This window comes from Pseudomonas sp. TKO26, assembly GCF_003225665.1.
Lineage (GTDB): Bacteria > Pseudomonadota > Gammaproteobacteria > Pseudomonadales > Pseudomonadaceae > Aquipseudomonas > Aquipseudomonas saponiphila.
Genome location: NZ_QKLN01000010.1, coordinates 109,630 through 213,442 on the forward strand (window position 1 = coordinate 109,630; position 103,813 = coordinate 213,442).

Sequence of the window (103,813 nt, forward strand, 5' to 3'; positions counted from 1 at the left end):
TTAAGGAGCCCCATCATGCAAGACGTCGTTATCGTTGCCGCCACCCGTACCGCCGTGGGCAGTTTCCAGGGCTCGCTGGCGGGCATTCCCGCCGTCGACCTGGGCGCCGCGGTGATCCGCCAACTGTTGGCCCAGACCGGCATCGACCCGGCCCAGGTCGACGAAGTGATCATGGGCCAGGTGCTCACCGCCGGCGCCGGGCAGAACCCCGCCCGCCAAGCGGCAATCAAGGCCGGCCTGCCCCACGCGGTGCCGGCCATGACCCTGAACAAGGTCTGCGGCTCGGGCCTCAAGGCCTTGCACCTGGGCGCCCAGGCCATCCGCTGCGGCGATGCCGAGGTGATCATCGCCGGCGGCCAGGAAAACATGAGCCTGTCCAACTACGTGCTGCCCGGGGCCCGCACCGGCCTGCGCATGGGCCACAGCCAGATGATCGACACCATGATCAGCGACGGCCTGTGGGACGCCTTCAACGACTACCACATGGGCATCACCGCCGAGAACCTGGTGGACAAGTACGGCATCAGCCGTGAAGCCCAGGACGCCTTCGCCGCCGCCTCCCAGCAGAAGGCCGTGGCGGCGATCGAGGCCGGGCGTTTTGTCGACGAGATCACCCCGATCCAGATTCCCCAGCGCAAGGGCGAGCCACTGAGCTTTGCCACCGACGAGCAACCGCGCCACGGCACCACTGCCGAAGCCCTGGCCAAGCTCAAGCCGGCGTTCAAGAAAGACGGCAGCGTGACCGCCGGCAACGCCTCGTCGCTGAACGATGGCGCCGCCGCAGTGATACTGATGAGCGCCAGCAAGGCCCGGGCCCTGGGCCTGCCAGTGCTGGCCAGGATCGCCGCCTCCGCCAACGCCGGGGCCGCCCCGGCGATCATGGGCATCGGCCCGGTGTCGGCCCCCCGCCGCTGCCTGGACAAGGCCGGCTGGACCCTGGACCAACTGGACCTGATCGAAGCCAACGAGGCCTTCGCCGCGCAATCGCTGTCGGTGGGCAAGGAGCTTGGCTGGGATGCGAGCAAGGTCAACGTCAACGGCGGCGCGATTGCCATCGGCCACCCGATCGGCGCTTCGGGCTGCCGGGTGCTGGTGACCCTGCTGCATGAAATGCTCAAGCGCGATGCCAAGAAAGGCCTGGCGACCCTGTGCATCGGCGGCGGCCAGGGCGTGGCACTGGCCATCGAACGCTAAGGTTGCGGCCCGTGACCTGCACGGGCCCTCCCACCAACATCCCTCCTACAACCCCAAGGCGTTCGCCAGAACGCTTTAGCAGGCAAGCTGGCGCCCGGGGTGAAGGGAGCGGCGTGTCGCCCAGCGCCGGATCAAGGTTCTGCGCCGTCCAGCAAGTTGCAGAAGCAACTCGCCAGCTGCGGGTCGAAAGCAATGCCCATCTGCTCGCGGATATAGCCCAGGACATGCTGCCGACTCCGGGCTGCTCGACCAGGGCCCGGGGTGGTCAAGGTGTGATAGGCATCGCAAATGGCCACGATTCGGGCACTGAGGGCAATCTCCTCGCGCTTCAAGCCCGCCGGATAACCACTGCCATCCCAGCATTCGTGATGGGCCAGGGCTATCTCCGCGGCCATGTCGGTCAGTGGCGAGCCGTTGTGATCAAGCAGAATCTCGTACCCCCGCCTGGTGTGCGCCTGCACCTGTCGATGCTCCTCGGGCGTCAAGGGACGAGTCGCATGCAGCAAGGCATCGTCAATGCCAATCTTGCCGAGATCGCGCAAGGGCGCCGCCAGGCGTATCCGCTCACACCATCCTCCCGGCATACCGATCGCCTCGGCCAGCCTGGCCGACGACTCACCAATACGCTCGACCAGCTCCCGGGAATGCCATTCCCGATACCCGGCCACCCGGCTCAGGCAGTTGACCAGCGACTTGCGGCTGGCCTCCAGTTGCACGGTGCGCAGTTCAACCTTGTGCTCCAAGTCGGCATTGGCCTGGCGCAACAGGCGGGCCGCTTGCGACGACTCCAGGCAGTTGCGCACCCGAAGCAGGACCTCGGGCAAGTCGATGGGTTTGGAAATAAAATCATTGGCGCCTTTTTCTAGGCATTTTCGCCGATTTTGCGCGTCTTTCGACCCCGTCACCATGACCACCTGGGACTCGCTGCGGTTGCGCGACTGCAAGCTGTCGAGAATCTCGAAGCCATCGGGAGGCGGCATCTGCAAGTCCAGTAGCAGCAATTCCCAGGGATGTTCCAACAACCACTCCAGCCCCTGGGCCGAATCGATAAAGGTGTGAATGTTGCTTAAACCGAGCGCGCGTAGACAGGAGTCCAGCAAATACAGGTTGGCGGGAACATCGTCGATGATGACGATCGCGCTTTCGGCCCTGAGTTTGGAGAACATCGGCCAACACTCCCTATGCAACGGCTTCGTCCACTCGCCTTTGCGCCCTGCGGAAACCGGGCACTTGCGCAAGCGCAAGGTTCAGGCTGCCGCGACGTAACAGAAGGCCCTGAAACTATAGTCAGGAACGCCCGGCAGTCGATAACTCTTGCGCTATGCTGCTGCCATGGAGCCAGGAGCGGACCGGAATGGACCCAGCCTTAGCCAATGTCACGCCACAGCCCGCCGCCAATCCCGCGACGGGCATCGTGGTACTGGACCCCAGCGGCCTTGTTCTGACCCTGGACGCTGCAGCCTGCGCACTGCTCGACTCCGATAGCCCCAGAAACAGCTCGGACCTGGCGGCCTGCCTGCAGATGCCCCTGCAGATTCTGGACGACCACCTGCTCCAGGCCCGCCAGACGGGACAGTGCAGCTGGCGCTGCCAGGGTCGGATTGGCGGCCCATTGCACGTCGAACTGGAGAGTTCGGCCAGGCACCCGGTGGTGCTGCTCAAGCTGCGCGCTCTCGCCAGTGGCGCCCCCCTGCCCCTGGAGGAAGACTTTCGCCTGGCCTTCCACTGCGCCGGGACCGGCCTGGCGCTGTTGCGCATCAGCGGCGAGTGGATCGCGGCCAACCCGATGATCTGCCAGATGCTTGGCTATTCGGAAGCAGAATTGTGCCAGACCTCTTTCCAGTCCCTGACCCACCCCGATGACGTCCTGGCCGGTCGAGAGGGACTGCCGGAACTGCTGCACGGCCAAACCTCCAGGCTAACCCTGGAAAAGCGCTACATCCGCAAGAACGGCAGCGTGCTCTGGGCCCGGTTGACGCTTGGTGTAGTCCGCCGCGATGACGGCCGGCCGCTCTATTACGTCTCCCAGCTGGAAGACATCAGCGAGAACCACTCCCTGCGCCAGGCGCTGCTGAACACCGAACAGAAGTACCGGACCCTGGCGCAGAGCACGCAGAACATCATCGTGCGCTACAACCGGGACGGTCAGCAGATCTACGCCAACCACGAGTTCGAACAGACCCGAGGGTTTCCCGCCCCGGACAGCAAGCACCACCCGGACTACGTCGCCCAACTGCAACAGGTCATGGCCAGCGGCCAGGCCACGACGCTGCTGCAGACCTGCCGAGATCCGCTCTCCGGGCGCAGCATCGACTTCATGTGCAATCTGGTTCCCGAATACGACCAGGCCGCAAACGTCTGCGGGATCCTGGTCAGCGCGCAGGACATCAGCCAGCGCAAGCGCCTCGAGCAGGCGGAGCAGGCCCGCTCGGTGGTGTTCCAGAACATGGCGACCGGCGGCTCCCTCGCCGACATCGTGCCCCCTCTGGGCGCCTACCTGGACGCCCTGGTGCCCGAGCACCGCAATGTGATATCGCTCACCCCCGGCACCGGCGCCGAAGAGCACGAAATACCGCCCCCGGACCTGACATCGCTGCAGGACTGCCTGGCTCTGGATGTCCACCAATACCCCGAGTATTTCAACCAGCGCCGAATGCTCAACGACCTGCGCAGCGACGCTAGCATGCTACACATCCAGCCACCCGCCCTGCTCTGCGGTTACCACAGTTGTTGGCTGGAACCGGTGGTCAACAGCGCCGGTGCCGTGGTGGGCGCGATTGCCCTGTTCAGCAACGTCGCGTCTAGCATGAGCGAGCAGGACATCCAGCAGGCGCAGGTCGTCAGCCATATCGCGGCGGTAGCCTGGCAACGCAACTCGGCCCTGGAGAGCCTGGCCCAGAGCGAGCGTCGCTATCGCGAAGTGTTCGACTACTCCCAGGACATGATGTGCCTGCTGTCCATCGGTGCGAGCTCGCAGCTGCATTGCCTGGAAGCCAACCCGATGCTCTGCAAGCGGCTCGGCAAGCCCCATATGGAACTGATCGGCCAGCCTCTGGAACAGATGATCGCAACCCCGGCTGCACAGGTGGTCGAGGCTATCTGCCAACACTGCATCGCCGTGGCCGCGCCCATCGAACTGGACGCACACCTGCCCTGTGACGATCGTTCGCTGTTCATCCACCTCAACCTGATCCCGATCGGCAATGCCAGTGGTCAGATGCATCGCCTGGTGTGCATTGCCAGGGACATCACCGACCTGCGAGAGGTGCAACGCAAGGAGCGCGAACGCCAGCATGAGATTGGCGCCCTGGTGGAGAACTCCCCCGACGGTATCGCCCGCCTCAGTCCCAAGGCCGAACTGCTGTTCATCAACCCGGCCCTGGAGAAATGGCTGAACCAGTCCAAGGCCGATGTCCTGCACAAGGAACTCAAGCAGGTACTGCCCGCAGGCCTGCAATCGGAGCTGTTTCAGGCCGCCGTCATCCTGGCCGCGGAAACCGGCCAGCCACAAGAACACGAATACCTGTTCAGCGACACGCAGCGCCTGCCTCGGGCCTACCACATCAGCCTGGTCCCGGAGACCGACGCGCAGAAGCGGATCGTCACCGTGCTGGCCATGGTCCGCGACATCTCCCAGTTGCGGGTGGCGCAGCAGCGCCTGGCATCGCTGAACAACCAGTTGCGCAACCTGATGTCCAGCCGTGAAAGCGCTCGTGAAGAAGAACGCAAACTGATTGCCCAGGAAATCCATGACGAACTGGGCCAGCACCTGTCGGCCATTCGCATGGGCACGTCACTGCTGCGGTTCAAGTATGGGGAACAACTGCCAGAGCTTGCGCAACAGATCGGGCCGCTGCTGCAACTGATCGACCAGACCGTTCAGGTGGTACGCAACGTCGCCACCAGCCTGCGCCCGTCGATCCTCAACATGGGGCTGGCGGCGGCCCTGGAATGGCTTGCCGATGAGTTCCGCCGGCAATGGTCGATCGCCTGCGAACTGCAGATCCCCAGCCACCCCCTCAGACTCGATGACGCCAGCGCCACAGCGGCGTTTCGCATCGCCCAGGAATCGCTGACCAATATCGCCCGGCATGCTCAGGCCAGCCGGGTGAAAATCCGCTTCGAGCAGACTCAGGAGCATTGGACTTTGGAAATTACCGACAACGGCAAGGGCTTCGATCAACGTCAGCAATCCGGCAAGACCCTGGGCCTGCTGGGCATGCGCGAACGCGGCCTGACGCTGGGCGGCGTCACCACCATAACCAGCCTGGCCGGGAACGGCACCCAGGTACATCTGCGGGTTCCCACCCCGAACAAGGAGGCACCATGATTCGACTGCTGGTGGCGGACGACCACAGGATCATGCGCGAAGGGCTCAAGCAGCTGTTCGCACTGGTCAAGGATTTCGAAGTCGTGGCCGAGGCGGAAAACGGCGCCCAGGTACTGGAGCTGTTGCGTCAGACCACCGTGGACCTGCTGTTGCTGGACATGACCATGCCAGGCAGCAGCGGCGAAGACCTGATCGGCCGGGTTCACGCCCATTACCCCAAGCTGCCGATGCTGATCCTGAGCATGCACAACGAAGCGCACATCGCCCAGCGGGCGCTACGCGCCGGCGCCTCAGGCTACATGACCAAGGACCGCGACCCGGAAACCCTGCTGGCGGCGATTCGCAAGGTCAGCGCCGGTGGCCGCTATCTGGACCCGGTCCTGGCCGAGCAGATTGCCCTGCAGAACAGTGGGCTGGCCCCCGACAGCCCGTCGCAGACCCTGTCTGCCCGGGAGTTCCAGATCCTGCGGATGCTCGCCCAGGGGCTGAGCGTCAATCAGATCGCCGAACAATTGGTGATCAGCAACAAGACCGTGAGTACCCACAAGACCCACCTGATGGAAAAGATGAGCTTCAGCAGCAGCACCGACCTGGTGCGCTACGCCCTCAGCCAGGGGCTGGTCTGACGCCCTGGCTCCGCGCGACCCGGGCCTTCAGCGGTGCAGGCCCGGCGTGCCGAGGATCGCCGCCGCAAGCTGTTCCAGCGGCAGCTCACGCTCCACCGCCCCGAGTTTGACGGCTTCCCGGGGCATGCCATAGACCACGCAGGAAAACTCGTCCTGACCCAGCGTCCGGGCCCCGGCATCGCGCATCTCCTTCAAGCCGCGGGCGCCGTCGTCGCCCATACCGGTCATGATGATGCCCAGGGCGTTAGCGCCGGCGACCCGGGCCACCGAGCGCAACAGCACGTCCACCGAGGGCCGGTGCCGGTTGACCGGAGGGCCCTCGACGATGTCCACCTGATACTGCGCGCCATTGCGCTTGAGCAGCATATGCCGTCCCCCCGGGGCAATCAGCGCCCGCCCGGGCATGACCCGGTCGCCGTGCCGGGCCTCGCGCACCTCGATCGCACAGATCTGGTTGAGGCGCTCGGCAAAGGCCGCGGTGAACTTCTCCGGCATGTGCTGGACGATGACGATTCCCGGACACACCCGCGGCAGGTCCCTGAGCACCAGTTCCAGGGCCTGGGTGCCGCCGGTGGAAGTGCCGATGGCGACGATGCTCTCGGTGGTCCGGGCCATGGCGCTGCCGCCGGGCAGCACCTGGACCTCAACCCGCGGCGCCGGGGCCTCGCGGGACGCCGACAGGTTCATCACACGCTTCAGGTTGGCGCGGGCCGCGGCCCGCACGGCCTGGATCAACTCATCGGCGCTGTCGCAGAGAAACTGCCGCAGATTGGACTGGGGCTTGGTCACGATGCTCACAGCCCCGGCCGTCAGGGCCTGCAGGGTGGTCTTGGCGCCCTTTTCGGTGAGGGTCGAGCAGATCACCACCGGCGTTGGCCGCTCGGCCATGAGTTTCTTCAGAAAGGTGATGCCATCCATGCGTGGCATTTCCACGTCCAGCACGATCACATCCGGCCACTGCTTGTTCATTTTCTCCATGGCAAACACCGGATCGGCCGCCGCCCCCATGACCTGGATGTCACTGGCCTGGCCCAGGGTCGCCGACAGCACCTGACGCACGACAGCCGAGTCGTCGACGATCAGTACATTGATAGTGGTCATAGTCCGTTACTCTCGGGAAGCTGGCCTGGACTCTGCAGCGAGTCCATGTGGTTGAGTTGCAAACGCCCGTTGCCGACCTCGAACACCAGGTTGCGATAGCCCCAGCCGCCCACATGGCGGACATCGCAACGCAGGCCGTTGAGCTGAATCAGCCGCTGCGCCGCGCTGAGATTCTGCAAGCCGACATGGGCCTGGTGACCGCTCTGCGCCTCGGGAAACATGTTGCCACCGCCGAACATGCCCACCCTGAACTGTTGCGGCGACACCCCGGCCCGGTACATGGCGGCAAACATCAACTCCAACGCCTCGACCGCGTAGCGGCCATCCAGAACAGCCGCCGGCCGCCGTCGGCGCTGCGGCAACATGAAATGGCACATCCCACCCAGCAGCCGCTTCGGGTCCCAGAACACCAGCGCCACGCAGGACCCCAGCAGGGTGTGCAAGCGCAACTTGCGCCCGCCGAAGACCACCTCACCCGGGAGCAGGAACTGTGGGAGCGGCTCCTCAGGCAGCGGGCTTGCGGTAGATGGAGGGGCGGACCAACTGAAGCTCGTCGGTGATTCCATTGAGGCTCTCCGAATGGCTGATGACAAAGTACCCTCCCGGCCTGAGGTGGCCGAGGAGCCGCTGCACCACTTGAGTCTTGGTCTGGTTGTCGAAATAGATCATCACATTGCGCAGGAAGATCACGTCGAACAGCCCCACCGCCGGCAATGGATTGTTGAGGTTGATCGGCATGAAACTGATCCGCGAGGCCAGACTCGGCTCGATGATGAAGATTCCGTGATTGCTGCCCACCCCCTTGAGACAGAAGCGATTGAGCAGCGCCTGCGGAATACCCTTGATCGCGTCCAGCGGGTAGCGCCCGCTGCGCGCTTTGTCGAGTACCCGGCTGCTGATGTCCGACGCCAGGATCTCCCAGGGACGCGCGCCCAGACTGCTGCCCAGGATCATCGCCAGGGTGTAGGGCTCCTCTCCGGTCGAACAGGCGCCGCTCCAGATCCGCACCGGGCCGTTGCCCCGCAGTTCAGGCAGCACTTCCTGCTGCAGGAAGTCGAAATGCTTGGGTTCACGGAAAAAGTAGGTCTCGTTGGTGGTGAGCAGATCCACCGCCACCTGCAGCTCCGTCTTGTCCTTCATCAGCAGCCGGTAATAACCGCCATAGCTGCTCAGCTTGAAGAACTGCAGGCGCTTGGCCAGGCGACCGCTGACCAGCTGCTTCTTGGCGTCGGACATGCTGATGCCGGCCACGTCGCGGATCATGGCGCGAAACTGCTGGAACTCGCCGTCGGAAAGAATGACGTTCATGACGCCACCCCCGCCAGCGGCTCGGTCAAGGTCGACAGATCGTCGGCGGTGAGTACCTGCGCGATGTCCAGCAACATCACGAAGCCACCATTGACCTTGCCGATCCCCAGCATGAACGCCGGGCTCAGCCGGCCATGGAGGGTCGGGGCCGGCTCGATCTGCTGCGCCGAGATCTCCAGCACCTCACTGACCGCATCGACGATGATGCCCACCAGCCCGGTCTCGGTGGCCCCCGCCACCTCCAGCATGATGATGCAGGTGCGCGGCGTCTCCAGCGTCGCGCTGCCACCGAAGCGCAAGCCCAGGTCCAGCACCGGGATGGCCGCCCCGCGCAGGTTGGTCACCCCGCGAATGCACCGTGGCGCCAGCGGCAGCGCGGTGATCGCGCCGTATTCGATGATCTCGCGCACGCACAGCGTGCCGACGGCGAACATTTCCTGGCCCAGGCTGAACGTCAGGTACTGACTGGGCAAAGAACCGCTGGACGCTCGCAATAGCGCAGTTGACTCGGACATGTCTGACACCTCGAGAAGATCGGTGAAACGGGTGGCACGGCGCGCCACCCTCCTCAATACCCCATGTTCCAGGCCCCTGGCCGGCCGCCTCAGTGGACCAGCGCGACTATCTCGCTGACGCACAGGACCCGGTCCATTTGCAGCAGTGTCAGGAACTGACCGCGAACCTTGACCATGCCGCGAATGAAGTCCGCGCGAATCCGATTGCCGATCACCGGAGCCGGCTTGATGTCCGCCGACTCGATCTCGATCACCTCATTGACCGAGTCCACAACAAGGCCCAGCACCTGGGACTCCTGCTCGCCGGCCACCTCCAGAATCACGATGCAGGTTCGCTGGCCCAGGCTGGCCCGGCCCTTGCCGAAACGCGCCTGCAGGTCGATCACCGGCACCACGGCGCCACGCAGGTTGATCACCCCACAGATAAAGTCCGGCATCATCGGCACCCGGGTCACCTGGCTGTACTCGATGATCTCCCGGACACACTGGGTGTCGATGGCGAAGATCTCCGCAGCTGCGGCCAGGGTCAGGCACTGCGCCGGCTCCAGTTCCAGGGCGGCTTGTGCCGGCCCTCGCAGGAGGTCGTCGATGGCGGCGTCCATGGCTCAACTCCCGAAACGGACAAAGCCGCCGTGGACCAGGTCATTGTCTTGCGCCGCCTGGCTGGCCGAACTGCGCGGCACCAGGGCCATCGCTGCACCACCTTGCAGAGTGAAGAAGCCCATGAGTTCCTGCAGTTGCTCGGCCTGGCTGCTCATCTCCTCGGCGGTGGCCGCCAGTTCCTCGGAGGCCGAGGCGTTCTGCTGGGTGATCTGGCTCATCTGCGACATGGCGCTGTTGATCTGCTCGGAGCCGATGGACTGTTCCTCGGAAGCCGCGGCGATTTCCTGGACCAGGTCCGAGGTTTTGGTGATCGACGGCACGATTTCATCCAGCAGGCTGCCGGCCCGTTCGGCCAGGGCCACGCTGCTCTTGGCCACTTGGCCGATCTCCTGCGCCGCTATCTGGCTGCGCTCGGCCAGCTTGCGCACTTCCGCCGCCACCACGGCGAAGCCCTTGCCGTGCTCGCCGGCGCGGGCCGCCTCGATCGCTGCGTTGAGCGCCAGCAGGTTGGTCTGGTAAGCGATCGAATCGACGATGCCAATCTTCTCGGCGATGGTCTTCATTGCCGCCACGGTGTCCTTCACCGCCTGCCCACCCTCGCTGGCTTCCTGAGTGGCCTTGCCGGCCATGCCGTCGGTGACTTTGGCGTTTTCCGTGTTCTGCGCGATCGAAGCCGACATCTGTTCCATGGACGCCGAGGTTTCCTCCACCGACGCCGCCTGAACCGAAGCCGACTGGCTAATGCTCTGGGCCGTGGCGGAAATCTCTTCCGAGGCACTGGACAGCGAATCGGCGGAGCTGCGGACCTCGCCGATAATCCGCGAGAGCTTGTCCACCGTGTCGTTGACCGCGTTTTTCAGGGCCAGCAGGCTGCCCTGGTAGTCGCCCTTGACGCTGCGGGTCAGGTCACCGTTGGACAGCGCCACCATCACCTCCATCGCCTCGGTAAGAGGGGCGACGATCAGGTCCAGGGTGTTGTTGATCCCGGCCACGATGCTGCGGAAATCCCCCTGATGGCGAGTGCTGTCGGCCCGAGCCTCAAGCTGGCCGATCAGCGCGTTGTCACTGAGCATCCGGGTGTCTTGCACCAGGGCCTGGATGTTGCTGCGCAGTTGCTCGATGTGCTCGTTGATGAAGGCTTTCTTGCCCGGAAAGCGCGCCAGCGGCGCCGAAAGATCACCTTCACCGAACGCCCGGATGCACGCCATGGCCTGTTTTTTCACGCTGATGTGGCCGTTGACCATGTCGTTGATGCCCTGGGCGATCTGGCGGTAGGCGCCCTGGAATCGCGGGGCATCGATCTGCACATCGATGTCGCCTTTTTCATGCTCGCTGGCCATCCGGCCCATTTCATCGATCAGCGCCAGGAGGGTGCTGCGCAGTTGCTCCACGGTCTGGTTGATAAAGGCTTTCTTGCCGGGGAAGGCTTGCAGCGGCGCGCTCAGGTCGCCCTCGCTGATCGACTTGATGCAGGCCATGGCCTGTTTCTTCACGCTGATGTGACCGTTGACCATGCCGTTGATGCCTTGCGCCATCACCCCGTACTGCCCGGCAAACTGGCTAGTGTCGATCTGCACATCGATATCCCCCTTGTCGTGTTCGGCGGACATGTGGTTCATGGCGCCGAGCAACTGCTGCAGGGTGGCGTTCAATTGCTGCATTTTCCCCAGCACGCCTTCCTGCGACGGGCTGCCCTCGGCGACCTCCAACTGGCCGGCGAGCATGCGCTCCACCAGCACCCGCACCGCATCCGGTTCCCCGCCCAGGGTCCGCAGCAGGCCACGCGCCAGCAGTCCGCCAAGGACCACCGTCAGCAGCAGGGTCACGCACGCCACCAGCACAATGGTGTACAGCGCGGATTGCTCGGTACTGGCGGCAACCAGCGCCCCCTTGCTGCCCAGTTCGAGGTTGTACTGGCGCATCTCGTCCAGGATCGCGACCACCTTGGCCCGCAAGGCTTCACTGTCGAGCAGCAGGGTACGCGCCGCCGTCTGGTCGCCAGCCTGGAGCAGGCCATCGATGCGTTCCTGGCTGCGGCTGTAGTCGTCGATACGGCTGCGCAGGCTGTTGAGCAAGCCAGCGTCGTGATCATCGGACAGCAGCTCTTTCTGATAGCGGTCCAGGGCCTGGACCACCGTGGCCTGGGCCCGTCCCACTTCCAGCGAGGCGCCACCGCTGGCCCCGGCCAGCCGCTGCCATTGCTGAGCGCGAAGATTGCTAAGGGAATCGGCCACCTGGTCCAGCACAACGATGCTGGGCAAGGTGTTGACCTGGGCATAGCTGGCGGTGGTCCGCACATGCCCGATCAGATTGAGACTGACCACCGCCAGGATCAGGATGCCTGCCAGAGCGGAAGCGACCAACAACGAGATGTTCTTTTTGACGGTCATGACACAGTACTCCAGGGAGTTAACTTATTGAGTCAGTTCAAGGCCAGCTCGGCGCCCAGCTTCTGCTGGCCAGCCACCTGCCCGAGTAGTTTGGGAATGTCCAGGATCAGCGCGACGGCGCCGCTTCCCAGAATGGTGAAGCCACCCAATCCATGGGCCGTACCGAACAACTTGTTCAAGGGTTTGATCACGGTCTGGAATTCGCCCAGCAACTGGTCGACCACCAACCCAACGCGAACCCCGGCGTAATGCACCACGACAATGTTTTCACGGCCGCTGGGCGGTTCATCGACATCAAACACCTGCCGCAGGCGCAGCAACGGCAGCACCGTTCCGCGCATGTCCAGATGGCCCTGGCTGACGCATTCGGCCGACGGCAGCTCGATGCACTCCTCGACCATGTCCAGCGGCACGACATACGACGCCTTGCCCACGCCGATCAGGAAGCCATCGATGATCGCCAGGGTCAGCGGCAGGCGGATACGCACCGTGGTACCCATCGTCTCGACGCTCTCCAGGCTGACGCTGCCGCGCAGGGCGACGATATTTCTCTTCACCACGTCCATGCCCACGCCACGCCCGGACAGGTTGCTGACCTGCTCGGCGGTGGAGAAGCCGGGCTCGAAGATCAGGTTCAGCACTTCCTGCTCCGAGAGTTCCTGCCCTGGCGCCACCAGGCCACGCTCGCGGGCCTTGGCCAGGATGCGTTGTGGATTCAGGCCACCGCCGTCATCACACACTTCGATAACGATGCTGCTGGCTTCGTGGTAGGCGTTGAGCCTGACCGTGCCCTGCACCGGCTTGCCTCGCTCGCGGCGCAGTTTGGCGTTCTCGATGCCATGGTCCATGGCATTGCGCACCAGGTGCGTGAGGGGGTCGCCAATGCGTTCGACCACCGTCTTGTCCAGCTCGGTTTCACCACCGTTGACCTGCAGCACGATGTCCTTGTCCAGCTCCTTGGACACATCGCGCACCACCCGCTGGAAACGATTGAAGGTGCCACCGATCTGCACCATGCGCAGGGTCAGCGCCGAATCGCGAACCTCCTCCACCAGGCGTCCAAGTGAACTGGTGGCCTCGATCATCTCGCCAATGCCGCTGCGCACGGCCACCAGGCTGGCCCCGGCCCCGGCGATGATCAGTTCGCCCACCAGGTTGATCAGCTGGTCGAGCTTGCCGGCATCGACCCGGATCAGGTTGGCCTCGGCGGCCCGCGACTCCTTGGCGGGCTTGGCGCCGTGGCGCGGCGCCTCGACGGCAGCAGGCAGGTCGTCATCGGCGAGCGCCGGGTGTTGTGCTGGCGCCGGGGCCTGCTCCTGGCAGGCCTTGGCCGCCAGCAGCGCGGCCCAGGCTTCGCAGGTCAGCGAGCCACAGTCGATGAACCGCTGCGCCAGGCCCGCAGGATCCTCGCCCAGGCGCTCGCTGAGCGCGAGCAACGCCTGCGGCACGGATTCCACGGCCAATACGTTGATCTGACTGTCTTCACGGACAAAATCGAATGCCTCCTCAATGGTCGAGCGTTCCACGTCGCTAAGGAATGCCAGCTCGAACCCCAGGTAACAGGTTTCAGGGTCCATCTCCGCCACCTCCGGCAGCCGCTCGCAGACGCAAGAGACTCCGGTGATCTGTCCAAAACTGTTGAGGTAGCGCAGGACGGATAGCGGATCCATGCCATTGCGCAGCACATCGGCAGCAAAGCGCAGAGACAGGTGCCAGCGCCGCTGGCCGGTCGCTTGCAGCACGCCAGGCACGGCACCGTGCAGGTCAGCCACGGCGCCATCGTCGGCGCCCGAAGCACCCGACAGGTAAGCATTGAGCCGGGCCACCAGCTCGCCGCCACGGTGTTCCTGGTCGGCCGTCAGGGCCTGCAGGTTGCCTTGGCCAGCGAGCATCTCGATCAACTCATTGAGGTGATCACGCACGTCGAGAAACAGCGCGCTCATGCCGGCGTCCATCCGCAGTTCCAGGCTGCGCACCCGGTCCAGCACGCTCTCGGCGACATGGGTAAAGGCTACGATCGGGGTCAGCCCAAACAGGCCGGCGGAACCCTTGATGGTGTGTGCGACACGAAACAGCGCGTTGATCGTATCGATGTCATCGGGGGCCTGTTCGATCTGCAGCAGCGCGTCTTCCATCAGCAGCAACAGCTCCTGGCTTTCCGCGACAAAGGTCTGCAGCACTTCATCCAGATTGATCTGCGGAGTCATGGCTCATGCCCTCTCTGCCGGGGTGCCCTGGGGCGCCTCGAAGTAAGCGTGCAAGCCGCTCAGGTCCAGGGCCTGGATCACCGCGCTGCTGGGGTTGCGCAGGATCAGGCTGCAGCCCTGGCGCAGCGACTCTTGCTTGGCCAGTACCAGCAGCTGCAGGCCGGCGGTGTCCAGCTCATCGACGCTCGCCAGGTCCATCTCCACTTCCCGGGCCAATGGAAAAAGCTCCAGGAGCAGGTCCTTGCGTTCGGCTGCGGTGTAGATGGTCAAGGGGCCTTCGAGGACCAGGATCCGCCGCAGACTGGGTGTTGTGTGATGCATGGCAACCTCCGTGGCCAAAGGCCAGGTTGGACTCAAGGCATGATTAACTTGGCAACCGCGCTGAGCATCTGTGCCGGCTGGAAGGGCTTGACCATCCAGGCCTTGGCGCCGACCGCCTGGCCCTGCTGTTTCATTGCATCACCGGCTTCGGTGGTGAGCATGATCACCGGGGTGAACTTGTAGGCTGGCAGCGCCTTGGCCGCCTTGACGAAGCTCAGGCCGTCCATGTTGGGCATGTTCACATCGCTGACGATGAGGTGGATCTTGCGGCCGTCGAGCTTGCTCAGGCCGTCCTTGCCGTCGCAGCCTTCGATCACTTCGTAGCCCGCGCCTTTCAAGGTAATGCTCACGACCTGGCGGATCGAAGCGGAGTCATCGACGATCAGAATGATTTTGCTCATGGCGGCTTCTCCCTAGAAGAAAGTGATCTCGGATGCATCGGACCGGGCCACCGACCTGCCCTGATGGATCGCGTGCTGTTCAGGCGTGGTGTAGGTCCTGGCCAACTGGTCCAGCCACGCCTGGGCATCGACCGGTTGCACCGGCTGCCCGGCGGCAGACTGTTGCCGCTGGTGCTCCATGTGCTCGTGCAACTTGTCCAGGTCGCGATTGACCAGACTCAGGATCTGGCTGACGCGGTCCTGAAACTGCAGGGCCACCAGCACATCGGCGATTTCCCTGGCGACCTTTTCGTTCTGTTGCTGCAGCCCGTTGCTGGCATCGACTATGGCCTGCGCGCTGCTCTGAAAGTGCTTGATGACCTGGGCCACGACCCGCTCGGACTGTTCCAGGGTCTGGGAGTCCTGCTGGGCCTGATAGCGCGACAGATCCACCGTCCGCGAGATCGCCGCATTCACCGTATTCACGGTTTCACTGATCTTCATGCCGGTCTCGCCCGACAGGCTGGAGAGCTTGCGCACCTCGTCGGCCACCACCGCGAACCCTCGTCCGGCGTCCCCGGCACGCGCCGCCTCGATGGCCGCGTTGAGAGCCAGCAGATTGGTCTGACGGGCGATGTCGCCGACGAACTTGGCCATTTCCTGCAACTGCGAGGTGAACTCGGCCAGCAACAGGACCTCCTTGAGTTCCGACTCCTTGCGTGACAAGGCACCACGCAGGGCAATCATGATCGAGTCGAGGTCGTGCTGGCCGACTTCAAGGATCTCCAGCAAGCGGGTGCCGGACTGCTGCCCGGCACTGTTGCAAGCGGACATCGAGATATCGCCGGAAAGGCTGGCGAAGCGCTGGCTAAGCTGGCAGATCGAGGTTTCGCTGAGGCTGCGGGCGGTTTCGATCTGGTTGCCCCAGATCGGCAGCACCTTGTCGCAGACCTCACCCAGGCCCGCTTCGGCGCTGACCACCACGGGTGCCTGCCACTGCTCAAGCGCCAGGCCATGAGCTGCGCGCTCGGCCTGCAGGGTACGCCAGGCCTGGGCCCCCATCAGCAGCGCCAGCAGCAACACGGCGCCGGCGACCAGCCACCAGGACAGGCTGTCGAACCGATCACCGGCGACAATCGCCATGGCGCCGAAGAGGCCGCTCACGCCAGCGGGGGCCAGGGTCAAGCACACGGCGCAGGAAGTTTGTTGTCCTTTCACCTTGTCTCTCCAAGTCAGCTCTGTTTCCCCTTCGGTCGGGCATGACCGAAAGACCGGTGTTGCAGGGCAGAACCGCCGGAAACGGATCTTTCCGACGCCTTGGAACAGATAATGGCTTAATGATGTCAACCGCCCCATCGGAGCATCCCTATTTGCAACTAGGGATTTGCGAACCGGGGTAGGAAAAATCTGATGCAGTGCCCGGAGGCACCCGAGAATCGGCCCCGGCGGCGGCAGCCGGGGCCCGGCTCGCCGGCAAGGCTGCCGGCGAGCCGCGTGTCAATGCGCCTGCCCGCCCTCGCCTACGGCCCCGGCGGTCCAGAATTGTTCAAGGTTCTTGAAACCCCAGGTCTTCTCCGACTCAGGCCCCAGAATCGATTCCTCCTGCGCCATCAGTGCCAGATCGACGACCTGCTGATCGATCGGCATCCGCCGGGCAATCGAGTAGAACACCTTGACCTTGGGCATCAGCAACGTCTCGGGATGCTGCTCCAGTACCACCGCCAGACGTCCGCTGCGCAAACGCACCAAGGTGCCGACCGGGTAGATGCCGACGCACCGGATAAAGGCATGCAACACCTTCTGGTCGAACTTGGCGGACGCCAAGACCATCTGGCGAATCGCCTCGGCCGGGTCCCAGAGCGGTTTGCCGGAGCACCTGGACGTCTTCGAATCGTAGACATCGCAGACCGCCGCCATTCGCGCGAACAGGCTGATCTGGCTACCACACAACTTGTGGGGATAACCGCTGCCGTCGGCGCGTTCATGGTGATGCAGGCAGACATCCAGCACCCGCAGGCTGATGTGCCGGGATTCGAGGAGCATTTTGCCGCCAGCCTCGGGGTGCCCGCACCAGATCCGCCTCTCCTGCTCATCGAGGGCAGAGGTCTTGCCCAGGATCTGCGCGGGCAGCCCCATCTTGCCGACGTCATGCAACAACCCGGCAATACCGGCTTCCTGCACCAGATGCGGCGGCAGCTCGAGGCGCCGCGCCAGGCCGATCATCAACGCACACACCGCCACCGAATGCAGGTAGCAGTATTCGTCGGCCGTCTTCAGCCGGGCCAGGCTGATCAGCGCGTCGGGATGGCGCATCAGCGAATCGGAGATCTCCAGCACCATTTCGCCGACCCGTTCCAGGCCGAGCACCTGGCCCATGCGCAACTCGCTGAACATCTGCGCCACCGCCGCCTTGGAGCGTGAGCAGATATCGGCGGCGCGCAGCAATTCATCGTTCATCGCCAGCCTGGGTGGCACGAGCGGACGGCGCAGCGGCTTGCGAGGGGGCTCGGCCGGCTCGACGATGCGCAAGGCCGGCACCGGCTCGCCGGCAACGTTCAGCCCTTTGTCGAGGTCGATCCACAGGCTGTGGATCGGCGAGACGCGGATCGCCTCCAGGTCTTCGGGACGCTCCAGCAGAAAACTACGCTTCCAGAACGGATGATCGACCCAGGAACCGCAGAGTTCATGGATAAACATGCCAACGCACAGTTGGCTGACTTCGATATGTCTGAGCACGATAGATGGCCTTTCCAGGTGGCTGTCGCCCTTCGCTGAAGCATTCCCTGAACCCCACCGGACACGCAGTGATTGTGGTCCTGATGCAAGATCGACAATGGCAATACGACACTACGCCAGCCATCGGAACATCCCGATTTTTCCCTAGGGATACTCGCCATCGGCCTAGGGAAATTCCTAGGTGACGGCTTGCAGCCTTTGTTGCAAGGCCATGGCCAGTTGCCCGGCCTCTTCACGCAACGACTCGCAGAAGCCCTCGACAAAACTCGATGACGGCCGGTAGTCCGGGCGGATCAGCATCACCCGGTACGGCACCGAAAACGCCAGCGACCGGATCGCCAGGCCGCGTCCGACTTCCTCCATGGCGCTCAAGGGATTGATGATCGCCACGCCCAATTGCTGGCGCACCATGGCGCACACCGAGGCGGCGCTGGTGGTTTCCACCACCACCCGGCGATCGACCCCGGCCTGGCGAAAATGCTCGTCCAGGGTCTGCCGGTAGATATCCAGGCCCGAGAGGTTGATGAAGTCCTGGCCGCGAAAATCCTCCAGCCCCAACCGTGGCTTGGCCAGCAACGGATGCTGGTCCGCGAGGATGCAGACCATGTCGGCGCAGAACAGCAACTCGCCCTGGGTGCCCCGGGGCAGGTGCTCGCTTTCGGTCAGGCCCAGGTCATGGCGCTGGGCGCTGAGGGACTCTTCCAGCAGCGGCGACTCCTGAGCGGTGATGCTCAGGCCGATCCCCGGATGCTGCTGCAAGAAGCGCTTGCACACTCGGGGCAGCAGGGTCTGGGAAAACAACGGCAGGCAACTGAGGCTCAACTGGCCGTGTTCGAAACGGCGGATCGACTGGGCCACGCTGTTGATCCGTTCCAGCCCCACATAGGCCCGCTCCACTTCCTCCAGCAACAGCAGGGCCTGGGCGGTGGGCAGCAGGCGCCCGCCTTCGCGGTCGAACAGACGCAGCCCGGAAAGGCTTTCCAACCGCGCCAGTTCGCGGCTGACCGTGGGTTGCGAGGTAAACAGCAGGCGCGCGGCGCCGGTAACGCTGCCGGCCTGCATGATGGCGCGGAAGACTTCGATATGGCGCAGGGAGATGTCCATCAACAGAGGCTCCTTCGATCAATCAATCCATATCAAATCTGAATTGACCAACAAAGAATAGATATTTTATTGAATAGCCAATCCTCGGCATGCTGCAACCACTCTCACTGACCACAGATTGCAATCGCCATGGCCATTCCCTTCGCCCCCGCTCAACTCGCCGCCGCCGCCCGTCAATACGGCACTCCGCTGTGGTGCTACGACGCCGCCACCATCCAGGCGCGCATCGCCCAACTGCAGGCCTTCGACGTGGTGCGCTACGCCCAGAAAGCCTCATCCAACCTGCACCTGCTGCGCCTGATCGGCGAAGCCGGAGTGCGGGTCGACGCGGTGTCCCTGGGGGAAATCGAGCGCGCCCTGCTGGCCGGCTTCAGCCCGGTGGATGCCGGCATCGTCTTCACCTGCGACCTGTTCGACGAAGCCACCCTCAAGCGCGTGGTGGAGCTGCAGGTGGAGGTCAACGCCGGCTCCATCGACATGCTGCGCCAGCTCGGGGAGCAGTCCCCGGGACACCGGGTGTGGCTGCGGATCAACCCGGGCTTCGGCCACGGCCACAGCCGCAAGACCAACACCGGCGGCGAGAACAGCAAGCACGGCATCTGGCACGACCAGGTCGGCGAAGCCCTGGCGGTGATCCGCCAATACCGCCTGCACCTGGTGGGCCTGCACATGCACATCGGTTCCGGGGTCGACTACGACCACCTGGAGCAAGTGGGCGCGGCCATGGTGGCGGCGGTGAAATCCCTGGACCACGACATCGAGGCCTTCTCCATCGGCGGCGGCCTATCCACCCCTTACCGCGACGGCGACACCCCGGTGGACGTGCAGCGCTACGCCAATGCCTGGAAGGTCGCGCGCCAGGAGATCGAGGCCTACCTGGGCCACGGCGTGCGCATGGAGATCGAACCCGGGCGCTTCCTGGTGGCCGAGGCCGGTTGCCTGGTCAGCGAAGTGCGGGTGGTGAAGAGCGCCGGCCAGCACCACTTCGTGCTGGTGGACACCGGTTTCAACGACCTGATGCGCCCGGCCATGTACGGCGCCTACCACGGCATGAGCCTGCTGGATGCCGCCGGCCAGGCGGTGGACCGCCCGCAGCAGTTGACCGTGGTCGGCGGCCCACTGTGTGAGTCCGGTGACATCTTCACCCAGGACGACGAATGCCTGACCCCGCGCCTGCTGCCCCAGGCCCGGGTCGGCGACCTGCTGGTGCTGCACGACACCGGCGCCTACGGCGCCAGCATGTCCTCCAACTACAACAGCAGGCCGCTGCTGCCGGAAGTGCTGTTCGCCAACGGCCAGCCGAAACTGATCCGCCGGCGCCAGCCCCTGGCGGATCTGCTGGCACTGGAACTGGGGCTGTAACGCCCCGTTACCAGGGCTCCAGCCGCAGCCGTTGCGGCTGGTTGTCCACGCTGTCGTCCTGCTTGCGGGTCACCAGTGGCTCACCGTCGGCACCGTAGAACTGCACCACCAGTTGAGCGTCATCGGGCTTCAGGTCCAGGCGGGCAAAGTTGTCCGCCTGGGTGAAGGCCCAGGTCTGGTAGTCCATGGTCTGCGTACCGTCGAAGAGCGCAAAGCTGTCCGGCGTTTGCGGCGCCGTCGAGTCGTGCACGTACCCGGCCGGATCGCCGTCGGCAAAGGGAAAGGGCCAGTAGAACGCCGACGAGGTGACCGCGTAGCACTTGAGCCCCTGCCCCGCGGCGCTGAACTGCAAGCGGGAAATGTTCGAGCAGTGAATGTCCCCGGACAGGAACACCACGTTCTGCACCTGGTGCTCGACCAGGGTTTCCAGCACGGCGCGGCGCGTGGTGGGGAAAGCCGACCAGGAGTCGCTGTCGTTCTTGTGGCGTACCGCGTCAGAGTCGCTGCCCACGGTGTCCACGCCATTGGGCACGAAGACGCTGGAGGTGACCACGAACTTGGGCACATTGCCCCGATCCTCCTGCATGTGCTGCAGCCAGGCACACAGCCGGTCGAGCTGACCCGGCTCGCTGCGGTGCAGTGAGGGGCGGCCCAGCAGGTGGTTGTCGTCCAGGGCGTCCGGCACATCGTCGAGAAAGCGCTGGGTACGGGTGTCGAGGACGAAGAACGGGTAGTGGCCACAGGAAAAGTCATAGAACAGCTGGTTGGTCTGCAACTGCTGCAGGTACTGATCGTCACCGGTCATGGTCCGGCCATGCACATAGCTGTCGGCAAAGCGTGGCCCATGGCTCCACTGGTAGCTCATGTAGGCGCCCATGGCGAGGTTGAACAGCAGGCGCTTGTCACGGTCCTTGCGGATTCGGTCCTGGGTCCAGTTGTCCTCGATCTCGTGGTCATCAAGGATCATGTACGTGGGCATGTGGGCCAGCAGTTGGCGGATGTTCGGTGAGCCGAAGGCGCTGTGGTAGCGCTCCTCGAACTCCTCGAAGGTGTCCGCCAGCCCCACCGGCACCAGGCGGTTGAACAGGTCGGCGTAGATCTGGTCGCCGACCATCAGCACCATCTGCGCGTCGGCGTGTTTGCTGAGCATCGGCCCGAAGATCGTGTCGGAGTTCTTGCGTTTCCACAGCAGCCCCGGGTAGCGGCACGAGCCCAGCAGGAAGCTCAGGTCTGATGCCTCACCCGGCACCGCGCTGGCCCGGGTGGTGAATTCGGCCTCGACGTACATCTTGTCGGCGCCACTGCGGTTCAGGTCATTGGCCCAGGCCCCGGGCTCGGGCAGGCGCTGCACCACCGACTCGCTGGACACCTCGTCATCGTTGTTGCCCGCGTCATCGACGTTGAGCGAGGCCATGCGCACCCGGTAGCGGGTGCCCGGCGTCAGCGCAAAGGGCTTGAGCTGCTTGCGCGCGGCCTCGCTGCCCCACAGGCTGGTATCCACCCCGAGATTGAAGGTGCCGGTCCGGTGGTACTCACGTCGCAAGCGAAAGTAGAAGATGTTTTCCGCGGCGACCCGGCCGTTACTGCTGACCACGCCAATGACGCCGATGGTGCGGATATCCTCCGCCACGCCCTTCTCGTCTAGGGCGTCGGAAGCGGCGATCCATAAACGGCAGGAAGTGTCGGTGGTGTGCCCGACGATCGGGCCTAAGGAAGGCGTGCGAAGGGTGCTCACGATGACCTGCTCCTTGGTGGGGTGTGCAGGCAAAGCCTAGCTCGGCCGCGGCCACCGACAAGCCTCGCCGAGCCACCCTGACAGCCGGTCGGCGCAGGCGGCGCATCGAACCTCAGCAGACTCATGCAGGTAACGCCATGTCAGCGATCACCCTGTGCTAGATTCCGCCCCCTCGGGCTTCGCGCTGATGGCCATGACTCCCGACCGCCAGCACGGTTGATCCCCTGTCGCCTTACCGAGATCCTGCATGCCTTCCCGCACCTTGCGTCTGCTCTCCGCAAATCATCTGCCCGCTGCCGCCGCACTGTTCTGGGGGCTGTCCCTGGCAATCGTCCGGGCCTGGCAACCGATGGATTATTTCTGGGAAAACTTCGCCGCCTATTGGCTACCCCAGGGGCTGATACTCGGACTGCTGCTGGCCACCCGTCCTGCCCCGGCGCTGTTCACCGGCGTGGCCCTGGCCCTGGCGGCGCACCTGCAGTTGTTCTGCCTGTGGATCAACTCATCGGTCGACACCATGGGCTGGCTGTTCTACCTGTTCGATTTTCCGGGTGCGCTGATCGGCGCCGCCATCGCGGTCCTTCTCGCGCCGCACAAGGCCGCGGGCAAACCGCTGGTGCGCGGGCTGCTGGGCTTTGGCTGGGTGGCCTTTGGGCTGTGGCTGAACTTTCAGCTGGTGCGGCTCAGCCTGGGCTGAATCGGGCCGACACCGGCGGCCCGGGGAAGCAGCTGACACCCACCCGGACCGCCGGCGACCCGGGTGGGTGAGCCTTCAGCTGTGGCCTTGGCTCAGGTGCGACAAGCGCCCGGACAGGGCCTGCATGGCCTCGCTGACCTTGTCCAGGGCCTGGGCGTCCCGGGCGTTGTCCTCGCTGATGCCGTGGATGCGCACCGCCAGTTCGTTGATCTCCTGGGTCACATGGCTCTGCTGCTGCGCGGCCACGGCAATCTGCTGCGCACGCTGGGAGATATCGTCGAAGCTGGTGACAGTGCTCGACAGCGCATCCGAGGCACCGGACGCCTCGCCCACCGCTTCACGGGTACGCGATTCACCGGCCTGGATCGCCTGCACCGCCTGGCGCGAGGCCTGCTGCAGGTCGCTGATCATGCCGCTGATCTCGTTGGCCGAGGTCTGGGTGCGGCCGGCCAGGGTCCGCACTTCATCCGCCACCACGGCAAAGCCGCGGCCCTGCTCGCCGGCCCGGGCCGCCTCGATGGCGGCGTTGAGGGCCAGCAGGTTGGTCTGCTCGGAGATGGCCTTGATCACATCCAGCACCGCGCCGACCTGCTGGCTGTCCTGCTCCAGACGCTGGATCACCGCCGCCGCCTCGGCCATTTCCGTGGACAGTTGCTGGATCGACTGACTGTTGGCCGCCACCCGCTGCTGACCGTCCTGCACCACCACCAGGGACTGGCGTGCGGTGTCGGCGCAGTTGTTGGTGTTCTGCGCCACTTCAAGAGCACTGGAGGACATCTGGGTAATGGCCGTGGCCAACTGGGTGTTTTCCTGGCGTTGCTGCTCGGCGCGCTGGGCCAGGGTGCTGCTGAGTTCACCCAGGCGCGCGGCTTCGTTCTGCAGTTGCTGGGCTTCGCTGGCGATCTTCTGCAGCATCTGCCGCAGTTGCCCGGCATAGCGGTTCACCGCGCCACGCAAGGCACCAATCTCATCAGCCCGGGCCACATGCAACTCGGCATTGTCAGTGGCCTGGCCACGGCCCAGCGCATCGATCTGCTGGGTGGTTTCGTCCAGTTGGGCAATCAGCTTGTGCCCGGCCAGCCAGGCAAAGAACAACAGCAGCGCCAGCAACGGCAACAGGAACAGCAGGATCTCGGTGGTCATGGCCCGGGCCAGGCCGGTGACCTTCTGCTCCGGGGTCACCAGGCCGATGGTCCAGCCACTGCCGGGCATGCTGAACAGGCTGACCCGCGCCGCTTCCTGCAAGCGGCCATCCTCCTCCAGATCCAGGCTACGCACCTGCCCGGCGGGTGCCGCCTTGGCCAGGGCTGCGGCGACCGGGAGCAGCCAGGGCTGCTGTTTGCTCAGGGCCTCGAAGCTGAGCATCTGCCCATCGGCGCTGGCCTGGGCCTCGGGGAAATACAGCACATTGCCAGCCTGATCCAGGGCAAAGGCATAACCGCCGGTGACCGCGCCCTGCTCCTTGAGAAAACGCGCCAGGTCATCCAGGCGCAGGTCGATGGTGGCGACCCCGGCGAAGGCGCCATTCTGGCGATACGGCACGCTGCAGGTAGTCATCGGCACCCGGGTCACCGGGTCCTGGTAGGCCTCGGACCACAGGCAACGCCCCGGCGCACTGTTGCGCGCGCCGGTGTACCAGGCTTCGTGGTGATAACCGGCGCTGCCGGCAGCGTTGTAGTCATCGGAGAACGCCAGGGGCCCGGCGTCGCTGCGGGCCCAGAAGAAACTGCGGCGCTCGACCCCGGCAGTGAAGGCATTGGGTTCAGGCCAGATGCCGCCCCCGGCGATCGCCTTGTCGCCTTCGTGGTCGATCAGCTTGGGCAAGGTGGCCATCACCAGCGCCTGCTCCTTGGGCAGCCCTTCCAGCAAATGGGCCATGCTGGCGGTCACGCCCTCGATCCCCGCCAACTGCAAGGCCAGTTGGCGGACGATGGCGCTGCCGGTCTGTTCGATCAATGCCGAGCTCGCCTCCACCACTTTGGGCTGCCCCCGTAACGTCATCACGGCAAATACCGCCAACGCTGTGAACAGCAGCAGCAAAATACTGCCGAGGGTCAAACGATGAGACAGACGAACCGGTAGCAAGGCCATGACGAACTCCATATCAATAGGCATTCAGAGCTTATCGACCAGGAGCAGGGATCACTTGAGCAAAGAGTGACGCAGATCACACAACCCGCCGCTGACTCAGCGACGGCGTTCGACCTTTCAGTCCTGCTTGCCGCTCATGTAGCGCGGGAAATTCTCGATGTAATCGGCGAGGTTCTCTTCGAGCATCAGGCGGAACTCCTCCAGGAAATAGTCCACTGCCTGTTGCTTGGCCGCTTCCAGTTCCTCGGCACTACGGCAGCCACAGGCGCTGACCCAGGCACTGAAGCGCGCGTTGGCATACATCAGCGAGGCGCTGGCCTTGCCCCGGCTGCTGTCGGCGATGTGGGAGTTGGTCAACTCGATGATGGCATCGGCGCGGTTGAAGAAATCCTGATCCGGTTCGTTGGCCACGGGGCGTTCCTCTGGCTGGTAGGGAAAATAAAGCGCCGGAGTATAAGAGTTTTGCGCCCGCATACCGATCACTTTCATCCTCGCCCATTGCCCCGTGGGAGCCGGCTAGCCGGCGACACGGTCCTCAAGCCTTGCACCGGCCTTGCTGTCGTCCTCTCTGGCAAGCCCGCTCCTGCGCCAAGAGCGGCCGGGGAGCCGACACCCCAGGCTAAGGTGCCGGCAGGGCCCGCAGGTGTGCGGCGAGCAGGGTTTCGCTCCTGCCCTGGGACAGCGCCACGCTGTTGTTCGCCGCTTGCAGTGCCTGGCGCAGGCAGTGTTCGCCGCGCTGCCGGTCACCCTCAAGGAAGGCTTGCAAGGCCAGGCACCGTGGCCGCAGCCAGGGCGTGTACCAGTCGATATCGGCACTCGCCGGCAGGTCCTTCAGGACGCGGGCATCGCGCTGCACGAAAGCCCGATTGAACAGCAACTCGCCGCGCAGCAACTGCACCAGGCCGCTCATGCCCGTCAATTCCCCGGCCCGGGCCGCCAGCAACTGATCCAGCTCCTGCTCCATCTGCAGCACCTCGGACCAGTCGCCCCGATCCTGCCTCGCATTGAGCCGATAACCGAAGGCAACCAAGGCTTCTGCCACCGAGCCCCGAGCCAGGCGCTCCAGGTCTGGCGCCGGCAACTGGGCGCTGGGAACGCCGGCAACGGTCAGGGCCAGCAGGCGCGCCTGGGCCAATTCCGGACGCTGGTCGTCGCGATGCAGATACCAGCCCAGCAGGAGCATGCCATCGCTGGGCAGTACCCCATGCACTGGCAGCAGGTTACCCACGCCCAGCACCAGATTGACGATGGCAAAGGCCAGGGCAATGGCACCGGGAATCCCTTGCCAGAGCAACCCGAGGCCAATCGCCGCGCATCCCACCAGCAGGTTCAGCAGCGGCCCACCCAGAGCCATCACCATCCACTGGCCACGCAAGGGCCGTTGCGCATTGCTCGCCACCATCACATAGCCTCCCAGGCGGCTGCGCTTGAGCTGCGGCGACCAGCGCAGGCGCCAGCCACGGCGCAGCGCCTGCAGTTCCACGGCGGCGATCCGCACCTGCAGCACCGGCATCCCGCAACAGCGGGCTCCCAGGTAATGCCCGCCCTCATGCACCAGCACGCCGACGATCACCAGCAGCGAAGCCAGAAACATCGCCAGAAAGGGCTGCCACTCGGATTTGATGGTGAGCCCCAGCATCAGAGCGGCAAGAAACCAGCCACTGAGCAACACCAGCTGTTGCACCAACGTCAGCAGTTTGTTCAAGGCCTTGAGCCAGGCATGGCGATCCATTGCGTACTTCCCTGAAAGTAAAACCAAACATTGTGCAAATCGCAGCAGCCCGCTCGCCGGCGAACAGGCCCCAGCGCTCAGTGATGAGCGCAACGCGCCATCCACATCAAGCCCGCGCGTGACACTCCACTCGCAGCCGTTGCTCATTCAGCAAGCGCGACTCGATCCGCACCGGCAGGAAGGCTTCGATCACCCGGATATTGCTCTCCAGGTGCTCGGTCATGCACGGCGTGGTGAAGCTGCCGCCACCGGCCAGGGCCATGGGCAGCAGCAGTTGATCGGCCAGGTGCTCAGCCACCGCCGCACCGGAATCCAGCCAGTCGCGGGCCTGATCGATGGCAAGGTCGGCGACCGTTTCCGCCCGCAGGCTGTTCTGGCCGAAGCCGCAGAACAGCTCGGTCAGGTGCTCGCAGGCGAACTCCAGCAACAGCACATTGCCCGGACCGTATTGTTCATCCAGCTGCACCGGGGTGAGGTGCTCCCGAGGCAGTTCCAGGCGATTGTGCACTCGACGCAACTCGCGCTCCGCCACATGCTCGGGCAGGCCCGCGCTCAGGGCCCAGGCCCGACTTCCCTGCAGTGCACCACGCTCCTCAAGGTGCAGGGGCTGCAACACCGAAGGCTGGACAAAGGCCTCCAGCTCGCCGCCACCGGCCGGGACAAACCCGTGGCGCAGCAGTTGCAGCTCCACCTGCCCACCCATGCGCTGCAGCAACGGCAGCCAGGCCTGCTGGAGGAAATCCACCGGCGGCGCCAGGGGGTTGTGGGTGCCGCCACTGATGCTCACGCGGCTGGGCTGCGGAGCCCGGAGCAACGCCGGCAGCAGGGTCTGCAGCACCAGGGTGCAGCTGCCGGCGGTGCCAATGGCGAAGCGGTAGTCGCCGCCACGGATCGGCCCCGGCTCGAAGGTCAGGGCCTGGGAGCCGAGCTCGACTCCGGAGGTCTTGGCGCCACACACCTGGGCCGCCGCCTGCACCGCGGTCAGGTGCTGGCGCAGCAGCCCCGGGCGGCTGCGCCGGGCACGAATATTATGGATACGCAGGGTCTTGCCGCTGAGCATCGACAGGCTCAAGGCGCTGCGCAGTACCTGGCCGCCGCCGATGGCGCCGTCCAGTTCGATTACATCCTGTTTCATCACATTCCTCAGGCGTAGTGCCGGACCGTTTCCCGCAGGTAGGCGTCCAGCAACGCGTTGTCTTCATGGGTGCGCGCCAGCTTGGGCACGGGGCGCTCCAGCTCGGCGGCGATAAAAGCATGCAGTGCCGGGCGTCGCGGCCCGTAGGCGGACTCGTCGGCGCTGCGTTTCAAGGCCAGCAACTGCGCCACTTCGTCCAGCAGCGGTTGCTGGTCGACGGTGGTCAGCAGGTCGGCAAAGGTCATCGGCGGTCGGCCACGGCCCTGGTCGATCCAGCGCACCGCGAGCAAGGGCCGCAGCACGTAGAAGTACTTCTTGAAGCGCACGCTGTCGCCTTGCAGGTAGCCGCGAAAGTTCTTTTTGGCCATCGACAGATAATGGTTGCGCGCCGCCGGCGGGCTGTAGAACGCCTCTGCCAGCTCGCGCAGGCCCGCGGCGGCGGCCGGTTCACTGCGATACACCAGGGGCGAGTCCAGCCATTCCAGCAGGGTCGGGTTGGACTTGCGCAACAGCCCGAGGGTCTTGCGCAGTTCCCAGCCGCTGATGTCCAGCTCGTCGTCCAGGGGCCGCTCGATCACGTCGCGCCCGGCATCCACCTGGATGAACCACTCGGGCTTTTCCACGTAGACGAAACGCACGTCGTAGTCACTGTCGGTGGAGGCAAAGCCCCAGGCCCGACTGCCCGACTCGCAGGCATACAGCACCTTGACGTTGCGTTCGCGCTCGATGCGCGCCAATTCTTCCAATACCCGTTCACGCATAGCGCTGCTCAGGGGATGGCGTTCGAGGTGTTCCATGATCCTGTTCCTTGTTCAATCCGTACTGCTGGCAGCCAGCACACTCAGGGTCCGGCGCACGGGGTTCCACACCGTCAGGCACCAGACGCCCCACCACTCCAGGCCTTCGTCGAAATACTCACTCCAGGGCAGTAGGTGCGGCCCCATGGCCGGGGCCTGATAATCCACCTCCAGGTTGCCCACCCAGTTGATCACGTGGGGCTGCTGCTCGGGATCGAGCCCCAGCAGGTCCAGCCATTGGCCGTACGCCTGCCGGGCCTGCTCGGCCCCGCCAGGGAAACGCAGCCCATACGGCGGCTGGCAAAACGCCCGGTACAAGGCCAGGGGCTCCTCCTGCTCCAGGTCTTCGCGGACCATCTGCCGGACCTGCAACGGGCTGAGCGGCTCGGGCACCGCCCGCTCCTGCTCCCAGCGCATAGGCGTTACGCCAACGTCGGCGTAACGCGGGTCCTGGCGCAGTTTTTCCAGGCCCTCGCGGCGTTCGGCCATCAGGTATTGGTAGAGGTGCTGCAAGCCCTGGCGATGCACGGCTTGATCCACTGCCACACCCGGTTCCACCGTCAGCCGCACAAAATCGAACACGCAAAACGCCGCTTGCAACTGTTGGCGCAGCGCCCGGCTGCGCTCATCTTCAAAGGGGCTCAGCATGTCGGTTCTCCTTTCTTCACAACAGCCGTTTGACCGAACCGGCGGGCAGTTCCCCTGCCGCTTCCATGGCCTGCAAGCGCTGCACCATGGCTTCACGCAGGGGCTTGGGAGTGACCGGGTCGAACATCCCGTAGCGGCCATCGCACCAGCGCGCCAGGGTTTCGCGCCAATAGCCGGCCTCGCTGCCGCCCTGCCCCAGGCGCCACAGCAGGTACTCCAGCTGGCGCCAGCCCGGCTTGAGGGCCAGCAGGGCCCAGCGCCGCGCCTTGGGCAGGTCATGCCAGTGCTGATCCAGACGCTGCTCCAGGGCCTCGTCGAAGACTGCCCAGGGTTGCTCGTGCAACAGGCCCAGGGCGCAGTTGAAGACCTTGTCCGAGGGGTCGTCCAGGGCCGCCAGTTGCTCGGCCATGCCACGTTCACCCAGGGTCTGCAGGGCCAGCAGGCGCACACTCGGCGCCGGCGAGGCCAGGGCCTGCCGCACCATGGCGTCGGCCATGGGTTCCTGCAGCTCCTTGACCAGCCCCAGCAGGCCCAGCCAACTGCGCTTGTTGCGTGGTACCGGCTGTTGCAGCCGTTGCCGCAATACCTCACGCGGGTCCAGCCCGTGACGGGGCGCGGCCCAGTGGGCCAGGCAACGCAAGGCCCCCGAAGGGTCCAGCAGGGCCTGACTCAGATACTCGCGAGGATCGTCCAGCAATGGCAGCAACAAGCGCAGAGCCTTGACCCGCACACTGGCGCCGCAACTGTGCATCACCTCCTCCAGCAAAGGCACGGCCTGCTCGGCCGGCAATTCGGCACAGGCATCCACCGCCATCTGCCGCACGCTGACCTCCCGGTGGCGCAGCGCCCGAGCCAGCAACACCGCCCGCTCCGGCGCCTCTTCGAGCAACAGCTCGAAGACAAAGCGCGCGGCCTTGCCCCGGCAACCGGCAAAAGCCTCTTCAACTTCTTCGCGTACCTGGGCCAACTGCAGCACCGAACGCGCCCGCTGCAGGGTCGCGCCGTGGTCGGCGCGCTGCTTGCCGACCAGGGCCAGCAGCGGCGTCAGGCTCTGCAACAGCAGCCCGGCGCGCTCTGGCGCCAGATAGCCCTCCAGCGCCGCGGCGGCCTCCTGGCGCACCTGGGGCACCCAGTCGTTGAGCCGCTCCAGGAACACCGCCAGGGCCTCGGCCGAAGGCTGCGCGGCCAGGTGGCGCACCGCCGCCTGACGCACGAAACCGTTGCCGAAGCGGCTCAGTTCCAGCCAGGCACTGTGCCGGTCCAATTCCTCCAGCACCTCCCGCACGCGGCGGGCTTCGTAGTCGCTCAACTGGTAATGCCAGCCGGGCGGGGCCGCTATCAAGGCGTCCATGTCGTCCATTGTTCTACCCCTTTACGCACACCACCTGACGCAGGGTGTGCAGCACTTCCACCAGCTCGCGCTGGGCGTGCATCACTTGGTCGATGTCCTTGTAGGCCATCGGGATTTCGTCGATCACCGCTTCATCCTTGCGGCACTCCACATGGGCGGTCGCGCGGATCTGGTCGGCCAGGGTGAAGGTGTTCTTGGCCTTGGTGCGGCTCATGGTACGCCCGGCACCGTGGCTGCAGGAGCAGAACGCCTCCTCGTTACCCAGCCCGCGAACGATGAAGCTCTTGGCCCCCATCGACCCCGGGATGATCCCCAGCTCGCCCTTCTTCGCCGACACCGCGCCCTTGCGGGTCACCAGCACCTCTTCACCGAAGTGGCGCTCCTTCTGCACGTAGTTGTGGTGGCAGTTGACTGCCTCCAGCGCCACTTCGAAGGGCTTGCGGATCACCTGGCGCGTGGCCTGGATCACCAGTTGCATCATCAGTTCGCGGTTCTGCCGGGCAAAATCCTGGGCCCAGGCCACGGCTTCCACGTAATCGTCGAAGTGCTGGCTGCCTTCCTCGAAGTAGGCCAGGTCGCGGTCCGGCAGGTTGGCGATATGTTGGCGCATATCGGCCTGGGCCAGGTGAATGAACAGGTTGCCGATGGCGTTACCGACTCCGCGGGAACCGCTGTGCAGCATGAACCAGACCCGGTTGGCCTCATCCAGGCAGACCTCGATGAAGTGGTTACCGCCACCGAGGGTTCCCAGGTGCTTGCGGTTGTTGCTGTTGGCCAGGGCCGGGTACTTATCGGTGATCGCCTTGAAGCGCGGATGCAACGCCGCCCACGCCTGGTCGGCCTGATTCGGTACGTCACCCCAGGCACCCTTATCGCGACCGCTACGGGGCGAGGTACGACCATGAGGCACTGCCGCTTCGATGGCGCTGCGCAATCCGGCCAGGTTATCAGGCAGGTCGGCGGCGGTCAGCGAGGTACGGGCGGCGATCATTCCGCAACCGATATCCACCCCGACCGCGGCCGGAATGATCGCGCCCACCGTGGGGATCACGCTACCGATGGTCGATCCCTTACCCAGGTGCACGTCGGGCATCACCGCCAGGTGCTTGAAGATGAACGGCATCTTCGCGGTGTTCATCAATTGCTGGCGGGCTTCGTTTTCCACCGGCACGCCCTGGGTCCACATCTTGATCGGCTTGCCGTTGGCGACTTCCAGCAGTTGGTAGGTTTTTTGTTCCATGTCGTTGACTCTTTTTCCTGTGGCCGCTGATTCGGCCTTGTTCAATAGGGTGTGCAGGAGCCGGGGCGCAGAAGACGATCTCAGGGGCCTCTTCGCTGGCAAGCCAGCTCCTACGGAGTTGCGGTGTTCGGTGCAGGCCGGGCCTGCGGGCAGCGACAAGGGAACAGGCACATTTGCTCTACCGACTGAGCTACAGCCTTGCGGCTGGCGGGGCTCGAACCCGCGACACCATGTAGTACCCGTGGCATTCGCTGCCATCCCGCCGAGGCGGGGAAAAAGATGCGACGACAAGAGTCGATGGAACAATGCGTTCGTGTTCTGTCCATTGAACCACGGCGCCGTTTTCCAGCACCGGCGGGAATCGAACCCGCATCTCGAACCTGGGATGTAGTTCCACCAGCATTCGTCGCAAAAACTGCAAAAAAGGTGGCACGACAAAAGTAGTGACTGATGGCCGGATTCGAACCGGCTTAACCAGGATGTACAGCCACTGGCATTCGTGCCGTCACCGGCCCTGACAAGAGTTGCTGAGACGCCTTTGGATGTAGTCACAGCGGCATTCAGGGCCAATGAGCAAAAAATCTTCGCTGTGCGCCGGCTGGCCGGCGCACGGTGTACCTCCATGTTCTGTCGATCAGGGCGCCATGGCCTCGATCGCCTTGACCCAGTGCTGCGCACCGTAGTTGCCCGCAGTGAACTGCTCGATCACATCGAACACCGCGTCACTGAAGCCGCCGACGTTGAGGATGTCCTCGCGGTCTGGCGCCTGGGTCGTGGCCCCCGGCTGCATGTCGATGCACACCAGCTTCGCCTGCGGGTTGATGGCCCGGATCCGCTCCCACTGGCGCATGGTTTCCGTGGCCCCGTGACGCCGCGCATCGATCCACGACTCGTTGTCCGAGACCAGGATCAGGGTGTCCACGCGGCTCTTGGCGTTGGCCAGTTGCGCCAGGGGCGCCGAGCAGTTGGTCCCGCCTCCGCCGATGTTGGCCAGCTTCTGCGCATTGCTCATCACGCTGTCCCGCGGGTTCAGGTGAATGTTCACCACACCCCGCTCGAACGGCATGACCCGCGCCGCCGGCTGCTTGCGCAACACCGCCGCTGCCACCAGTGCCGCCACATCGATGCAGCGCACCGCGGTGGTGGCGCCCTGGCGGTAGCCGGTGACCGGGCTGTGCATCGAACCCGAGACATCCGGGCAGACCACCACGTTGCCCGCCAGCGCCGGCACGTTGGCCAGGGACAGTTCCAGAGCATCCTGCAGCGCCTCGCGGACCGCTTGCGGCACCTCCTCGCCGGCCATACGGTAGGCCGCCAGCAACTGGTACGGATAGACCCGGGCCTTGGCCACCTCCCCCGCATCCGCCAACCGCGCCGCCACGTACTCGGTGCAACCCGGCACCTGGAACGCGCCGTGGCGCGCCAGGGTGTTGAGGTTCATGCGCAGCCCCTGCCAGCCCATGTTGCGGGCCTGTGCCGCCCATTGTTCGGCGCTCAGTGTTTCGTTGCCGAGCAACTGGAACGGCACCTGCGGCACTTCCTGTGTCGCCCCGCTGCGAAACGCCAGCAGGTCGCGGGTCAGCCCGGGCAGCGCCTGCACATCCACCGGCTTGCCGATCACCCAGGCAAAGAAGGCTTCGCGCCAGGCCTCGCTGGGCTTGGGGTGAACCATCTTCACCACGTCCGCCAGGGACGGCTGGCTGCCGATCGAAGCCTGCAACAGCTGACGCTCGCTGGCCGTGTTCAACCAGTTCTGCACCAGGCGCTTGGGCTGCGACCCCAGGGATTTGCGCCCGGTCACGCCGCTGCGCAGGATCTGCACGAAGTTGCGCAGCATCTTGCCGTTGTCCACCACCTGGGCGAACAGCTCCGGTACCAGGACCGAGCGTTGCGCGGTCAGCGCCGCCAGCAGCAGCGCCGGCATGTCCTTCATATGGCCTTGCTGGCGAGCGTAACGGGCAGCCTGGGCGACGAAGCGGCTGTCCAGCTCGCTCACCAGTTGCAGCACCGCCTCCAGCTGGCCTTCAGGCGAGGTGTAGAAGGTCGAGTTCAGGCAACCGGTGACCGCCAGCTGGGCCAGGCGATGCTTGGCGTTGTAGGCATAAGCCCCGGCCTTGGAAGCGTTCAGGGTGGTGCTCGCTGGCGCTTTTGCCTGTTGGGTGTTGAACAGCTGGAAGTTGGCCATCTTGGCGTCTCGCTCTGTTGTCTCGTTCGTTGCGAGATACATAGCAGCCGCTGTGCCAGGTTTTGATTTTTCAGCAAATTATTTTTTAACTTATTGATTTATAACGATTTTATTTTTATTAAATTTTACACCGGCCATTCAACAAGACAAACGCCGCGAAAATTTTATATCTTTGCCTATCGCCTTTTATCTTCAGGTATAAACATGTCGAGCAAACCCACGGTCGCCATCGGCTTTATCGGCTCCACCCTCGATCGCGTCGGCAAAGGCGCCAATCGCTGGAGCCATTGGCGGCCCACGGTCGGCCTGTGCCAGCAGCAGGATGTGCTGATCAACCGCCTGGAACTGATCCACGGCCTTGACGCCCGGGATGTCAGCCTGGCCGAGCGGGTGGCCAACGACGTGCGCCAGGTGTCGCCGGAAACCGAAGTGCGCCTGCACCCCATGGGCCTGAACAACCCTTGGGACTTCGAGGAGGTGTACGCCGCCCTGCACGACTTCACCAGCGCCTACCCGTTCGACACCGAGCGCGAGGACTACCTGGTGCACATCACCACCGGCACCCACGTGGCGCAGATCTGCTGGTTCCTGCTGACCGAGGCGCGCTACCTCCCTGCCCGGCTGATCCAGACCTCGCCGGCCCGGCGCCGCGACCCCGGCGAGCAGGCCACCGGCACCCACGCGCTGATCGACCTCGACCTGTCGCGCTACGACCGCATCGCCTCGCGCTTTGCCCACAAGCGTCTGGAAGGCCTGGCCTTCCTCAAGTCCGGGATCGCCACCCGCAACCCGGCGTTCAACCGCTCCATCGAGCAGATCGAGCGCGTGGCCGTGCGCTCCCGGGCACCGATGCTGCTGATCGGCCCCACCGGTGCCGGCAAGTCGTTCCTGGCCCGGCGCATCTATGAGCTCAAGCGCGGCCGGCACCAGGTGCAGGGGCGCTTTGTCGAGGTCAACTGCGCCACCCTGCGCGGCGACGGCGCCATGTCGGCGCTGTTCGGGCATATCAAGGGCGCCTTCACCGGCGCCCAGAATGCCCGCGACGGCCTGCTGCGGGCGGCGGACGGCGGCATGCTGTTTCTCGACGAGATCGGCGAACTGGGGCTGGATGAACAAGCGATGCTGCTCAAGGCCATCGAAGAGAAGCGCTTCTTCCCCATGGGCGCGGACCAGGAGGTGCAGAGCGACTTCCTGATCATCGCCGGCACCCACCGCGACCTGCGCGGCCGGGTGGCCCAGGGCCTGTTCCGCGAAGACCTGTATGCGCGAGTCAACCTCTGGACCTTCAACCTGCCGGGACTGGCGGGACGCCGCGAAGACATCGAGCCGAACATCGATTTCGAGCTGCAGCGCCATGCCCGGGAGCAAGGGCAACTGGTGCGGTTCAACCTGGAGGCGCGGCGCCGTTACCTGGCCTTCGCCAGCTCCAGCGAAGCGGCCTGGCTGGGCAACTTCCGCGAGCTGTCGGCGTCCATCACCCGCATGGCCACCCTGGCCGACAGCGGGCGCATCGACCAGATCCAGGTCGAAGAGGAAATCCAGCGCCTGCGCCATGCCTGGGGCCTGGAGAATGCCGAGGATGAGCTGCAGCAACTGTTGGGCGAGGACGTGGAGATGGACCTGTTCGACCGCCTGCAACTCAAGGCGGTGATTGCCGAATGCCGCCGCGCCGACAGCCTGTCGGATGCCGGGCGCCGGTTGTTTGGGGTGTCGCGCCTGGGCAAGGCCAACCCCAACGACGCCGACCGCCTGCGCAAGTACCTGGCGCGCTTCGGCCTGGACTGGAAGCAGATCAACCCCGGCGACTAATCCCGCGGCGCCGGCACTGCGAATACCCCGCTGGCCCGCGCCACTTCACGCTCGCCGACCCGCAGCAGCACCGTGGCAAAGGCCATCTGCCGGCCGCGCTGGGCATGCTCCAGGCGCACCTCGATCCACTCCCCGACCTGCACCGCCCCCAGGTAGTCGAGGGTCATGCTGGCGGTGATCAGCGGCAACGGCGGCTCGCTGGAAAACGCCATGGCGTAGCCCATGCCAATGTCCGCCAGGGTGGCGATGATGCCGCCATGCACCGTGCCCCGGCCGTTGGCGTGGCGGGTGTCGGCACGCAGGCCGAGGCACAGTTCGCGGCCACTGCCGCGACCATAGACCGGGCCGATCAGCTCCAGCAGCGGGCTGCTGCGGGGCAAGGGACTGAAGCCCGGGGGAATGTCCGATTCGCTCATGAGGTTCTCCTTGAACCGCTGGGTAACGAGGGTTGCACAGGGCGACAGGTGTAGCCCTGATTGACCACGGTGCCTATGAGCATCAGCCAGGCAAATTGGTGAAAATAAGTTGCACCGCGATCGTGGTGATCCTGGGAACAGCGGTAAGATGCGCGCCTGCGCCCTAGCCGCAGTTTCAAGTATTCAAGGAGCCTCCATGCAGCATCAGGACGATCACCCTGCCATCCCCCGTCGACTGGCCTTTGCCCTCTTCGGCGCCCTGGCCCTCAGTGCCTGTTCCCCCAGTGATCACAACAACTCCGCGGTGGCCCTCGGCGGCGCCCAGGGCAAGGCTGGCGCCCTGCTGGCCTACGAACACGAACTGACCCTGTCCCTGCCCGCCGAACAGATCGGCGCGCACCTGGAACAAACCCGCGAATCCTGCGAAAAGGCCCAGTTTGGCGCCTGCAACATCCTGCTTCTGGAACAGAGCAAGTACCGCGCTCGGGTGGTGTTGCGAATCGTCCCGGACGGTGTCGAACCCATCGTCAAGCAGGCGTCCCAAGGGGCCGAACTGGGCGAGCGGGTCACCAGCGCCGAAGACCTGGCCGACGCCGTGGCCGATGTGCAACGCCAGCAACAGCGGCTCAAGGCCCAGCAACAGCGCCTGGATGAACTGGCGGCGCGCAAGGACATCGGCGTCAGCGACCTGATCGCCCTGAGCAAGGAGCAGGCCGGCATCGAGAACGACCTGCAGGCCCTGGCCCAGGCGGCTGCCGGACACCAGCGCCGCCTGGACACCAACCGCCTGACCCTGAACTTCCTGCCCAGTGACAGCACAGAACGCGGCTCAAGCCTCAAGCGCGCCCTGCGCAACCTGCCGGACAACCTGGCCGAGGGCACTGCCGCAGCCCTGGAGAAAGGCAGCCAGGCCCTGCCCTTTGTGATCCTGGCCTTCCCCCTGGCGCTGCTGTGGGTCTGGCTGTGGCGCAAGTTCGTCCGTCGCCGCCCCTGAACCCGCCGTAGGAGCCGGCTTGCCGGCGAACAGGACCGCGAATCCTGCAGCGCCCTGACGGACGCCTTCGCTGGCAAGCCAGCGCCTACGGCTGGGGTTGCAGCGCCAGTTGCAGGCGCTCCAGGCCAATGCCGAAGCCGGCCCCCTGGCGATAGGCACCCGCCCCCACCACTTGCTGCTGCGCGCCCAACTGCGGGCAACGCACCTCGAAGCCTTCGCCATTGAGGTAGTAGGTCAGGCCGCGCTTGACCCCCAGGTTGAGCTCATAGTCCAGGCCCAGTGAATCGAGAAAACCCACGCACAGCGCCCGCGCCTGCTCCAGGGCCTGTTGCGGATCGGGGCCGAGGATCTCCAGGCCCAACTGGGTGAACTCACGGTAGCGCCCGGCTTGCGGGCGCTCGTAGCGATAGCAGCGGGCAACATAGAAAACCGCCGCCTGTTCGCGCCCCGCCAGCAGCTCGCCGGCGGTTTCCTGGAACAGCGCGGTGGCTTCCGGGATCAGGCAGCAGGGCCGTCCGGCCTTGTCGTTGAAGGCCCACATCTGGCCGATGACTTCACTGCCGCCGGCCTTTTCGATAAAGGTGTCCTGGCCCCACAGCGCCGGGACAATGACTTCTTCAGCACCCGCTGCGATGAAGCCAGCTCCGGAAGCGTCCTTCCAGGGTGCGCAGGGCGGCGGCTTGTGTACCGGTGATCATTCGAGTGCCACGGAGCATGGTCATGGGTATTTCCTCTTGGTTTTTGACTGGCAATAAAAAAGGCGCCTTGTCGGGCGCCTTGGTTTTTTCATCGTTGGTCAGTGATCTCAGGGTCTGGATGACTGACCGCTCGACGCGCACACGCGACCACGGCCCCGAAGCTGAGGTCGATGGTGATGCAGGCGGGAGTCGAGGCTGGAAAAATTCATGGCGCATCCTGCCACGCGGCCCAAGTGCCTGGCAAGCCAGGCACTCACCGTAGGAGCCGGCTTGCCGGCGAACAGGGCCGCAAGCCTTGCATCGCCCTGGCGGACGCCTTCGCTGGCAAGCCAGTTCCTACGGCAGGCCCTTGGGTTACAGCGGCCGTTGCAGGCAGCGCTGGTAGCGCTCGTCCACCCGTTTGGCGAACCAGGCGGTGGTCAGCTGGCGGGTGATCTTCGGGCTCTTGAGTTCGATGCCCGGCAACTGCTGGCGTGGCACGGGCCGGCCGGCGCTGCGATCGGCCAGGGCAAACACCTGGCGGTACAGCTCGGTCTGCGGGAAGTCCTCACGGTCACCCTTTTCCAACTGCTCGCGGATCTGCGGGTTGCGCAGGCCCAGCTGTTTGCCCAGGGTGCGCACCGCCAACTCGGTAGTGCCGGGCAAGAGCGAGTCGTAGCGGATCAGGTCGCCATCCAGGGCCAATTTGATTCCGCTGAGGCGGCTGACCGCGGCCTGGAAGGCGGCGTTGCGGCTGGCGTACCAGCCGGCGTTGAAGTCGGCGAAGCGGTACAGCGGTTGCGGGTAGTCCACCGGGTAGCCCAGCAGGTGGGCGATGCCGAAGTACAGGCCGCCACGGCGGCTGAAGACTTCATGGCGAATCGTGCCCTGCACCGGGTAGGGATAACCCTGGGCATGCTGCTGGGCAAACTCGATGCTGACCTGCATCGGCCCGCCGGTGTGCACCGGGTTGAAACGGCCGAACAGGGTCTGGCCCAGGGGCACCATGCCGATGAAGTCATCGAAGATTGCGCTCAGCTCCTTCTCGGTTCGGGCCTTGGCCAGGCGCTGGCTGTAGGACTGGCCGTGCGCGTCGCGCACTTGCAGGGCGGCGCTGACCAGCAGCGCCGGCACATGCACCTTGGCCGCGCGACGGTCGATTTCCTCCCGGGCAATGCGCCCCAGGCCCGGCACTGTCGGGTCGTCCTGGAAGGTCGATTCCTGCTCGGTCACCGCCAGCACCGCGCACAGGTTGCTCTGGCTCGGCTCCAGCCCCTGGGCGCTGAAGGCCACCTGGATGTCCCGGGCCCAGCCCTGGCGGTCGCCGACCTGGGCCGGCAGCAGGCGCAGGATCCGCGCCTGGGTCTGCTCCGGGGTCAGCGTCGGCGCCTGGGGGCCACGCGGGCTGGCGCAACCGGCCAGCAACGACAGGCCCAGGAAACAGCTGAGAAGACGGTGGGAAATCATGGGACTCCGCAAGATGGCTGGACAAGGGCCGTATCAGTAAAGCAGCGGCATGGGGCGTTCGACCAAGGAATACCAACGCTGTTCCCGTCCCCCCCCATGAAGCTGCTGCCGCTGGCTGCGCAAGCTGTGGGCGGTACTCGTCGCAGGGATGCGACGCTCTCAAGGCCGATTGAGGTTCGGCGGGGATTGCCAGGCAAGGCCCTGCGACCCGACCTTTTGCAGCTTCCCAGGCTCAATTGCGGCTCCCGGCTAAAATCCTTCTATTGCCAGCGTGGCCAGGTGTATGTTGATGGCCCCGAGCCTCAACGCGTCGTCCCGGGCACACCTGGCCCGACACACGCCCTCAATGGAGTGACACCCGGATGTTGACCCTGGATTTTCTGCTCACCAGCCTGATCGTCGTGCTGATTCCCGGCAGCGGCGTGATCCTGACCATTTCCACCGCCCTGGTGGCCGGCAAGCGCGCCAGCCTGTTCACCGCCATCGGCTGCACCGCCGGGATCGTCCCGCACCTGCTGGCTTCGGCCCTGGGCCTGTCGGCGATCCTGCACACCAGCGCCCTGGCCTTTCAGGGGCTGAAGTTCGCCGGGGTCGCCTACCTGCTGTACCTGGCCTACGCCACCTGGCGCGACCGTTCGGCGTTCGCCGTAGACAGCCAGTCAGTGAGCCGCGGCGCCGGCGCGCTGATGCTCAAGGCCTGCCTGCTGAACATCCTCAATCCCAAGCTGACGATCTTCTTCCTGGCCTTCCTGCCCCAGTTCATCCGGCACGACGGCGCCGATCCGCTGCTGCAGATGGTCACCCTGAGCGGCGTGTTCATGGCCATGACCTTCCTGGTGTTCGTGCTCTATGGCCTGCTGGCCAACCTGTTCCGCACCGCGGTGATCGAGTCGCCCAAGGTGCAGAACTGGTTGCGCCGCAGCTTTGCCGCAAGCTTCGCCGGGCTCGGCCTGAACCTGGCCTTCGCCCAGCGCTGAGTCCGCGGCAGGCGCCGCCCGCAGCCAGATGCATGACGTTGATCTCCTGACGAGGGCAAACACATGAACTGCAGCGACGTACTGATCATCGGCGCCGGCCCGACCGGCCTGGTGCTGGCGCTCTGGCTGCGCCAGCAGGGGATCAAGGTCCGGATCATCGACAAGACCCAGGGCCCGGGCACCACCTCCCGGGCCCTGGCGGTGCAGGCCCGGACCCTGGAGCTGTACCGCCAGCTGGACCTGACCCGGGCCATCGTCGAACGCGGCCACCACGTGCCGGCGGTCAACCTCTGGGTCCGCGGCGAGCGCGCGGCTCAACTGCCGTTCAACGCCATCGGCGAGGACCTGACCCCCTACCCGTTCCTGCAGATCTTTCCCCAGGACGAACACGAGCAATTGCTGATCGAGCGCCTGGCCCTGCTCGGGGTCAGCGTCGAACGGGGCACCGAACTGCTGGCCTTCACCGACCACGGCCACTTGATCAACGCTCGCCTGCGCGGCCCCGACGGCCGCGAGGAACACTGCCAGGCCTTCTACCTGGCCGGCTGCGACGGCGCCCGCTCCACGGTGCGCAAGACCCTGGGCACAGGCTTTCCCGGTGGCACCTATCAGCAGGTGTTCTATGTCGCCGATGTCGAGGCCAGCGGCCCGAGCATCGACGGCCAGTTGCACGTGGACCTGGACGACGCCGACTTTCTCGCGGTGTTTCCCCTGGCCCACAGCGGCAGCGCGCGGCTGATCGGCACGGTGCGCGACGAGCGCGCCGAGCACCCGGAAAACCTGCGCTTCGAAGACGTCAGCCGGCGCGCCATGCGCCAGCTCAAGGTCGAGGTGAATCAGGTCAACTGGTTCTCCACCTACAAGGTGCATCACCGGGTGGCCGAGCAGTTTCGCTGCGGCCGGGTGTTCCTGCTGGGGGATGCCGCCCACGTGCACAGCCCGGCCGGCGGCCAGGGCATGAACACCGGGATCGGCGACGCCATCAACCTGGCCTGGAAACTGGCGGCGGTGCTCAGCGGCAGCAGCGCCGAAAGCCTGCTGGACAGCTATGAGATCGAACGCATGGAATTCGCCCGGCGCCTGGTGGCCACCACCGACCGGGTGTTCAGCTTCGCCACCGCCGATGGCCCGGTCGCCTACCTGGCACGGACTCGCCTGGCCCCCCTGCTGCTGCCGAAGATCGCCGCCTTCGACCGTGCCCGGGAGTTTCTCTTTCGCACCGTGTCGCAGATCACCCTCAACTACCGGGGCATGCCCCTGAGCGCCGGCGGCGCCGGCCCGGTGCACGGCGGCGATCGCCTGCCCTGGGTCCGCGACGGCGAGCACGACAACTTCGACAGCCTCGATCACCTGGGCTGGCAGGTGCACGTCTACGGCGTCACCAGCAACGCGGTACAGGACTGGTGCGCCGAGCACCGGGTGCCGTTGCGCATCTTCGACTGGCGCTCGGCCCACGCCCACGCGGGGCTGGCGCGCAACGCCCTGTACCTGCTGCGCCCGGACACCTACGTGGCGCTGGCCGAACGCTCCGCCGACCCGCGGGTGCTGGAGCGCTATTTCCGCGAGCGCGAAATCTCCCCGCAGAACAGCCTGGCCAACCACAAACCGCGCTGATCCGCGCTCGGCGCACGCCGCCAGGGGCCTTAGAAGTCGGCCTTGACCGACAGGGTGAAGTTGCGTGGATCACCGTAGAAGTTGCCGAAGCCTTCGGTGCCGATGGTGGTGTAGTAGCGCTTGTCCAGCAGGTTGTTGCCGTTCAGCGCCAGGGACCAGGTGTCGTCGAGCCGATAGCCGATGCGCCCGTTCCAGATCGCGTAGCCGGCCTGGCTGATGTGCTTGCCGCTGGTGGGCGAGACTCGGTAGTTGTCGCTTTGCGCGTTGACCCCGGCCCCCACGGTGAAGCGCTCCAGGGCACCGCCCAGTTGGTAGTCGCCCCACACCCGCAGCAGGTGCCGCGGTACGTAGGAATTGAACGACTGGCCGTTCTTGCTGCTGTCGGCATCCTCCAGGGTCTTGGTCTGGGTGTAGGTGTAGCCGGCCAGCACTTGCAGGCGCTCGATCACCTCACCGCTGAGTTCGGCTTCAAAACCCTGGGCCCACACCTTGCCCGAGTTCAGCGAGCAGGTGCTGTCAGGGCAGGCCGGATCGTCCTGCTGCGCATCCTCCTGGATCGTGCGAAACAGACTCAAGGCGCTGTTCAGGCGACCGTCGAACCACTCGCCCTTGATTCCCGCTTCATAGCTCTTGCCCACCAGCGGCTTGAGGGACGCACCGTCCAGGGTCCGATAGCTGCCCTGGGGAGTGAAGATGCTGGAGTAGCTGGCGTAGGCCGTGAGGTTGTCGGTGAGGTCGTACAGCACCCCGGCGAACGGCGTGACCTCGCCGGTTTCCCTGGAACGGGCACTGCTTGGGGTGCGGGTGTCGCGCCAGTAGGCCACGGCATCGTTCTGCGACTTGTACCAGCTGACCCGGCCGCCCATGACCAGGGTCAGCGGGTCGGCCAGTTTCAGGCGCAGGGTGGAGTACAGCCCTTGCTGCTGGATCCGCAGATCGGATGGACCGCCACGGGAGGCGTTGCCCTCGTAGTAGCTGGCATCGGGCTTGGGCAGGTGGTGATCCGGGTCCAGCACGTTCTGCCGTTGCGGCAACACCGCGACGGCGTAGAAGTCGTCCTTGATCGAGCGACTGGCGTTGGCGCCGAAGGTCAGCTCGTGCTCCTGGCCAAAGGCCTGGAAGCGCCCATCGACATAGGCGTCGAAACCGTAGTCCACCTGGTCGTAGTCATAGATGCTGCCCAGCATCAGGGTGCTGGAGCGGCTGGCAGCGACCGGCACCGAGCCACTGGGGAAGGCGTACTCGATGTCCTGGGTATTGCGGCTGTAGACCCCGGCCACCTTCAGCGCCCAGTCGTCGTTGAGCTGCTGGCGCAGGTCGGCGAAATAGGTCGCGCGCTTGCTGCGCGAATTGTTCCAGGCGGTGTTCAGGCAGGTGGAACGGCCGAGCTTGAGGTCGCTGCCGTCGCTGTAGCGCGGCAGGCCGCCCCAGCACGGGCGCGAGTCGACGTCTTCATAGGCCATGCCCAGGCCCAGGGTGGTGGCGTCGCTGAGGTCGAAGTCCAGGGCGCCGTAGTAGACCTGGTCCTTGCGCTCGCCCAGGTCGTAGAAATACTGCCGGGTCTGCTGGGTCACCACCGCTCGGCCACGAAGGGTGCCGGCGTCGTTCAACGGCCCGCCGGTGTCCACCTGGGCCCGGTAGTTGTCCCAGCTGCCGGCGGACATCGTCAGTTCGGTGTGGGGCGTGGCCTGGCCGCGCTTGCGCACGAAATTCACCGAGCCGGCAGTGCCGCCCGCGCCCTTGAGCATGCCGGCGGCGCCGCGCAGGATTTCCACCCGGTCATAGAAGGCCATGTCGCTGCTGAAGCTGTCGGCCTGTACGTAGCTGCTGCCCATGTCCAGGGGCACGCCGTCGTACTGGTACTGGCCGGTCATGCGAAAGCCCCGGGAGTAGAAATACTTGCCGCCCATGGGCGAGTCGTAAAGGGTGATGCCCGGGGTCTTCTCCATCACCTGGTCGATGGTGTTGAGGTTCTGGTCATCGAGCATCTTGCGGGTGATCACGGTCACCGACTGCGGGGTTTCCTTGAGCGAGTGCTGGCCCTTGCCGATGGTCACCGCACCGGTGGTGTAGGAGCCGGAGTACTCGGTGGTGGCGCCCAGTTCCTGGCCCTGTACCTGGGTGACGCCCAGCTCCAGGGCGCCGCTGCCCTGGGGCAGCGGACGCAGCACGTAGCTGCCGTTGCTCTGCGCTTCGGCCTGCCAGCCACTGCCGGCGAGAATCCGCGCAAAGCCTTCCTGCACCCCGTATTCCCCCTTGAGCCCGGGCGAATGCAGGCCGGCGGTCTGCCGCGCATCGAAGGAAATCGCTGCCCCGGCGGCGCTGGCGTAACGGCTCAGCACCTCGGTGAGATCGCCGGCGGCAATGTCGAAGCGGCGCACGGCGCTCTGTTCGCTGGCCGCCACTGCGCTCAACGGCAGCAGTGCCGCCCCATGGACCACCAGTGCACCACAGAGCCCGAGCTTGATCGCCCGAGCCAACTTCGACTTGTGAACATCAGACATGCTTGGCCTTCCCCGCTAACGAAAATGAATCCACTGGGGGATAAGCCGGATCAGAACGGGCAAAAGTGCAAAGACCGGAATAATTATTTTTTACCGCTTGGTTTCAGCCGACGCGGCGCTGGGACACCCGCACCCAATAGCGCGTGTAGCGCTCGATACGCAGCGAGAAACCGCTCTCAAGCGCTGCCAGGGCGCGGTCGGTGTCATCGATGGGAAAGGCCCCTGAAATCCTCAGCCCGGCGATCTGCGGATCGCACTGCAGGACTCCGCGGCGGTAACGCGACAGGTCGGCCAGCAAGTCCCCCAAGGGGCGGTCGAGGGCGATGATGCTGCCCTGACGCCAGGCGCCCACCGACGCATCGTTGGAGCGCAGCGCAGCAAAGCCTGCAGCGCTGAACGCCAGTTGCTGGCCGGCCTCGACTCGACGCGGCACGCTACCGTTGCCCAGGCTGACCTGCACGCCCTGCTCCAGCACCGCCGCCCGATCCTCACGCTCGTCGCTGCGCAACACGAAACGCGCGCCCTCGGCCTGGACCTCACCGTAGCGCGAGATGACCCGCAATGGCCTGTGCAGCGCATCAACGCCAGCGCTCACCAGCATCTCGCCCCAGAGCAACTGCAACCGGCGCTGTTGACCGTCGAAAGCCACATTCACCGAAGTGTCGGTGTTGAGCAGCAATGCGCTGCCGTCCGCCAGGCGCACTTCGCGGCGCTCGCCGACCTGGGTCCGATAGTCCGCCAGCCATTGCTGGGCGCTGTCGCTGCGCCAGCCCAGCCAGCCCAGGGACCCGGCCGAGGCCAGCACCACCAGGTTGCGCATCAGCTCGCGGCGCGAGCGCCCGGCCCCGCGCAAGGTCGGGCCGGCCAGGCCACCAGGCAGGGCCGACATCTGCTCGCCCAGTTGCTGCATGCGCTCCCAGGCCTGGCGATGCAGGGGGTCGGCGGCCAGCCACTCGCGCCAGGCCGCTTGCTCCTGTTCGCTCGCTGTGCCGGAGCGCAACTGCGCATACCAGCGCGCCGCGCCGCTGATGGCCTGGCGCTCGGCGACGCTCAGTTGCAGGCTGGCAAAACTCATGACAGCTGCATCCGCATCTGCATCAGGCAGCAATGCTCCATGGCCTTGGCCATGTAGTTGCTCACACTGCGTACGGAAATCTGCAGGCGCTCGGCGATCTGCTCGTAGGTCAGGCCATCGCACTGCGACAGCAGGAAGGCTTGCTTGACCTTGGGCCCCAGGCCATCCAGCAGACGGTCGATTTCCATCAACGCCTGGAACAGCACGCTCTGTTCCTCCGGCGACGGGTGCTCGCCCTCGGGCACCCGGGCCAGGGCTTCGAGGTAGGCCTGCTCCAGGGAGCGACGACGAAACAGATCGATCAATAGGCCCCGGGCAATGCGCGACAGGTAGGGCCGCGGCTCGCGGATGTCCTGCGCGTTACGGGCCTTGAGCACCCGCACGAAGGTGTCCTGGGCCAGGTCGGCGGCATCGAAGCCATTGCCCAGGCGCTGGCGCAACCAGCCCTGCAGCCAGCCATGGTGATGGGTATACAGATCGGTGACGGCGCAGCGCAGGGATAAGTCGTCGGCGGGCATGACAGTAGGGATTCATATTTGATAATGAATCGCATTGTCATGTAGAGGCGGAAGTCTTGGCAAGAGCCACGAACGCCAGGCGGCGTTCATGGCGGGACGCTTTGGGCGGGTGCGGGATCAGATCCCGGCCAGGGCCAGGTCCATGGCGAAGTAGGTGAAGATCAGATCGGCGCCGGCGCGCTTGATCGAACCCAAGCTTTCGCGCACCACCCGTTGCTCGTCGATGGCCCCGGCCTGGGCGCCGAACTTGATCATCGCGTACTCACCGCTGACCTGGTACGCCGCCACTGGCAGGCGCGAGGCCTCGCGGATATCGCGAATGATGTCCAGGTAGGCCCCGGCGGGCTTGACCATCAGCGAGTCGGCGCCTTCCTGCTCGTCCAGCAGGGATTCGCGCACCGCCTCGCGGCGGTTCATCGGGTTCATCTGGTAGCTCTTGCGGTCGCCCTTGAGCGCACTGCCACCGGCCTCGCGGAACGGGCCGTAGAGCGCCGAAGCGAACTTGGTGGAATAGGCCATGATCGGCGTCTGGGTGAAACCGGCGGCATCCAGGGCCCGGCGGATGGCCTGGACCTGACCGTCCATGGCCGCCGAGGGCGCGATCACGTCGGCGCCGGCACGGGCCGCGGCCACCGCCTGCTTGCCGAGGTTGACCAGGGTCTGGTCGTTGTCCACTTCATGGCCGTGCATCACGCCGCAGTGGCCGTGTTCGGTGTATTCGCAGAAGCAGGTGTCGGACATCACGATCATCTCCGGCACCGCGTCCTTGGCGATGCGCGACATGCGCGACACCAGGCCGTTTTCCTTCCAGGTATCGCTGCCATCACAGTCCAGGTGGTGAGACACGCCGAAGGTCATCACCGACTTGATCCCGGCGCGGGCATAACGCTCGATCTCCCCGGCCAGCCTGGATTCCGGAATACGCATCACCCCGGGCATGCTCTTGATCGGCACGAAATCGTCGATTTCCTCCTCGACGAAAATCGGCAGCACCAGATCGTTGAGGGTGAATTCGGTTTCCTGGAACAGACTGCGCAGTTGTTCGGAGCGACGCAGGCGACGGGGACGGGCTTCTGGGAACTGGCTGGACATGATTTTTCCTAAGGCTGAGCGCGAAACAACACGAGCGATGGCGAAAAAAGGCTGAAAGCTTATGCCCAGAGCGGCCGAGGTACAAACCCGCCGGACTCAAGAAAGCCTTGCGAAACCGGTAATAATCGCCGCCCAGCCCGCGATTCATGGGGTTGGCCCAGGTCCGCAGTTGACGGCCTGCGACCATCTGACGCAATGCAGAGGAGCAGCGGCAAGCGGCAAGCTCCAAGCTGCAAGCTGCAAGCGCTGGACTTGCAGCTAGCAACTTGCCGCTAGCAGCTTGCCCTCAATACAAGTGACGGCAGCGCCACCAATCCACACCTCGTCGTCCACCTGCTCGACATCGATGACCCCGGCGCGGCCCATGCTCAGCCCCTGGCTGACCCGATAGCGCGACGGCGCCAGCCCGGCGCCCAGCAGCCACTGGGCGATCCCGGCATTGAGGCTGCCGGTGGCCGGGTCCTCGGGCATGCCGTCGCCGGCGATAAAGGCCCGCACCTCGAACTGTGCGTCGGTGTCATCACGCTGCGGATCACAAGGCGCGATCACCCCGACGGCCAGGCCGATCAGCGCCGGATAGTCCGGTTGCAGATCCAGCACCTGCTGGCGCTCGGCGAGCATCACCGCCAGCCAGCCGGCACCATTGTCGACCCACTGCGCCCGCACGATGTCCCCGCCGGTCAGGCCCAGGCCACGGCATACCTGCTCCAGCACCTCAGGCTCCACCGGGCCGGACTTGAGCAGCGGCGGCGCGAGAAAAGCCAGCTGATCGCCCTGACGGCGAATGCGCACCAGGCCGACTTCACACTCCTGAATGATCTCCTCGCCCTGGGGCACACCACCGGCTTCGAGCCAGGCGTGGCAACTGCCCAGGGTCGGGTGACCGGCGAACGGTAGCTCCTGGGTGGTAGTGAAAATGCGCAGACGGTAATCGGCCCGGGGGTCGCGGGGTTTGAGCAGGAAGGTGGTTTCGCTGAGGTTGGTCCAGGTGGCGAACGCGGCCATGCGCTCGGCGCTGAGATCGTCGGCGTCGAACACCACGGCCAGGGGGTTGCCCTTGAGAGGGGTGGCGCTGAAGACGTCGATTTGTTTGAAGTTCAGGGCGGGCATGGAGGGAGCCTGTGGTGGTTGTTTTTTTTGGGGGGTGAAGTGTACATATTCGTTACTGCTGGTGGGGCTGCTGCTGGTTCAGCTCTTACAGCGAGTCACTTTGAAAAGCCCCAAGTCACCAAAGGCTCCTGCCCCTCCACTCGGTGCCTGGCATAGCGGGGCATGCCCGAACTCCGGCATTGATCCGTGGGCCGCCGCACTGCCGGCCTGAGGATGAAATGGGGAGTACCTCCCCCACCTCCCGTAGGAGCTGGCTTGCCAGCGAAGGCGTCCTCCAGGGCGCTGCATGTCTTGCGGGCCCTTCGCCGGCAAGCCGGCTCCTACGAACAGCGCGCAAAACGAGCTTTGCTTTTGCTTTTGCTCTTGATCTTCAGGCCCCTTCCCAGCCGGCCGAACGTAGGCGTTGCGTAGGGGGCAGCTCGGCATGGATGCCGAGCTAGCCGCCACCCGGCCATGGATGGCCGGTTGGCGGCGGGCCCCCGGAGCAATGCCGGAGAGAGGGAACGCCGAGCCCTAGCGAGGGGCCCATGGAGGGGCAAGCGTTTTTGCTTACTTTTTGCTGGGCCGGCACTCCGGCGTTTGAAAAAAGTGAGTCGCCGTAAGGGCGAAGCCGCAAGTGGCTGCACCCGCAGCAACGGATATGTACCCCCCTTCGCGCCCCGCCCCTAAAAAACCACCTCAACCCACCTTGGGAATCTCCAACCCACGAATCACCGCCGGCCGCGCCACAAACTTGGCCAGCACCCGCTGCACCTCTGGGAAGCTATCAATCCCCACCAACCCACCCGCCTCATAAAACCCGAGCAAATTGCGAATCCACGGAAAGGTCGCAATATCGGCAATGGTGTAGCGCTCGCCCATGATCCATTCGCGCCCCACCAGATGCTTGTCCAGCACTCCCAGCAACCGCTTGGCCTCGTTCACGTAACGCTCCAGCGGCCGCTTGTCCTCGTATTCCTTGCCGGCGAATTTGTGGAAGAACCCCACCTGCCCGAACATCGGCCCGATGCCGCCCATCTGGAACATCAGCCACTGCAGGGTTTCATAACGCGCCGCCGACTCCTGGGCCAGCAGTTGCCCGCTCTTGTCCGCCAGGTAGATCAGGATCGCCCCCGACTCGAACAACGCCAGCGGCTGGTCGCCAGGACCATGGGGATCGAGAATCGCCGGGATCTTGTTGTTCGGGCTGACGCTGAGGAACTCCGGGGTCATCTGGTCCTGGGTCTCGAAGCTGACGCGGTGCGCTTCATAAGGCAGGCCGATCTCTTCAAGCATGATCGAGACCTTGACCCCGTTGGGGGTCGGCAGGGAGTACAGCTGAATCCATTCGGGAAATTGCGCAGGCCATTTCTGGGTAACGGCAAAAGCGGAAAGATCGGTCATGACAGGCTTCCAATGACAGTCAAAGGGGGGCGCCACACAAGGCAACGGTCGAGGATTATCCGCCGGGTTTTCTTAAATCGGCAACACACCGTGATTAGTCTGGCGCTGCATCGAACCAAACGCCGTCCAGGGACTCAGAAGCACAGCCTTTACCGGCCGTGATGACAGGGAATACACAGGTTTGTCAGCCTCCACCCTTGCGCTGAAGAAGCTCGCCATGCCCCTGTTACGCCATCTCAAGAACCGCGCCTACCTGCTGCTCCCGGCCCTGTTGCTGGGCAGTGCCTTGTCCCTGGAATCCAGCGCCAGCCGTGCACAACCGGTGGATGGCACCCAGACCCTGGTGTTCCTGCGACATGCCGAAAAACCTGCAGGCGGCCTCGGCCAGCTCAACTGCCAGGGCCTGAACCGGGCCCTCGACCTGGCCACGTTGCTGCCGGAAAAATTCGGCAAGGCACAGTACGTGTTCGCCGCCGACCCGACGCGCAATGTCGAGGAAGGCGAGCAGGACAATTCCTACAGCTATATCCGCCCCTTGATGACCATCAGCCCCAGCGCGATCAAGCTCGGCCTGCCGGTGAACATCGACTTTGCCGCCAACGACACCAGCGACCTGGCGGACGAGCTACTGCACGACCGCTACCACAACGCGACCATCTACACCGCCTGGTCCCACGGCTACCTGCCGGAGCTGATCAACAAGGTCGCCGCACAGGCCGTGGGCCAGAAGCGCCCGATCACCGAGGACTGGGCCTCCAGCGACTTCGACTCGCTGTACGTGCTGACCCTGACCTGGCGCAACGGCAAGGCCAGCCTGCACAGCCAGAGCTACAAGCAAGGCCTGGATGGCGGCGAGCAGGATTGCCCGAGCTGATCAGCCCAGGGCGTCGAGCAACCGGTACCAGGCGATCCCCGCGCCCAGGTAGAGGCGTTGCAGGCCGTGCAGCGGAATCGGCCGCAACGGCGTGACCGGGAACGGAAAGCCCTGCCCCGCCCCCGTCAGCCGCGCCGCCAGGTGCTTGCCCAGCAAAGTCGACAAGGCTATGCCGCGCCCGTTGTAGCCCAAGAGGATCGACAGCCCCGGCGCCGGCTCGTGCAACTGCGGCAGAAAGCTCGGGGTCAGGGCCACGCGCCCGCTCCAGCGGTATTCGATGGGGATGCCCGCCAACTGCGGAAACAGGTTCAGCAACGAGCGCTCCAGGTGATTCCAGTCGGCATCCCGGCGCGGCTCGGAAAACGGCCCGCGTCCGCCCAGCAGCAGGCGCCCCTGGGCATCCTGCTTGAAATACAGCAGCAGGCGCCGGGCATCGGAACACACCTCGCCACCCGGCAGGATGCTCTGGCGCAGCTCGGCGGGCAGCGGTCGGGTGGCGATGATGAAACTGTTGGCGGCGATCAGCGTCTGGCGCAGCCCTGGCCACAGGTCGTCGCTGTAGCCATTGGTCGCCAACACCACCTTCGGCGCGCGCACCCGAGCACCTTGCGCGGTCTCCAGGGTCCATTGGCCGCCGTCGCGCCGCAGCTGACGCACCCGACTCTGGCCGTGAATGCTCACCCCCAACCCCATGGCCACCCGGGCCAGGCCACGGGCGTAGTTCAACGGGTGCAGGCTGCCGGCCCGCGGGTCGACCCAGCCGCCCAGGTACTGCGGGCTGCCGATGCGCTGGCTGACGGCGGCCTTGTCCAGCAACTCCACGGCCACGCCGCGCTGGCGCCACTGCTCGGCGCGCTGTTCCAGGGTGCGCATCGCCGCGCCGGAAAACGCTGGCTGAATCCAGCCCTTGCGCGTGGCGTCGCAGCGAATGCCGTGTTCCTTGATCAGCCCGAACACCTCATCGGCCGCCGAACCCACGGCCTCGATCAGCGCCTCGCCCTGCACCGGGCCGAACTGCGCCAGCAGTTGCTCGGGGTCGAACTTGAGCCCGGGGATCACCTGCCCGCCGTTGCGCCCGGAGGCGCCCCAGCCGGGCTCGCCGGCATCCAGTACACAGACCCTGGCGCCGCTCTGGGCCAGGCGCAGGGCGCTCACCAGCCCGGTGTAGCCGGCGCCGACAATCGCCACATCGACTTCCCGATCCTCGGCCAGCGCCGGGGTGTGCTCGGCCGGCCTGGCCGTGGCCGCCCACAGCGAGGGCGGCATGGACAAGGCTTGCGAGGCGCTCATGCCTGCACCTCCGCGCCCTGGTTCAGCAGGCGCCGCAGGAAGTCCTGGGTGCGCGGGTGGCTCGGGGTGCTGAGCACGGTTCTGGCTGGCCCGGCCTCGACGATGCGCCCGCTGTGAAGGAAGCACACCTGGTCCGCCACGTCCTGGGCAAAGCCCATTTCATGGGTGACCACGATCATGGTCATGCCCTCGTCGGCCAGCTTGCGCATCACCGCCAGCACCTCGCCCACCAGCTCCGGGTCCAGGGCTGAAGTGGGCTCGTCGAAGAGAATCGCCTCCGGGTCCATGGCCAGCGCCCGGGCAATCGCCACCCGTTGCTGCTGACCGCCGGACAGCTCATCCGGGTAAGCGTGCATGCGATGGGCCAGGCCGACCTTTTCCAGAAGCGCCTCGGCCCGCAGCCGGGCCTGCTTCGGGTCCTGCTTCTTGACGTAGATCGGGCCCTCGGTGACGTTCTGCAAGGCCGTGCGATGGGGAAACAGGTTGAAGCGCTGGAACACCATGGCCACCCGGGTGCGCAGTTCGTGGATGCTCTTGGCCTGCCGCTCGACCCGCGCCCCGCTGACCAGGATTTCGCCCTGCTCGTAGCTTTCCAGGCCGTTGATGCAGCGCAGCAGGGTCGACTTGCCGGAACCGGAAGGCCCGATCAGGCACACCACTTCACCGCTGTGCACCTGAAGGTCGATGCCTTCGAGCACCGCCACGTTGCCAAAGCTCTTGTGTACGCCCTTGATCTGGATCATGGCTTTCTCCGGGTGCTGATGCGCGCCTCCAGGCGGCGCAGGGCAAAGGACAGCGGCAGGCTCAGGGCCAGGTAGAGCAAGGCCACCAGGGTGTAGACGGTCATGTTCTCGAAGGTCGAGGAGGCGATCAGCTGCCCGGCCCGGGTCATCTCGGCCACGGTGATGGTGGACACCAGGGACGAGTCCTTGAGCATCATCACCAGGGTGTTGCCGTAGGGCGGCAAGGCAATGCGCAGGGCCTGGGGCAGCACCACCCGGCGCATGATCATCGGCCCGCGCATGCCGATGGATTCGGCGGCCTCGATCTGCCCCTGGTGAATGGCCTGGATGCCGGCGCGGAAGTTCTCCGCCTGGTACGCCGAATAGGCGATGCCCAGGCCGATCACCCCGGCCTGCATGGCACTGAGCTGGATGCCGAAATCCGGCAGCACGAAGTAGATGTAAAACAGCTGGACGATGATCGGCAGCCCGCGAATGACGTTGACCACGCCGATGGCGAACAACGCCACCGAGCGCACCTTGGACACCATCATCAAGGCGAAGACCAGGCCGATCAGCGAACTGAGCACGAAGGAACCAACGGTGACCTGCAGGGTGACCACTGCGCCTTTCAACAGAATGGGCAGGAAGTCCAGAGCGTTCTGGAGAAACATGGAGAGACCCGTTTAATCAGCAGGAAGAAGACCCGGCGCCGAGGCCGGGTCGCGACTGGCTCAGTTGAGCTTCCAGTGCTCGATGATGCGCTCCAGGGTGCCGTCGGCCTTGATCGCAGCGATCCCGCGATTGACCTCGGCCAGGGTCTGCGCATCGCCCTTGCGCACGATCAGGCACACATCGCCCATGACCACCGGCTGGTAGCCCTGAACCAGCCGCACCTTGTTCTGGGTGCCCTGGGCCAGTTGATAGGCGAGGATCGGCCGGTCGGCGAAACCGGCCTTGATCCGCCCCAGGGCCAGGTCGCGCATCAGGTCGGGGATCGAGTCGTAGCCGCGCACTTCCTTGAAGATCCCGCGCTTGTTCAGCTCGTCGATAAACACCGTGCCGACCTGGGCGCCGACGGTTTCCCCGGCCAGGTCCTCCATGCGGCGGTAGTCGCCGGTGTCGTCGGCCTTGACGATCAGGCCCTCGCCGTAGCTGAACACCGGGTCGGAGTACTGCACCACTTTCTCGCGCACCGGGGTGCGCAGCATGGCGGCGGAGATGATGTCGATCTTGTTCGAGGTCAGGGAGGGGATCAGCGCGGCGAAGGTGGTCTGCTGGATGTCCACGGCGAAACCGCCCGCCTTGCCCACCGCCCGGGCGGCATCGATCATCATGCCCTCGATGCTCTGGCTCTTGACGTCAAGAAAGGTGAAGGGAATGCCGGTGGCGGTGGCCCCGACCTTGTACAGCGGCTCGGCCTGGGCCGACAGCGAAAGGCCCAGGGCGCAACAGAGTGCGAATACAGCGGGGGCAAGGACGCGGGTGCGGGTGTGCATGACGAATCTCCCATTGGACGGTTTTATTGTTTGAAGTCCGTGATGGATAGCCTCTGGTGTGGAAGGCAGGAGGCATGAGCCCGACTATAAACAATTTACAAAAATCGTAAAGAGATTTATAAATATCGAATATCGATATTTAAAACACAAAATACTCGGATAGGACTGGTCATGAGCGATAACAACAACTCCCTTTTCAACCAGTCACTGGAGAAAGGCCTGGCGGTGCTGCGGGCCTTCAACGCCGCGCAACGGACCATGAACCTGGCGGAAATCGCCGCGGCTGCCGACATCAACAAAAGCTCGGCGCAGCGCATGATCCACACCCTGGAACAGCTCGGCTACGTGCGTAAGCACCCGCAGACCAAGCGCTTCCAGCTGACCCCACGGGTGATGGAGATCGGCTACAACTACCTGGCCGCCGACACCCTGGTGGACGTGGCCAACCCGTTCCTCGCCGAGCTGGCCCAGGTCACCGGGGAAACCACCAACCTCACCGAACCCGATGGCCTGGACATGGTCTATGTGGCGCGCTTCGTGGCGCCCAAGTTCATCCCCATCCACATGCCCATCGGCAGCCGCATCCCGATGTACTGCACCGGTTCCGGGCGCGCCTACCTCAGCGCCCTGCCCTCCGCCGACGCCACCCAGATTCTCGAAGCCAGCGAGCGCAAGGCCCACACCCGGCACACCCTGACCGAACTGGCGGATATTCAGCGCGAGATCGACGCCACCCAGCGTCGCGGCTACGCCCTGAACCCGGAGGAGCTGTTCCTGGGGGACATGAGCATTGCCGCGCCGATCCTCGGCAGCCAAGGCCTGCCGGTGGCCGCGGTGCACGTGGTAGTGCCCAGCAGCCGCTGGACCCTGGAAGAAGCCGAACGCAAACTCGCGCCCTCGGTGATCGAATGCGCCCGGGCCATCCGTACCTCGATACGAACGCTCTAAGCGGCAAGCGACAAGCACGCGGTGAGGCTTGGAGCTTGCAGCTTGAGACTTGCAGCTTAGGGAAGCGCCAGCGGCTACAATTCGCGCTTATTGTCTTCGTGCGGAATTCCCTTCATGACCAACCTCGCCTCCACCCAGCCCACCCGCGGCTGGGCGTTCTGGTGCAAACCCCTGCTGTTCCTGATCATCGCTGCGGTCGGCCTGTATTACGTGAAGTGGTCGCCCTATTACTTCAAGGCCTTTGTCGCCGCCGACAGCCATAGCATCGGTGCGTCGATCCTCAACGATCAGCCAAGCTCGCCCTGGAGCGCGGCCCTGGCCTATTCCCAGGTGTACTTCCTGGCCATCTGGAAGGCTGCGGTGCTGGCGGTGATCTTGGGTTCCCTGCTGCAGGTGCTGATCCCCCGGGATTGGCTGCTGCGCCTGTTCGGCCGCGCCGGTTTTGGCTCGACCCTGCGCGGCGGGCTGTTCGCCCTGCCGGGCATGATGTGTTCCTGCTGCGCCGCGCCGGTGGCGGCGGGTCTGCGCCGGCAGAAGGTCTCGGTGGGCGCGGCGCTGGCGTTCTGGATTGCCAACCCGGTGCTCAACCCGGCGACCCTGGTGTTCATGGGCTTTGTTTTGGGCTGGGGCTTTTCCGCCTTGCGCCTGGTGGCGGGCATCGTCCTGGTGCTGGGCGTGTCGCTGATCGCACAACGCATCGCCGGCCCGGAAAAGCTGCCGGAAGCTGCGGTGGACGCGGTGGTGGAAGCCAGCACGCTGAACGATCAGCCATTCCTGCTGCGCTGGGGCAAGACCTTGTGGCAGTTGTTCTGGAGCACCATCCCGATCTACATCCTCGCCGTGTTGGCGCTGGGCGCGGCGCGGGTCTGGCTGTTCCCCCATATCGACGGCGCCCTGGGCGACAGCCTGTGGTGGCTGGTGCCGCTGGCGATTGCCGGGACCCTGTTCGTGATCCCCACGGCGGCCGAAATCCCCATCGTCCAGACCATGATGACCCTGGGCCTGGGCACCGGTCCGGCGGTGGCCCTGCTGATGACCCTGCCGAGCATCAGCCTGCCGTCGCTGCTGATGCTGCGCAAAGACTTCGATGCCCGGGTGCTGGTGACCGTGGCCGTGCTGACCATGCTGGTGGGGATTGTCTGCGGGTTGATTGGTGCGGTGTTGTTGTAGAGCCATGTTCGTCGCTGCCGAAATTTCGAGCCGGGCTCGGACAAGGCAGCGACACATCCGCTCCAGGCATTTGCATCGGCTCGGACTCGACGCAATGATCAACCGGCACAAACCGCGCCCCAGCAACGGGCTGAATACCGACATACGCCACCAAGTCATCGAACAATGCAGATCCGGAGGCCTTGATACCGTGAACAACCTGCTGCAACACAAGGGCTTTTACGGCTCTATCGAAGTCGGCACCGAGGACCTCTGCCTCTTTGGCAGGCTCCAGTTCATCAAAGCCCTGGTGAGCTATGAGGGGCAAAACCTGACTGAGCTGGAGGTCGCGTTCAAAGAGGCGGTCGATGACTATTTGAGCACCTGCAAACAATCGGATGCCCCCGCTGAAATCCTTTGAGCACAGGCTCCAATCGAAGCACCATCCCTCCTTCACAGCATCGTCTTGAAACAAATTGATCAGGGAATGCCGCTCCTGAAACCAGAGTTTTCGCTTTGTTTTGTAAGGCTTGTCCGAGAGAATCGCCAACGCCTTTGAGCGGCTTGTGCCCCTGGTTTTCGTCAGGCAGTCTCCCCCGGTCGCTGCGCAATCAGCGACTCGGATGTGGAAGTCCGGAAGGGTCATAGGTACACGCTACAACGCACCTGCCGACGCTTTGCGCCTGCGGATACGTGTTATGGCGGCCATGCGTGGGGCACCTTCGGGTGCGCCGGGTTTTGGGTACCAAAAGACTCCCCGGTCTTCCACACCCACGCACGGCTGCCACCCTCTCGTGTGGAAGCGAGACCGGCGGCTCTACTTAACCTTAGAGTCGTAGGTACCCCAATGAAAAAGCTCGTCCCCGATCCACCCCGCCCACTGCGCGATCCCGAACTGGATCGCGCCAACGCCAACCTGCTCAGCGCGCTGAAACCGACCCAGGCCCGCCCGTTCGGCCTGCGTGATGCCCAGGGCAATGCCCTGTTCAGCGTGCAAGCCGGGGTCAATGCCGAAGAGGCCCTGAGGCATGTGGCCCTGCTGCTCAAGTGCGCCGAGGAGGTGTCCGATGAAATTACCGAGCGCGCCAGCGGCATCGAACGCGGGCTGATCTGGTCCATGGTGCATTCCGTGGAAATGGCTCGGGCCGTGGTCGAGGCCTTGCTCGACCGTCAGCGCCCTGCCGGCTGACGCCTGCAAACACCGCGCGCTCAGGTGCTGCGAGCGCGCGGTTGATTGAGCGCTAGCGCGATGGCGGCTGGCGCTGGCGCTGGCGCAGGTAATCGAGCACGGCGCCGTGGTCGCCCACGAACTCGATCCGCGCGCCCTTGCTCTCGCGCTGGAAGGCGTACATCGGGTCGTAGTATTCGCCCAGCAGGCCTTCGATCCAGGCCCGGTGCAGTTCTACGTCGCCGCTGCGCAGCTGTTCGGCCAGGGCCGCTTCCATCAGCAGTAACAGGCGCTGGTGACGCTCGCCCCCCAGGCGCTTGTGGATCTTGTTCAGGCTTTCCAGCAGGCGTTCGGCGAACAGGGCGAAACCTTCTTCGCCATGCACGGCCACGAACTCGGCGCAGAGGTTGACCACGTAATCGTCGAGGATGCGCTGCACCCGGTTGGCCAGGCTGTCTTCCAGCCAGACCATGGGGAACCCCTGCATGCCCTGGTGCAGCGACAAGGGCAAGGCGCAGCTGCCGATCATGCGGTTCTCGTCTTCGAGGACAAAAGCCTGCACCCCGCGCTCGCGCTTTTTCAGCAGGTCCACCGCCAGGCGGTTTTCAAAGTCGATGTTGCTCGGCTGCCCGGTGGCGCGGCGGCCAAAGCTGGAACCGCGATGGTTGGCGTGGCCTTCCAGGTCCAGGGCGTTGTCCAGTTGCCCCAGAAGTTCGGTCTTGCCGGTGCCGGTCATGCCCCCCAACAGGACGAAATCGCACTGCTGCAGGGCCTGTTCGGTGGTGTCCAGGAGGAAGCTGCGCATGGCCTTGTAGCCGCCGCCGACTCGCGGGTAGTCGATGCCCGCTTCCTTGAGCCACTGCTGGACGATCTGCGAGCGCAGGCCGCCACGGAAGCAGTACAGCAAGCCGTCGGGATGGGCCTTGGCAAACTCGGCCCAGGCCTGGACGCGCTGGGCCTTGATGTCACCGGACACCAGCTGATGCCCGAGCACGATGGCCGCCTGCTGGCCCTGCTGCTTGTAGCAGGTGCCGACCCGCTGGCGTTCCTGGTCGGTCATCAGCGGCAGGTTGAGCACCCCGGGAAAGGCGCCCTTGGTGAATTCGATCGGCGCGCGGGTGTCCATCATCGGCCGGTCGTTGAGGAAAATCTCGCGGTAGTCAGTGCAGTCCAGAGGCATCAGAACACCTCGACCGCGTGACTCTGTCGCTCTACCAGTTCACCGATAGGCGCCAGTTCCAGGCCCAGTTCCGCCGCCAGGGCGAGGAACTCGGCGTTGCCTTCAGGCGTCACCGCCACCAGCAGGCCGCCGCTGGTCTGTGGGTCGCAGAGCACGCGTTTGTGCAGTTCTTGGACCCGGCCGATTTTCTCGGCGTAGCTGCTGTAGTTGCGCAAGGTGCCGCCGGGCACACAGCCCTGATCCAGGTAGTACTCGACCCCCGGCAGGCGCGGTACGCGGTCGTAGTGGATCTGCGCGGTAAGGCCGCTGCCGTCGGCCATTTCCACCAGGTGTCCGAGCAGGCCGAAACCGGTGACATCGGTCATCGCGGTCACCCCTTCGAGCTTGCCAAAACGCGCGCCGGGCTTGTTCAGGGTGCACATCCAGTCGCGGGCCAGGCCGATGTCGGCGTCGCGCAGCTTGCCCTTTTTCTCGGCGGTGGTGAGCACGCCGATCCCCAGGGGCTTGGTCAGGTACAGCAGGCAGCCAGCAGTGGCTGTGTCGTTGCGCTTCATGAAGCGTTTTTCCACCAGCCCGGTCACCGCCAGACCGAAGATCGGCTCCGGCGCGTCGATGGAATGGCCGCCGGCCAGGGGAATGCCCGCCGCATCGCACACCGCGCGACCGCCACGGATCACTTCCCGGGCGATTTCCGGGGCCAGCACGTTCACCGGCCAGCCGAGAATGGCGATGGCCATCAGCGGGTCGCCGCCCATGGCGTAGATATCGCTGATGGCGTTGGTGGCGGCGATGCGGCCGAAGTCGAAGGGGTCGTCGACGATGGGCATGAAAAAGTCGGTGGTGGAGACCACGCCGCGTTCTTCGTCGATGGCGTAGACCGCCGCGTCATCGCGCGAGGCGTTGCCGACCCACAGCTTGGGGTCGAGGTTCTGTGCCCCGCTGCCGGCCAGGATCACCTCCAGTACCTGGGGGGAAATCTTGCAGCCGCAGCCGGCTCCGTGGCTGTACTGGGTCAGGCGAATCGGCTCGCTCATGGGGCACCTCGTCAAGTCTGGGACCGGGATTCTAGCAGAGCCCTCAGGCACTGGGCCGGGGTGTGCCCTGGTGGAACAGCATCTGCCAGCGCCCTTCGCGGCAGCGCCACAGCGAACTGCGCCAGGCGCTGCTGGCCGCGCGTCCGCCAGCTGCGGCGTTATGGCACAGGTAGGTGACCTGGGCCAGATCGGCCGCCAGGCGCTGCAGCGCAAACTCGCTGATGCACCGTTCGATGAAGTCCTGCTGCGGCAGGCTGTGCAGCACCTGGGCCTTGTTCCAGCGCCCGCCGCTGGCGCCGAATTCAAGAAAGTCATCGGCCAGCAAGGCCTCCAGCGCCTGGCGATCGGCGCGCACTTCGGCCTGTTGCAGTTGGCGTTCGAGCATCAACAGGTGGTCGGACAATTCCATGCTCACTCCCGAGGCGGCGGATCAGTGGCGCACTCTAGCATCCGCGCCCGACACCTGAAGAGCGGACATCTGCGGTCGCGCTTGAACCAAGCAAATGCACCGGGCTTTGGTTAGGCTTGCAGCGCCCTGCCCGGGCACGCTTGTCCTCATACCCACAAAAGCGCCACCTCGCCCCTCAACCGAGGCCAGGGCAAGGCGCTGACGGAGCCCGCCATGAAATTCACCACCCAGTCCATCGCCCGCAAGCTCAAGTTCCACCAGTTGGTGGTGTTCGAGCAGGTGCTGCAAAGCGGCTCGCTGGTGCGCGCCTCCCAGGCGCTGAACCTGACCCAGCCGGCGGTGACCAAGATCATTCACGAGCTGGAATCCTACTTCGAGGCGCCGCTGCTGGTACGCAGCAACCGCGGGGTCAGCGCCACCGAGCTGGGCCAGGTGGTGGTGCAACGGGCCAAGTCCTTGCTGGCGGAGCTGCGGGCCCTGACCGACGAGGTCAACGCCTTCCAGGAAGGCACCTCGGGGCATGTCATGGTCGGCACCCTGATCTCGGCCTCGACCTCGCTGCTGCCCCGGGCCATCCAGTTGCTCAAGCAGCGCGCGCCGGGGGTGCTGGTGTCATTGCGGGTCGGGCAGATGGACCAGTTGTTTCCGGCGCTGGCGGTGGGCGATGTCGACCTGGTGGTAGGCCGGGTGCCGGACGACTGGCATCGGCGCAGCGAGGCGCTGGAGGTCGAGGTGCTGTATCGCGAGGACCTGAGCATCGTCGCGGGCGTCCACCACCCGTTGCACCAGCAGGCCCCGGTCAGCCTTGAGGACCTGCACGCCTACCCCTGGGTACTGCCGACCCGCGACTCGCTGTTGAGGCGCACCGCCGACCGCTTGTTCGCCGACAACGGCCTTTCGACCCCGGACAATGTCGCCGAATCCTTGTCGATTCTCACCAACATCAGCCTGATGCAGGACCAGCGCACCGTGGCCCTGATGCCCTTCGAGGCCTCGTTGCAGTTCATCCAGGCCGGCATGCTCCAGGCTTTCGATCTGGGGACGCCGCTGCAGTTCGGCGATATCGGTTGCTTCTACGCTGCCCAGCGCCATCTGGGTCCGGCGGCCAGGCTGTTCCGCGAGTGCCTGGACCTGGCCCGGGCGGGGGCCGACAGCGAACAGGCGCCGATCCAGGCCTCGCCCTGATATTCCAATTGATAATAGTTAGCGGCCGATCTTTGATTATTCACTAATACCAGGCCTTCCTACACTCGCCCCGAAACCCATGTTTCGGAGGTTCAAGTGTCCACTGTCCTGCTGCGTCATTTCATCGACGGCGAGTTCGTCGCCAGCCGCCAGACCTTTGCCAATATCTCCCCGGTCGACGGCCAAGTGCTGGGCCAGGTCTGCGAGGCCGACCGGCCCCTGGTGGACCGCGCCGTGGCGGCGGCCAAGGCGGCGCAGTCCGGCCCATGGGCCGACTACAGCGCCAGCCAGCGCGCCGACCTGCTGTTGCGGATTGCCGAAGGCATCGAGCGCCGCTTCGAGGAATTCGTCGCCGCCGAAGTCGCCGACACCGGCCGCCCGGTGCAACAGGCGCGGACCCTGGACGTGGCCCGTGGCGTACAGAATTTCCGCGCCTTCGCCGAGCTGCTGCGCCAATCCGGCGGCGAAATCTTCGAGATGCGCGGCGCCGACGGCAACGACGTATTCAGCTACAGCGTGCGCAAGCCCCACGGCGTGGTGGCGATCATCTCGCCGTGGAACCTGCCATTACTGCTGCTCACCTGGAAAGTCGCCCCGGCCCTGGCCTGCGGCAACTCGGTGGTGGTCAAGCCGTCCGAAGACACGCCCTCCAGCGCCAACCTGCTGGCCGAAGTAATGCACGACGCTGGGGTGCCAGCGGGGGTGTTCAACCTGGTGCACGGCTTCGGCCCGAACTCGACCGGGGAATTTCTCAGCGCCCACCGCGACGTCGACGCCATCACCTTCACCGGCGAATCCCGTACCGGTGCCACCATCATGAAAGCCGCCGCTGAAGGCGTGCGCGAAGTGTCCTTCGAGCTGGGCGGCAAGAACGCTGCGGTGGTGTTCGCCGACTGCGACTTCGATGCGGCGGTGGCCGGGGTCCTGCGCTCCAGCTTCACCAACTCGGGGCAGGTCTGCCTGTGCTCGGAGCGGGTCTACGTCGAACGGCCGATCTACCAGCGCTTCGTCGCCGCCCTCAAGGCCGGCGCCGAACGGTTGAAGATCGGCTACCCCGATGAAGACGGGGTCAACATGGGTTCGCTGATTTCCCACAAGCACCGGGACAAGGTCCTGGGCTACTTCCAACTGGCCCTGGAAGAAGGCGCGACCCTGGTCACCGGCGGCGGCATTCCGCAGTTCGGCGATGCCCGAGACCAGGGCGCCTACGTCCAGCCGACGATCTGGACCGACCTGCCGGACCACGCCCGCTGCCTGCGCGAAGAGGTGTTCGGCCCGGTCTGCCACATCGCCCCGTTCGACAGCGAGGACGAAGTGCTGCAGCGGGTCAACGACTCGGCCTACGGGCTGGCCACGGCCCTGTGGACCCGCGACCTGAAGCGCGCCCATCAGCTGTCGCGGCGTTTCCACGTGGGTATGGTCTGGGTCAACACCTGGTTCCTGCGCGACCTGCGCACCCCGTTCGGCGGCACACGGCTTTCGGGCCTGGGCCGTGAAGGCGGCCGCCATTCCCTGGATTTCTACTCGGCGATCACCACCATTTGCGTCAACCCTTGAGGGGCACCCCGACATGCATGCAGACCTGATTGAAGCGGCGCACCAACTGCGCCAGGCCCAGTCCAGTGGCCAGCCCTGCGCGCCGGTGCGCGGGCTGATCGCCCAGGCCCAGGCCGAGCACCCCCACAGCACCCTGGCCGACCTGGCCTACCAGGTGCAGCAGTACAACAACCAGGCGGCCATCGATGCCGGGCGCCGCCCGGTGGGCCACAAGATCGGCCTGACCTCGCGCGCCGTGCAACAGCAGCTGGGGGTGGACCAACCGGACTTCGGCCAACTGTTCGCCGACATGGCCCGCGGCGACGACCAGCCCATCGCCTGGCGCGACACCTGCCAGCCCAAGGTCGAAGCCGAGGTGGCCCTGGTGCTGGAACATGACCTGAACCATGAGCGCCACACCCTGGCCGACCTGATCCGTGCCACCGCTTTTGCCCTGCCGGCCATCGAGATTGTCGGCAGCCGCATTGCCCAGTGGGACATCCGCCTGAGCGACACCATCGCCGACAACGCCTCGTCCGGGCTGTTCGTGCTCGGCAGCCAGCCGGTGGCCCTGGAAAAACTCGACCTGGTGCGCTGCGGCATGAGCCTGACGCGGCGTGGCGAGCCGGTGTCGGTGGGCGCCGGCGCGGCCTGCCTGGGCAACCCGCTGAACGCCGCCCTGTGGCTGGCCGACACCCTGGCGCGCCTGGGCACGCCGCTGCGGGCCGGCGACATCCTGCTGACCGGCGCCCTCGGACCGATGGTCGCGGTGCAGCCGGGGGACCGTTTCACCGCGCACATCCAGGGCCTGGGCAGCGTCAGCGCCGCCTTCGCCAGCGCTCAATGACCCGGAGTCGTCCATGAACAGAACCCTCAACGCCGCCATCATCGGCTCCGGCAACATCGGCACCGACCTGATGCTGAAGATCCTTCGCCAGGGGCAGCATCTGAACATCAGTGCCATGGTCGGCATCGACCCGGCTTCCGACGGCCTGGAGCGGGCCAGGCGCCTGGGCGTGGCCACCACCCACGAAGGCGTCGAAGGCCTGCTGCGCATGCCTGAATTTGCCGCCATCGACATCGTTTTCGATGCCACCTCGGCCAGCGCCCACCGCCACAACGAAGCGCTGTTGCGCCAGGCCAAGCCAGGCATCCGCCTGATCGACCTGACCCCGGCGGCCATCGGCCCCTACTGCATTCCGGTGGTCAACCTGGAGCAGCACCTGCACAGCCTCAACCTGAACATGGTCACCTGCGGCGGCCAGGCGACCATTCCCATGGTCGCGGCGGTGTCGCGAGTGGCCCCGGTGCACTACGCGGAAATCGTCGCCTCGATTGCCAGCAAATCCGCCGGCCCCGGCACCCGGGCCAATATCGACGAATTCACCGAAACCACCCGCCATGCCATCGAAACCCTCGGCGGCGCCACCCGGGGCAAGGCGATCATCGTCATGAACCCAGCCGAACCGCCGCTGATCATGCGCGACACGGTGCTGATGCTGTCGGCCGCCGCCGATCAGCGGCAGGTCGAGGCCTCAATCACCGAGATGGCCGCGGCGGTGCAGGCCTATGTGCCCGGCTACCGGCTCAAGCAGCAGGTGCAGTTCGAGCCGATCCCGGCCTCGGCGCCGTTGCTGATCCCGGGCCTGGGGCGTTTCAGCGGGCTCAAGACCTCGGTGTTCCTGGAGGTCGAAGGCGCCGCCCATTACCTGCCCGCCTACGCCGGCAACCTCGACATCATGACCTGCGCCGCGCTGGCCACCGCCGAGCGCATGGCCCAGTCGCTGCTCAACCGCTGAAGGAGCTTCGCCATGACCTCCACCTCCGGCAACAAGCTCTACATTTCCGACGTGACCCTGCGCGACGGCATGCACGCCATCCGCCACCAGTACAGCCTGGATCAGGTCCAGGCCATCGCCCGGGCCCTGGACGCGGCCCGGGTCGACAGCATCGAAGTGGCCCACGGCGATGGCCTGCAGGGTTCCAGCTTCAACTACGGCTTTGGCGCCCACACCGACCTGGAGTGGATCGAAGCCGCCGCCGATGTGCTTGAACACGCGCGCATCGCCACCTTGCTGCTGCCCGGCATCGGCACCGTGCACGACCTCAAGGCCGCCTACCGCGCCGGCGCCCGGGTGGTGCGGGTGGCCACTCACTGCACCGAGGCCGATGTCTCGCGCCAGCACATCGAGTGCGCCCGGGAACTGGGCATGGACACCGTGGGTTTTCTGATGATGAGCCACATGACCAGCCCGGAAAACCTCGCCGTGCAAGCGCAGAAAATGGAAAGCTACGGCGCCACCTGCATCTACGTGGTGGACTCCGGCGGCGCGATGAACATGCAGGACATCCGCCTGCGTTTTCGGGCGCTCAAGGCCGTACTCAAGCCGGACACCGCCACCGGCATGCACGCCCACCACAACCTCGGCCTGGGGGTGGCCAACTCCCTGGTGGCCGTGGAAGAAGGTTGCCAGCGCATCGATGCCAGCCTCGCTGGCATGGGCGCCGGGGCCGGCAACGCGCCGCTGGAAGTGTTCATCGCCGCCGCCGACAAGCTGGGCTGGCACCACGGCACCGACCTCTATCGCCTGATGGACGCCGCCGACGACCTGGTGCGCCCGCTGCAGGACCGTCCGGTGCGGGTCGACCGCGAAACCCTGGCCCTGGGCTACGCCGGGGTCTACTCCAGCTTCCTGCGCCACGCCGAACAAGCCGCCCACACCTACGGCCTGAAAACCGTCGACATCCTGGTCGAGCTCGGCCGCCGGCGCATGGTCGGCGGCCAGGAAGACATGATCGTCGACGTCGCCCTTGACCTGCTCGCTGCCCGGGAGTCCCGCCCATGAACCTCGATCTTGCCCCCATCGCCAGTGCCCTGGATCAGGCCGCGCGCAACGCTCGCGCCCTGCCCCAGTTCAGCCAGCACACGCCCTTCGATCTGGAGCAGGCGTATCAGATCCAGCGCGCCTCCATGGCCCAGCGTTACGCCGACGGCGAACGCATGATCGGGCTCAAGCTGGGCTTCACCAGCCGCGCCAAGATGCAGCAGATGGGCGTCGACAGCCTGATCTGGGGCTGGCTCACCGACGCCATGCTGGAAGAAGACGGCGGCCTGCTGAACCTGGACCGCTACATCCACCCCCGGGCCGAACCGGAGCTGTGTTTTCTGACCCGGCGCGCCATCGACCGGCCCCTGACCCAGCTTGAAGCCGTGGACTACCTGGAGGCCGTGGCCCCGGCCATCGAGATCATCGACTCGCGCTACGAGGCGTTCAAATTCAGCCTGGAAGACGTGGTGGCGGACAACTGCTCCTCCGCCGGGCTGGTGGTCGGCCCCTGGTCCCGGGATTTTTCCACCCTGGCCAACGCCGGGGTGCTGATGCGCCTGGACGGTGCCCTGGTGGAGGCCGGTTCGACCGCGGCGATCCTCGGCCATCCGCTGCGCAGCCTGGTACACGCCTCGCAACTGCTGGCCCGGGCCGACATCAGCCTGCCCGCCGGCAGCCTGATCATGGCCGGCGCCGCCACCGCCGCCGTAGCCCTGACACCCGGCGCGCAGTTGACGGTGGAGATCAATGGCTACGGCGAATGCGCCTTCACCTGCAGCGGCCAGGCCCAGGGAGAACGCTCATGACCGCCAACCGCGCCACCCTGGTCCCGGGCAAGGCCAAGCCCCGCGGCCGCTTCCCCCACATCAAGCGCGCCGGCGACCTGCTGTTCGTCTCCGGCACCAGTTCACGCCGCCCGGACAACAGCTTCGAGGGGGTCGAGGTGGACGAGCTGGGCACCACCCGGCTGGACATCCGCGCCCAGACCCGGGCCGTGATCGAAAACATCCGCGATATCCTCGCCAGCGAAAACGCCGGGCTGCAGGACCTGGTGGAAATCAGCGCCTACCTGGTGGATATGAACGATTTCGGCCCCTACAACCAGGTCTACGCCGAGTACTTCGACGAACAGGGGCCGACCCGCACCACCGTGGCCGTGCATCAGTTGCCACACCCGCACCTGCGCATCGAAATCAAGGCGGTGGCCTACGCCCCGCTCAATCGCCGAGAACAATAACAATGGACAAGCACCACTACAGCGCACCGCTGAACTTCAACCGTTGGCTGGATGAACATGCCCATCTGCTGCTACCGCCGGTGGGCAACCGCCAGGTGTGGCAGGACGCCGACTTCATGGTCACCGTGGTCGGTGGCCCGAACCAGCGCACCGACTTTCACGACGACCCCATGGAAGAGTTCTTCTATCAGTTCAAGGGCAACGCCTACCTGAACATCTGGGACCGCGGCCGCTACGAACGCATCGACCTACGCGAGGGCGACATCTACCTGATGGCGCCCCACGTCATTCATTCCCCGCAACGCCCGGAGCCCGGCAGCCTGTGCCTGGTGCTGGAGCGCCAACGGCCTGCGGGCCTGCTGGACGCCCTGCAATGGTCCTGCGCGCGCTGCGGCACGCTGATCCAGCGCTATGAGATGCAACTGCAGAGCATCGTCAACGACCTGCCGCCGGTCTACGAACAGTTCTACGCCACCAGCGACGAGCAGCGCCGCTGCACCGGCTGCGGCGAAATCCACCCGGGCCGCGACTGGCAGACCTGGCACCACACCCTCAAGGCGGCGACCCCCTTATGAAAATCGACATGCATTCGCACTTCTTCCCCGACATCAGCCAGGCCGAGGCCGCGCGCCTGGACCCGGTGCGCGCGCCCTGGCTGCACAAGGACGGCGCCCGGGGCCAGATCATGGTCGGCGACAAAGCCTTTCGCCCGGTGCACGACGTGCTCTGGGACCCGGCGCGACGTGTCGAGCACCTGGACGAACAAGGCCTGGACCTGCAGATCATGTGCGCCACGCCAGTGATGTTCGCCTACGACGCGCCCATCGAACGCGCCCTGCCCTGGGCCCGGTTGATGAACGACCGGGCCATGGCCATGACCGCCGGCCACGAGCGCCGCCTCAAGGTCCTGGCCCAGGTGCCGCTGCAGGACCTCGACGCCGCCTGCGCCGAAGCCAGCCGGGCCCAGGCCATCGGCCACGTCGGCGTGCAGATCGGCAACCACGTGGGCAATCACGACCTGGACCACGATCATCTGGTGACCTTTCTCGACCATTGCGGACGCAACAACATCCCGGTGCTGGTGCACCCCTGGGACATGATGGGCGGCGAGCGCATGCGCAAATGGATGCTGCCGTGGCTAGTGGCGATGCCGGCGGAAACCCAACTGGGGATTCTGTCGCTGATTCTTTCCGGGGCCTTCGAGCGCCTGCCCGAATCCCTGCGCATCTGCTTCGCCCACGGCGGTGGCGGCTTCGCCTTTCTCCTGGGCCGGGTGGACAACGCCTGGCGTCACCGCGACATCGTCCGCGAAGACTGCCCGCAGTTGCCGTCCAGCTACGTCAAGCGCTTCTTTGTCGACTCGGCGGTGTTCGATCCCGGCGCCCTGAAACTGCTGGTGGAAGTGATGGGCAGTGAACGGGTGATGCTGGGTTCGGACTCACCCTTCCCCCTCGGCGAACAGCGCATCGGCAGCGGCATCGCCGAACACCCGACCCTGGCCGAAGCCGACAAGGCACGCCTGCTTGGCGGCAACGCCCAGGCCTTCTTCAACCTGTACTGAGTGCCCGCACTCAGCCCCCCATCCCCCTCGCTGCACCCGTCACCGTGGTCATCCGGCGGGCACCCCATGCCCGCCTCGAACAAAACCTATAAGGAGCCACCCATGTACGAGCGAACCCAACACCTCGGCGAACTCATCGACCGCAGTCCTCTGTCCGCCCTGCAAATGCGGGTGCTATTGCTGTGTTTCCTGATCGTCCTGCTGGACGGCTTCGACACCGCCGCCATCGGCTACATTGCCCCGGAACTGATCCAGCACTGGAACATCGAGCGGGCACAACTGGCCCCGGCCTTCGGTGCCGGGCTGTTCGGCATGCTCCTGGGCAGTTTCTGTTTCGGCCCCCTGGCCGACCGCCACGGACGCAAGGCCGTGCTGCTGACCTGCGTAGCGATCTTCGGCCTGGGCACCCTGGCCACGGCGCTTTCTCCGAACATCGAAGTACTGAGCATCCTGCGTTTTATCACCGGCATCGGCCTGGGCGGCGTGCTGCCCAACTGCATCACCTTGAGCTCGGAATACTCCCCGGCGCGGCGGCGCATGCTGCTGGTGACCCTGAGCTATTCCGGCTTCACCCTGGGCCTGGCCCTGGGCGGCGCGGTAGCCGGCGCACTGCTGCCCCGGGTGGGCTGGCAGGGCCTGCTGCTGATCGGCGGCCTGGCGCCCCTGCTGCTGTTGCCGGTGCTGTACCTGGCGCTGCCGGAATCGGTGTGCTTCATGGCCAACAGCCCGCGCCACACCGCCACCTTGCGCCGCATCATCACCCGCATCAGCGGCCAGTCCGACTGGGAACGGGTACGACTGGTGGGCGATAGCGGCGAGGCCGGCGCCCGCTCGCCCCTCTGGGCATTATTCAGCCCCGGCCAGCTGGCACGCACCCTGCTGCTGTGGCTGACCTTCTTCTGCTGCCTGTTCGTGTTCTACCTGCTGACCAACTGGCTGCCCACGGTGCTGCGGGCCAGCGGCTACGACACCGGCGGCGCGGCACGGATCAGCGCGATGATTCCCTTTGGCGGCGTACTCGGCGGCATCGCCATGGCCCTGCTGATGGACCGCATCGGCGCCCTGCGCATCCTGCCCTGGCTGTGCCTGATCGCCGCCTGCGCCCTGGCCCTGACCGGCAGCCAACTGCACAGCGCCGCCGGCACCCTGGCGATCGTGTTCCTGGCCGGTTTCAGCCTCACCGGCACCCTGAACAACCTCAGCGTGGTCGCCGCCACCCTCTACCCCACCACGTCCCGGGCCACCGGCGTGGCCTGGGCCCTGGCGGCCGGCCGCGCCGGCTCCATCGTCGGCTCGCTGCTCGGTGGCTGGCTGTTCAACAACGCCGGGGGCCTGGAAAAATTCTTCATGTGGATTGCCATCCCGGTGCTGCTGGCCGCGCTGGCGCTGGGGCTGATGAACCGCGCTCGGCACACAGCGGACACTGAGGCCAATGCAGCGGCTTGAATAAAAAGTACTCGCGCTTTTTGCCCAGCCACGCGCGGATGTGGATGTCCATGGCTGGCGCTCGGCACAAAAATCGCGATACTGCGCGACGGCATGCCAGCTAGTCACTGGCGTGCCGTCCAATCCAATACTGACGGACAAGGCCTGGACCATGAGCAGCCAAAAAACCACCGTTGGCGACATCGTGCTGATCCCCATCACCGAAGGCTTCAGGCCGGCCAAGGTGCTGTACGTTTCACAGCGCTATAAAGACACGATCCTGCTGGGCCTCTATGCAACTTGCGTCAGTGCCCAGCAACTGCCCGAGCCGCTTGCCGACACCTTTGCCCTGCTGCTCTATACCTCCAGGGCACCGGTGCAAAAGCAGCGCTGGCCCCGCGTCGGCCATGAAGCCCTGCGAGAAAGCCAGACCCGACTCGACCTGAGAGTGGTGGCCGGAGAGCTTTGGCAGGGTGATGAACATTTGGGTGTGGCCTCGGCAGAACAGCGCAAAATCCTGCCTGAGATGCTGGTCATGGGGGCTGGCCTGGTAGAGAAAAAAGCTGCAGCACTCAGCTAGGCAGAGACGGCTGCAAGCGCTGCCGGACAGACCATGGCGTTGCCCCTTGCGAGGCAACGCCATGGTCCTTGCAGCCTGCCTTCAAAAAATCTCGATCGGGTAATCGGTAATCAGCCGGAACTCGTCGATATTGCCCTCGCCCTGGGCCACATTGGCCCGGTGCCAGGTCTGACGCAGGCGAAAGCTCAGGTCTTTCAGCGGACCGTTCTGCACCACATAACGCGCTTCGAAGTTGATCTCACGGTGCACACCCTCCTTGCCATACATCCCGGCATAGGCGCTGCCCGCCGGCGTGTGCGTGCCGTCGATGCCGGAGCCGCGCAGGTAGCGGGTCATCAGGTTCCAGCCGGGCATGCCGTAGCCGGCCAGCGACAGGTCGTAGCGCAGTTGCCAGGAACGCTCGTTGGGGCCGTTGAAGTCCGAGTACTGCACCGAGTTGGGCAGGTAGATCGAGGCGCCCTGGTCGCGGCCATTGCGGCCGTTGCGGTCTAGGTCGCCCACCCCCAGGTAGTCGAACGGGGTGTTGCCGTCGACGTTCTGCAGCGCCAGGGTCAGGCGGTGGGCGCCCAAGCCATAGAACACCGAGGCGCCCAGGGTGGTGTTATTGATGGCTCCAGCTCTGGCTTGGCCGGTGTCAAGGGTGCGGTAGAGGTTGAGGTCGAAACCGGCCTGCCGACCCTGCCCCAGGTCGGTACGGCCATTGAGATTGGCGTAGTACTGGTTCCAGATGTCGGCGAAACGCGCCGCATAGAAGCTGGCGCCCAGGTCTTCGGTGAACGCGTACTGGCCGCCCAGGTAGTCCACCGAGGGCGTGGTGACGCCGGCATAGAAGGCCCAGAGGTCGCCATTGCTGTTGGTGGTGACGTGGCCGGTGGCCGAGGTGAAATGCCCGGCCTGCAGCTTGAGTTTGTCCAGTTCCTGGCTGTCCAGGGCAAAGCCGGTGGCGGTTTCCGGGATCAGGCGGTTGTGGCCGACGGCGAACACCGGGGTGTCCACCGACTGCTCGCCGAAACGCAGCACGCTTTCGGAGACTTTCAGTTTCAGCGCGGCACCGGCCTTGGCGTATTCGTTCGCCGGCTTGCCGTTGTCGTGGATCGGCAGGTTGTAGGTGCCGGTCTTGCCCCCGGAGGCATCCAGCTTGAGCCCGAGAGTGGCGAAGGCATCGACGCCGACGCCGACCGTGCCCTGAGTGAATCCGGATTCGAAGCGGCCGATAAAGCCCTGGGTCCAGTCCTTGCGGTCGGCACGGCCGTCCTGGACGCTGCGGTTGAGGTAGTAGTTGCGGGCCAGGATGCGCAGATGGCTGTCCTCGATGAAACCGGCCGGCTCCTCCCCAGCCCCGTGGACGCTCCAGGGCAGGCAACCCAGCAGCGGCAACAGCAAAAGCGGTGAACGGCGCATTACGTCAGACATGGCAAAACCCTTGGTGGATTATTGTTTTTGTAAAGGTGGCGACAGGGATCGACAGTGACCAAAGGCCCCGTGGGAGCCGGCTTGCCGACGAAGGCGATTACGCGGACCGCTTCGCCGACCAGCCGGCTCCCGCGAACGGGGTGCTCCGGAACTCAGGGTTGGATCGGCAACGGCTTGGGCGCCGCGGCGTCCAGCGACCGCTTGCCGCGAAAGCGCAGGTAGTAGATCAACAGGATCAGCGCCAGGAACGGCAACCCGCAGACCAGGGTCAGGAAGAACGGTTCGGTGAACAGCGTGGTGAGCATCACCGCCAGCATCAGCAGCAAGCCGCCCAAGCTGGTCCAGGGGTAGCCCCAGAGCTTGAACGCCAAGGGTTCAGAGCCCTGGCGTCGGCGAAAGAACAGGTGGGTGAGGAAGATCCCGGCCCAGGTGAACATGGCGCCGAACATGGCGATCGACATCATCAGGGTGAAGGCCTGGTCGGCGTAGGCCAGGTACAGCAAGGTGGCCAGGGCAATGCCCAGAGAGGACAGCAGCAGCGCCGCCAGGGGTACGCCGTTGCGACTCAGGCGGCCGAACAGCGCCGGTGCCTGGCCGGCCCGGGACAGGCTGAACATCAGCCGCGTGGTGATGTACAGCTGGCTGTTCATCGCCGACAGCGCCGCCACCAGGATCACCGCGTTGATCACCCCGCCGGCATAGGGAATGCCGGTGGCCGCCATGACCATGACGAAGGGGCTTTCGCCGCCGGTGTTGCGGCTCCAGGGCACGATGGCCAGGACCAGGGCGATGGTCAGCAGGTAGAACACCACCAGGCGCACCACGGTGATGCGAAAGGCCCGGGTCACTGCACGTTCCGGGTCCTTGGCCTCGCCTGCGGCCACCGCGATCATCTCGATGCTCAGGTAACTGAAGAAGGCCACGATCACCGCCACCCAGGTGCCCCAGGCGCCGTGGGGAAAGAAGCCGCCGTCGTTGCGGTAGTTGGCCAGGCCGATCCCGGAGCCGGGCGCCGCGCCGTACACCACCCAGGCCCCGAGCAGGATGAAGGCGACAATGGCGCACAGCTTGAGCAGCGAAAACAGGTATTCGATGCTACCGAACACCTTGACGCTGAAGGCGTTGGCCAGGATCAGCGCCAGGGAGAAACCGAGCATCCAGTAGCCCCCGGGCACCTCGGGGTACCAGTACTTCATGTACATCGCCGCGGCGGTGATTTCCGTGCCCACGGCAAACACGATGGAGGCCCAGTAGGCGTAGCGGATGGCGAAGCCGAACCAGGGCGCCACATAGAATTCGGCGAAGGAACCGAAAGACCCGGAAGTGGGGTGACGCACGGTCATTTCCGCCAGGCAGCCCATCAGCAACAGGGCGATCACCGCGCCGATGCCATAGCTGACCAGCACGCTGGGGCCGGCGAAGCCGATGGCGAAACTGCTGCCCAGGAACAGCCCGGTGCCGATCGCCCCGCCAATGGCGATCATCGACAGCTGGCCGCTGCTCAGGGTTTGCTTGAGACCTTTTTCTCGGTCTGCCACTTGCTGGAAGGTGCTTGTTGTTTTTGTCATGACACGCTTGCTCCAAGGCTTGGCACAGGGTTCAGGTCACCGCTTTGCGGGCCAGGAACTGCGGCTGGTTCCATTCGCCGCTGACGAGGATGTCCCGCAGCGCGCCGACGCAGGTCCAGATGTCTTCAAAGCGGTTGTACAGCGGGGCGAAACCGAAGCGCAGGATGTCCGGCGCGCGAAAATCACCGACGATGCCCCGGGCAATCAGGGCCTGCATCACCGGGTAGGCCTGGGGGTGGCTCAGGGAAACCTGGCTGCCGCGCTGCTCGGCATCGCGCGGGGTCTGCAACTGCACGCCCAACCCGGCCAGTTGCTCGTCACACAGGCGGATAAACAGCTCGGACAAGGCCAGGCTCTTGCTGCGCAAGGCCTGCAGGTCGACGCCGTCGAACACCTCCAGCGCCGCTTCCAGAGCCAGCACGCCCAACTGCGGCGCGGTGCCCACCAGCATCCGGTCGAGGCTCGGGTGCGGCAGGTAGTCATGGCTGAAATCGAAGGGTTTGGCGTGCCCGTGCCAACCGGTCAGCGGCTGGCGCAATTGGGCGATGTGACGCTCGGCGACAAACACGAAGGCCGGAGCGCCAGGGCCGCCATTGAGGTACTTGTAGCCGCAGCCCACCGCAAAGTCCGCGCCGGCCGCGTTCAGCTCCACCGGCATGGCGCCGGCCGAGTGGCACAGGTCCCAGACCACCAGCACCCCCAGCTCGTGGGCCCGCGCGGTGATCGCCGCCATGTCGTAGCGGCGACCGGTCTTGTAGTTGACGTGAGTGAGAGACAGGATTGCCACCTCGTCGCTGAGGGCATCGAGGATCTGTTCCGGATCAACGCACTGCAGCCGGCAGCCGGTCAGTTCCGCAACGCCCTGAGCGATGTACACATCGGTGGGAAAGTTGCCGTTCTCCGCCAGGATCACCCGGCGCGACGGCTGCATGCGCAAGGCCGCCACCAGCACCTTGAACAGGTTGATCGAGGTGGAATCGGCCACTATCACTTCGTGCCCCTGGGCACCGATCAGTCCGGCGATGCGGGCACCGGTGCGCTGCGGCGCCGGATACCAGTGGGCATCGTTCCAAGAGTTGATCAGGCCTTCGGCCCACTCCACCTTGAGCACCTGCTCCAGGCGCGCCGGAACATGGGCCGGCATGGCCCCCAGGGAGTTGCCGTCGAGGTAGATCTTGTGTTGCGGCAAGGTAAAACGCTGGCGACAGAAGGCCAGCGGGTCGGACTGATCCAACTGCTGGATCTGCTCCCGGGTACAGGGCGCGGAACGGCTCATGACGATCCCTCGGTATCGATGATTGGGGCGCCGGGGCCGCAGCAAACGGCCCTGGCGAGTCCGGATGCTAGCCAGGGTCGTCATTACTGGATAATAGAAAAGGCGGCCCTTTATATTCCCGCTGGTAATACCCAGCCCTGCTCACCGCCGGCCCTCCATCGGCGGGCCGCTCGGTAGCGCCGCAGCCGCCACAGCGCTGGCGCAAAGGCCCTGTCGACGACTTTTATTTGCGAAAGCTATTTCAAGTTGGTACGCCATATGCAAACGTTTGCGAGCTGCATTTTTGTGGGTGTTCGCCACCGCCCTGCGGGGGAACGGACACCAGGGACTTCACACCGCACGAACAGGGACTTTCCATGCACAATCGCTTCCCCCGCCCGGCTTGCCGCGGCCTGTTGGCTGCTTGCCTCGGGCTGGCCGGCGTTACCGCGCTACTCAGCCACGCCGCGCAGGCCCAATCCCCCACCCCGGACGCATCAGCCCAGGGCGAAAGCCTGAGCGCCGAGGTCCAGCCTGCGAAACAGGGCGCCTACCTCTCCGACTGGTACAACCAGGACCTGATGCTGATCGGCAGCAAGGACATCAGCTTCGGCCCGCGCCCGGCCGACGACATCTACCTGGAATACGAATACTTCGGGCGCAAGGGCCCCTTCGAGCTGTACGGCTATATCGACCTGCCGAAGATCCTCGACATCGGCAACAGCCACGACAAGGGCATCTGGGACCACGGCTCGCCGCTGTTCATGGAGCATGAGCCGCGGATCTCCATCGACTACCTGGCCGGCCGCAGCCTGGCCATCGGCCCGTTCAAGGAGTGGTACGTGGCCTTCGACTGGATCTACGACCACGGCAGCCGCACCGCCAACCGTGCCAATACCCTGTACAGCGGCCTGGGCACCGACATCGACACCCATTCGCGGGTCAGCCTCTCGGCCAACTTCTACGGCCGCTACCAGTGGGAAAACTACGGCGCCAGCAATGAATATTCCTGGGACGGCTACCGCGCCCAGCTCAAATACATCGTGCCCATCGACACCTTCAGCAACGGCGCCTCGCTGACCTACATCGGCTTCACCAATTTCGATTTCGGCTCCGACCTGCACAGGGACAACCCGGCGCGCACCGCCAATGCCACGGTGGCCACCAATGTGCTGCTGTATTCCTTCACCCACCTGCGCTTCACCCTGGTGGGCCGCTACTTTCACAACGGCGGCAACTGGGAGGACGGCAGCGTGCTGAACTTCGGCGATGGCGAGTTCCGCGCCCGCTCCAATGGCTGGGGCTATTACGCCGGGGTCGGCTATCAGTTCTAGGAGCAGTTGCAAGCGGCAAGCTACAAGCGGCAAGTCAGAGCAGTGCGATGAATTGCCATCTGTATCAGGCAGGATAAGCGCCGGTTAACGGCAGTCATGGAGGTTGTATGCGTGGGATTCAAAAGGGTTCGTGGGTATTGGGTTTGGGCGCGCTGATGGTCAGCGGTGCTTGGGCCAATGAGGCGCCGATCAGGCCCAAGGTGGTGCTGATCAGCATGTTCGCGCCGGAAGCGCAGCACTGGATCGAGCGCCTGGAGCTCAAGCGCGAGATCCGCGTGCCAGGGCTGGCGGCGGAGTATCCGGTGATTCGTTGCAACGACCGGGAGGTGTGTCTGCTGACCACCGGCATGGGCCAGACCAATGCCGCGGCCTCGACCCTGGCGCTGGCCCTGTCGCCGAAGTTCGACCTGCGTAAAAGCTATTTCCTGATTGCCGGGATCGCCGGCATCAGCCCGCACCACGGCACTATCGGCACCGCGGCCTGGGCCCATTACCTGGTGGAGTTCGGCACCCAGTGGGAAATCGATTCGCGGGATGCGCCCAAGGGCTGGCCTACCGGCTACCTGGGGATCAACACCAAGAGCCCGGATGAAAAGCCGCCCCTGGACTACAAGACCGAGGTCTTCGAACTGAACCCCAAGCTCCAGGCCAAGGCCTTCGCCCTGAGTCATAAGGTGAGCTTGAGCGAGAGCAAGGAATCGGCGGCCTGGCGCCTGAAATACCCCAAGGCCCCGGCCAACCAGCCGCCGGTGGTGACCCGCTGCGACACCCTGGCGGGCAATACCTGGTTTTCCGGCACTCGGCTGAGCGAGCGGGCCGAGGTCTGGACCCGCCTGCTGACCGACAACAAAGGCACCTACTGCACCACCCAGCAGGAAGACAACTCCACCTACGAAGCCTTGCTGCGGGCCAGCCGCGAGGGCCTGGTGGACATCCAGCGCCTGGCGGTGCTGCGCGCCGGCTCCGACTTCGACCGCCCGGCGCCGGGGGCCAGCGAAGTGGACAACCTGCTCAAGTACGCCGACCAGGGTGGCTTTGTCCCGGCCCTGGAGAACCTGTATCGAGCCGGCAACCCGCTGGTGCAGGACATCCTCGACAACTGGTCGGCCTGGGAAACAGGCGTCCCCGGAGCCTGAGCCCCAACCCCACCACCCGTAGCAGCCGGCTTGCCGGCGAAGGCGGTCTCAGGGGCCTCTTCGCTGGCAAGCCAGCTCCTACGGGGCGCAGGCGCATCGTGGGCGCTCAGGGGATGAGGATGACCTTCTCGCCGCGCCCCTGGTTCACTTCGGCGTAGCGCTCCAGGCCTTGCTCCAGGGGCGATTCGACCAAGCCTTCCGGCAGCGGCAGCCGGCCTTCATCGAAGTAGCGGCCGAACTGTTCCAGCATCGCCGCGCACGCCTCGACCCCGTACAGCAGCGAGTTGATGCCCACCACCGAGCCGCCCTTGCGGTACAGGGCCAGGGCCGGCAGTTGCACCTGACCGTCCAGCGGCGCGGCAATGATGGCGATGCGGCCAAAGGCGGCCAGGGCCGGCACCGAGGCCGGTAGCCAGAAACCGGTGGTGTCGAAGATCACCTCGGCACCGCCGGGGTGCACCTCCTCCACCTGGGCCGCCAGGGTTTCCGGCTGCTCCAGATGCAGGGTCGGGTAGCCCTGGGCTTCAAGCGCCTGAACCTGCTCCGCCCGCCGCGCCGCCGCCAGCACCCGGGCCCCGCGCACCTTGGCCAGGGCCAGGGCCGCCGTGGCTACCGCACCACCGCCGATCACCAGCAGTCGGGTGCCGGTGGTCACACCGCTGCGCTCCAGGGCATCCCAGGCGGTGGTGTACGGCACCCCGAGGCTCGCGGCCTGGGCAAAACTCAGGTGCCGAGGCTTGCGGGCCACGCCCTTGGCCGCCAGCACGACATATTCGGCATGGCTGCCATCGGCAAAGAACCCCAGCTCCTTGCCGGTGCCCCAAACCTCCTGACCGATCAGCTCGGCCGGGCCCTGCTCCACCACTCCGGCGAAATCCCGCCCGGGAATCCGCGGCAGCGTGGTGTAGGGAAAGCGCCCGAGCACGTTCTTCACGTCGCTGGGGTTGAGGCCCGCGGCCTGGATGCGGACCAGGACCTGACCGGCGCCCGGCACCGGGGTGGCAAGGTCCACCACCTGCAGGGCGGCAAGATCGCCGGTTGCGGAAAATTGCAGTGCTTTCATCGTCGGATCCATGGGTCAGGGGGAAAGAAAAAGTGCCTGTTCAGGACAGCCAACTGCTCACGAGCTGACGCCCCAGCGGCCACAACTGCTCGCCGCCGAGCATGCCCAACAGGCCCACCAGGGCAATGGCCGGCGGTGCCGGGGAACGCACCTGCAAGGCGCCGTACAGCAGGCCGACCAGCAGACCGGCGGCCAGGGAAATCAGGTAGTTCATGTCGCGCTCCAGAAGCCGTGGCGTCCGTGCCGGGGTGATGTGGCGTGTGCGACAAAGTCTAGGTGGCGAACGCTTGCGGCATCGGTCAAGTGCTTCAGGATTTCGGCCAAAGCGAAACCCGGGCGGTCGCTTGGCTGGCGTCCGCCTGATGCACCTCGTGGGCTCTTTGGATCTTCGCGTCGTCTTCGCAGCCTGCGGCAGCGGCTACACCTGGCTCGCGGCGGCGTACTGGGAAGGCGCGACACCCAGTTCGCGACGGAACATGTCGCTGAAACTGCCGGGGGAATAGCCCAGCTCACGGGCAATGCGGCTCACCGGTACGCCCTGGATCAGCTCCGCGGCAGCGGTGGCCAGTTGCACCTGCCGCCGCCATTCGGCGAACCCCAGGCCCAGCTGTTCCTTGAACAGCCGTGCCAGGGTACGCACGCTGGCCCCCGCCGCATCGGCGTGCTGTTCAAAGGAAATGGCCAGGGACGGCGCCGCCATCACCGCCTGGCACAGGTTGATCAGGCGCCGGTCGGAGGCATCCGGCAGGGCAATCTTCAACAGCGAGCGGCGGGCCCTGCGCAGTTCCAGCAGGGCCAGCCCCACCAGCGCCTCGTAGTACTCGGGCTGCGGTGGGTCGAGCTCCACCAGGCGCACGATGAGCTCGCGCAGCAGGTTATCCACCTGCAGCACCTGGACGCCGGGATCCAGGGTCGCCGCCAGGGACGGGCGCAGGTAGATATTGCGCATCTGCAAATCGCTGACCACGCGAATCCCGTGGCTGACCCCAGGGGGCAGCCAGACCGCGCGCTGCGGCGGCACCACCAGGGCCTCCTGGGGTGTCTCGACCCACATCACCCCGCTCATGGCGTAGAGCAACTGGCCCCAGTCGTGCTGATGGGGCTCGATGAACAAGCCGCGCGGATAAGTACGCGCCAGGGGTTGCACCGGGATCGCGGGGTCACTGAGGTCGGGAGGTGTGGCGAGGGCCATGGCAAGGTCGCGGCAAGTCGGCGGGCGCCCATGGTAACCAGCCACCGTGAATGCCGCCAAGCAGCGCCGCGGCCCACATCCACACGGGGCTCAAGCCCGCAGCCCGGCCCTGGCACCCAGGCGGCGAGCGCAGCCTCGGAAGATGACCGTCGGTAGCCGGGCGGGACATTTCGAGTGAATTTTTCCGCCACGCCAGAATCACTAAGGCATCACAGGGAGGAATAACGGCTTTATGAATAACGCAAAACTTTTCGTCATCGAATACACCCTCCACGGCGCGCCCAAGTCCTTCATCATCCGCCAGGAAAAGATGGACAACGCCGAGGCCTGGCACTGGGCCAGTTGCGACGCAGGCGTGGGTCGGATCGGACGTTTCGGCCGTGAACGGGTGAAGAAGACCAGCAAGCCCATGGCGGAAAAACTCGGCATCGAGAACGTCACCTGGCGCCCTTCGGTCTAGGCCCTGCCGATGGGGGTGGAGCTCTGGGGCTCCACCCGCCACAGCCGCGTCAACCGTGGGCGCCCTTGGCGCATTTGCAGCCCTCGGTGGAAGCGCAAGGTTCACCGTGGGCGTGATGGTCGGCGCACGCCTGGCAGCAGTAGTGCTTACCGTGACGGACAATCGAATGGGCTCCAAGCTTGCAGGTGCAAGCCGGACAGGCACAGGTTTGATTGGACATGGCAGTGTTCCTCGTGAACGGCCTTCTGATGAGACCCCAACAGCGCAGCGCCTGAAACAGCAGCGCGCAGCGCAGGGTTCGAGCACTTAAAAAGGTTAGGCCAATCCGCGCCCCTCACCCGGCCATGAGCGACTAAAGTGGTTCAGCCAGCGCAAGCGCGGACGGACGGACACCAGGCCCGCTGATGCTGCTGTCGCGACCTGATAAAAACCACACAAGGTCCCCAGTCGCCATGACCATGCTCTACGACGAACGCCTCGACGGCGCCCTGCCCGAAGTCGACCGCCAGGCCCTGATCCAGGCTCTACGCCAAGAACTTCCGGAACTGGAACTGCTGGACCAGCCAACCCAGCTCAAGCCCTACGAGTGCGACGGCCTCAGCGCCTACCGCAGCACGCCGATGCTGGTGGCCCTGCCCCGGCATCTGGATCAGGTGCAACGCATCCTGCAGATCTGCCATGCGCAGCGGGTGCCGGTAGTGGCCCGGGGCGCCGGCACCGGCCTGTCCGGCGGCGCCCTGCCCCTGGAGAAGGGCCTGCTGCTGGTGATGACGCGCTTCAAGGACATCCTGCAGATCGACCCCGCCGCGCGTTGTGCCAGGCTCCAGCCCGGGGTGCGCAACCTGGCGATCTCCCAGGCCGCCGCGCCCTTTGGCCTGTACTACGCCCCCGACCCGTCTTCGCAGATCGCCTGCTCGATTGGCGGCAACGTCGCGGAAAACGCCGGCGGCGTGCACTGCCTGAAATACGGTCTGACCGTGCACAACCTGCTCAAGGTCGAGATGCTCAGCATCGACGGCCAGCCCCTGACCCTGGGCAGCGAGGCCCTGGATTCGCAGGGCTTCGACCTGCTGGCGCTGTTCACCGGTTCCGAGGGCCTGCTGGGGGTGATCACCGAGGTCACGGTCAAGCTGCTGCCCAAGCCGCAGATCGCCAAGGTGCTGCTGGCGGCCTTCGACTCGGTGGAAGCCGCCGGCCGCGCGGTGGCCGAGATCATTGCCGCGGGGATCATCCCCGGCGGCCTGGAGATGATGGACAACCTGGCGCTGCGCGCCGCCGAAGACTTCATCCACGCCGGTTACCCGGTGGACGCCGAAGCCATCCTGCTGTGCGAACTGGACGGCGTGGAAGCCGATGTCCACGACGACTGCCAGCGGGTGCGCCAGGTACTGCAACGAGCCGGCGCCAGCGAGGTGCGCCAGGCCCGCGACGAAGCCGAGCGCGCGCGCTTCTGGGCCGGGCGCAAGAATGCCTTCCCGGCGGTGGGGCGCCTGGCGCCGGACTACTACTGCATGGACGGCAGCATTCCCCGGCGCCAGCTACCAGAAGTGCTGCGGGGCATCGCCCGCCTGGCCGACGAGCACCAGCTGCGGGTAGCCAACGTGTTCCATGCCGGCGACGGCAACATGCACCCGCTGATCCTGTTCGACGCCAACCAGCCCGGCGAGCTGCAACGGGCCGAGGCCCTGGGCGGCAAGATCCTCGAACTGTGCGTGGCGGTGGGCGGCAGCATCACCGGCGAACACGGCGTGGGCCGGGAGAAAATCAACCAGATGTGCGCCCAGTTCACCCCCCACGAGCTAGCGCTGTTCCACGCCATCAAGGCGGCCTTCGACCCCCTCGGCCTGCTCAACCCCGGCAAGAACATCCCGACCCTGCAGCGCTGCGCCGAATTCGGCGCCATGCACATCCACCACGGGCAACTGCCCTTCCCCGAACTGGAGCGCTTCTGATGAGCACCGACAGCGATTTCGATGCCGTAGAGACGTTGCTGGAGCAGGTACGCGACGCCCTGCAGAGCCATACCCCGCTGCGCATCCAGGGTTCCAACAGCAAGGCCTTTCTCGGCCGCGAGTGCGCCGGGGAAATCCTCGACACCCGCAGCCATCGCGGCATCGTCAGCTACGACCCCACCGAGCTGGTGATCAGCGTCCGAGCCGGCACCCCGCTCAGCGAGTTGCACGCCACCCTGGAGGCCGCCGGGCAGATGCTGCCTTGCGAGCCGCCATCCTTCGGCGCTGGCGCCACCGTCGGCGGCATGCTCGCCAGCGGCCTGTCCGGGCCGCGTCGGCCCTGGGCCGGCGCGGTGCGGGATTTCGTTCTCGGCACCCGGATCATCAGCGGCAGCGGCCAGCACCTGCGCTTTGGCGGCGAGGTGATGAAGAACGTCGCCGGCTATGACCTGTCGCGGCTGATGGCCGGCAGCTACGGCTGCCTGGGGCTGATCACCGAAGTCTCGCTGAAAGTCCTGCCCAAGCCCCGGCAATGCCTGAGCCTGAGCCTGGAAATGGACCGCCAGCGCGCCCTCGCGCAACTGGCCGAATGGGGCCAGCAGCCCCTGCCGATCAGCGCCGCCTGCCATGACGGTGAGCGCCTGCACCTGCGCCTGGAGGGCGGCGAAGGCTCGGTGGCGGCGGCCCATGAGCGCCTGGGCGGCGAGCCCCTGGAGGCGGGCTACTGGAGCCTGCTCAATGAACAGCAACTGGCGTTCTTCGACCCTGGCCCGCCGCTGTGGCGCCTGTCGCTGCCGCACAACACGCCGCTGCTGGCCCTGCCCGGCGAACAGCTGCTGGACTGGGGCGGTGCCCAGCGCTGGCTGAAGACCGATGCCACGGCCGCCGAGATCCGCGCCGCGGTCAGCGCCGTCGGCGGCCACGCCAGCTGCTACAGCCACGGCCTGCAGGACAGCCCGTTCCAGCCCCTGGCGCCGACCCTGCTGCACTACCACCAACGGCTCAAGGCGCAGCTGGACCCGCAAGGGATTTTCAACCCCGGCCGACTCTACGCGGAGCTCTAGACCATGCAGACCACCCTCAGCCCCGAAGCCCGGCAACTGCCCCGGGCCGCCGAAGCCGAGCGCATCCTGCGCAGCTGCGTGCACTGCGGCTTCTGCAATGCCACCTGCCCCACCTACCAGTTGCTGGGCGACGAGCTGGACGGCCCGCGGGGGCGCATCTACCTGATCAAGCAGGTACTCGAAGGCGCCCCAGCCACCTCCCAGGCCCAGCAGCACCTGGACCGCTGCCTGTCGTGCCGCAACTGCGAGAGCACCTGCCCGTCCGGGGTCGACTACCACAACCTGCTGGACATCGGCCGCGCCGTGGTCGACGCCGCTGTACCCCGCCCCGCCGGCCAGCAACTGCTGCGCCATGGCCTGCGGGCCCTCTGCGCCAACACGCAACTGTTCAAGGCCCTGATCCAGGGCGGCAGCCGCCTGCGCCCGCTGCTGCCCCAAGCGGTGCAGGACAAGCTGCCGCGCCAGTTGCCCACGGCCAAGCCGCGCCCCGCCCCACGGCATTCGCGGCGCGTGCTGTTGCTTGAAGGCTGCGTGCAACCGGGGCTGTCGCCCAATACCAATGCCGCCACGGCGCGGGTCCTCGACCGCCTGGGCATCAGCGTGCAACCGGTCGCCGAGGCCGGCTGCTGCGGCGCCGTGGACTATCACCTCGACGCCCAGGAAGCCGGCCTGCAACGGGCCCGGCGCAACATCGACGCCTGGTGGCCGTACCTGCAACAGGGCGCCGAGGCGATCGTCCAGACCGCCAGCGGTTGCGGCGCCTTCATCAAGGACTACCAGCACCTGCTGGCCCATGATCCGGCCTACGCGGCCAAGGCCCGGCAGGTCAGCGCCCTGGCCCGGGACCTGGTGGAAGTGCTGCGCGACGAACCCCTGGAACAGCTCGGCGCCCACAGCGACCAGCGCCTGGCCTTTCATTGCCCTTGCACCCTGCAGCACGCGCAAAAGCTCGGCGGCGCCGTGGAAAGCCTGCTGCAACGCCTGGGCTTCCACCTCACCGCGGTGCCCGACAGCCACCTGTGCTGCGGCTCGGCGGGCACCTATTCACTGACCCAGCCGGCGCTGGCGCGGCAACTGCGAGACGACAAGCTGCGGGCCCTGGAAAGTGGCCGGCCGGACCTGATCGTCACCGCCAACATCGGCTGCCAGAGCCACCTGGATGGCGCCGGCCGCACCCCGGTCCGCCACTGGATCGAAGTGCTGGACTAAGCGGCAAGCTTCAAGCTTCAAGCTTCAGGCTTGCGGCTTATGGCTTGCGGCTTGCGGCTTGCGGCTTGCAGCTTATGGCTTATGGCTTATGGCTTATGGCTCCGATACATGAACAGCAGCGCCAGGGCCAGGCACAGCATGGCCAGCAGGCGGCTGGACGACAGCTCGATGGCCGGGTTGCCGAACCAGCCGAAGTTGTCGATCAGCATGCCCATGCCCAACTGCCCGAGAATCACCGCCACGGTGGCCACAGCGGCCCCCACCCGCGGCACCGCGCCGACCATCACCAGCATGTAGACCACGCCGAACAAGGCGCCACAAAGCTGCCATTTCGGCGCCTGAAGCAATGTCATGGCCTGGGGCGGCTGGAAAAACACAATCAGCAACCCGGTGATCAGGGCGCCCACGGCAAAGGTCAGCAGGCTGCTGCGCAGCACCCCGACGCTTGCTCCCAGGCGGCCATTGATCGCCGCCTGCACACTCAGCAGCGCACCGGCGGCCACCACCACGACCAGCAATAGAAACAGATTCATCTTCAACCTCGGGCCATCAGGATCAGGGCCACGACAATCAGTGTCAGGGCCAGCCAGCGTTCTGCATTGACCGGTTTGCGGGCACTGCCGAACCAGCCGTAATGGTCGATCAGCACGCTTTTGCCGACCTGCCCGGAGAGGATCGCGATCATGGTCATGGCGATGCCGATATGGGGCGTGGCCAGGGTCAGCACCACCACGTAGATCGGCCCCAGCACCCCGCCCAGCAACTGCCAGCGCGGTAACTGGCTAAGGGCCGGCCCCGGCTGTGGACCGCTGAACAACAGCAGCAGAGACAACAGCGCTGCACCCACGCCGAAGATGCTCAGGGTGGCCCACAAGTGCCCGACCTGGGCGCCCAGCGGGCCGAGCAAGCCGGCCTCCACCGACAGGCCCATGCCGGCAAGGATCACCAGCGGCAAGAGCATCAGGCGCTGCCAGCCGGCGCGGGATTCAGTGACCGGCGCCAGGTTTGGCAGCGCGGGTTCGACAACATCGGAAGACATGCAACACCTGCCTGAGATCAAGAAACGGCGGGCATTATCGATTGCACGAGCTTTGCGATAAATGCCAGCATACTGACAACTCTTTTGCGCAAAACGCACAGCAGGATTCCTCCATGCAAGGCTTCAACGACCTCGGTTTCAAGGCCCTGCGCCTGTTCATCGCGGTGCTCGATCAGGGCAGCTTCTCGGCCGTGGCGCGCCGCGAGGGGCTGGCGCCCTCGTCCATCTCGCGGCAGATCCAGCTGATGGAACAGGCCCTGGGCCAGCAGTTGCTCTATCGCCACACCCGCGCCGTCAGCCCCACCGAGGCCGGGCGCCTGCTGGGCCACCATGCGCGGCGGGTGCTGGCGCAATGGGAAGAAGCCGAACAGGCGCTGCAGGAACAGCAGGACGAACCCGCCGGGCTGGTGCGAATCAACGCCCCGGTGGTGTTCGGCCAGCGGCACCTGTCGCCCTGGCTTGGCGAACTGCTGGGCCGCTACCCCAAGCTGCAACTGGACATCCAACAGACCGACAACTACATCGATCCCTTGCAGGACGGCACCGACCTGCTGTTTCGCATCGGCACCCTGGAAGACTCCTCGATGCAGGCCCGCCTGCTGGCCCCGCAGCGCTACCGGGTGGCGGCCAGCCCGGCCTACCTGGCGCGGCATGGCACACCGCAACACCCGGAACAGCTGCGAGGGCACCAGTGCCTGGCCTACAAGGGCGAGAGCGGCCAGCAGCGCTGGTTCTTCCGCCAGGGGCGGGAAGACTGGACGCCCTACAGCGTCAAGGGCCCGCTGACCGGCAACCACGCCGACACCCTGACCCAGGCCGCCGAACAGGGCCTGGGGCTGGTGATGTTTCCTTCCTGGCTGATTGGGCAAGCCCTGCACCAGGGCCGCCTGGTGGCGCTGTTCGAAGACTTCGAGGTGGCCACCAGCCTCGAACCGCAACAGATCGCCGCCCTGTGGCCCGGCAGCCGCCGGTTGTCAGTGAAAGTGCGCACCGTGATCGACTTCTTCGTCGAGAAATTCGGCCCCGAGCCCTATTGGGATCGCTAACGCGATCAGCTGCAAGCTGCAAGCTGCAAGCTGCAAGCTGCAAGCTGCAAGCTGCAAGCTCAAAGCATGGCGCGGATGGCTTTAGCTTGCAGCTTGCCGCTAGAAACTTGCCGCTGCTTCGACCAGAAGCCAGGCATTGGCCGCGCTGATGATGGCGAACAGGCTCCAGGCGAGGAGCCGGGTCGGCCAGCGGTTGACGAATTCGCCCATCAGGCGCCGGTCGTTGGTCATGCGGATCAGCGGGTACAGGGCAAACGGCAGTTGCAGGCTGAGCACCACCTGGCTCAGCACCAGCAGTTGGCCCACGGCGCCCTCCCCCAGCAGCCAGACGCCGATGAACGCCGGGATCAACGCCAGGCCGCGGGTGATCAGGCGTCGCTGCCAGCAGGGAATCCGCAGGTTCAGGTAGCCCTCCATGATCACCTGCCCGGCAATGGTCCCGGTGAAGGTCGAGCTCTGCCCCGAGGCCAGCAGCGCCACGCCGAACAGCACGCTGGCCAGGGCCCCGCCCACCAGCGGGTCGAGCAGGTGGTAGGCGTCCTGGATCTCCACCACGTCGCTGTGGCCGGTGTTGTGGAAGGCCGCGGCGGCAAGGATCAGGATCGCCGCATTGACCAGCAACGCCAGGGCCAGGGAGCCGATGGTGTCGATCCGCGCCAGCTTGATGGCGTCGGCGCGGCTGGCCCGGTCCTGGCCGATCAGCCGGGTCTGCACCACCGAGGTGTGCAGGTACAGATTGTGCGGCATCACCGTGGCGCCGAGGATGCCGATGGCCAGATACAAGGGCGCAGCCTCGCTGATGGCCGAAAGCGAGGGCGTGAAGCCCCGCGCCACGTCCGGCCAGTAGGGCTTGATCAGCAGCAGTTCAATGAAGAAACACACGCCGATGGTCGCCACCAGCGCCAGCATGATCGCCTCCAGCCGGCGAAAGCCGCGGTTCTGCAGGGCCAGCACCAGCAAGGTGTCGAACGCGGTGATGACAATCCCGGTGCTCAGGGACACCCCCAGCAACAGGTGGAACGCCAGGGCGCAGCCCAGCACTTCGGCCAGGTCGGTGGCGATGATCGACACCTCGGCCGCCAGCCATTGGACCCGGGCCGAACGGCGGCTGTAACGCTCCCGGCACAGTTGCGCCAGATCGCGGCCCGTGGCGATGCCCAGGCGCGAGCACAGGCATTGCACCGCCATCCCCGCCAGGCTCGCCAGCAGCACCACGAACAGCAGGTTGTAGCCATAGCGCGAACCGGCCTCGATGGCCGTGGCCCAGTTGCCCGGGTCCATGTAGCCAATGGAAATCAGCAGCCCCGGGCCGGCAAAGCGCAGCAGGCGCTTGAACAACGAGGCACGGGGATCGACGGATACGGAACCGGCCACTTCCGGCGGACAAAAGGGCGCTGTAGCGATTTTTGGCAGGCTGAATTTCACGGGGATTTCCACGACGGATTGGAGCAAGGGCCCAGCTTAGAGGTTTCAGCCCGGGCACCCAAGCCTGAATTTTCACCCTGAAGGCGAGTATGCTGCTGCCACTCCAGACCCTTGCGACGCCTGCTGCAGGCATCGATTTCCCGCCCAAGGTGGCCCCGTGAACAGCGCTGCGACACCCCCCGAACCCTACACCCAGCCCCCCTTCCTGCACCCCGGCGACCGGGTCCTGCTGTTCGATGGGGTGTGCAAGCTGTGCAATGCCTCGGTGCAGTTCGTGATCCGCCACGACCGCCAGCGGCGGATCAAGCTGGCGTCGATGCAATCGCCCCAGGGTCAGGCCCTGCTGCAGTGGTTCGGCCAGCCCACCGAGCAGTTCGACAGTGTGCTGCTGATCGAAGACCAGGGTCTGTCGCAACGCTCCGAAGCCTTTATCCGCCTGATGGCGCAACTGCCCGCGCCCTGGCGCTGGCTGCGCCTGCTGCGCTGGGTCCCGCGGCCGCTGCGGGACTGGGCCTATGACCGCATCGCCAGCAATCGCTATCGCTGGTTCGGCCGCCATGAGGTGTGCCTGTTGCCGAGCCCCGAACATCGCGGGCGCTTTCTCGACGACCCATCCTGAAGCCCGGGGCGGCGAGCGCCGTCAGTTGGGCTGGCGGCGGAAAAACAGGCTGACCTGCCCCAACTCAAAACCGAACTTGGTCATGTAGGACCGATTGGCCAGGGTGTTTTCGTCCAACAGGTACATCCAGTCGTCGAAGTGCACCTGGTAGGTCTTGCCGTCCACCGGCAGGTTGAGCACGTAGCGCCAGCGCAAGGCATTGCCGGAGACTTCGCCCAGGGCCTCGCCGACCACATCGTCGGCGGTGCCGCGCCACAGGCCGGGCCCCGCAGGGACCAGGGTCCAGACCCGGGTCTGGCGGGTGCCGTCGCTGTAGGTGAAGTCCTCGTGCATGATGAATTTCTCGCCCTCGCTGTGGCTGTCGATCTGCACGTGGAAGCGCTTGATCACCTCGCCTGAGCGCTTCTGGAACAGCCCCCAGGCCTCGACCCGGCCACTGAAGAACTGCCGCAGTTCCAGCTCGGGTTTCTGCTCACGGTACTGCTTGACGTCGGTGTCGCTGCAGGCGACCAGACCCAGGCCGAGGCACAGCAACAGCAAGTATTTCTTCAACATGGAGCATCTCCTGTGCTGCGCCGGCTATTGGCCCAGCAGTTGTGCGCGCAGCTGCGGATTGCGCGTGCGCGGGTCGAGCCAGATGGCGAAAAACGCTCGGGCGAAAGCTTCGTCCTCGACCCTGTACTGCAAGCGCTGGTCGACAAAGAACTCCACCCCGCGTCCGGGCAGGAACACCCCGGTGATGCGCTGGCCCGGTTCGACATCGACAAAGGCGCGCTGCATCTGCGCCTGCCAGTCCTTGAGTTGCGCCGGGCTCACCGCGGCACCGGACAGGCGCTGGATCTCGTCGAGGCTGGTCTGCACCAGATCGTCGCGGCTGATCGTGCGCCTATAGGTCAGCTCCAGGGCGAAGGGGCTGTCGTCCGCCAGCGGCAACGCCCTGCCCCAGAGCCGCGCGTTGTAGACCTTGAAGCCGAACCAGCTGAACTCGCCACTGCCCAGCAGCCGGGCATCGGGCAGCGACGCCTGCCAGCCGGCGCTGGCGCTGGCACTGAGCAGCACCAGCAGCCACAGCCAGCGGGCCACCCGCCATCGCCGGATGCGCTTCATTCAAGGCTGCCTGCGCAACAGTTGGAGAAACTCCTGGCGAGTGCTGGCGGACTCGCGAAAAGCCCCCAGCATTACCGAGGTGTTCATCAGCGAATTCTGCTTTTCCACCCCGCGCATCATCATGCACATGTGCCGCGCCTCGATGACCACCGCCACCCCGGCCGCCCGGGTCACTTCCTGGATCGCCTCGGCAATCTGCCGCGTGAGGTTCTCCTGGATCTGCAGGCGTCGCGCGTACATGTCAACGATCCGCGCCACCTTGGACAGGCCCAGCACCTTGCCAGTGGGGATGTAAGCCACGTGGGCCTGGCCGATGAAGGGCAGCAGATGGTGTTCGCACAGGGAATACAACTCGATGTTCTGGACCATCACCATCTCGTCGCTGGTGGAGCTGAACAACGCACCGTTGACCAGTTCTTCGAGGCTGGTTTCGTAACCATGACACAGGTAACGCAAGGCCTTTGACGCTCGCTGCGGAGTGTCCCGCAGGCCTTCGCGCGAGGGGTCTTCACCCAGGCCCTGGAGGATGCCGTGAAAGTGCTGAGATAGAGGATCGTGCATGGCGCATGGGTTCCGAAAAGCCGGCGAGGCGGGCAATTCCTTGCACGTGCCGAGGAAAAAAAGAGCACCGAGGTGGCCGACCACACGACTGACCCAGCCCCGGTTCCACCCGGGCCTTACCTCGGAGCCCCAAAAGCGTGGAAAGCAACCACCTACCCCTGAAAGGACTGAGCAGGCACTCGCACATTCCACCCTTGAAAACCTATACGACAATTCTAATTTTGTACAATTTTTATCGATAAAAAACGCCTCAAACGCCTAAATACTTGTACAAAACCGCATTTAATCGATTCAAAACCTTTTCGCTGTACAAGAAAAAAGCGCCACCTTCCTCCGCTACCGGCCGCTTCCCTGTCAGCAGATACGCGCCAAAAGCCGCGCTGGATGCTAGCGTGGTGCACCGTTCATCCACCGAGTGCACGCATGCTGCTGTTAAAACTGCTGACGGTTCCCGGATTCCTCTGGTTGATCTCCCTGGCGAGCAGGCGCTGGGGACCGAATGTCGCCGGCTGGCTGGCGGGGTTTCCGGTGGTGGTGGGACCGATCCTGCTGTTTCTGGCCCTGGAGCAAGGCAGCGCTTTCGCCACCCATGCGGCGGGGGCGGCCCTCTCGGCATTGCTGGCGATGATCGCCTTCAGCGTCGCCTACACCCACGCCGCGCAGCGCCTGGCCTGGCCCGGGGCCCTGGCCGTGGCCACACTGGTCTGGGCCGTGCTGGCCACAGCCATAACCCAGGTGCCGGCCTCGCTGGGCTTGTCCGTGGCCTGTGCTGCCAGCGCCCTGCTCCTGGCGCCGCGGCTGTTTCCCCTGGTCGGCGAGCTGCCCGCCGCCCCCGCGCCGCGCTCCGACAAACTGCCCTACCGCATGCTCGCCGGGGCCTTGCTGACCCTGGCGGTGACCCTGCTGGCCAGCACCGTTGGCGAACGCTGGAGCGGCATGCTCGCGGTGTTTCCGGTGCTCGGCAGCGTGCTGGCGGTGTTCTCCCACCAGAGCCACGGCGTGGCCTTCACCACCGTGCTGCTGCGCTCCCTGACCACCGGCCTGTATTCCTTTGCGGCGTTCTGCCTGGTACTGGCCCTGGCCCTGCCCACGGTGGGAATGCTCGCCTTTGCATTGGCAGTGGCGGTGTCGATGCTGGTGCTGGGTTTGAGCAAGCGCCTGTTGGTGCGAAACACCCTCGGCACCGCCGCTGGGCGACGTCCTTGAAGCGCAAATAAACCGGCACTAGGCCTCGGCATCCAGAGGCTGGCGCCGAGCTCGGACACTCATGCATCATGCGTCGTCAGTCTTGTGGAAGCGTGCGATGAGCCACATAGCAACCCCAACCACTTCATTGGCCTTGCGATCCTACTCAGCCCAGATTGAGCTGCATGCGCACGACTATCACCAGATCGTGCTGCCGCAATCAGGCGCCATGGAGATAGAGGTCGATGGCCGTGGCGGCAGAGTCGACTGGAGCCAGGGCGTGATCATCCCGGCAGGTTGCCCTCATGCCTTTTCCGCCAGTACCGCCAACACTTTCCTGGTTCTTGATGTCGCGCTTTCATCGCCCCGTGCCCAAACGTTCGAAGCTGAAACCATCAAGAGACTCAACGAAAAAAGCTTTTTTCCGGTAAGGCCGCAGATTCGCCACCTGCTTGAATACGCAACACGCAGCGTTCCGTTGCTGACCAGCTCGCCTGAGGTGGCTCAATCCTTCAGTACCTTGCTGATGTCGACCCTGGTCCAGCCCCACAGCCACTCCCCTGATCACGGGCAATTGACCCTGGCCCGGGCCCTGACCCATATCGAAAACAACCTGGGCACCGCTCTGACCGCCTCTGAAATCGCCCGAATGTCAGGCACCAGCGAACGACGCTTGTACCGACTCTTCGAGCAGCACCTGAAAACCACGCCTTTTGCCCATGTCACTCGTCTGCGCCTGGACCTGGCCATGGACCTGCTGCGCGACACTCGACTGTCGATCACGGAAATTGCCCATCGAGCGGGTTACGCCGACCAGAGCGCCTTGAATCATGCGCTGAAAAAAAACCGCAACCTGACACCCGCATCGGCCCGAAGATCCTGCGCAACCGACTGAAACGTGCAGCCTGGAACAAGCAATAGGCAGCCCACGCCAATACCCGAGCGAGCGGATTTTCTATCATGCCCGCCTCGCAACGCTCATCGGGCGGCACTCATGACCCAAGCAACGACGTCCAGCAAAACGCTCTCGGCCACAAGGTCCACCGCCTCGGCAACCGCCATTGGGGTGATTGCCGTGTTCCTGTGGTCCTGCCTGGCCTTGCTCACCACCCTGACCTCGGGCATCCCGCCTTTCGAGTTGCTGGCTTTGAGCTTTGCCGTAGCCTTTGTCGCCAGCCTGCTCATTCTCGGGCTGCGAGGTGCTGCGGGTTTTCAAGGCTGGCGTCAGCCATGGAAGGTGTGGGCCACAGGCTTTCTGGGAATCTTTGGCTATCACGCACTGTATTTCTTCGCCCTCAAGGCCGCGCCCGCGGCCGAAGCCAGCCTGATCGCCTACCTCTGGCCGCTGCTGATCGTCTTGCTGGCCGCTGTCACGGGTGGCCAGCGACTGCGCCCGCGACAACTGCTGGGAGCGCTCCTGGGGCTTGCCGGCACGGCGTTCATCATGCAGCAACGCTCGCAGTCAGGCATGGCCAGCATGCCGGTCGCCGGCTATACGGCCGCCTTGCTCTGTGCCTTGGTCTGGTCCGGCTACTCGGTGATCAATCGACGCTTGAGCAAGGTTCCCAGCAGCAGCATCGGGGCAATCTGCGGCCTGGTAGCGATAGCTGGAGCGCTTTGTCACCTGGCGTTCGAAACCACGGTCCAGCCTGACTACGGGCAATGGCTGGCGATCATCGGCCTCGGTCTGGGCCCGGTTGGCCTGGCGTTCTTTGCATGGGATCACGCGACCAAGCACGGCAACCTGGCAAGTCTCGGCGCTCTGTCCTATCTCGCCCCGCTGTTTTCCACCCTGTTGCTGATCGTCGCCGGTCAGACCAACGCCAAGCCGATCCTGCTGCTACCCGCGCTCCTCATCATCGCCGGGGCCGTGATTGCCACCTCGGGCCGGCGCACCGGTAGCGCCTGATGCGCAACACCAGAAGCGGCTATCCGAAGCGCCACGACCAATGCGCCAAAAAACGTTCTGGAGCCGGCCGTAACGGGCATGGGATGATGCGCACCCTTGATCCCATGCCTGGAGATTGCGCATGTCATCCTTCGCTAGAAAAGCCCTGGTCCTGGTGTTCGCTGCGGTAGCGGGCTTTGGTGCGCTGAACGCGCTCGCTGCCGGCAAGTCCACGGCCAAGCAGGCGACCGGGGAAAAAGTCTCGATGCTTGGCGGCAAGCTGACCTTCACCCTGCCCAAGGGCTTCACTGCCTCGGCCCTGCCGGCCGGCAGCGAGGCCGACGGCACCGCGGGCGCCAGCGGCACCCTGTATTCCAACGCCACCACCCGCACCGTGGTGATTGCCGCGCAGAACAGCATTCCCAATGCGGCCCAGGTCAAGGACAACGACAGCGTGTTTCTCGACGCCGCGGTCAGCGGCTTTCTCTCGCAACAGGCCGCCGCCCTGCCGGACTTCAGCAAACAGAGTGAAAAGAGCATGACCCTCAAGGGCCTGGGTGTGCGGCAGATCGACAGCACCGCGACCCAGGGCGGCGGCCAGACCCTGAACTCGACCCTGATCGCCGGTTCCGGCTCGCGCATGGCGGTGGTCCAGGTGATTTCCCGGGCCGCCGACAAGGCCGGCCATGCCGCACTGATGAAGCACATTCTCGGTCAGTAAAGCCCGCTTCGGCTCAGGGGTTGAGCCCCTGCAGCCAAGCCTTGAGGTCTTCGATCTCGGCCTCGCTGATGCTGTGCCCCAACCCCGGGTAGGCATGGAACTGCGGTTGCAGCGAGGCCCTGCGCAGCAAGCTATTAGCCTCCAGCGCATCGCTGTAGGGCAGGCGCCGATCTTCGGTGCCGTGGCCGATGAAGATGCCCAGGCGCTGCAGTTCCGGGCTGTTTTTCACCTGTGCCGCCAGCAGCGGCAAGATCTTCCCGCTCAAGGCGGCAATGCCGCGCACCGACTGCGGATGGCGCAGCCCCACCTCATAGGCCATGGCCGCGCCCTGGCTGAAGCCCACCAGCACCACCTTGTCCGGCTGGGTGTGGTACTTGGCCAGCGCGGCGCGGACAAACTGCTCGATCAGCTCGGCGCTGCTGGCCAGTTCTTCGGTCACACCGTCATAGGCCCCCTGCCCCTTGCGCTGGAACCACTGATAACTGCCCTCTTCCAGGGTCTGCGGCGCCCGGGCCGAAAGGTAGGTGTAGGTCGCCGGCAGGCGCTCATGCAGGCCGAACAGGTCGGCCTCGTTGCTGCCGTAGCCATGCAGGAAGATCACCAGCGGCTGGTTGCGGCTCTCGGTCGGAGCCTGTTCCAGGTACTTGAGCGGCAGGTCGTCATGCACGGCGCTGGCAGCCTGTACCCAAGGCGCGACCAACAGAGCCAGAAGCGCCAGGTAGCGGATCATGTGTTGCTCCTTGAAGGGAAAAAAGGTCGCCAGAGCCTAGCATCGCCGGGCCTGAAGCATCACCGCCGCAGCAGTAGCAGACTGCCTTTATGCGACGTATCCTGCGCCGCCATTCAAGGAGGAAGTGTCATTGAAACCGCGTCTTTTACTACCCCTGCTGCTCAGCCTTGGCCTGTGGACGCCGGCGCAGGCAATGCCCAACGCCGAGAACGAGGCTGTCTTGCAGAAGGCCATGGACATAGCCGAAGACAATCAGCAACGGCTCGAGCAATTGCTGGAGCAAGAGCAGGAGCAGCAACTCCAGAAACCAGCGCTGGCCCAGGCGATGCAGCAAATCGCGCAGAACGCGCAGGTCTACGAAAGTCAGTTGCACAAGGCCAGCGACGCCGGTCATGGAGTCGCCAGCTACCTGCTGGCGAATCTGGAAGAAAACCGCAAGACCTTGTCTGGCCACGACTATCAGGCACAACACAACAAGGCCTGCGCGCTGTACCAAAGCGCCGCCGATCAGGGCTTGCTGGCGGCCGCAGTAATACTGTTGCGCGACTGCGAAACCGCGTACCAGCGTTTCAAGCTCAATGACCCCGAACTGCTGCGGCTGCGGGCACAACTGCTCAAGGCTCTGGAGCAAGCGGATTCCTATGCGAAGCACTACCCTTTGCCGGCCATCAACTCCTTCTGCTTCAAGCCTGCGCACATACCGGAGATCAAACAGGGGCAACCGCTGGCCACGCTGAAGAGCCTCTACGCCCCAGTGCTGCTGAACCTGGAGCAGTTTCGCGCCGACGGCTACTACCTGCTGGCGCTCAAGAGCAGTCTTGACGGCTCCACGGCCCCGGACTATTTCCACAAGGTCCGGGCCCTGACCGCGGATTGCCTGGACCCTATGAGCCTGGAACGCATGATCGACGCAGCGGAACAAAAAGCGCCCGGACTCTAGCGTCAGAGCTCACCCCCTGACCGGCAACCCGCGCCAGGCCAGGGGCAAAAACGCGACCACTGCCAGCAAAAAAACCACCTGAGACAGGTAGAAGGTTTCCAGCCACTGGCCGTGGGCCGCCACATAAAAGCTGTTGTGCACGACATCCAGCACGATGATCGCCAGGGTCAGCAGCAACCCCCAGCGCGGGCGCAGCCACAGCAGCAACGCCGCCAGCGGATCGAAAAAGCTCAGGGAACCCCAGAAGGCCCGGCTGGCCAGGGGCGTGTCGACGCCGTAGTCATAGTCCCAGAGCAACCCGTGGTCCACCGCGGCGCGCAGGTGATTGAAGGTGGTCGCCAACAGGCACAGGGTAAACAGCAGGCGGATAGACAGGGACACTCGGAACACGGACACCTCTGTTGTAGGAGCCGGCTTGCCGGCGAAAGGCGCGCTGGCGGATCGAGGGCAAACACACCTGGGCTTCCCATGGCCAGCCCCCATCCACCCTGGTGCGCCCCTGTCGTCGCGCTTCAGTCGTTGATCAGCTTGCCGGCGCGAATCGCCTCGCGGCCGGCCACCTTGGCCAGCCAGATACCCGGCTGGGTGTAGCGCCCGCGGTCCAGGGCAAAGAGCACGCCACTGGTGCCGGCGCGCACGGTACTGACGCTGTCGTTGAGCGGGTCGACCACTTCGAACAGGGCATCGCCGCGCTCCACCCACTCGCCGGCCTCGCGCAGGAAACTGACCACGCCGTGGTGCGGGGCAAACAGGTATTCGGTGCCTTCGAAGGGCATGCCCTCGCAGCACTGATCCGGCGCGGCAGGCCAGTCGCCTCTGATCAGTCCCTGTTCGGCGAGAAAGCCGAGGATGGCCTCGCAGTTGGCCCGGGCCTGCTCGACCCGGGTGTCGCCCATGCTGCCCAGCTCCAGGGTGGTGGCCAGGTTGGCCGGGGGAATCGCCGCCCGGGGAAAATCCTGGGCCAGGCGCAGCCAGGGCGCGGAACAGGACTCGTCGAAGGAGCTGCCGCCGGAATCTTCACAGAGCAGCGCCACCCCAGCCTTGAGCCGCGCCGCCAGGGACTGCCACTGCGGCCAGTGCTGGGGCAAGGCGTAGAGATGGATCGCCGCTTCGAAATCGCAGTGCAGATCCAGGGTGATATCGGCGTCGCAGGCATGGCGCAGCAGCAAGCGGTGCAAGGCCTGCAGTTGCGAGGCCGGCGGCGGCAGTTCATCCAGCACCTGGACCATGGCGCGGCGGATCAAGGTGATATTGGCGGCGGCATCGGTGCCCAGCTGCTTGCCGATCAGGTCGCCCACCGGGCCGCTGAGTTCGACGAAGGCACGGTTGAAGTTCTTACCGCTGCCCAGCTCGAAACGTCCCAGGTGGCTGCCCTGCACCTGCTGGTCCAGGCCGATGGGGTTGGCCACCGGCACCAGCTCGATCAGCCCTTGCAGACGGCCCTGCTGCTCCAGCTCGACCAGACGCTGCTTGAGCTCCCAGGCGGTGCGCATGCCCGGCAATTCATCGGCATGCAGGCTGGCCTGGATGTACACCTTGCGTGGGCCACTGCCGAAGCGGAACACACTGAGCTGGCGCTGGGTGCCCAGGTGGCCCCAGGGCAGGGAATGGTCGATGCGTTGCATGCTGGCTCCGGGGTTGAAGAAAAAAGCGCGGTGCAGAATAAAACAGTGGCGCAGAAAAAAGGTGGCGACCGAGTTGCGGCCGCCACCTTTTTTTACCTCCTGTATCGAGCCGACGGCTTACTCGCCGTAGACGTCGAAATCGAAGTACTTGTCCTGCACTTGCTTGTACTTGCCGTTGGCGCGGATCTCGCCGATGGCGCTGTTGAATTTGTCCGCCAGCTCCTTGTCACCCTTGCGCACGGCAATGCCGGCACCGCCACCGAAGTACTTCGGATCGTTGTACTCGGGGCCGACGAAGGCGAAGCCCTTGCCGGCATCGGTTTTCAGGAAGCCGTCGTTGAGGTTGACCGAGTCGGCCAACAGTGCGTCGATGCGGCCGGAGACCATGTCCAGGTTGGCTTCCTGCTGGGAGCCGTAGCGCACCAGGTCGATACCCGCCGGCACCAGCACTTCGGTGGCGAAGCGGTCGTGGGTACTGGCGCGCAGCACGCCGACCTTCTTGCCCTTGAGCTCGGTCAGCGGGTCCTTGATGGCGGTGCCGGCCTTCATCACGAAGCGCGCCGGGGTGTGGTAGTACTTGATGGTGAAATCGACGTTCTTCTTGCGGTCGTCGGTGATGGTCATGGACGACAGGATGGCGTCGATCTTCTTCACCTTCAGCGCCGGGATCAGGCCGTCGAACTCCTGCTCGACCCAGGTGCATTTGACTTTCATCTGCTCGCACAGGGCATCGCCCAGGTCGACATCGAAACCGGTGAGCTTGCCGTCGGGGGTCTTCATCGAGAACGGCGGGTAGCCGGCTTCGATACCGATACGGATCGGCTTGGCCTCGTCGGCCGAAGCGGTGAAGGAAAACAGCGACAGTGCCAGGGCACCAAACAGCGCAAACTTGTTCATTTATAACTCCAGGAGACGGAGACTTTTATTGGCTGGTTTCGATTAAGGGCAAATCGAAGTGGCCAGCAGTCTAGAGCGGCTCTGAAGCGGCAAATTGTGTTTATGCGACAAATACTTACAAAAAACCTGCGACTGTATCCCCGCACCTCTCCCCACGCCCCGGCTTGGTGCATGTGTGCCTGAAAAACCCGACGTTCGCCTCAAAACGGCCCATGTTTACCGACACATCCCCCCTGGCGACAGCCTGAGGCCGCCGCCAGCGGGGGGCGCCCTTCAGCAGGCGCAGGACAGATCCGCCCCCTCGCGGCACGGCTGCCCGCTGCTGAGCGGGAAGCCCTCAGCCAGCCAGCCGGTGATGCCGCCGATCATTTCCTTGACCGGGTATTCCAGGGCCGCCAGCTTGACCGCCGCCTTGTTCGCGCCATTGCAATGCGGGCCGGCGCAATACACCACGAACAGGGTGTCGCGGGCATAACCGGCCAGGTGTTCGGCGGTGAGCATGGGCCCAGGCATGTTGATCGCCCCGGGCACATGGCCACGGGCAAAGGCCTCGGGGCCACGCACATCCACCAGGACAAAATCCACCTCGCCAGCCTCCTGGCTGCGGTAGACGTCGGAACAGTCGGTTTCAAAGGTCAGGCGGTTGCAAAAATGCATCAGGGCAATGGCCGAAGGAGCGGCGGCAGTGCTACGGACCAGGCTGGTCATGGGCGTCTCCAGAAACTCGCGATTAAGGTGGGAGGACTTTATAGGCCCTGCCCCGCCGCGCTAAAGTGGCGCCCCGGACATCGACTGGTAACTTTCCGCCAAATGCACAATTCCCCCGGCCTGGTCGCGATCCTGGCTTACGACGGCCTTTGCACCTTCGAATTCGGCATTGCCGTGGAAATCTTCGGCCTGGCCAGGCCGGAGTTCGATTTTCCCTGGTATGAGCACTGCATCGTCGCCGTGGACCCGGGGCCGATGCGCGCTGCGGGCGGTATCCGGATACTGGCCGATGGCGGCCTGGAACTGCTGGAGCAGGCCCGGACCATCATCATTCCCGGCTGGCGCAACCGCGATCAGGCACCGCCGCCCAGGCTGCTGGAAGCCCTGCGCCGGGCCTACCATCGCGGCGCGCGGCTGCTGTCGATCTGCTCGGGGGTCTTCGCCCTGGCGGCCAGCGGCCTGCTCAACGGCCTGGGCGCCACCACCCACTGGCGCTACACCCAAGAGCTGGCCGAGCGCTTCCCGGACATCTCGGTGGATCCGGATGTGCTCTACGTCGATTCCGGGCAGTTGATCACCTCCGCTGGCAGCGCCGCCGGCATCGATGCCTGCCTGCACCTGGTGGCCCGGGACTTCGGCACCCAGGTGGCCAACAGCGTGGCCCGGCGCCTGGTGATGTCGCCCCAGCGTACCGGCGGTCAGGCCCAGTTCATTCCCGCGCCCGTCAGCCGCACCCCGCGCAGCGATCTGTCGCGGGTCATGCAATGGGCTCGGGAGCGCCTGCATGAGCCGCTGGCGGTGAGCGACCTGGCGGCCCGGGCCCTGATGAGCGAGCGAACCTTCCTGCGGCGTTTCAGCGACGCCACCGGCGCCTCGCCCAAGGCCTGGTTGCAGCATGAGCGAATGGCCCGGGCCCGGGAGCTGCTGGAAAGCGGCAGCGAAACCACAGAAAGCATCGCCCTGCGTTGCGGTTATCGTTCGGTGGAAAGTTTTCGCGTGGCCTTTCGTGGCCTGGTGGGCCTGCCGCCTTCGGCCTACCGCGAGCGCTTCGGCCGAAAACCCCTTGCGTAGGAGCCGGCTTGCCGGCGAACGACACGCCACTCATTCAGTGGCGTCCATTGCGAGCAGAGCCTAAGCCTGCGGCTTGCGCAGCAGGTAGGTGTCCATGATCCAGCCATGAGTCTGCCGCGCTTGGCGACGCACCTGCTGGATCTGCTCGGCGACCTCGTCAAGCCGCCCGGAAATGAGGATCTCGTCCGCGGTGCCCAGGTAGGCGCCCCAATAGATGTCCAGGTCCTGGTTGCGCAGCTGGCGATAGGAATCCTCGGCATCGAGCATCACCACCAGGCTGTCGGCATCGCTGGCCTGCCCCGCCGCCAGGCGCCGGCCGGTGGTGATTTCCACGGAGCGGCCGATGCGGTTCAGCGGCACTTTGTGCCGGGCGGCCAGGGCCTGGACGCTGGTGATGCCGGGGATCACCTGATAGTCGAACTGCGCCGCGCCGCTGGCGAGGATCTGCTCCAGGATGCGCAAGGTGCTGTCGTACAGCGCCGGATCGCCCCAGGTCAGGAAGGCGCCGGTTTCCCCATCGGCCAGTTCCTCGTTGATCAGGCGCTCGAAGACCTGCTGCTTGTCGCGGTTCAGCGCCTGCACGCTGGCCTGGTAGTCGACATCGCCACGTTCGCGCTCGGTGTTCTGTGCCTCGACGAAACGAAAGGGCCGCTCGGTGATGTAGCGTTCGCACAGTTCGCGGCGCAGATCGATCAGCGAATCCTTGCTCGGACCCTTGTCCATGAGAAACACCACATCGCAGCTGTTCAGCGCCTTGATCGCCTGAATCGTGATGTAGTCGGGGTTGCCGGCGCCGATGCCGATGACCTGTAGGGTTTTCATGGGTCTTGCTCTCGCTGTTTTGCCTGCCCGCCAGTATGCGGGGCTTTGGCCCGATGAGAATTCTTTCTCCAAGGCACTGCAGTGGCCGGCACGGCAGCCGCAACCGGCGAGCGTCGCGCGTTAACCGGGGGCCGGCGATTCAAGCAGGCGCAGGCGCCAGCGGCCGGCGTGGCTAAGGTCGAGCCGGGCCAGGGGCTCGATATCCAGCAGGTTGAAGCTCGCCAGGGGCGCCTGCAACACCTGCAGCAACGCCGCACGCATGACAAAGGGATGGGTCACCGCCAGCCAGTGCCCGGGGCGCGCGACCATGTCTTGCAGCCACTGCGCCACACGCTGGCACAACTGGGCCACCGATTCACCCTGCGGCGGCGCCAGGTACGGGTCCGCGAGCCAGGCCTGCAGCGCCTGGGGCTCGCGCGCCTGCAACTGCTTGATCGACAGCCCCTGCCAGAGGCCCAAGCCGCAGTCGCGCAAGGCTTCCTGCACTTGCGGCTCGGCGCTGAACAGGGCGGCGGTCTGGCGAGTGCGCAACTCCGGACCGCAAAGCACCCGCAGCCCGGGCTTGAGGGCCGTCGCCCGGCTCAGGGCCTGGGCCTGCCAGTCCATTTCCAGGGCTTCGTCCAGGGGCAGCCGCGCCTGTTTCTGGGCGGCGGTACGGGCATGGCAGATCAGGGTCAGGCGGGTGGCCGGCAATGGGGCGATCTCGACAAGGGGCAATCAGGGCTGAGGCGGTTTTTTAGCACGAGCGCAGAGAGCATTCCCAGCAGGGAAAACCAGACAACTCTCGAAAAAATTCAAGAATAAACCCATCAAGAAACAGAAATGCCTTATAGGCCACCCCCGCAGCGGACTTTTATCCTCCTCCACCCCCTTCCCAATCTCGCCCCCCATCAGGCGGTTCGACAACCATGCACAGCGGTATGTGGGAGCCCATGTCTCTCAACCTTGCGGTCAACACATCGGCGTTGCCGATCATCCTGCTGCAATACGTGGCCATGGTCGGGGTCTTCAGCACCCTGCTGATGCTGCGCGAGGACGCCCAGCGCCTAATCAAGTCGAAAAAGGTCCTGCTGGGGCTGATTCTCGGAACCAGCAACGTCACCCTGATCGCCCTGGCCTCGCAGTTCATGCAGACGCCGGTGAAGGTGTTCCCGAGCAACGACATGCTGTTTCTCGCCGGTTTGCTGGGTGGCTGGTGGGGCGGCCTGGCCTGCCTGGCGCTGGTGGCGCTGGCGCGTTTCTGGTTCGCCAGCAGCGAGCTGTTCGCCGAAGCCCTGTTCAGTTTCAGCCTGATGACCCTGGGCGGCGTGCTGCTGCACCGCTGGTTCGAATCGCGCCGCCTGTGGTCCCTGCAGTTCAAGGAAATGACCCTGGTGCTGCTGGTACGGGTCGGCGCCGCCATTGCCCCGGTGCCACTGGTCTACTGGATGGGCAGCATCGACTGGACCATCGCCGCACAGTTGCTGTCGTTGCGCTTCAGTTCGACCCTGTTCTCGCTGCCGCTGATCATCCTGATTCTCGCCATGCTGCGCCGCGAGGCAGGCTACCAGCAGGCCCAGCAGCGCCTGCTGCAACAGGCGCTGACCGACCCGACCACGCAACTGCCCAATCGCCGGGCCTTGAGCATCTATCTGGAGCAACTGCTGCAACAGGGGGCGAAGATGCTCGGGCGGCACACGCTGGTCGTGGTCAAAGTCGGCAACCTCAAGGACCTGGTGGCCATTCACGGCCACGACTGGACCGATCAGTTGCTGGTCTGCCTGGCGCAGGAATTCCAGGACGGCGCCGCCCGGCACGTCCTGCTGAGCGCCACCGAACCCAGGCCATTCATGTTCTCGGACCTGAGCCTGGCACTGGCCCTGCCCAATTGCAGTATCCGTCAGGTCGAGGAGTCGGCCCTGCTGGCCACCCTGAGGACGACCCTGCAGGCCCGCTTGCCCAGCGACAGCGGCCTGCCTCCCACGCTGCAGTTCTGCGTGATCGACGCCTGCGCCGGCGGCAGCGCCAACATCACCTTGCGCAACATCAGCCTGGCCTTGCAGGACAGCCGCCAACCCGTGCGCTACCTGCATCAGTCGCTGATCGAACAGGCCCAGAGCAACGAACGCATCCGCCAGCAGTTGCTGGCATGGGTCCGCAGCAACGACCCGCCGCTGCACTACCAGCCCAAGTTCTGCCTGAGCCGGGGCACGGTGATCGGCGCCGAAGCGTTGCTGCGGGCCCGGGACGAACAGGGCGCGGCCATTTCTCCGCTGCTGATTCTCGAGGTCATCCGCCACCACGACCTGCAGCACGCCTTCGAATGGTCGACCATCGAAGCGGTGATTCGTGACGCCCAGCGCTACATCGACGCCGGCTTGTCGGGGCCCCTGGCGGTGAACGTCTCGGCCTCGACCCTGAGCGATGCCAACTTTGCCGTGCTGCTGATACGGCGCCTCAAGGAGAGCGGCCTGCCCGGCCACCGCCTGACCCTGGAACTGACCGAAAACACCCTGCTGCAGGACACCCGCCAAGTGGCCCACAACATGCTCCTGCTCAAGGATCACGGCGTGACCCTGTCCCTGGACGACTTCGGCACCGGCTATTCGGCGCTGAGCATTCTGGCCAAATACCCCTTTGCGGAAGTGAAGATCGACCACTCGATGATTTCGCTGCTGCACTACGAACGGATGCGCACCGCCGTCTCCATCGCCCAGGAAAGCGCCCGCCTGTACCAGGCGACGCTGACCGCCGAAGGGGTCGAGACTCAGGAGCAGATCGATATTCTGCGCAGCATTGGCATTGGCTGTGCCCAGGGGTACTTTTTTTCGCCGGCGGTGCCTCTGGAGCAATTGATTGAATTGGGGGTTGGTTGTGAGGGCTTGCGGAGCGAAAGGCGGGGGGATTGAACGAGCTTTTCGGCTTTTTTTGGGGGGGACATATCCGTTGCTGCGGTCACGGCCACTTAGGGTTTCGCTCTTACAGCGAGTCACTTTGAAGAGCCCAAAGTAACCAAAGGCTCCTGCCCCTCCACTCGGTGCCTCGCATAGCGAGGCATGCCCGAACTCCGGCATTGATCCGTGGGCCGCCGCAATGGGCCATCCATGGCCCAGTGCGGCTAACCCGGCGTCCTGCCGGGTTACCCACGGCTCAATGCCTGCGTTCGGCCATCGTGTCTAAAGGGGCAGGAAGATCAAAGGCCAGATCAAGATCAAAATCTGACGGCGGCCTACCGGCCGACCTGTTTCATTGCCGTTCGCGTTACATGTAGCCGCTGCCGCAGGCTGCGAACGCTCTGGGCGGCATTCCGTCGCAGGAGACGCTAAACCTGCCTCCCCGATATTCCTGACATATCGCGCCGCCTGGTTTTGCGAGCGCGAGCGCTCGTTCGCAGCCTTCGGCAGCGGCTACAAGGAGACGGCCTGCGCACCTTGGCTTTGGCTTTTGATCTTGATCTTGATCTTCAGGCCCCTTCCCAGCAGGCCGAGCGTAGGCGTTGCGCAGGGGGCAGCTCGGCATGGATGCCGAGCTAGCCGCCACCCGGCCATGGATGGCCGGTTGGCGGCGGGCCCCCGGAGCAATGCCGGAGCTCGGGCACCCCGAGCCCCAGCGAGGGGCCGTATGGAGGGGCAAGCCCTTTTGGTTCCTTTTCGCTGGGCCGGCACTCCGGCGTTTGACAAAAGGGACTCACCGTAAGGGCGAAACCATAAGCAGCCGTTACCGCAGCAACGGATATGTACCCCGCCCCCCAACCC

At 65.3% G+C, this 103,813-nt stretch carries 98 protein-coding genes and 3 pseudogenes (1 of these 101 cut by a window edge); 41 read left to right on the forward strand and 60 right to left on the reverse strand.

Annotation, left to right across the window (positions count from 1 at the left end):
- Nucleotides 1-4 carry the final stretch of a CoA transferase subunit B gene (locus DNK59_RS16535; RefSeq protein ID WP_092315834.1) on the forward strand. It extends 656 nt beyond the left edge of the window, so 4 of the gene's 660 nt are visible here — the last part of the coding sequence; its start codon lies beyond the left edge, outside the window; the stop codon is at nucleotides 2-4.
- 11 nt (nucleotides 5-15) lie between these two features.
- A complete protein-coding gene (locus tag DNK59_RS16540) occupies nucleotides 16-1,194 on the forward strand; it encodes an acetyl-CoA C-acetyltransferase (RefSeq protein ID WP_110723898.1) in 1,179 nt (392 codons plus the stop codon).
- A gap of 131 nt (nucleotides 1,195-1,325) precedes the next feature.
- On the opposite strand, the gene DNK59_RS16545 is transcribed toward DNK59_RS16540, so the two are convergent.
- A complete protein-coding gene (locus tag DNK59_RS16545; RefSeq protein WP_256596419.1) occupies nucleotides 1,326-2,438 on the reverse strand; it encodes an HD domain-containing phosphohydrolase in 1,113 nt (370 codons plus the stop codon).
- Nucleotides 2,439-2,548: 110 nt separating this feature from the next.
- On the opposite strand from DNK59_RS16545, the gene DNK59_RS16550 reads away from it, so the two are divergent.
- A complete protein-coding gene (locus DNK59_RS16550; RefSeq protein WP_110723900.1) occupies nucleotides 2,549-5,524 on the forward strand; it encodes a PAS domain S-box protein in 2,976 nt (991 codons plus the stop codon).
- Nucleotides 5,521-6,150, forward strand: a complete 630-nt coding sequence (locus DNK59_RS16555) for a response regulator transcription factor (RefSeq protein WP_110723901.1) — start codon at nucleotides 5,521-5,523, stop codon at nucleotides 6,148-6,150. Before DNK59_RS16550 ends, DNK59_RS16555 begins: the two co-directional genes overlap by 4 nt.
- Nucleotides 6,151-6,177: 27 nt before the next feature.
- Here DNK59_RS16555 and DNK59_RS16560 read toward each other — a convergent pair whose 3' ends face one another.
- The 12 genes and pseudogenes from DNK59_RS16560 to DNK59_RS16615 form a co-directional block, all read right to left on the reverse strand.
- Nucleotides 6,178-7,251 carry a chemotaxis response regulator protein-glutamate methylesterase gene (locus tag DNK59_RS16560; protein WP_110723902.1) on the reverse strand — a complete coding sequence of 358 codons (1,074 nt, stop codon included), beginning with the start codon at nucleotides 7,249-7,251 and terminating at the stop codon, nucleotides 6,178-6,180.
- Nucleotides 7,248-7,694, reverse strand: coding sequence for a chemotaxis protein CheD (locus DNK59_RS16565; protein WP_256596420.1), 447 nt, complete (start codon nucleotides 7,692-7,694; stop codon nucleotides 7,248-7,250). The genes DNK59_RS16560 and DNK59_RS16565 overlap by 4 nt, the downstream gene beginning before the upstream one ends.
- 61 nt (nucleotides 7,695-7,755) lie before the next feature.
- Entirely contained in the window at nucleotides 7,756-8,559 is an 804-nt protein-coding gene (locus DNK59_RS16570) for a protein-glutamate O-methyltransferase CheR (protein WP_110723904.1), read from the reverse strand.
- On the reverse strand, nucleotides 8,556-9,074 hold the full coding sequence (locus DNK59_RS16575) for a chemotaxis protein CheW (RefSeq protein ID WP_110723988.1): 519 nt from the start codon (nucleotides 9,072-9,074) through the stop codon (nucleotides 8,556-8,558). Before DNK59_RS16575 ends, DNK59_RS16570 begins: the two co-directional genes overlap by 4 nt.
- A gap of 89 nt (nucleotides 9,075-9,163) precedes the next feature.
- Nucleotides 9,164-9,676, reverse strand: a complete 513-nt coding sequence (locus DNK59_RS16580) for a chemotaxis protein CheW (protein ID WP_110723905.1) — start codon at nucleotides 9,674-9,676, stop codon at nucleotides 9,164-9,166.
- 3 nt (nucleotides 9,677-9,679) lie between these two features.
- The gene (locus tag DNK59_RS16585; protein ID WP_110723906.1) at nucleotides 9,680-12,067 is read right to left on the reverse strand and encodes a methyl-accepting chemotaxis protein; all 2,388 of its coding nucleotides are present in this window, start codon (nucleotides 12,065-12,067) and stop codon (nucleotides 9,680-9,682) included.
- 32 nt (nucleotides 12,068-12,099) lie between these two features.
- Nucleotides 12,100-14,274 carry a chemotaxis protein CheA gene (locus tag DNK59_RS16590; protein WP_256596421.1) on the reverse strand — a complete coding sequence of 725 codons (2,175 nt, stop codon included), beginning with the start codon at nucleotides 14,272-14,274 and terminating at the stop codon, nucleotides 12,100-12,102.
- Nucleotides 14,275-14,277: 3 nt separating this feature from the next.
- Nucleotides 14,278-14,595 (reverse strand): lipid asymmetry maintenance protein MlaB, encoded by a 318-nt coding sequence (locus DNK59_RS16595; RefSeq protein ID WP_110723907.1) that lies wholly within the window; start codon nucleotides 14,593-14,595, stop codon nucleotides 14,278-14,280.
- Between the two features lie 32 nt (nucleotides 14,596-14,627).
- The gene (locus tag DNK59_RS16600; RefSeq protein WP_110723908.1) at nucleotides 14,628-14,996 is read right to left on the reverse strand and encodes a response regulator; all 369 of its coding nucleotides are present in this window, start codon (nucleotides 14,994-14,996) and stop codon (nucleotides 14,628-14,630) included.
- Nucleotides 14,997-15,008: 12 nt separating this feature from the next.
- A pseudogene (locus DNK59_RS32525) lies at nucleotides 15,009-15,611 on the reverse strand (methyl-accepting chemotaxis protein); the annotation flags it as partial.
- Between the two features lie 861 nt (nucleotides 15,612-16,472).
- Nucleotides 16,473-17,711 (reverse strand): HD-GYP domain-containing protein, encoded by a 1,239-nt coding sequence (locus DNK59_RS16610; RefSeq protein ID WP_110723909.1) that lies wholly within the window; start codon nucleotides 17,709-17,711, stop codon nucleotides 16,473-16,475.
- A 177-nt stretch (nucleotides 17,712-17,888) separates the two neighbouring features.
- Nucleotides 17,889-18,815: a LysR family transcriptional regulator gene (locus DNK59_RS16615; protein WP_110723910.1), complete on the reverse strand. Its 927-nt coding sequence runs from the start codon at nucleotides 18,813-18,815 to the stop codon at nucleotides 17,889-17,891.
- Nucleotides 18,816-18,944: 129 nt separating this feature from the next.
- On the opposite strand from DNK59_RS16615, the gene lysA reads away from it, so the two are divergent.
- Complete coding sequence (gene lysA, locus DNK59_RS16620; RefSeq protein WP_110723911.1) at nucleotides 18,945-20,177, forward strand: diaminopimelate decarboxylase; 1,233 nt, start codon at nucleotides 18,945-18,947, stop codon at nucleotides 20,175-20,177.
- A 7-nt stretch (nucleotides 20,178-20,184) separates the two neighbouring features.
- Here the strand turns inward: lysA and DNK59_RS16625 are convergent, their stop codons facing one another.
- The gene (locus DNK59_RS16625; RefSeq protein WP_256596424.1) at nucleotides 20,185-21,912 is read right to left on the reverse strand and encodes an alkaline phosphatase D family protein; all 1,728 of its coding nucleotides are present in this window, start codon (nucleotides 21,910-21,912) and stop codon (nucleotides 20,185-20,187) included.
- A gap of 247 nt (nucleotides 21,913-22,159) precedes the next feature.
- On the opposite strand from DNK59_RS16625, the gene DNK59_RS16630 reads away from it, so the two are divergent.
- Nucleotides 22,160-22,609 carry a hypothetical protein gene (locus DNK59_RS16630; RefSeq protein WP_110723912.1) on the forward strand — a complete coding sequence of 150 codons (450 nt, stop codon included), beginning with the start codon at nucleotides 22,160-22,162 and terminating at the stop codon, nucleotides 22,607-22,609.
- Nucleotides 22,610-22,684: 75 nt separating this feature from the next.
- Here the strand turns inward: DNK59_RS16630 and DNK59_RS32530 are convergent, their stop codons facing one another.
- The 10 genes and pseudogenes from DNK59_RS32530 to DNK59_RS16675 all read right to left on the reverse strand — a co-directional run bounded on the left by DNK59_RS32530 (nucleotide 22,685) and on the right by DNK59_RS16675 (nucleotide 33,788).
- Nucleotides 22,685-23,821: a methyl-accepting chemotaxis protein gene (locus tag DNK59_RS32530; RefSeq protein ID WP_371920296.1), complete on the reverse strand. Its 1,137-nt coding sequence runs from the start codon at nucleotides 23,819-23,821 to the stop codon at nucleotides 22,685-22,687.
- Nucleotides 23,807-24,724: pseudogene (locus DNK59_RS32535) on the reverse strand (cache domain-containing protein); the annotation flags it as partial. The gene DNK59_RS32530 and the pseudogene DNK59_RS32535, both read right to left, overlap by 15 nt.
- A 93-nt stretch (nucleotides 24,725-24,817) precedes the next feature.
- Nucleotides 24,818-25,111 (reverse strand): DUF3144 domain-containing protein, encoded by a 294-nt coding sequence (locus DNK59_RS16640; protein WP_092317305.1) that lies wholly within the window; start codon nucleotides 25,109-25,111, stop codon nucleotides 24,818-24,820.
- Nucleotides 25,112-25,319: 208 nt separating this feature from the next.
- A complete protein-coding gene (locus DNK59_RS16645; protein WP_110723914.1) occupies nucleotides 25,320-26,432 on the reverse strand; it encodes a M50 family metallopeptidase in 1,113 nt (370 codons plus the stop codon).
- Between the two features lie 106 nt (nucleotides 26,433-26,538).
- Nucleotides 26,539-27,567, reverse strand: a complete 1,029-nt coding sequence (rtcA, locus tag DNK59_RS16650) for an RNA 3'-terminal phosphate cyclase (protein WP_110723915.1) — start codon at nucleotides 27,565-27,567, stop codon at nucleotides 26,539-26,541.
- Between the two features lie 8 nt (nucleotides 27,568-27,575).
- A complete protein-coding gene (locus DNK59_RS16655; protein WP_110723916.1) occupies nucleotides 27,576-28,364 on the reverse strand; it encodes a nucleotidyltransferase domain-containing protein in 789 nt (262 codons plus the stop codon).
- 15 nt (nucleotides 28,365-28,379) lie between these two features.
- Nucleotides 28,380-29,012: a hypothetical protein gene (locus tag DNK59_RS16660; protein ID WP_110723917.1), complete on the reverse strand. Its 633-nt coding sequence runs from the start codon at nucleotides 29,010-29,012 to the stop codon at nucleotides 28,380-28,382.
- Nucleotides 29,013-29,028: 16 nt separating this feature from the next.
- Nucleotides 29,029-30,372, reverse strand: coding sequence for a PBS lyase (locus tag DNK59_RS16665; protein ID WP_110723918.1), 1,344 nt, complete (start codon nucleotides 30,370-30,372; stop codon nucleotides 29,029-29,031).
- 4 nt (nucleotides 30,373-30,376) lie between these two features.
- Nucleotides 30,377-31,603 (reverse strand): RtcB family protein, encoded by a 1,227-nt coding sequence (locus DNK59_RS16670; protein WP_092315858.1) that lies wholly within the window; start codon nucleotides 31,601-31,603, stop codon nucleotides 30,377-30,379.
- Nucleotides 31,604-32,237: 634 nt separating this feature from the next.
- Nucleotides 32,238-33,788, reverse strand: a complete 1,551-nt coding sequence (locus DNK59_RS16675) for a TROVE domain-containing protein (RefSeq protein ID WP_110723919.1) — start codon at nucleotides 33,786-33,788, stop codon at nucleotides 32,238-32,240.
- Nucleotides 33,789-33,992: 204 nt separating this feature from the next.
- Here DNK59_RS16675 and rtcR point away from each other — a divergent pair, with 204 nt between their 5' ends.
- Nucleotides 33,993-35,597, forward strand: coding sequence for an RNA repair transcriptional activator RtcR (gene rtcR / locus DNK59_RS16680; RefSeq protein WP_110723920.1), 1,605 nt, complete (start codon nucleotides 33,993-33,995; stop codon nucleotides 35,595-35,597).
- On the opposite strand, the gene DNK59_RS16685 is transcribed toward rtcR, so the two are convergent.
- Entirely contained in the window at nucleotides 35,594-36,013 is a 420-nt protein-coding gene (locus tag DNK59_RS16685; protein WP_110723921.1) for a PaaI family thioesterase, read from the reverse strand. The two genes, rtcR and DNK59_RS16685, sit on opposite strands and share 4 nt — an antisense overlap.
- 196 nt (nucleotides 36,014-36,209) lie before the next feature.
- On the opposite strand from DNK59_RS16685, the gene DNK59_RS16690 reads away from it, so the two are divergent.
- Nucleotides 36,210-37,007, forward strand: a complete 798-nt coding sequence (locus DNK59_RS16690) for a DUF4349 domain-containing protein (protein ID WP_110723922.1) — start codon at nucleotides 36,210-36,212, stop codon at nucleotides 37,005-37,007.
- 85 nt (nucleotides 37,008-37,092) lie between these two features.
- Here DNK59_RS16690 and DNK59_RS16700 read toward each other — a convergent pair whose 3' ends face one another.
- Nucleotides 37,093-37,641, reverse strand: a complete 549-nt coding sequence (locus DNK59_RS16700) for an ATP phosphoribosyltransferase regulatory subunit (protein WP_110723923.1) — start codon at nucleotides 37,639-37,641, stop codon at nucleotides 37,093-37,095.
- A 418-nt stretch (nucleotides 37,642-38,059) separates the two neighbouring features.
- Complete coding sequence (locus DNK59_RS16710) at nucleotides 38,060-39,151, reverse strand: DUF1615 domain-containing protein (protein WP_110723925.1); 1,092 nt, start codon at nucleotides 39,149-39,151, stop codon at nucleotides 38,060-38,062.
- Between the two features lie 362 nt (nucleotides 39,152-39,513).
- Here DNK59_RS16710 and DNK59_RS16715 point away from each other — a divergent pair, with 362 nt between their 5' ends.
- Nucleotides 39,514-40,128: a LysE family translocator gene (locus DNK59_RS16715; RefSeq protein ID WP_092315872.1), complete on the forward strand. Its 615-nt coding sequence runs from the start codon at nucleotides 39,514-39,516 to the stop codon at nucleotides 40,126-40,128.
- A gap of 63 nt (nucleotides 40,129-40,191) precedes the next feature.
- A complete protein-coding gene (locus DNK59_RS16720) occupies nucleotides 40,192-41,742 on the forward strand; it encodes an FAD-dependent oxidoreductase (protein WP_110723926.1) in 1,551 nt (516 codons plus the stop codon).
- Nucleotides 41,743-41,771: 29 nt separating this feature from the next.
- Here the strand turns inward: DNK59_RS16720 and DNK59_RS16725 are convergent, their stop codons facing one another.
- The 6 genes from DNK59_RS16725 to DNK59_RS16750 form a co-directional block, all read right to left on the reverse strand.
- Entirely contained in the window at nucleotides 41,772-44,246 is a 2,475-nt protein-coding gene (locus DNK59_RS16725; RefSeq protein WP_110723927.1) for a TonB-dependent receptor, read from the reverse strand.
- A 103-nt stretch (nucleotides 44,247-44,349) separates the two neighbouring features.
- The gene (locus DNK59_RS16730) at nucleotides 44,350-45,321 is read right to left on the reverse strand and encodes a FecR domain-containing protein (RefSeq protein WP_110723928.1); all 972 of its coding nucleotides are present in this window, start codon (nucleotides 45,319-45,321) and stop codon (nucleotides 44,350-44,352) included.
- Nucleotides 45,318-45,839, reverse strand: coding sequence for a sigma-70 family RNA polymerase sigma factor (locus tag DNK59_RS16735; RefSeq protein WP_060838618.1), 522 nt, complete (start codon nucleotides 45,837-45,839; stop codon nucleotides 45,318-45,320). Before DNK59_RS16735 ends, DNK59_RS16730 begins: the two co-directional genes overlap by 4 nt.
- Nucleotides 45,840-45,956: 117 nt before the next feature.
- The gene (gene hemB / locus DNK59_RS16740; protein ID WP_092315880.1) at nucleotides 45,957-46,931 is read right to left on the reverse strand and encodes a porphobilinogen synthase; all 975 of its coding nucleotides are present in this window, start codon (nucleotides 46,929-46,931) and stop codon (nucleotides 45,957-45,959) included.
- 258 nt (nucleotides 46,932-47,189) lie between these two features.
- Nucleotides 47,190-48,041 (reverse strand): PhzF family phenazine biosynthesis protein, encoded by an 852-nt coding sequence (locus tag DNK59_RS16745; protein WP_110723929.1) that lies wholly within the window; start codon nucleotides 48,039-48,041, stop codon nucleotides 47,190-47,192.
- A gap of 678 nt (nucleotides 48,042-48,719) precedes the next feature.
- Nucleotides 48,720-49,424 carry a glutathione binding-like protein gene (locus DNK59_RS16750; RefSeq protein WP_092315884.1) on the reverse strand — a complete coding sequence of 235 codons (705 nt, stop codon included), beginning with the start codon at nucleotides 49,422-49,424 and terminating at the stop codon, nucleotides 48,720-48,722.
- 217 nt (nucleotides 49,425-49,641) lie between these two features.
- On the opposite strand from DNK59_RS16750, the gene DNK59_RS16755 reads away from it, so the two are divergent.
- Nucleotides 49,642-50,298: a histidine phosphatase family protein gene (locus DNK59_RS16755; protein WP_110723930.1), complete on the forward strand. Its 657-nt coding sequence runs from the start codon at nucleotides 49,642-49,644 to the stop codon at nucleotides 50,296-50,298.
- On the opposite strand, the gene DNK59_RS16760 is transcribed toward DNK59_RS16755, so the two are convergent.
- Genes DNK59_RS16760 through DNK59_RS16775 form a run of 4 tightly spaced genes read right to left on the reverse strand, consistent with a single transcriptional unit; the run spans nucleotide 50,299 to nucleotide 53,809 of the window.
- Entirely contained in the window at nucleotides 50,299-51,588 is a 1,290-nt protein-coding gene (locus DNK59_RS16760; protein WP_110723931.1) for an FAD-binding oxidoreductase, read from the reverse strand. It abuts the gene before it with no gap.
- Nucleotides 51,585-52,331, reverse strand: a complete 747-nt coding sequence (locus DNK59_RS16765) for an amino acid ABC transporter ATP-binding protein (protein WP_110723932.1) — start codon at nucleotides 52,329-52,331, stop codon at nucleotides 51,585-51,587. The genes DNK59_RS16760 and DNK59_RS16765 overlap by 4 nt, the downstream gene beginning before the upstream one ends.
- Entirely contained in the window at nucleotides 52,328-52,984 is a 657-nt protein-coding gene (locus tag DNK59_RS16770) for an amino acid ABC transporter permease (protein ID WP_016964559.1), read from the reverse strand. The genes DNK59_RS16765 and DNK59_RS16770 overlap by 4 nt, the downstream gene beginning before the upstream one ends.
- 60 nt (nucleotides 52,985-53,044) lie before the next feature.
- The gene (locus DNK59_RS16775; RefSeq protein WP_110723933.1) at nucleotides 53,045-53,809 is read right to left on the reverse strand and encodes an ABC transporter substrate-binding protein; all 765 of its coding nucleotides are present in this window, start codon (nucleotides 53,807-53,809) and stop codon (nucleotides 53,045-53,047) included.
- A 171-nt stretch (nucleotides 53,810-53,980) separates the two neighbouring features.
- Between DNK59_RS16775 and DNK59_RS16780 the strand changes: the two genes are divergently transcribed.
- The 4 genes and pseudogenes from DNK59_RS16780 (at nucleotide 53,981) to DNK59_RS16795 (ending at nucleotide 57,095) form a co-directional block, all read left to right on the forward strand.
- On the forward strand, nucleotides 53,981-54,757 hold the full coding sequence (locus DNK59_RS16780; RefSeq protein WP_110723934.1) for an IclR family transcriptional regulator: 777 nt from the start codon (nucleotides 53,981-53,983) through the stop codon (nucleotides 54,755-54,757).
- Between the two features lie 114 nt (nucleotides 54,758-54,871).
- A complete protein-coding gene (locus DNK59_RS16785) occupies nucleotides 54,872-55,927 on the forward strand; it encodes a permease (protein WP_110723935.1) in 1,056 nt (351 codons plus the stop codon).
- A gap of 190 nt (nucleotides 55,928-56,117) precedes the next feature.
- Nucleotides 56,118-56,297: pseudogene (locus tag DNK59_RS31810) on the forward strand (type II toxin-antitoxin system HicB family antitoxin); the annotation flags it as partial.
- Nucleotides 56,298-56,753: 456 nt separating this feature from the next.
- Complete coding sequence (locus DNK59_RS16795; protein WP_110723936.1) at nucleotides 56,754-57,095, forward strand: DUF3077 domain-containing protein; 342 nt, start codon at nucleotides 56,754-56,756, stop codon at nucleotides 57,093-57,095.
- Nucleotides 57,096-57,147: 52 nt separating this feature from the next.
- On the opposite strand, the gene mnmH is transcribed toward DNK59_RS16795, so the two are convergent.
- The 3 genes from mnmH to DNK59_RS16810 are packed head-to-tail and all read right to left on the reverse strand — an operon-like array spanning nucleotide 57,148 to nucleotide 59,697.
- Nucleotides 57,148-58,254 (reverse strand): tRNA 2-selenouridine(34) synthase MnmH, encoded by a 1,107-nt coding sequence (gene mnmH / locus DNK59_RS16800; RefSeq protein WP_110723937.1) that lies wholly within the window; start codon nucleotides 58,252-58,254, stop codon nucleotides 57,148-57,150.
- Nucleotides 58,254-59,288: a selenide, water dikinase SelD gene (gene selD / locus DNK59_RS16805; protein WP_110723938.1), complete on the reverse strand. Its 1,035-nt coding sequence runs from the start codon at nucleotides 59,286-59,288 to the stop codon at nucleotides 58,254-58,256. Before selD ends, mnmH begins: the two co-directional genes overlap by 1 nt.
- Before the next feature lie 43 nt (nucleotides 59,289-59,331).
- Nucleotides 59,332-59,697, reverse strand: coding sequence for a DUF4440 domain-containing protein (locus tag DNK59_RS16810; RefSeq protein ID WP_110723939.1), 366 nt, complete (start codon nucleotides 59,695-59,697; stop codon nucleotides 59,332-59,334).
- A 213-nt stretch (nucleotides 59,698-59,910) separates the two neighbouring features.
- Here DNK59_RS16810 and DNK59_RS16815 point away from each other — a divergent pair, with 213 nt between their 5' ends.
- From DNK59_RS16815 to DNK59_RS16865, 11 genes are all read left to right on the forward strand, one after another.
- The gene (locus DNK59_RS16815) at nucleotides 59,911-60,882 is read left to right on the forward strand and encodes a LysR substrate-binding domain-containing protein (RefSeq protein ID WP_110723940.1); all 972 of its coding nucleotides are present in this window, start codon (nucleotides 59,911-59,913) and stop codon (nucleotides 60,880-60,882) included.
- Between the two features lie 96 nt (nucleotides 60,883-60,978).
- The gene (locus DNK59_RS16820; protein WP_110723941.1) at nucleotides 60,979-62,439 is read left to right on the forward strand and encodes a 2-hydroxymuconic semialdehyde dehydrogenase; all 1,461 of its coding nucleotides are present in this window, start codon (nucleotides 60,979-60,981) and stop codon (nucleotides 62,437-62,439) included.
- A gap of 13 nt (nucleotides 62,440-62,452) precedes the next feature.
- Nucleotides 62,453-63,265 (forward strand): 2-keto-4-pentenoate hydratase, encoded by an 813-nt coding sequence (locus tag DNK59_RS16825; RefSeq protein WP_110723942.1) that lies wholly within the window; start codon nucleotides 62,453-62,455, stop codon nucleotides 63,263-63,265.
- A gap of 13 nt (nucleotides 63,266-63,278) precedes the next feature.
- Nucleotides 63,279-64,217 (forward strand): acetaldehyde dehydrogenase (acetylating), encoded by a 939-nt coding sequence (locus DNK59_RS16830; RefSeq protein ID WP_110723943.1) that lies wholly within the window; start codon nucleotides 63,279-63,281, stop codon nucleotides 64,215-64,217.
- A gap of 12 nt (nucleotides 64,218-64,229) precedes the next feature.
- Nucleotides 64,230-65,264, forward strand: a complete 1,035-nt coding sequence (gene dmpG, locus DNK59_RS16835; RefSeq protein WP_110723944.1) for a 4-hydroxy-2-oxovalerate aldolase — start codon at nucleotides 64,230-64,232, stop codon at nucleotides 65,262-65,264.
- Nucleotides 65,261-66,052 (forward strand): 2-keto-4-pentenoate hydratase, encoded by a 792-nt coding sequence (locus tag DNK59_RS16840; RefSeq protein WP_110723945.1) that lies wholly within the window; start codon nucleotides 65,261-65,263, stop codon nucleotides 66,050-66,052. Before dmpG ends, DNK59_RS16840 begins: the two co-directional genes overlap by 4 nt.
- On the forward strand, nucleotides 66,049-66,483 hold the full coding sequence (locus DNK59_RS16845; RefSeq protein ID WP_110723946.1) for a RidA family protein: 435 nt from the start codon (nucleotides 66,049-66,051) through the stop codon (nucleotides 66,481-66,483). Before DNK59_RS16840 ends, DNK59_RS16845 begins: the two co-directional genes overlap by 4 nt.
- A gap of 2 nt (nucleotides 66,484-66,485) precedes the next feature.
- Nucleotides 66,486-67,058: a 3-hydroxyanthranilate 3,4-dioxygenase gene (locus DNK59_RS16850; RefSeq protein ID WP_110723947.1), complete on the forward strand. Its 573-nt coding sequence runs from the start codon at nucleotides 66,486-66,488 to the stop codon at nucleotides 67,056-67,058.
- On the forward strand, nucleotides 67,055-68,044 hold the full coding sequence (locus DNK59_RS16855; RefSeq protein WP_110723948.1) for an amidohydrolase family protein: 990 nt from the start codon (nucleotides 67,055-67,057) through the stop codon (nucleotides 68,042-68,044). Before DNK59_RS16850 ends, DNK59_RS16855 begins: the two co-directional genes overlap by 4 nt.
- A gap of 102 nt (nucleotides 68,045-68,146) precedes the next feature.
- Entirely contained in the window at nucleotides 68,147-69,490 is a 1,344-nt protein-coding gene (locus tag DNK59_RS16860) for an MFS transporter (RefSeq protein ID WP_110723949.1), read from the forward strand.
- 112 nt (nucleotides 69,491-69,602) lie between these two features.
- A complete protein-coding gene (locus DNK59_RS16865; protein WP_146249910.1) occupies nucleotides 69,603-70,049 on the forward strand; it encodes a hypothetical protein in 447 nt (148 codons plus the stop codon).
- Between the two features lie 81 nt (nucleotides 70,050-70,130).
- Here the strand turns inward: DNK59_RS16865 and DNK59_RS16870 are convergent, their stop codons facing one another.
- From DNK59_RS16870 to kynU, 3 genes are all read right to left on the reverse strand, one after another.
- Nucleotides 70,131-71,462: an OprD family porin gene (locus DNK59_RS16870; protein ID WP_110723951.1), complete on the reverse strand. Its 1,332-nt coding sequence runs from the start codon at nucleotides 71,460-71,462 to the stop codon at nucleotides 70,131-70,133.
- Between the two features lie 152 nt (nucleotides 71,463-71,614).
- A complete protein-coding gene (locus DNK59_RS16875) occupies nucleotides 71,615-73,030 on the reverse strand; it encodes an amino acid permease (RefSeq protein WP_110723952.1) in 1,416 nt (471 codons plus the stop codon).
- 31 nt (nucleotides 73,031-73,061) lie between these two features.
- Nucleotides 73,062-74,306, reverse strand: a complete 1,245-nt coding sequence (kynU, locus tag DNK59_RS16880; protein ID WP_110723953.1) for a kynureninase — start codon at nucleotides 74,304-74,306, stop codon at nucleotides 73,062-73,064.
- Nucleotides 74,307-74,662: 356 nt separating this feature from the next.
- On the opposite strand from kynU, the gene DNK59_RS16885 reads away from it, so the two are divergent.
- Entirely contained in the window at nucleotides 74,663-75,619 is a 957-nt protein-coding gene (locus DNK59_RS16885; protein WP_110723954.1) for a nucleoside-specific channel-forming protein Tsx, read from the forward strand.
- A gap of 107 nt (nucleotides 75,620-75,726) precedes the next feature.
- On the forward strand, nucleotides 75,727-76,755 hold the full coding sequence (locus DNK59_RS16890; RefSeq protein ID WP_110723955.1) for a purine nucleoside permease: 1,029 nt from the start codon (nucleotides 75,727-75,729) through the stop codon (nucleotides 76,753-76,755).
- Between the two features lie 106 nt (nucleotides 76,756-76,861).
- On the opposite strand, the gene DNK59_RS16895 is transcribed toward DNK59_RS16890, so the two are convergent.
- The 3 genes from DNK59_RS16895 to DNK59_RS16905 form a co-directional block, all read right to left on the reverse strand.
- Entirely contained in the window at nucleotides 76,862-77,818 is a 957-nt protein-coding gene (locus tag DNK59_RS16895) for a zinc-binding alcohol dehydrogenase family protein (protein ID WP_110723956.1), read from the reverse strand.
- 40 nt (nucleotides 77,819-77,858) lie between these two features.
- Complete coding sequence (locus DNK59_RS16900) at nucleotides 77,859-78,032, reverse strand: DUF1427 family protein (protein ID WP_110723957.1); 174 nt, start codon at nucleotides 78,030-78,032, stop codon at nucleotides 77,859-77,861.
- A gap of 204 nt (nucleotides 78,033-78,236) precedes the next feature.
- The gene (locus DNK59_RS16905) at nucleotides 78,237-79,010 is read right to left on the reverse strand and encodes a helix-turn-helix domain-containing protein (protein WP_110723958.1); all 774 of its coding nucleotides are present in this window, start codon (nucleotides 79,008-79,010) and stop codon (nucleotides 78,237-78,239) included.
- A gap of 232 nt (nucleotides 79,011-79,242) precedes the next feature.
- Here DNK59_RS16905 and DNK59_RS16910 point away from each other — a divergent pair, with 232 nt between their 5' ends.
- Nucleotides 79,243-79,470: a DUF6555 family protein gene (locus DNK59_RS16910; protein ID WP_092315906.1), complete on the forward strand. Its 228-nt coding sequence runs from the start codon at nucleotides 79,243-79,245 to the stop codon at nucleotides 79,468-79,470.
- Nucleotides 79,471-79,519: 49 nt separating this feature from the next.
- Here DNK59_RS16910 and DNK59_RS16915 read toward each other — a convergent pair whose 3' ends face one another.
- Entirely contained in the window at nucleotides 79,520-79,690 is a 171-nt protein-coding gene (locus tag DNK59_RS16915; RefSeq protein ID WP_016965497.1) for a metallothionein, read from the reverse strand.
- Nucleotides 79,691-79,922: 232 nt separating this feature from the next.
- Between DNK59_RS16915 and glcD the strand changes: the two genes are divergently transcribed.
- Genes glcD through glcF form a run of 3 tightly spaced genes read left to right on the forward strand, consistent with a single transcriptional unit; the run spans nucleotide 79,923 to nucleotide 83,695 of the window.
- Nucleotides 79,923-81,422 carry a glycolate oxidase subunit GlcD gene (glcD, locus tag DNK59_RS16920; RefSeq protein WP_110723959.1) on the forward strand — a complete coding sequence of 500 codons (1,500 nt, stop codon included), beginning with the start codon at nucleotides 79,923-79,925 and terminating at the stop codon, nucleotides 81,420-81,422.
- Nucleotides 81,422-82,486 carry a glycolate oxidase subunit GlcE gene (glcE, locus tag DNK59_RS16925; protein ID WP_110723960.1) on the forward strand — a complete coding sequence of 355 codons (1,065 nt, stop codon included), beginning with the start codon at nucleotides 81,422-81,424 and terminating at the stop codon, nucleotides 82,484-82,486. Before glcD ends, glcE begins: the two co-directional genes overlap by 1 nt.
- Before the next feature lie 3 nt (nucleotides 82,487-82,489).
- Nucleotides 82,490-83,695, forward strand: a complete 1,206-nt coding sequence (gene glcF, locus DNK59_RS16930) for a glycolate oxidase subunit GlcF (RefSeq protein ID WP_110723961.1) — start codon at nucleotides 82,490-82,492, stop codon at nucleotides 83,693-83,695.
- An 86-nt stretch (nucleotides 83,696-83,781) separates the two neighbouring features.
- Here glcF and DNK59_RS16935 read toward each other — a convergent pair whose 3' ends face one another.
- A complete protein-coding gene (locus DNK59_RS16935; protein WP_110723962.1) occupies nucleotides 83,782-84,228 on the reverse strand; it encodes a DMT family transporter in 447 nt (148 codons plus the stop codon).
- Between the two features lie 2 nt (nucleotides 84,229-84,230).
- A complete protein-coding gene (locus tag DNK59_RS16940; protein ID WP_256596435.1) occupies nucleotides 84,231-84,656 on the reverse strand; it encodes a DMT family transporter in 426 nt (141 codons plus the stop codon).
- A 191-nt stretch (nucleotides 84,657-84,847) separates the two neighbouring features.
- On the opposite strand from DNK59_RS16940, the gene DNK59_RS16945 reads away from it, so the two are divergent.
- Complete coding sequence (locus DNK59_RS16945) at nucleotides 84,848-85,780, forward strand: LysR family transcriptional regulator (protein ID WP_092315918.1); 933 nt, start codon at nucleotides 84,848-84,850, stop codon at nucleotides 85,778-85,780.
- Between the two features lie 99 nt (nucleotides 85,781-85,879).
- On the opposite strand, the gene DNK59_RS16950 is transcribed toward DNK59_RS16945, so the two are convergent.
- Nucleotides 85,880-87,205 (reverse strand): Nramp family divalent metal transporter, encoded by a 1,326-nt coding sequence (locus tag DNK59_RS16950; protein WP_092315920.1) that lies wholly within the window; start codon nucleotides 87,203-87,205, stop codon nucleotides 85,880-85,882.
- Between the two features lie 157 nt (nucleotides 87,206-87,362).
- Here DNK59_RS16950 and DNK59_RS16955 point away from each other — a divergent pair, with 157 nt between their 5' ends.
- Nucleotides 87,363-87,824: a thiol-disulfide oxidoreductase DCC family protein gene (locus tag DNK59_RS16955; protein ID WP_110723964.1), complete on the forward strand. Its 462-nt coding sequence runs from the start codon at nucleotides 87,363-87,365 to the stop codon at nucleotides 87,822-87,824.
- A gap of 21 nt (nucleotides 87,825-87,845) precedes the next feature.
- Here DNK59_RS16955 and DNK59_RS16960 read toward each other — a convergent pair whose 3' ends face one another.
- The 3 genes from DNK59_RS16960 to folE are packed head-to-tail and all read right to left on the reverse strand — an operon-like array spanning nucleotide 87,846 to nucleotide 89,492.
- On the reverse strand, nucleotides 87,846-88,379 hold the full coding sequence (locus DNK59_RS16960; protein WP_110723965.1) for a DUF3833 domain-containing protein: 534 nt from the start codon (nucleotides 88,377-88,379) through the stop codon (nucleotides 87,846-87,848).
- A 24-nt stretch (nucleotides 88,380-88,403) separates the two neighbouring features.
- The gene (locus DNK59_RS16965) at nucleotides 88,404-88,931 is read right to left on the reverse strand and encodes a chalcone isomerase family protein (RefSeq protein ID WP_110723966.1); all 528 of its coding nucleotides are present in this window, start codon (nucleotides 88,929-88,931) and stop codon (nucleotides 88,404-88,406) included.
- Nucleotides 88,932-89,492, reverse strand: coding sequence for a GTP cyclohydrolase I FolE (gene folE, locus DNK59_RS16970; protein ID WP_016963769.1), 561 nt, complete (start codon nucleotides 89,490-89,492; stop codon nucleotides 88,932-88,934).
- A gap of 423 nt (nucleotides 89,493-89,915) precedes the next feature.
- Between folE and DNK59_RS16975 the strand changes: the two genes are divergently transcribed.
- The 4 genes from DNK59_RS16975 (at nucleotide 89,916) to DNK59_RS16990 (ending at nucleotide 93,286) form a co-directional block, all read left to right on the forward strand.
- Nucleotides 89,916-90,698 carry a hypothetical protein gene (locus DNK59_RS16975; protein ID WP_110723967.1) on the forward strand — a complete coding sequence of 261 codons (783 nt, stop codon included), beginning with the start codon at nucleotides 89,916-89,918 and terminating at the stop codon, nucleotides 90,696-90,698.
- Between the two features lie 97 nt (nucleotides 90,699-90,795).
- Nucleotides 90,796-91,572: an AraC family transcriptional regulator gene (locus DNK59_RS16980; RefSeq protein WP_110723968.1), complete on the forward strand. Its 777-nt coding sequence runs from the start codon at nucleotides 90,796-90,798 to the stop codon at nucleotides 91,570-91,572.
- A gap of 99 nt (nucleotides 91,573-91,671) precedes the next feature.
- Complete coding sequence (locus DNK59_RS16985) at nucleotides 91,672-92,586, forward strand: DMT family transporter (protein ID WP_110723969.1); 915 nt, start codon at nucleotides 91,672-91,674, stop codon at nucleotides 92,584-92,586.
- 121 nt (nucleotides 92,587-92,707) lie between these two features.
- On the forward strand, nucleotides 92,708-93,286 hold the full coding sequence (locus DNK59_RS16990; RefSeq protein WP_110723970.1) for a hypothetical protein: 579 nt from the start codon (nucleotides 92,708-92,710) through the stop codon (nucleotides 93,284-93,286).
- A 13-nt stretch (nucleotides 93,287-93,299) separates the two neighbouring features.
- Here the strand turns inward: DNK59_RS16990 and DNK59_RS16995 are convergent, their stop codons facing one another.
- Nucleotides 93,300-94,016: an alpha/beta hydrolase gene (locus DNK59_RS16995; RefSeq protein ID WP_110723971.1), complete on the reverse strand. Its 717-nt coding sequence runs from the start codon at nucleotides 94,014-94,016 to the stop codon at nucleotides 93,300-93,302.
- A gap of 130 nt (nucleotides 94,017-94,146) precedes the next feature.
- Here DNK59_RS16995 and DNK59_RS17000 point away from each other — a divergent pair, with 130 nt between their 5' ends.
- On the forward strand, nucleotides 94,147-94,956 hold the full coding sequence (locus DNK59_RS17000) for a hypothetical protein (RefSeq protein WP_146249911.1): 810 nt from the start codon (nucleotides 94,147-94,149) through the stop codon (nucleotides 94,954-94,956).
- A gap of 9 nt (nucleotides 94,957-94,965) precedes the next feature.
- Here the strand turns inward: DNK59_RS17000 and DNK59_RS17005 are convergent, their stop codons facing one another.
- From DNK59_RS17005 to DNK59_RS17020, 4 genes are all read right to left on the reverse strand, one after another.
- Nucleotides 94,966-95,346 carry a hypothetical protein gene (locus DNK59_RS17005; protein ID WP_256596431.1) on the reverse strand — a complete coding sequence of 127 codons (381 nt, stop codon included), beginning with the start codon at nucleotides 95,344-95,346 and terminating at the stop codon, nucleotides 94,966-94,968.
- A 122-nt stretch (nucleotides 95,347-95,468) separates the two neighbouring features.
- A complete protein-coding gene (locus tag DNK59_RS17010; protein WP_110723974.1) occupies nucleotides 95,469-96,581 on the reverse strand; it encodes a succinylglutamate desuccinylase/aspartoacylase family protein in 1,113 nt (370 codons plus the stop codon).
- 117 nt (nucleotides 96,582-96,698) lie between these two features.
- Complete coding sequence (locus DNK59_RS17015) at nucleotides 96,699-97,478, reverse strand: ABC transporter substrate-binding protein (protein ID WP_092315942.1); 780 nt, start codon at nucleotides 97,476-97,478, stop codon at nucleotides 96,699-96,701.
- 273 nt (nucleotides 97,479-97,751) lie between these two features.
- The gene (locus DNK59_RS17020) at nucleotides 97,752-98,186 is read right to left on the reverse strand and encodes a rhodanese-like domain-containing protein (protein WP_110723975.1); all 435 of its coding nucleotides are present in this window, start codon (nucleotides 98,184-98,186) and stop codon (nucleotides 97,752-97,754) included.
- Nucleotides 98,187-98,288: 102 nt separating this feature from the next.
- On the opposite strand from DNK59_RS17020, the gene ftrA reads away from it, so the two are divergent.
- Entirely contained in the window at nucleotides 98,289-99,257 is a 969-nt protein-coding gene (gene ftrA, locus DNK59_RS17025; protein WP_092315946.1) for a transcriptional regulator FtrA, read from the forward strand.
- Nucleotides 99,258-99,317: 60 nt separating this feature from the next.
- On the opposite strand, the gene cobF is transcribed toward ftrA, so the two are convergent.
- Together cobF and DNK59_RS17035 are read right to left on the reverse strand one after the other, a co-directional pair.
- On the reverse strand, nucleotides 99,318-100,079 hold the full coding sequence (gene cobF / locus DNK59_RS17030) for a precorrin-6A synthase (deacetylating) (protein ID WP_110723976.1): 762 nt from the start codon (nucleotides 100,077-100,079) through the stop codon (nucleotides 99,318-99,320).
- A 120-nt stretch (nucleotides 100,080-100,199) separates the two neighbouring features.
- Complete coding sequence (locus tag DNK59_RS17035; protein ID WP_110723977.1) at nucleotides 100,200-100,772, reverse strand: histidine phosphatase family protein; 573 nt, start codon at nucleotides 100,770-100,772, stop codon at nucleotides 100,200-100,202.
- A 239-nt stretch (nucleotides 100,773-101,011) separates the two neighbouring features.
- Between DNK59_RS17035 and DNK59_RS17040 the strand changes: the two genes are divergently transcribed.
- Entirely contained in the window at nucleotides 101,012-102,967 is a 1,956-nt protein-coding gene (locus DNK59_RS17040; protein WP_158288755.1) for a bifunctional diguanylate cyclase/phosphodiesterase, read from the forward strand.
- Nucleotides 102,968-103,813 lie beyond the last annotated feature (846 nt).

What these genes read in the sequence shown, in the direction of transcription:
- DNK59_RS16965 (WP_110723966.1), bottom strand. Translation starts at nt 88,931, where the DNA reads ATGAAGCGCATCCGGCGATGGCGGGTGGCCCGCTGGCTGTGGCTGCTG.
- DNK59_RS16585 (WP_110723906.1), bottom strand. Translation starts at nt 12,067, where the DNA reads ATGACCGTCAAAAAGAACATCTCGTTGTTGGTCGCTTCCGCTCTGGCA.
- DNK59_RS16715 (WP_092315872.1), top strand. Translation starts at nt 39,514, where the DNA reads ATGTTGACCCTGGATTTTCTGCTCACCAGCCTGATCGTCGTGCTGATT.
- DNK59_RS16915 (WP_016965497.1), bottom strand. Translation starts at nt 79,690, where the DNA reads ATGTCCAATCAAACCTGTGCCTGTCCGGCTTGCACCTGCAAGCTTGGA.
- DNK59_RS16935 (WP_110723962.1), bottom strand. Translation starts at nt 84,228, where the DNA reads ATGAATCTGTTTCTATTGCTGGTCGTGGTGGTGGCCGCCGGTGCGCTG.
- glcF (WP_110723961.1), top strand. Translation starts at nt 82,490, where the DNA reads ATGCAGACCACCCTCAGCCCCGAAGCCCGGCAACTGCCCCGGGCCGCC.
- DNK59_RS16830 (WP_110723943.1), top strand. Translation starts at nt 63,279, where the DNA reads ATGAACAGAACCCTCAACGCCGCCATCATCGGCTCCGGCAACATCGGC.
- DNK59_RS16750 (WP_092315884.1), bottom strand. Translation starts at nt 49,424, where the DNA reads ATGACCGATCTTTCCGCTTTTGCCGTTACCCAGAAATGGCCTGCGCAA.
- DNK59_RS16905 (WP_110723958.1), bottom strand. Translation starts at nt 79,010, where the DNA reads ATGGCCCTCGCCACACCTCCCGACCTCAGTGACCCCGCGATCCCGGTG.
- DNK59_RS16910 (WP_092315906.1), top strand. Translation starts at nt 79,243, where the DNA reads ATGAATAACGCAAAACTTTTCGTCATCGAATACACCCTCCACGGCGCG.
- DNK59_RS16770 (WP_016964559.1), bottom strand. Translation starts at nt 52,984, where the DNA reads ATGTTTCTCCAGAACGCTCTGGACTTCCTGCCCATTCTGTTGAAAGGC.
- DNK59_RS16670 (WP_092315858.1), bottom strand. Translation starts at nt 31,603, where the DNA reads ATGGAACAAAAAACCTACCAACTGCTGGAAGTCGCCAACGGCAAGCCG.
- DNK59_RS16765 (WP_110723932.1), bottom strand. Translation starts at nt 52,331, where the DNA reads ATGATCCAGATCAAGGGCGTACACAAGAGCTTTGGCAACGTGGCGGTG.
- DNK59_RS16975 (WP_110723967.1), top strand. Translation starts at nt 89,916, where the DNA reads ATGCTGCTGTTAAAACTGCTGACGGTTCCCGGATTCCTCTGGTTGATC.
- dmpG (WP_110723944.1), top strand. Translation starts at nt 64,230, where the DNA reads ATGACCTCCACCTCCGGCAACAAGCTCTACATTTCCGACGTGACCCTG.
- DNK59_RS17015 (WP_092315942.1), bottom strand. Translation starts at nt 97,478, where the DNA reads ATGAACAAGTTTGCGCTGTTTGGTGCCCTGGCACTGTCGCTGTTTTCC.
- cobF (WP_110723976.1), bottom strand. Translation starts at nt 100,079, where the DNA reads ATGAAAACCCTACAGGTCATCGGCATCGGCGCCGGCAACCCCGACTAC.
- DNK59_RS16985 (WP_110723969.1), top strand. Translation starts at nt 91,672, where the DNA reads ATGACCCAAGCAACGACGTCCAGCAAAACGCTCTCGGCCACAAGGTCC.
- kynU (WP_110723953.1), bottom strand. Translation starts at nt 74,306, where the DNA reads ATGAGCCGTTCCGCGCCCTGTACCCGGGAGCAGATCCAGCAGTTGGAT.
- DNK59_RS16825 (WP_110723942.1), top strand. Translation starts at nt 62,453, where the DNA reads ATGCATGCAGACCTGATTGAAGCGGCGCACCAACTGCGCCAGGCCCAG.
- DNK59_RS16600 (WP_110723908.1), bottom strand. Translation starts at nt 14,996, where the DNA reads ATGAGCAAAATCATTCTGATCGTCGATGACTCCGCTTCGATCCGCCAG.
- DNK59_RS16990 (WP_110723970.1), top strand. Translation starts at nt 92,708, where the DNA reads ATGTCATCCTTCGCTAGAAAAGCCCTGGTCCTGGTGTTCGCTGCGGTA.
- DNK59_RS16860 (WP_110723949.1), top strand. Translation starts at nt 68,147, where the DNA reads ATGTACGAGCGAACCCAACACCTCGGCGAACTCATCGACCGCAGTCCT.
- hemB (WP_092315880.1), bottom strand. Translation starts at nt 46,931, where the DNA reads ATGTCCAGCCAGTTCCCAGAAGCCCGTCCCCGTCGCCTGCGTCGCTCC.
- glcE (WP_110723960.1), top strand. Translation starts at nt 81,422, where the DNA reads ATGAGCACCGACAGCGATTTCGATGCCGTAGAGACGTTGCTGGAGCAG.
- lysA (WP_110723911.1), top strand. Translation starts at nt 18,945, where the DNA reads ATGGCCATTCCCTTCGCCCCCGCTCAACTCGCCGCCGCCGCCCGTCAA.
- DNK59_RS16895 (WP_110723956.1), bottom strand. Translation starts at nt 77,818, where the DNA reads ATGAAAGCACTGCAATTTTCCGCAACCGGCGATCTTGCCGCCCTGCAG.
- DNK59_RS16945 (WP_092315918.1), top strand. Translation starts at nt 84,848, where the DNA reads ATGCAAGGCTTCAACGACCTCGGTTTCAAGGCCCTGCGCCTGTTCATC.
- DNK59_RS16550 (WP_110723900.1), top strand. Translation starts at nt 2,549, where the DNA reads ATGGACCCAGCCTTAGCCAATGTCACGCCACAGCCCGCCGCCAATCCC.
- DNK59_RS16885 (WP_110723954.1), top strand. Translation starts at nt 74,663, where the DNA reads ATGCACAATCGCTTCCCCCGCCCGGCTTGCCGCGGCCTGTTGGCTGCT.
- DNK59_RS16890 (WP_110723955.1), top strand. Translation starts at nt 75,727, where the DNA reads ATGCGTGGGATTCAAAAGGGTTCGTGGGTATTGGGTTTGGGCGCGCTG.
- DNK59_RS16810 (WP_110723939.1), bottom strand. Translation starts at nt 59,697, where the DNA reads ATGGAATTGTCCGACCACCTGTTGATGCTCGAACGCCAACTGCAACAG.
- folE (WP_016963769.1), bottom strand. Translation starts at nt 89,492, where the DNA reads ATGCACGATCCTCTATCTCAGCACTTTCACGGCATCCTCCAGGGCCTG.
- DNK59_RS16760 (WP_110723931.1), bottom strand. Translation starts at nt 51,588, where the DNA reads ATGAGCGCCTCGCAAGCCTTGTCCATGCCGCCCTCGCTGTGGGCGGCC.
- DNK59_RS17020 (WP_110723975.1), bottom strand. Translation starts at nt 98,186, where the DNA reads ATGACCAGCCTGGTCCGTAGCACTGCCGCCGCTCCTTCGGCCATTGCC.
- DNK59_RS16720 (WP_110723926.1), top strand. Translation starts at nt 40,192, where the DNA reads ATGAACTGCAGCGACGTACTGATCATCGGCGCCGGCCCGACCGGCCTG.
- DNK59_RS16595 (WP_110723907.1), bottom strand. Translation starts at nt 14,595, where the DNA reads ATGCATCACACAACACCCAGTCTGCGGCGGATCCTGGTCCTCGAAGGC.
- DNK59_RS16940 (WP_256596435.1), bottom strand. Translation starts at nt 84,656, where the DNA reads ATGCTCTTGCCGCTGGTGATCCTTGCCGGCATGGGCCTGTCGGTGGAG.
- DNK59_RS16875 (WP_110723952.1), bottom strand. Translation starts at nt 73,030, where the DNA reads ATGACAAAAACAACAAGCACCTTCCAGCAAGTGGCAGACCGAGAAAAA.
- DNK59_RS16745 (WP_110723929.1), bottom strand. Translation starts at nt 48,041, where the DNA reads ATGCCCGCCCTGAACTTCAAACAAATCGACGTCTTCAGCGCCACCCCT.
- DNK59_RS16840 (WP_110723945.1), top strand. Translation starts at nt 65,261, where the DNA reads ATGAACCTCGATCTTGCCCCCATCGCCAGTGCCCTGGATCAGGCCGCG.
- mnmH (WP_110723937.1), bottom strand. Translation starts at nt 58,254, where the DNA reads ATGCCTCTGGACTGCACTGACTACCGCGAGATTTTCCTCAACGACCGG.
- DNK59_RS16775 (WP_110723933.1), bottom strand. Translation starts at nt 53,809, where the DNA reads ATGCACACCCGCACCCGCGTCCTTGCCCCCGCTGTATTCGCACTCTGT.
- DNK59_RS16870 (WP_110723951.1), bottom strand. Translation starts at nt 71,462, where the DNA reads ATGTCTGACGTAATGCGCCGTTCACCGCTTTTGCTGTTGCCGCTGCTG.
- DNK59_RS16575 (WP_110723988.1), bottom strand. Translation starts at nt 9,074, where the DNA reads ATGTCCGAGTCAACTGCGCTATTGCGAGCGTCCAGCGGTTCTTTGCCC.
- DNK59_RS17040 (WP_158288755.1), top strand. Translation starts at nt 101,012, where the DNA reads ATGTCTCTCAACCTTGCGGTCAACACATCGGCGTTGCCGATCATCCTG.
- glcD (WP_110723959.1), top strand. Translation starts at nt 79,923, where the DNA reads ATGACCATGCTCTACGACGAACGCCTCGACGGCGCCCTGCCCGAAGTC.
- rtcA (WP_110723915.1), bottom strand. Translation starts at nt 27,567, where the DNA reads ATGAAACAGGATGTAATCGAACTGGACGGCGCCATCGGCGGCGGCCAG.
- DNK59_RS16730 (WP_110723928.1), bottom strand. Translation starts at nt 45,321, where the DNA reads ATGAGTTTTGCCAGCCTGCAACTGAGCGTCGCCGAGCGCCAGGCCATC.
- DNK59_RS17010 (WP_110723974.1), bottom strand. Translation starts at nt 96,581, where the DNA reads ATGCAACGCATCGACCATTCCCTGCCCTGGGGCCACCTGGGCACCCAG.
- DNK59_RS16995 (WP_110723971.1), bottom strand. Translation starts at nt 94,016, where the DNA reads ATGATCCGCTACCTGGCGCTTCTGGCTCTGTTGGTCGCGCCTTGGGTA.
- DNK59_RS16735 (WP_060838618.1), bottom strand. Translation starts at nt 45,839, where the DNA reads ATGCCCGCCGACGACTTATCCCTGCGCTGCGCCGTCACCGATCTGTAT.
- DNK59_RS16655 (WP_110723916.1), bottom strand. Translation starts at nt 28,364, where the DNA reads ATGGAACACCTCGAACGCCATCCCCTGAGCAGCGCTATGCGTGAACGG.
- DNK59_RS16590 (WP_256596421.1), bottom strand. Translation starts at nt 14,274, where the DNA reads ATGACTCCGCAGATCAATCTGGATGAAGTGCTGCAGACCTTTGTCGCG.
- DNK59_RS32530 (WP_371920296.1), bottom strand. Translation starts at nt 23,821, where the DNA reads ATGCCCGGCAGTGGCTGGACCATCGGCCTGGTGACCCCGGAGCAGAAG.
- selD (WP_110723938.1), bottom strand. Translation starts at nt 59,288, where the DNA reads ATGAGCGAGCCGATTCGCCTGACCCAGTACAGCCACGGAGCCGGCTGC.
- DNK59_RS16845 (WP_110723946.1), top strand. Translation starts at nt 66,049, where the DNA reads ATGACCGCCAACCGCGCCACCCTGGTCCCGGGCAAGGCCAAGCCCCGC.
- DNK59_RS16560 (WP_110723902.1), bottom strand. Translation starts at nt 7,251, where the DNA reads ATGACCACTATCAATGTACTGATCGTCGACGACTCGGCTGTCGTGCGT.
- DNK59_RS16675 (WP_110723919.1), bottom strand. Translation starts at nt 33,788, where the DNA reads ATGGCCAACTTCCAGCTGTTCAACACCCAACAGGCAAAAGCGCCAGCG.
- DNK59_RS16755 (WP_110723930.1), top strand. Translation starts at nt 49,642, where the DNA reads ATGCCCCTGTTACGCCATCTCAAGAACCGCGCCTACCTGCTGCTCCCG.
- DNK59_RS16855 (WP_110723948.1), top strand. Translation starts at nt 67,055, where the DNA reads ATGAAAATCGACATGCATTCGCACTTCTTCCCCGACATCAGCCAGGCC.
- ftrA (WP_092315946.1), top strand. Translation starts at nt 98,289, where the DNA reads ATGCACAATTCCCCCGGCCTGGTCGCGATCCTGGCTTACGACGGCCTT.
- DNK59_RS16630 (WP_110723912.1), top strand. Translation starts at nt 22,160, where the DNA reads ATGCCTTCCCGCACCTTGCGTCTGCTCTCCGCAAATCATCTGCCCGCT.
- DNK59_RS16660 (WP_110723917.1), bottom strand. Translation starts at nt 29,012, where the DNA reads ATGCTGAGCCCCTTTGAAGATGAGCGCAGCCGGGCGCTGCGCCAACAG.
- DNK59_RS16725 (WP_110723927.1), bottom strand. Translation starts at nt 44,246, where the DNA reads ATGTCTGATGTTCACAAGTCGAAGTTGGCTCGGGCGATCAAGCTCGGG.
- rtcR (WP_110723920.1), top strand. Translation starts at nt 33,993, where the DNA reads ATGTCGAGCAAACCCACGGTCGCCATCGGCTTTATCGGCTCCACCCTC.
- DNK59_RS16555 (WP_110723901.1), top strand. Translation starts at nt 5,521, where the DNA reads ATGATTCGACTGCTGGTGGCGGACGACCACAGGATCATGCGCGAAGGG.
- DNK59_RS16980 (WP_110723968.1), top strand. Translation starts at nt 90,796, where the DNA reads ATGAGCCACATAGCAACCCCAACCACTTCATTGGCCTTGCGATCCTAC.
- DNK59_RS16850 (WP_110723947.1), top strand. Translation starts at nt 66,486, where the DNA reads ATGGACAAGCACCACTACAGCGCACCGCTGAACTTCAACCGTTGGCTG.
- DNK59_RS16690 (WP_110723922.1), top strand. Translation starts at nt 36,210, where the DNA reads ATGCAGCATCAGGACGATCACCCTGCCATCCCCCGTCGACTGGCCTTT.
- DNK59_RS16900 (WP_110723957.1), bottom strand. Translation starts at nt 78,032, where the DNA reads ATGAACTACCTGATTTCCCTGGCCGCCGGTCTGCTGGTCGGCCTGCTG.
- DNK59_RS16815 (WP_110723940.1), top strand. Translation starts at nt 59,911, where the DNA reads ATGAAATTCACCACCCAGTCCATCGCCCGCAAGCTCAAGTTCCACCAG.
- DNK59_RS16540 (WP_110723898.1), top strand. Translation starts at nt 16, where the DNA reads ATGCAAGACGTCGTTATCGTTGCCGCCACCCGTACCGCCGTGGGCAGT.
- DNK59_RS16960 (WP_110723965.1), bottom strand. Translation starts at nt 88,379, where the DNA reads ATGTTGAAGAAATACTTGCTGTTGCTGTGCCTCGGCCTGGGTCTGGTC.
- DNK59_RS16685 (WP_110723921.1), bottom strand. Translation starts at nt 36,013, where the DNA reads ATGAGCGAATCGGACATTCCCCCGGGCTTCAGTCCCTTGCCCCGCAGC.
- DNK59_RS16580 (WP_110723905.1), bottom strand. Translation starts at nt 9,676, where the DNA reads ATGGACGCCGCCATCGACGACCTCCTGCGAGGGCCGGCACAAGCCGCC.
- DNK59_RS16570 (WP_110723904.1), bottom strand. Translation starts at nt 8,559, where the DNA reads ATGAACGTCATTCTTTCCGACGGCGAGTTCCAGCAGTTTCGCGCCATG.
- DNK59_RS16645 (WP_110723914.1), bottom strand. Translation starts at nt 26,432, where the DNA reads ATGGATCGCCATGCCTGGCTCAAGGCCTTGAACAAACTGCTGACGTTG.
- DNK59_RS16785 (WP_110723935.1), top strand. Translation starts at nt 54,872, where the DNA reads ATGACCAACCTCGCCTCCACCCAGCCCACCCGCGGCTGGGCGTTCTGG.
- DNK59_RS16615 (WP_110723910.1), bottom strand. Translation starts at nt 18,815, where the DNA reads ATGGACATCTCCCTGCGCCATATCGAAGTCTTCCGCGCCATCATGCAG.
- DNK59_RS16780 (WP_110723934.1), top strand. Translation starts at nt 53,981, where the DNA reads ATGAGCGATAACAACAACTCCCTTTTCAACCAGTCACTGGAGAAAGGC.
- DNK59_RS16795 (WP_110723936.1), top strand. Translation starts at nt 56,754, where the DNA reads ATGAAAAAGCTCGTCCCCGATCCACCCCGCCCACTGCGCGATCCCGAA.
- DNK59_RS16710 (WP_110723925.1), bottom strand. Translation starts at nt 39,151, where the DNA reads ATGATTTCCCACCGTCTTCTCAGCTGTTTCCTGGGCCTGTCGTTGCTG.
- DNK59_RS16665 (WP_110723918.1), bottom strand. Translation starts at nt 30,372, where the DNA reads ATGGACGACATGGACGCCTTGATAGCGGCCCCGCCCGGCTGGCATTAC.